Here is a 111,901-nt window from a genome sequence, read left to right as displayed (position 1 = left end):
ATGGCCGGCTGCGCGACCTCGGGCTGACGATGACCGGGCCGGACAATGTGCTGGCCGCCTACCAGACGGCCTGCGACGGCATCCTGAGCGCCTGAGGCGCCGCGTCCTGGGCTAGGATACGCAGCCCCACCGCCTGAGCGATTCCGTGGTCCGCGCCCCAGAGCATGGCATGGATCATGCTTCATTTTGGCGCACGCTGAGCGGGGGTGGCCCGCAGCGAACCCACCACGTTATTCCTTAGGAGAAGCCCATGTCGGGTAATGATGTCCTGAAGATGATCAAGGAAAAGGAAGTCAAGTACGTCGACTTCCGTTTCTGCGACACGCGCGGCAAAGAGCAGCACGTGACCGTCCCTTCGCACACCATCGACGAGGACGTTTTCACGTCCGGCAAGATGTTCGATGGCTCTTCGATCGCGGGCTGGAAGGGCATCAACGAGTCCGACATGATCCTGCTGCCGGAAGCCGGCACCGCGTTCATCGATCCGTTCTTCGAAGAGAGCACGCTGGTCATCAGCTGCGACGTCATCGAGCCGTCGACCGGTGAGGGCTACACGCGCGATCCGCGCTCGCTGGCCAAGCGCGCCGAGGCCTATCTGAAGTCCACCGGCATCGCCGACACCGCCTACTTCGGCCCCGAGAACGAATTCTTCATCTTCGACTCGGTGCGCTGGGGCGCCGACATGTCGGGTTGCTACGTCAACATCGATTCGAGCGAAGCCGCGTGGAACTCCGGCCGCGACTACGCCGAAGGCAACACGGGCCACCGTCCGGGCGTCAAGGGCGGCTACTTCCCGGTGCCGCCGGTCGACTCGCTGCAGGACGTGCGCTCGGCGATGTGCACCACGCTCGAAGCGGTCGGCATGCCGACCGAAGTGCATCACCACGAAGTCGCCACTGCCGGCCAGTGCGAGATCGGCGTCAAGTTCGGCGAGCTGACCAAGAAGGCCGACGAGGTCCTCAAGCTCAAGTACGTGGTGCAGAACGTCGCGCACCAGTACGGCAAGACCGCCACCTTCATGCCCAAGCCGATCGTCGGCGACAACGGCAACGGCATGCACGTGCATCAGTCGCTGGCGCTCGGCGGCAAGAACCTGTTCTCCGGCGACAAGTACGGCGGCCTGTCGGAGACCGCGCTGTTCTACATCGGCGGCATCCTCAAGCACGCCAAGGCGATCAATGCCTTCACCAACCCGGGCACCAACAGCTACAAGCGCCTGGTGCCGGGCTTCGAGGCGCCGGTCATGCTGGCGTACTCGGCGCGCAACCGTTCGGCGTCGATCCGTATCCCGTACGTGTCGAACCCGAAGGGCCGCCGCATCGAGGTGCGCTTCCCGGACTCGCTGGCCAACCCGTACTTCGCCTTCGCCGCAATGATGATGGCGGGCCTCGACGGCATCCAGAACAAGATCCATCCGGGCGACCCGTCGGACAAGGATCTCTACCACCTGCCGCCGGAAGAGGACAAGAAGATTCCGCGCGTCTGCCACAGCCTCGACATGGCGCTGGAAGCCCTCGACAAGGATCGCGAGTTCCTCAAGGCCGGCGGCGTGTTCAGCGACGACCTGATCGATGCCTACATCGAGCTGAAGATGCAGGAAGTCACGCGTTTCCGCATGACCACGCATCCGATCGAGTTCGATCTGTACTATTCGATGTAATCGCTGGTGCTTTCGAGTTGCATGGAAACCCCGCTTCGGCGGGGTTTCTCTTTTGCCGTCCTTGGCGCAACGCCGCGCCAGTGAGCGAGCCCCTGGGCGGCGTTTGCTCACCTCCTCGTGACATTGAGTCACGACTCGCCACGGCAAACGCTCCACGGCCACCCGTTCGCCGGCGCGAAGCGGCGCTTCGCGAAAGCCCCGGCTCACCCGCTTCGGCGGGGTTTCTTTTTTCAGGTGCGTGGAGATCCTATGCTGCACGCATGAGAGTCCTGATCGCGCTCGTCCTGCTGTGGTCCGGCGTCGCCGCGGCCGACGACGTCTATCGCCACGTCGGACCGGACGGGGTGGTGCGTTACACCGACAAGCCGCCGGACAAGCATGCGCGGCCGATCCAGCTCGAACCGCTGTCGGGGCCCTTGCCGGCGACCAGGGCGCGGCGCCGCTTCTATTCGGCCGCCGCACTGCGCGCCGCGGCGCGCTTCGCGGTGAGCATCGAGTCGCCGACCCCCGGGCAGGTGCTGCGCACCGGCTCGCGCATGGTGGCAGCCGCCAGCGTGATGCCCGGGCTGGTCGACGGTTTCGCCTTGCGCTACCTGCTCGACGGCCGCGCGATCGTCGCGGCGCCGACCGACGAGCTGAGCATCCTGCTGCCGGATCTCGCGCCCGGCGACTACCGGCTGTCCGTCGCCGTGCTCGACGGCCAGGGGCGTGAACTGGCGCGTTCCGAGGAGATGACGTTCCGAGTGGCCGCCCCATAAAGGTGCAGTTGCGCCAGCTTGATGCGCACCGAGTTGGTGCATCAAAGCGGCGAATGGTCTAGCCTGCCCGGGCGGGCGCGTGGCCTGCATCTTGCGTCGGCGGGAACATGAAACTGGTGCCCAGAAGCCGGGTGACGGCCGAGGAGGTTCTCGACGGCCTGACCATGGCCATCGTCACCGTGGACGACGGCCTGCGGGTCACGACACTCAACTCGGCCTGCGAGAGCCTGTTCGGCATCTCCCGGCGCATGGCACTGGGCGCGTCGCTGATCGATGCGATTCCCCACCTCAAGCCCTACGAGGACCGCCTGCGCAGCGCGCAGGCCTCGGCGACCGGCTTCATCGAGCGCGAGACCGAGCTGCGCCGCAACGGCGACCCGGCGGTCACGGTGGACTGGACGGTCACGCCGTTCGCCGGCGGTCGCAAGCCGGGCCTGCTGATCGAGCTGCAGTCGCTCGACCGTCATCTGCGTATCGCCCGCGACGAGCAGCTGCTGGCGCACTTCGATGCCAGCCGCGAGCTGATCCGCGGTCTCGCCCACGAGATCAAGAACCCGCTGGGCGGCATCCGCGGTGCGGCGCAGCTGATGGAGCGCGAGTACCCCGACGACGGGCATCGCGAGTACACGCGCGTGATCATCCGCGAGGCGGACCGTCTGCAGAACCTGGTCAACCGCATGCTCGGCCCGAACCGGCTGCCGCAGAAGGCGGCGCTGAACGTGCACGAGGTGCTCGAGCACGTCCGCAGCCTGGTGCAGGCCGAGGCGCAGGCGGACGTCGCGGTGCTGCGCGACTACGACCCCAGCATCCCCGAACTCACCGCGGATCGCGAGCAGCTGATCCAGGCGGTGCTGAACATCGTGCGCAACGCGTTGCAGGCGGTCGAGGCCGACGGTCACATCGTGCTGCGCACCCGCACCCGCCGCCAGTTCACGATCGGCGCCGTGCGCCACAAGCTGGTGGTGCAGATCGACATCGAGGACGACGGGCCCGGCATCCCGCCGTCGATGGCCGAGAAGATCTTCTACCCGATGGTCACGACCCGGGCCGAAGGCACCGGGCTTGGCCTGCCGATTGCACAGTATCTGGTGCACAGCCACGGAGGGCTGATCGAATGCCGGAGTCGGCCGGGCAGCACCATTTTCACTCTTTTCATGCCCCTGGAATCCTCATGAGCGCGCTTGCTGTCTGGATCGTGGACGACGACGAGTCGATCCGCTGGGTGCTGGAGAAGTCGCTCAAGCGCGAGGACATGCAGGTCACGAGCTTTCCGGGCGCGGCCGAGCTGCTCGACGCGCTCGACGACGAGCCGGCCCCGGACGTGCTGATCACCGACATCCGCATGCCCGGCGTCGACGGCCTGACGCTGATGGCGCGCGTGCGCGCGGCCCATCCGGAGCTGCCCGTCATCATCATGACGGCCCATTCGGACCTCGACGCCGCGGTGGCCGCCTACAAGGGCGGCGCCTTCGAGTACCTGCCCAAGCCCTTCGACGTCGACAGCGTGGCCGACCTGGTCCGCCGCGCGGCGAAGAAGCGCGAAGCCTTCGACGAGCCGCCGCCCGAGCAGAGCGCGACGATGATCGGCGAAGCCCCTGCGATGCAGGATGTCTTCCGCGCCATCGGCCGGCTGTCGCAGTCGCACATCACCGTGCTGATCACCGGCGAGTCGGGCACCGGCAAGGAGCTGGTGGCGCGCGCGCTGCACGCCAACAGCCCGCGCGCCAACAAGCCGTTCCTCGCCATCAACACCGCCGCGATTCCCAAGGACCTGCTCGAAAGCGAGTTCTTCGGTCACGAGCGCGGCGCGTTCACCGGCGCAGCGATGCAGCGCAAGGGCCGCTTCGAGCAGGCCGACGGCGGCACGCTGTTCCTCGACGAGATCGGCGACATGCCGGCCGACCTGCAGACGCGCCTGCTGCGCGTGCTGCAGAACGGTGAGTTCTACCGCGTCGGCGGCGTTGCGCCGATCAAGGTCGACGTGCGCGTGATTGCCGCCACGCACCAGGACCTTGAGGAGCTCGTCCGCGAGGGGCGCTTCCGCGAGGACCTCTATCACCGCCTCAACGTCATCCGCATCCGCATTCCGGCGCTGCGCGAGCGCCCGGAGGACGTGCCGCAGCTCACGCGCCACTTCCTCGCGCGCGCCGCCGAGGAACTGCATGCCGAGCCCAAGCGGCTGTTGCCGGACGTGCTCAAGCGACTGCAGCACTTCGACTGGCCCGGCAACGTGCGCCAGCTCGAGAACATCTGCCGCTGGCTGACCGTCATGGCGCCGGGGCAGGACGTGCACCTTCAGGATCTGCCGCCGGAAGTGCAGACCCCGAGCACGACGGCGCCGGTGTCCGGCCCGGCCGAGGCCGCGCCTGTCGCGACGACGGCGGCCACGGTGGCGGCGGCGCCGCAGGACGGTGCCCGCTGGCACGAGCGGCTCGGCGAATGGGCCGCCGCGGAACTGGCCGCCGGTCGCAGCGACATTCTCGATGTGGCCGTGCCGCTGTTCGAGCGCACGATGATCGAAACCGCGCTCACCGCCACGCATGGCCAGCGTCAGGAAGCGGCGAAGCGACTGGGCTGGGGGCGCAATACGCTCACGCGCAAGATCAAGGAACTCGGCATGGGCGAGGGCGACTAGCCTGCGCATCCGCGTGCCGCAGGGCTGGGGTGAGCGTATTCGGTCGTGTGAACCGCCTCGCACGCGAGGCGGCGGGCTCACGCGCAAGTTCAAGGAACTCGGCATGGGCGAGGGCGACTAGCCTGCGCATCCGCGTACCGCAGGGCCGGGGTGAGCGTATTCGGTCGTGTGGACCGCCTCGCACGCGCGGCGGCGGGCTCACGCGCCATTTCAAGGAGCTCGGGATGGGCGAAGCGGATTAGGCGTACGTCCAGCGGACGTTCGCCCCGCTGAGCGTTCGGCTACGGATGGCCGGGCAGGGGGGAGTCAGGCGCGCGAGGTTGCGCCATGGACGGCCCGCACGTGCTTCTTGGACTACAGCGTGCGCAGGACATTCACCCCCATCCAGAACAGGCAGACGATGCCCGCCGCGTAAGCGATCGTCCGCCACGGCTGCCATTGCGCCAGATAGCAGACGGTGTGCACGGTGCGGGCGATCGTGAACGTGAGGAACAGCGGCATCGCCGCGGCGGGGCTGGCGCCGGTCATCACGTAGACGATGCCCAGTGCGAAGAACGGCGTGATGTTCTCCAGGTCGTTGCGCCAAGCGCGTGCGGCGCGCGACACCGCTTCGAGCTCTTCCGCGGCCGGCGCGGCGCCGACGAAGCCGGCATCCTCGGGATTGACGAAACGGCGCCGGCCGATGCGGTGCCAACCCTGCACCAGCGAGATCGCGAACATCTTCGCGAACAGCAGCACGCTGCACAGGGCCAACCAGTCGAGTGGGGTTTCCACATCCGGTCTCCGGGGTTCAGGTGCCGGCGAGCGCCCGGAGCAAGGCGGCGCTGCCGTCATCGGCGGGGAAGAAGCTTTCCACGCGCAGGTCGTCCGCAGTGACGTCCTGCGGCGTGCCGAAGGTAGTCATCATCGTGAACAGGCGCAGGTCGATGCCGTTGATGCGGTAGTGCATCGGCAGCACCGGCAGGCGGCTGGCTTCCAGATCGATGTGGCGTAGCTTCGACGGCAGGCCGGGGTAGCGCAGCACCTCGTCGAGCACGTCCTGCACTTCCGGATGTTCCAGGGCCTCGCGCGCGGTACGCGCGAGAAACGGCGGCGCGATCTCCTCGAGGTTGGCGATCAGCGGACACAGGCCCTCCGGGTGGAAGGTCATCTTCAGCACATTGCGTGGCCCGTCGCCGCAGACGGCACGCCAGCGCGCCTCCGGATCGCCGGGGATCGCGAGCACGCGGCCCATCGCTGGGTTGGCGCTGACCAGATTCCAGGCGCGGTCGACGACGATCGCCGGGTAGGGTTCGTGATGGCTGAGCAGCAGGTCCAGCGCGGTCTGCACCGGCTGCATGTCCGCCGCCTCGAGCCGGCGCTGCGGGTAGAGGCCGGCGTAGCCGGCGCTCTGCAGCAGGCGGTTGCGCTCGCGCAGTGGCAGGTCGAGCGCGACCGCGAGTTGCACGACCATCTCGCGGCTCGGACGCGCGCGGCCGGACTCGAGAAAACTCAGGTGGCGCTGCGAGACCTCGGCGTTGAGCGCGAGATCGAGCTGCGACAGACGCCGTGCGCGGCGGCAGTCGCGCAGCATGCGGCCGAAGGGCGCTTCGTCGGAGTGGGTGGGACTCGCGGTCTGCATGCCGGCCATTGTTGCAGACGCGCGCGGCGAATCGATTACCTCCCGCGTAATTGTCCGCATGCGCCGCGCCGGGCACCTTGGCGCCGCCTCGATTGCAGGCTTGACCACGGAGTCCGTCATGAATCGCACTGTTGCCCTTGTCGTCCTCGGCCTGATCACGCTCGACTTCGCCGCGCTGACCGTCTACTCGATGATGGAGTACGGCTACGTCGGCCTGTTCGAGTACCAGTTCGCCTCCAGCGCCGGCTGGCAGGTGCTCGCCGATCTGGTCATCGTCTGCACGCTGGCGATGGCCTGGATGATCGCGGATGCGCGTCGCAGCGGCCGCACCGTCTGGCCGTACCTGCTGCTGACGGTGTTCGGCGGCTCCTTCGGCCCGCTGCTCTACCTGCTGGTCGGCCTGATGAGCAGCCGTCCGGCCGCGCGGCCGGTGCTTGCCTGATGGAAATCCTTGCGCGTGCCGTGCTGGTCGTCGCCGGGCTGGCGCATCTGCTGCCCGCCGTCGGCCTGCGCGGCGCGCCGCAACTCGAGAAGCTCTACGGCATCGCCATCGCGCAGCCCGAGCTGTTGTTGCTGATGCGGCACCGCGCGCTGCTGTTCGGCCTGCTCGGCGCCGGGCTGATCGCCGCGGCATTCTGGCCGCCCCTGCGTACGGCGATGCTGCTCGCCGGTCTGGTCAGCACCGCGGGGTACTGTGTCCTGGCCTTTGCCGAACCGGCGCTGGCCGCGCCGTTGCGGCGCGTCGCCTGGATCGACGTGCCGATTGCCGCGGCCCTGCTGCTGCTCCTGCTGGCACGGCTGCGCACCCCCATCGCATACTGAAAGCTCCCGAGGACCGACGATGGCCTTCGACCCTTCGCCCCTGCGAATCACCTGCGACGACGGTATCGAGCTGGCGGCCAGCCGCTTCTGCGGCGGCGCCCGGGCGGCGATGCTGATCGCGCCGGCGCTCGGCGTTCCGCGACGTTTCTACGACCGCTATGCGCAGTTCTTCGCCGGCCACGGCTACGACGTGCTCAGCATCGACTACCGCGGCGTCGGCGAGTCGGCAGGGGCGGAGCGCGGCGCGGGCCTGCGGCTCGCGGACTCCGGGCGGCTGGACCTGGACGCGGCCCTGCGCTGGCTGTGGGAACACTCGCCGGCGCAGCAGCGCGTCTTCGTCGGGCACAGTCTCGGCGGTCAGCTGCCGGGACTCACGCCGCAGAGCGAAAGTCTGGCGGCGATGATCGCGATCGGCGCGTCATGCCCCGATCCGCGCCTGTATCCGATCGTGCCGCGGCTGCGCATGCGCCTGCTGTGGCGCGTGCTGGTGCCCCTGCTCAGCCGCGGCCGCGAACAGTTTCCGGCGCGGCGCATCGGCTTCTCGTCGATCGACGTGCCCAGCGGTCCGATGCGCGACTGGGCGCGCTGGGGCCTGTCGCCCGGATATCTCTTCGATCCGCGGCACGGCCTGGACACGCAGCGCTACGCGACGCTCGCCATGCCCCTGCTGGCCTATTCCTTCGCCGACGACGACTACGCGGTGCGGCCTGCCGTCGAGGCGCTGCTGGCGCGCTACCCCGCGGCCCGCACCGATCATCGCCACATCGGCCGCCCGCGCGAAGGGCGCATCGGACACTTCGGCTACTTCCACCCGCGCATGCGCGACAGCCTCTGGACGGACACCCTGCGCTGGCTCGACACCGCGCTGTAGCCAAACCGTCACCGGGCGACAACATTCGGGGCGCATGTTCATCCGCTTCGATGGCGGATCATGGCGACGACATGCGGCAGGGACTGCGAAGGGTGGGGTTGGCGGTGCTGGCGGGAACGCTCGCCGGCTGCGCGGTCGACGGTGGCTGGATGGGCGCCGGCGACGAAGCGGAGTACGAGCAGGCCCATGCAGCCGGCCAGCTTGCCGCGCCGCGCGACAACCGCTTCTACGTCGAAGTCCACGGCGACGACCGCATCCAGGTCTTCGCCGACGCCGCGGAATACGAGCGCTTCCGCTGGACCGGCCGCATCGAGCGGGCCGTGACCGCGGTCGGCGCCGGCACGCCGGGGCAGACGGTGCAGTACGCGCTGAACCCGGTCGAGGCGCGCGAGCAGGAGCGGCGCGTGGGTTACCAGGGGGCGGCGCAGCAGATGTACGACGGCCGGCTCGGCGGGCATGCCGACCGCTTCTACGGCGAGATCCACAGCGACGGCCGCATCTACGTGTTCTCCGACTGGGCCACGCTGCAGGCATTCCGCCACGACGGCCGCGTCACTGCCACCGAGACCTTCGCCGCGCTGGGGCCCGAGCAGCAGACGGTGATCGTCGCCGGACCGCCCGAGGCGACGCTCGCGCGCTTTCGCGCGGTCCATCGCCTGCGCTGAGAGACCGGTCAGAGGACGTCGTAGAGGCGCAGGCGGTACTCGCGGGTGCGCTCGTCGCCGGAACCGAGCCAGTCGAAGAGGTCGATCAGCCGCTTGCGTGCGGCATCCTCGTTGAACTTGCGGTCGGCGCGCACGGCATCGATCAGGCTGTCCATCGCCGCTTCGATCTGCCCCTCCGACAGCCGGCGCGCCGCCTCGACGTAGGGCGCCTTCGCCGGCGAGGCCTCGAGGTCGTCCGCCGAGAGCTGCATGAACGCCAGCACGCGCTGCATCGCCTGCGCGTCGTCGTGCTCGCGCGTGCCGGGCGGAATCTGCGCGATCAGCCCCAGCGCGGACTGCGGGTCCTCGAGCAGCAGCAGCCGCGCGAGCCGCAGCGGCACGCCCGGCGGCGACTGCGGGTCCTGCAGCGCCTGCATCAGCAGGGCGCGCGCATCTTCGACGTGTCCCTGCGCAAGCAGCGCATCGGCCTCGGCGACGACGTCCACCGGCGGTGGCGGCAGCATCTGTTCCAGCCACTGCTCGATCGTCGATTGCGGCTGGACACCGGTGAATTCGTCGACGACACGTCCGCCGATGATCAGCTTGACGTTGGGGATGCTGCGCACGCCGGCGCGCTGCGCCCACTGCTGGTGTCGCTCGGTGTCGACCTTGGCGAGCACCACGCGGCCGGCGAAGCGCCGCACCGCGGCCTCGATCATCGGCGTGAGCTGCTTGCACGGTCCGCACCAGTCGGCCCAGAAGTCGACCAGCACGGGAATCTGCTGCGAACGCTCGATGACTTCGCGTGCGAAGTCGGTGACGTCGATGATCTCCGCGCTCGCGGAACCGGCACCGGGTGCGGCGCCGAAAAGGGTTTCGGCCATGGTCGGGGAGCAGGTTGGCAGACCGGTATTGCAGCATGAAACCGCCCGCGATCCCAAGGTCGGCGCCGCGCGCGATAATCGGCAGCCCCGTCATCCGGAGCCCCGACGACCATGAGCACCCCGATCCAGCTCGACATCCCGTTCTTCGCCGCGCCGTCCGCGCAGGTCCTGACCGGCGGCAAGACCAGTGCCGAGGCGCTCAGGCGCGCGCAAGAGCAGGGACTCGCCAAGGTCGTCAACCTGTGTCCGCACAGCGAGGACCTCGGCTTCGACGAACCCGCGCTGGCCGCCGAGCTGGGCCTGGCCTACGAGAACATCCCCATCGCCGGCGGCGGCGATCTGACGCGCGAGAACGCACAGCGGCTCGCGCAGGCCGTAGCGGACGCCGGCGGTCCGGTGCTGGTGCACTGCATGAGCAGCAACCGCGTCGGCGCACTGTTCGCGCTCAAGGCCCACTGGCTCGACGGCAAGAGCATCGACGACGCGCTGGCCGAGGGCCGCGCGCACGGCCTCAAGGCCATGGAAGCCGGCGTGCGGCAGTTGCTCGAGCGCTGAGCACTGCGCCCCATCGTCTGCGAACGCCGGGCCGCGGCAGGCCGGGCGTTCGCTACGTCGCGGGTCCGGCGACGGCCAGCGCCCGCTCGGGATAGTCCGAGAACACGCCGTCCACGCCCATCTGCCGCAGCGCCCACAGCTCGGCCTCGTCGTTGACCGTGTAGACGTAGAGCCGCAGCCCGCGTTCGTGGGCGTCGGCGATCAGGCGTGCATCGACGAACTCGCCGGAGATGTTCAGCGTCTGCGCCCCGAGTTCGGCAGCCAGGCCGGCCCAGTCCAGCGGCACCCCGCAGTACAGCGCACCCAGCGGCACCTCCGGCAGCAGCTGCTTGAACTCCCACAGTTCGGGCAGGTGGAACGACGAGACCAGGAAGCGATCCGCCGGCCAGCCGTCGGCGATGTAGTCGCGCAGGCAGGCGGCGACGGCGGCGGCGCAGCCGTTCCAGGACTTCAGTTCCACATTGACGCCGACGCGCTGCTCGATGAGGTCGAGCGCCTCCGGCAGCGTCGGAATGATCTCGCCGCCGCCGGCATCGAGCCGGCGCAGGCTGTCGGCGCTATGGGCGTGCAGCGGCCCGCGGCCGTTGGTGGTGCGGTCGAGCGTGAGGTCGTGCATCAGCCAGAGTTCGCCGTCGTGATGCTGCACGTCGAACTCGACCCAGTCCGCGCCGAGGCGGATCGCCGTATCGATCGACAGCAGGGTGTTTTCCGGCGCGTGGCCGCGCGCGCCGCGGTGGCCGATGACGGTGAAGCGGGGAAGCGGCTCGGTGGTCATGGCGTCTCCCGGGGGAAACCGTGTCCGCCCAGCTTACGCCGATTGGTCCGCCGCGCCGTCGGGTTCGATCTGGATGATCTTCATCGTGTTGGTGCCGCCGGTTCCGGCACCGTCGCCCTTGGTCAGCAGCACGCGGTCGCCGGCGGCCAGCGCGCCGCGGTAGCGCAGCGAGTCGATGGCCTCGCGGATCTGCGTCGGGCCGCCGAACTCGCTGGGCGTGAACGCCACCGGGTAGACGCCGCGGCACAGGGCCATGCGCCGGCGCGTCTTCTCGTGCCGGGTCAGCGCGTAGATCGGGATGGCGGTGCCGGTGCGCGACGCCATCTGCGCGGTGGCGCCGGACTCGGTCAGCGCGACGATCGCGCGCGCCTGCATCTGCAGCGCCGCCCAGGCCGTGGCCATCGCGATCGCCTCGTCGGTGCGCTGGAAGTGCAGGGTGCTGCGGCGGGTGTCGCGCTGCGGCAGGTTCTGCATGCTCGACTCGGCGCCCAGGCAGACGCGCGCCATCGCCTGCACGGTCTTGACCGGATACTTGCCGGCCGCGGTCTCGGCCGACAGCATCACCGCGTCAGTGCCGTCCATGACCGCGTTGGCCACGTCGAGCACCTCGGCGCGCGTCGGGATCGGGTTGGTGATCATCGACTCCATCATCTGCGTCGCCGTGATCGCCAGCTTGTTCTGCTCGCGGGTCTCGGCAATGATCCGCTTCTGCCAGCCCGGCAGCTCGGCATCGCCGATCTCCACGCCGAGATCGCCGCGCGCCACCATCACCACGTCGCTGGCCGCGACCAGTTCGCGCAGTGCGCCCAGCGCCTCGGCGCGCTCGATCTTGGCGACCAGCGCGGCGTCGCTGCCGGCATCGCGCACCAGTTGGCGCGCCAGTTCCATGTCCGCCGCCGAGCGCGGGAACGACACGGCGACGAAATCGACGTCGATCGCCGCGGCGGTGCGGATGTCGGCGCGGTCCTTGTCCGTCAGCGCCGAGGCCGACAGGCCGCCGCCCTGCTTGTTGATGCCCTTGCGGTTCGACAGCACGCCGCCGACCAGCACCGTGCACTCGATGCGCGTGTCGTCGATGCGCTCGACGCGCAGCGCGATCGCGCCGTCGTTGAGCAGCAGGGTGTCGCCGGCGCTGACGTCCTGCGGCAGTTCCTTGTAGGCGCAGCCGACCACGGAGGCGTCGCCGGCATTGGCGCCCAGGGCGGTGTCGAGCGTGAATCGAGCGTTCTCGCGCAGCTCGACCGGCCCGTCGGCGAAGGACTCGATGCGGATCTTCGGCCCCTGCAGGTCGGCGAGAATGCCCACGTCCACGCCCAGCTCCAGGGCCGCCTTGCGCACGCGCTCGGCGCGGCGCTGGTGATCCTCGGCGCTGCCGTGCGAGAAATTGAGCCGGACGACGTCGACTCCGGCGGCAATCATGCGCTTGAGCGTGTCGGGATCGTCGGTCGCGGGGCCGAGGGTGGCCAGAATCTTCGTGCGGCGTTGCATGGGCGTTCCTTGAGTCCGATCATTCTATGCCGCGCCACGTTGCACCGGATGGCGTGGAATCCCTCATTCAGGGGTCCGTAGCGGACCTCTCGTCCGGAATCTGAAGCGATGACCCCGATCGGCACCCCGCTGTCCGCCAACGCCACGCGCCTGCTGCTGCTCGGCAGCGGCGAACTGGGCAAGGAAGTCGTGATCGAGGCGCAGCGTCTCGGCATCGAGTGCATCGCCGTCGACCGCTACGCGGATGCGCCGGCGATGCAGGTCGCGCACCGCAGCCACGTGATCGCCATGCTCGACGGCGCCGAGTTGCGCCGCGTCGTCGAGCTGGAAAAGCCGCACTTCATCGTCCCCGAGATCGAGGCGATCCACACGCCGACGCTGCTGGCGCTCGAAGCCGAGGGCTACACCGTGATTCCGACGGCGCGCGCGGCGCGCCTGACGATGGACCGCGAGGGCATCCGCCGTCTCGCTGCCGAGGAACTGCGGCTGCCGACCTCGCGCTACCGCTTCGCCGGCACGCTCGACGAGTACCGCGCGGCCATCGCCGAGATCGGCCTGCCGTGCGTGGTCAAGCCGGTGATGTCGTCGTCCGGCAAGGGCCAGTCGACGGTGAAGACCGAGGCGGACGTGCAGAAGGCCTGGGACTACGCCCAGTCCGGCGGCAGGGCGGGCGCGGGGCGCGTGATCGTCGAGGGTTTCGTCGACTTCGACTACGAGATCACATTGCTGACCGTGCGCCACGCCGGCAGCAAAGGTGCCGTGACCACGAGCTTCTGCGAGCCCATCGGCCATCTGCAGATCGACGGCGACTACCGCGAGTCCTGGCAGCCGCACCCGATGAGCGGCACCGCGCTGGCGGCCTCGCAGCGCATCGCGCGCGAGATCACCGGGGCGCTCGGCGGGCGTGGCCTGTTCGGCGTCGAGCTGTTCATCAGGGGCGACGAGGCGATCTTCTCCGAGGTCTCGCCGCGCCCTCACGATACCGGCCTGGTCACGCTGATCTCGCAGGACCTGTCCGAGTTCGCGCTGCACGTACGCGCGATCCTGGGTCTGCCGGTCCCGGCGATCCAGCAGCACGGGCCCGCGGCGTCCTGCGCCATCCTGCTCGAAGGCGATCGCAAGGCACCGCAGTTCGACGGTGTCGCCGCCGCGCTGACCGAGCCCGACACCGCGCTGCGCCTGTTCGGCAAGCCGGAGATCGTCGGCCGCCGCCGCATGGGCGTGGCGCTGGCGCTGGGCGCGTCGGTCGATGCCGCCCGCGCGCGGGCGCGCACGGCCGCCGCTGCCGTCGGCGCGCGCTGAGCGCCATCCGCGCGTCATCCCGCTCCGGCACGCTGCACGGCATGGCCCGCCCTCCGACAGACCCGCAGCGTCGCCGCGTGCTGCTCGCGTCGGCCGGCCTGCTCGGCCTGCCGGCCGCCGGCTGCATGAAGACGCAGACCGTGCGCGTGGACATCGACCCGTTCTCGCTCGGCGTCGCCGCCGGCGATCCGGTGGCCGACGGCTTCGTCATCTGGACACGGCTGGCGCCGAATCCGCTCGATGGCGGCGGCATGGATCCGGTGCCGGTCGAGGTGGTCTGGGAAGTGGCCGAGGACGAGGCCTTTCGCAAGATCGCCAGCGCCGGCACCGCCGTCGCCGAACCGGCGTGGGCGCACAGCCTGCATGTCGAGGTGGAAGGGCTGAAGCCCGACCGCTGGTACTGGTACCGCTTCCGCTACGGCGCCGCGATCAGCCCGGTCGGCCGTGCGCGCACCGCGCCGGTGCTCTGGTCGGCGATCGAGCGGCTGCGCTTCGCCTACGCCTCCTGCCAGCACTACGAGCACGGCCACTACGCCGCGTGGCGGCATCTGGCGGCGGAATCGCCCGACCTGATCCTGCATCTGGGCGACTACATCTACGAGACCTCGTCACCGCGCGCCGTGCGCCGGCACGAGACGGCCCGCGAGCCGCAGACGCTGGACGCCTACCGCAACCGCTACGCCCGCTACCGCCTCGACCCCGATCTCCAGGCCGCCCATGCCGCCTGTGCCTGGCTCGTGACCTGGGACGATCACGAGGTCGACAACGACTACGCCGGCCCGTACAGCCAGGATCGCGACCCGGTCGACGCATTCCTGCTGCGCCGCGCGGCGGCATACCAGGCCTACTGGGAGCACCTGCCGCTGCGCAATGCGATGCGACCGCAGGGCGCGCGGCTGCCGCTGTTCCAGCGGCGCGGCTTCGGCGATCTGGTGATGTTCCACGTCCTCGATACGCGCCAGTACCGCGATGACCAGGCCTGCGCGACGCCCGAGCGCGGCGGCGCCCGGGTGGTCGCGCCCTGCGCGCAGATGCTCGATCCCTCGCGCTGCCTGCTCGGCACGCGCCAGGAAAACTGGCTGCTGCATGGCCTGTCCGGCAGTCCGGCGCGCTGGAACCTGGTCGCGCAGGCGATGCTGATGGCGCCGCTGGACCAGACGCCCGGGCCCGAGGTCGGCGTCTGGACCGACGGCTGGGACGGCTACCCGGCTGCCCGCGAGCGCATCCTGCGCCACCTGGCGCAGCGCCGGACCGCGAATCCGGTCGTGATCGGCGGCGACATCCACTCGTTCTGGGCCACCGAGCTGAGTGCCGGTGGCGAGCGCGACCCCGTCGCCACCGAGTTCGTCGGCTCGTCGATCAGCTCGCATCCGCCGCCGCACGACCGTTTCGCCGCGATGCTCGCGGAGAATCCGCACGTCCGGTTCTTCGATGCCCGTCCGCGCGGCTATGTGCGCTGCGAGCTGACGCCGGAGCGCCTCGACGTGTCGATGCGCGCGATCTCCGATGCCGGCGATCCGCAGGCGTCGGTGAGCACCCTGGCGGCCTTCGTCGTCGAATCCGGGAGGGCGCGGGTCCAGTCTGCGTAGCCGCCGGAAGGCGCCCTGTCCGCCGGACGGTCATGCAGGCGAAGGGCGGCTGCCTTAGAATCCCGCGCCTTTTTGTACATCCTGTACAAGGCGTGGCCGTCCATGGCCACGACTGTTCAACGGGGCGGCGCTGCCGCCCCGTCCTTCTATTTGGTACCCCCATGAGCGTCCAGAATCTTCGCAACATCGCCATCATCGCGCACGTCGACCACGGCAAGACCACGCTGGTCGACAAGCTGCTGCGCCAGTCGCAGACCCTCGACCAGCGCGAGCAGCTCGGCGAGCGCATCATGGATTCCAACGATCTGGAGCGCGAGCGCGGCATCACCATCCTCGCCAAGAACACCGCGATCCGCTGGACCGACGCGCGCAACGGCACCGAGTACCGCATCAACATCGTCGACACGCCGGGACACGCCGACTTCGGCGGCGAGGTCGAGCGCGTGCTGTCGATGGTCGACTGCGTGCTGCTGCTGGTCGACTCCGTCGACGGCCCGATGCCGCAGACCCGCTTCGTCACGCAGAAGGCGTTCGCGATGGGTCTGCGCCCGATCGTCGTGCTCAACAAGATCGATCGCCCGGGCGCGCGTCCGGACTGGGTTGTCGACCAGGTCTTCGAGCTGTTCGACAAGCTCGGCGCCACCGACGAGCAGCTCGACTTTCCGTTCATCTACGCCTCGGGTCTCAACGGCTACGCCGGCGATTCGCCGGACATCCGCGAAGGCGACATGACGCCGCTGTTCCAGACCATCGTCGACAAGGTGTCGCCGCCGGACGTCGATCCGGAAGGCGCGTTCCAGATGCAGATCACCTCGCTGGCCTATTCGAGCTACGTCGGCGTCATCGGCACCGGTCGCGTCAAGCGCGGCCGCGTGCGCGCCAACATGCCCGTGGCGGTCGTCGCCCGTGACGGCAGCGTACGCCAGGGTCGCGTGCTGCAGGTGCTCGCGTTCATGGGCCTGGACAAGCACGAGGCCGCCGAGGCCGAGGCCGGCGACATCATCGCCGTGACCGGCATCGAGGATCTGGGCATCTCCGAGACCGTCTGCGACGCCAAGACGCCGGAAGCACTGCCGATGCTGCAGGTTGACGAGCCGACGATGAGCATGATCTTCGAGGTCAACAAGTCGCCGTTCGCCGGCAAGGAAGGCAAGTTCGTTACCAGCCGCCAGATCGGCGACCGCCTGCAGCGCGAGCTGCGCACCAACGTCGCGCTGCGCGTCGAGCCGGGCGAGTCGCCCGACCAGTTCCGTGTTTCCGGCCGCGGCCTGCTGCACCTGGGCGTGCTGCTCGAGAACATGCGCCGCGAAGGCTACGAGGTGGCCGTTGCGCGTCCGCAGGTCATTCTCAAGGAAGTCGACGGCGAGATCTGCGAGCCGTACGAGACGCTGGTGGCCGACGTCGAGGAGGCCGACCAGGGCGGTGTCATCCAGGGCCTCGCCGAGCGCGGCGGCAAGATGCAGAACATGGTCCCCGACGGCAAGGGCCGCGTGCGGCTCGAGTACATCATCCCGTCGCGCGGGCTGATCGGCTTCCAGACCCAGTTCCTGACGATGACCTCGGGCACCGGCCTGCTGTTCCACAACTTCGACCACTTCGGGCCGAAGACGGAGGCCACCGACATCGGCCAGCGCCACAACGGCGTGATGATCGCCAACGAACAGGGCAAGGTGCTCGCCTACGCGCTGTTCAACCTGCAGGAGCGCGGCCGCATGATGGTCTCGCCCGGCGACGAGGTCTACGAAGGCCAGGTCGTCGGCATCCACTCGCGCGACAACGATCTGGTCGTCAACGTGCTCAAGGGCAAGAAGCTCACCAACGTGCGCGCCGCCGGCTCGGACGAGAACGTGATCCTGACGCCGGCGGTCAAGCACTCGCTCGAACAGGCGCTGGAATTCATCAATGACGACGAACTCGTCGAACTGACGCCGGAATCCGTGCGCGTGCGCAAGAAGTTCCTGAAGGAGCACGAGCGCAAGCGCGCCGACCGGGCCGATTGACGGCCATCGTGCGATCGCGAAGAGGCGGGCCAGGTGCCCGCCTTTTTCTTTTCTCCGCTTCGCGCAGAATGAAGGCGGTTTCGGTGGCCAGGGGAGAGCCGTCATGAGCCTGATTCGCAGCGCCGTCATGGCCATCGTCGCCGTGGTTGCCGCTTCCGGCGGCGTGGCCCGGGCGAGCGGACCATGCAGCACGCCCGAACACCGCCAGTTCGATTTCTGGATCGGCGAATGGCGGGTGCTCACGCCCGACGGCGTCGTCGCCGGCATCAATCGCATCGAGTCCCTGCACGGCGGCTGCGTCATCCGCGAGCGCTATGCGACCGGTCGCGGCTACAGCGGCGAGAGCCTGAACACCTACGACGCCACCCGGAAGGTATGGCATCAGACCTGGACCGACAGCGCCGGCCTGCTGTTGCTGCTCGAGGGCGGTTTCGACGGCGACAGCATGGTGCTGGAGGGCAACAGAACCGCGGCCGACGGCCGCATCGAACGCCAGCGCATCACCTGGACGCCGAACGAGGACGGTACGGTGCGTCAGCACTGGCAGGTCGCGCCCCCCGATGGCGAGTGGACCACCGCGTTCGACGGGCTGTACACGCGTCAGGCCGCGACCCCGGCGCCCTGAGCGAAAACCGCCGAAACGGGTTCGCGGACAGGATGGTGGGCCCAGCAGGACTCGAACCTGCAACCAAAAGATTATGAGTCTTCTGCTCTAACCGATTGAGCTATAGGCCCTTTGCATCCGGCGTCGCCGGCCGGGCGCATGGCCGGCGACGGATTGTAGCCTCGGCGCGCCGGGCGTGAGCCGTCGTGCGACGAATCGCAGCCTTGCGCCGGCGGGCTGGGGCTAGAATGCGAGCGTAGCCCGGCCGCGCGTAGGCTTCGTCCGGCCGGGCGTAGGACGCCGGGTATGACGGTTCGGACCAAGTTCATCGCAGTGATCGTGCTGGTGAATCTCGCCATAGTCGTGGCGGGCATGCTGATCCTGCCGTCCCTGGGGTCCGACCGCAGCGTGGAGCCGGAGCTGCGCGGCCGCGCGAACCGTATCGCGATGACCGTGGTCATGGACAACGCTCTGGTCGAGGTCCATGCGCAGGCCGAGCGCGCGCGGCGCTTGGCGATCGAAGGCGGCGATCCATCGGCGACGCTGCTGCGCCTGGAGCAGGAACTCGACGGTGTGCGCGGCCAGCTGCGCTTCTTCACCGATGCCGACGGCGAGGCGATCGCGAACCTGCGGCGCGACCTGGACGATGCGGCCCTGAACGTCCGGGCGCTGCTGCTGCAGGGCCCGTTGACGCCGGAATCCGCCGAGCAACTGGTCGGCCTGACCTTTGCCTTGCAGTACCGCGCCTCGCGCACGCTCGCGGCGCTCGTCGACGAGAACAACAACGGCGCGCTGGCGGCGGCGCTCGACGGCTTTGCGCGCCTGCGTGGGCAGATCGGCATCGCGCTCGCGAGCGTCGGCGGTGCCCTGCTGCTGACGCTGGGCCTGAGCGTCTGGGCATACCGGCGTCTGATCCGCCCGCTCGGCGCGGTCACCGGCAGTCTCAATGCGGTGCTGACCGGGCATCAGCCGAGCCGCATGCTGCAGGAAACCGGCGACGAGTTCGGCGACATCGTGCGCGCGATCCACAAGCTGCAGGCGCAGGCGGAACACATCCGCCGCATCGCCTATGAAGACCCCGGCACCGGCATCGCCAACCGCAACAGCCTAGATGCCGAACTGCGCGAGGTGCGCCGTCTGCGGCCCATCGACGGCACGCACGGCCTGATCCTGATCGGCATCGAAACCTACGACACGCTGCGCAGCGGCTTCGGCTTCCGCATTGCCGAGGCGGTGATGCGCGCCGCGGCGCAGCGTCTGTACGCGCTCGATCCGATGCCGGTTTCCGTCTTCAGGATCGAACCCCAGGTGCTCGGTGTGCTCGTGGACCGCGGCATTGCCGAGGCCGTGACCCGGGCCGACCTCAAGCGCATCACCGCGGAGGCTTTCTCGCGGCTCGGTACGCCGCTGGAGGTCGAGGGCCAGCGCTTCATCCTGAGCCTCGCGGCGGGTGCGGCGATCTATCCGGACGATGCCCGCGACGCCGAGGAGTACGTCAACGTCAGTCTCGAGGCGATGCGCCACGCGCAGACGCAGGAACCCGGCAGTCTGCACTTCGGCGAGCGCGGGCATACGCACCGGCTGCGCAAGCATCTGGCGCTGGCCGAGCAGATCCGCCTGGGCCTGCGCGAGGGCCAGTTCGTGCCGTTCTTCCAGCCGGTGATCGACGCCGCGCGCGGCAAGGTCGTCGGCGCCGAGATGCTGGTGCGCTGGCGCCAGCCCGACGGACGCGTCGTCCTGCCGGGCGAGTTCATGCTGATCGCCGAGAGTTCCGAGGTCATTCGCGAGATGACCCGCAACGTGCTCGTCCAGGCCTGCCGCGCGGTGCGCGGCTGGTCGGAGCGCGGCTTCAACCTGACGGTGTCGTTCAACCTTTCGGCGAAGCTGCTGTCGCCGCACATCCTGCACATCTGCCGCGAGGCCCTTACCGAGGCCGGCCTCGACCCTTCGCACCTGATCGCGGAGATCACCGAGACCGCGTTGATCGGCAATCTCGACCAGTGCGCGGAGATTCTCGATGCCCTGCGCGACAGCGGCGTGCGCCTGTGCCTCGACGACTTCGGTACCGGCTACTCGTCGCTGTCGCACCTGTACCGGTTCCGCATCGACCGCATCAAGATCGATCCGATCGTCGTGCGCGCCGCGGCACAGAACACGCGCGCGGCGGAGATCATCCGCTCGATGAGCGAACTGGCCGCGCGCCTGGGCATCTCGCTGGTCGTCGAGGGCGTGGAGACCGAGGAGGACGCACGCCGTCTGCGCGACCTCGGCTGCTCGGTCCAGCAGGGCTTCCTCTACACGCGCGCGATTCCCGAGGACCAGTTCGTGGAGTGGGCGCGTACCTTCGAGGCGCGCGCCGCGGCGGCCTGAAGCCCCGGCACCGGCGTTTCGGGCATGAAACCCGGACGCTGCGTGGCGGTGCCGATGCGAAGCGCTGGCTAGGATGCGGACTCCCGTCACTCCCTGGATTGCTTCATGTTCGCAGCCGCGCTGCGCCTGCAGACCGTTCTCGACCGCAGCCGTGCGGCGGATTTCGTCGCGCCGCTCCTGCTGCGCCTGTATCTGGCGCCGGTGTTCTGGATGGCCGGCTGGAACAAGCTGACCGGCTTCGACGGCACCGTGCAATGGTTCGGCAACCCCGACTGGGGGCTGGGACTGCCGTTCCCGACGGTTCTCGCAGCGCTGGCCACTGCGGCGGAACTCGGCGGCGCCGTGCTGCTGCTGCTCGGGCTGGCGGTGCGCTGGGTCGCGATCCCGCTGATGGTGACGATGCTGGTGGCGGTCTTCGCCGTGCACTGGGACAACGGCTGGCTCGCGATCGCAGAGGGATCGGGCCTGTTCGCCACCGATCGCACCATGATGGCGACCGAACGGCTGGTGCAGGCCAAGGCGCTGCTGCGTCAGCACGGCGACTACGGTTACCTCACCGAGCACGGCAGCCTGGTGATGCTCAACAACGGCATCGAGTTCGCCGCGACCTACCTTGTCATGCTGTTGTCGTTGTTCTTTACCGGCGCCGGGCGCTATGTTTCGGTGGACCACTGGATCCGAAAGCGCCTCATGCCCGTACCGCAGTAACCGCAGTCGCGTCGGCGCCCGCGCGGCTGCCGGATCATCCCGGTGACTACCGGACGGCATTTCGCCATCCGGGCGCAACCCCTCAAGGAGATTCAAGATGAACAGCAACCGTAAACCGCTCGTCGCCGCGCTCGGTGCCGCCTTTGCCCTGACCGGCATGGCCGCGCAGGCCTCGGTGTTCCAGGCCTCGGACCTCGGCGCCGGCTACATGGTCGCCTCGGCTGGCGATCACAAGTCGGGCGAAGCCAAGTGCGGCGAAGGCAAGTGCGGCGAGAAGAAGGCCGAAGGCAGCTGCGGCGAAGGCAAGTGTGGCGAGGGCAAGTGCGGCGAGAAGAAGGCCGAAGGCAGCTGCGGCGAAGGCAAGTGCGGCGAAGGCAAGTGCGGCGAGAAGGGCGAGTAATCGCCCGCCGCATCGTGCAACGCGTGTCCGCATGACGGCCGTTGCCGGCGTGCGCGGCGCGGGCCTCGGCCTGCGTCGCGCACTGCTTGCGCCGCTCGGCGAACGTCGAGGCGCCTGCGCCGATTTTCTCGAGGTGGCCCCCGAGAACTGGATGCGCATCGGCGGACGGCTGGGCCGGCAATTCCGTGCGCTGACCGAACGCTACGCGTTCGCCACGCACGGCCTATCGCTGTCGATCGGCGCCCCCGCGCCGCTCGACGAGGCGTTCGTTCGCGAGATCAAGGCGTTTCTCGATCTCCACGGCATCGCCGACTACACCGAACACCTGACCTGGTGCTCCGACGACGGGCACCTGTACGACCTGATGCCGATCCCATTCACCGAGGCGGCGGTCGACTACGTGGCGGCGCGCGTGCGGCGCGTGCAGGACATTCTCGAACGGCGCATCGCGCTCGAGAACGCCAGCTACTACGCGCCGCTGGCCACCGAGCTCAGCGAGATCGAGTTCATCAAGGCCGTGGTCGAGCGCGCCGACTGCGACCTGTTGCTCGACGTGAACAACGTCTACGTCAACAGCATCAATCACCGCTACGACCCGCTGCGCTTCCTCGACGCCCTGCCGCGTGAGCGCGTGCGCTACATGCACATCGCCGGGCACTACGTCGAGGCCGAGGATCTGCGCGTCGACACCCACGGCGCCAGCGTGATCGACCCGGTCTGGACCCTGCTGCAAGAGGCCTATGGGCGCTTCGGCGTGCAGCCGACGCTGCTCGAACGCGACTTCAACATTCCGCCGCTGGACACCCTGCTGGGCGAGATCGATCACATCCGCAGCCTGCAGGCGCAGGCCGGACAGGCGGGTCGGGCCGTCAATGCCTGAGGCGGGCATCGATTTTCGCGCCCGCCAGCAGGCTTTCGCGGCGCATCTGCGCGATCCGTCGCGCTGCGAGGTCGCCGACATCGAGGACCGGCGGCTGAAGATCTACCGCGAGCTGTTCTACAACAACGTCGAAAACTGCCTCGCCGCGGCTTTCCCGGTGCTGCGCAAGCTGTCCGACGACGCCGTCTGGCATGCGCGCGTGCGCGATTTCTACGCCCGTCACCGCAGCATCGCCCCGCAATTCCACCGCGTGCCGGAGGAGTTCCTGCGCTTTCTCGAGGACGAGCGCGGCGAGCACGCCGACGATCCGCCGTTCCTGCGCGAGCTGGCGCACTACGAATGGGTGGAGCTCGAGCTGTCGGTGTCGCCGCTGGAGATCGCACCGGCCCGACGGCCCGACGCGCCCGATCCGAATGGCGATCCCCTGGCCGCCCCGCCGGTGCTTTCGCCGCTGGCATGGACCCTGGGGTACACGTTTCCGGTGCACCGCATCGGGCCGGACTTCCAGCCGCAGGTGCCCGGTGACGCGCCGACCTGGCTGATCGTCAACCGCGACCGCGCCGACAACGTGCGCTTCATGGAAATCAATGCCGTCACCGCCCGGCTGACGGCGCTGATCGAAGCGCAGCCGCAGGCCAGTGGGCGCGAACTGTTGCTGCAGATCGCCGGCGAGCTTGCGCATCCGCAGCCGGAGGTGGTCGTGACGGAGGGCGCACGCATCTTCGAGCAGTTGCGCACGCGCGACATCCTGCTGGGCACCCGACGCTCCGTCGCCGGCTGAACCGCGCCGCGCTTCGGCGGTCACACCCTGACACCTTCACGTTTTCCCGGCCGTCGGCAGGATGCCGCGCGCCTGTCCAGATCAAGGAACGATGCACGCTCGTGGTGCTGGCGCCCTGGTGGCGCTGTGGCTCGCAGGATGCGCGCAGGCGCCGCCGGCCCTGCGGCTCGAGCAGCCACTGGACATCGGGTCGATCCCCGGAACGCAGCTGGCGCTGAGCCTCGATGCCGCCATGCCGCTGATGACGGTTGCCGACCAGCCGGTCTTTGCCGGCGAGGTCTCGCTTCAGGCGATCGATGCCCTGCTCAGTCTCAAGTCGGGTTACATCCTGCACACGGGCGATCTGCTGACGCCGGACGAGGCCGATCGCTGGCGGGCCAATCTGCTGCCGACGACGCTGGGCCGGCAGCGCATCGGCCAGGAAGCGCGTCTGCAGCTGCCCGTGGCCGGCCCCGCGCCGCTGACCCTGGTGATGCGTGACGAGCGCGAGAGCCTGTGGCTGGACGAGACTGACATCGAGACCCGCCGGCATGGATTCGATCTGCGCTGGGCGCCGGCCTTCGCCGACGTGCGGCTGCAGTGGGACCTCGCGGCCTTGCCCTGGGATGCGCGCAGTGCGCTCGACTGCCCGGTGCATGCACGCCTCGCGGTGCCGCTGTCGTCCGCGGCTTGGCGCGCGGAACTCGGCGGACGGGCCTGCAGCGTCAGCGGCATGCCCGGCGACGTCCTCGGCCCGGACGCCCAGACCTGGTCCGCCGGCGCACACTGGCAGGCGGCCGGACGCCGGCTGGGCTTGCGCGTCCTGGCGGTCGAGGCCGGCTCGACCGACGTCGCCACGGCGGCGCAGGCGCTGGAGGTCGGGCTCGATCACGAGCGGCGCATCGGCGCCTGGACCGCGCACAGCGGGCTGGCATGGCGGGAGACCGCCGGGGCGGACCGTACGGACGACTGGGCAATGGAAGCCCGTCTTCGGCGCGAGATCGGCACGGTGGCGCTCAGCGCGCAGTGGCAGTCCGGCGACCGCTACTGGTTCCTGCCCGACCACACGGTGCCGACCGAGGATCTCGCGCTGAGCCTGGACCTGTCGGACTGGCTCGCCCGGCAGTGGCCGGTCGAACTGCCGACGCTGCAGCTCAGTTACCACTGGCGCAGTGGTGTGGACGACTGGCGCGACGAGTCGCTGCAGTGGCGCCTGTGGATGCCGTGGTGAGCGGCGGCGCTCAGCGCCGCGGGTGCGTGCGGAAGAACTCCCAGATGTAGCCGTTGGCGTCGAGATCGTCGCTGCCGGTGCCGCCGCAGGCGTCGCCGGCCGCCGGCGAGAAGCCGTTGCCGGGCCAGATGTGACCGGCGCCCTCGATCGTGCACAACTCGACGTTGGCGCCGGCCTGGCACAGGCTGTACTGCTCGCAGCGTGCGGCGCCGTTGCTGTAGCTGGCCAGCAGCGGCGCCAGCGTGCAGCGGTTGTTGGACACCCAGAAGTCGATCGTCTCGGCCGCCGACTTGCGCGTGCCGCCGGCGACGCCGACGCTGACGCCGCCCTCGAAGGGCGTGCACCGGTCCGCCAGGCCGTGGATGTGCAGCACCGGCACCGGGCGCGTGGGCTGTCAGGCGTAGACCTCCGTGGGCGGTGTCGTGTCCAGATCGGTGTCCATCATCACGGCGGCGTTGGGCGCGATCGCCGCGATGCGCTCCGAAAGTTCGCAGGCCAGCCGGTACGCGAGCATGCCGCCGTTGGAATGGCCCGTCGCGAAGACGCGGTCGCCGTCGACGGCGATCACGGTGGCGACATCGTCGAGCATCGCGTCGATCGCACCGACATGGTCGATGCGGAAGGCCGACGACGGCGCGCAGCAGGTGCCCGCGTTCCAGGTCTGGCCGTAGCCGTCGGGCGTCATCAGCGCGAAGCCCTGGGCCGCGGCGGTGAGGCGCAGTCGCGTGAAGACGTCATGGTTCGCGGCGTCGGTGCCGCCGCCGTGCAGCGAGATCACCAGCGGCACGTCGGCGGCCGACACCAGCCGCGCCGGCACGTACAGCCGGTAACGGTGTTCGAGCTGGCCGAGCGTGACGCTGCGCACCGTGCTCAGGTCGCTGCCGACGACGGGCGTGGCCGTCGGCGTCGGGACGGCGGTCGGAAGGGGCGTCGGGGCCGTCGTCGGCACGGGTGTGGCGCTGGCCGTCGGTGTGGCGGTCGGCTGCGGGCCGTCGTCTCCGCCGCCGCCGCCGCCGCAGGCCGCGAGGCACAGGCCCAGCAGCAGCGGCGCGACCGTCTTTGTCGTTTTCGCGGCCATGTCCATGTTCCGCGGTGGGGGGCGTCCAGTGTAGGCGCGTCTTGACCGACGCGTCTCCGGTAGAATGCGCGGCCTTCCGGAGCAGGTTCTGGTCATGAGTGCAGTCGCCGAACAGGCGGCGCGTCGCCGCACGTTCGCCATCATTTCCCATCCCGACGCGGGCAAGACCACGCTGACGGAAAAGCTGTTGCTGTTCGGCGGCGCGATCCAGATGGCGGGCACGGTCAAGGGCCGCAAGGCGAGCCGTCACGCCACCTCGGACTGGATGGCGCTGGAACAGCAGCGCGGCATCTCGGTGACGACCTCGGTGATGCAGTTCCCGTACAACGGCTGCATCGTCAACCTGCTCGACACGCCGGGTCACGAGGACTTTTCCGAGGATACCTACCGTACGCTGACCGCGGTCGACTCGGCGCTGATGGTGATCGACGCGGCCAAGGGTGTCGAGGCGCGCACGATCAAGCTGATGGAAGTCTGCCGGCTGCGCGATACGCCGATCGTCACCTTCGTCAACAAGCTCGACCGCGAGGGCCGGCCGCCGCTGGAACTGCTCGACGAGGTCGAGAAGGTGCTGGGCCTGCAATGCACGCCGATCACCTGGCCGGTCGGCATGGGGCGCGACTTCAAGGGGGTCTATCACCTGCTCGAAGACCGCTTCTACCTGTATTCCGGCGACAAGCACCGCATCTCCGAGATCGAGACCGTCGACGGCCTGATGAACCCGGCGGTGGCCGAGCGCTTCGGCAGCGTCTACCAGACGCTGCGCGACGAGATCGAGCTGCTGCAGATGGCCGGCACCGAGTTCGATCTCGAACAGTACCGCGCGGCGAAGCAGACGCCGGTGTTCTTCGGCTCGGCGATCAGCAATTTCGGCGTGCGCGAACTGCTCAACGGCTTCACCCAGTGGGCGCCGCCGCCGCTGCCACGTACCGCGCTGGTCGCCGGCGGCGAGCAGACCGTTCCGCCCGGCGGCGAGCGTTTCAGCGGTTTCGTGTTCAAGATCCAGGCGAACATGGACCCCAAGCACCGCGATCGCGTCGCCTTCCTGCGCGTGTGTTCGGGGATCTACCGCCGCGGCATGCTGCTGCACTCCGTGCGCCTGAACGCGCCGGTGCGCATTGCCAACGCACTGACCTTCATGGCCTCCGAGCGCGAGACGGTGGATGCCGCCTACCCGGGCGACATCATCGGTCTGCACAATCACGGCACGATCGCCATCGGCGACTCGTTCTCCGAGGGCGAGACCCTGCGCTTCACCGGCATTCCCAACTTCGCGCCGGAGCTGTTCCGCCGCGTGATCCTCAAGGACCCGCTCAAGGCCAAGCAGCTGAACAAGGGCCTCGACCAGCTGTCCGAGGAGGGCGCAACGCAGGTCTACCGTCCGGTCTCCAACAACGACATCATTCTCGGCGCCGTCGGCGTGCTGCAGTTCGACGTCGTGCAGTATCGGCTCAAGGACGAGTACGGCGTGGATTGCGTGTTCGAGCCGGTGCAGGTGCACTGCGCGCGCTGGATCGAGGCCGATACCGCGACGCAGCTCGAGGCCTTCGTCGACAAGAACGAGACCCGGGTCGCCAAGGACCACTACGGCGATCTCGTTTATCTGGCGTCCAGCGCCGTCAATCTGAGCATGACGCAGGAACGCTTTCCCGACGTCCGCTTTCTCGATACCAAGGAACACGGCACGCTGTAGCCGTCCAGCCAGAGCCCCGCATGCAGACTCCGCTCGCCTCCCGCAGCATCGACCCCTCCAGCTGGCCGATGCTGGTGCTGTTCGTCGCCATCCACCTGGCCTGCCTGGGCGCCATCTGGACCGGTGTGTCCTGGGGCGACGTCGGCCTGTGCCTCGCGCTGTACGCCGTGCGCATGTTCGGCGTCACCGGCGGCTATCACCGCTATTTCGCGCACCGTGCGTACAAGACCGGTCGCGTGATGCAGTTCCTGCTCGCGGCGCTGGCGCAGTCCTCGCTGCAATCCGGTGCGCTGTGGTGGGCGGCCAAGCACCGCGATCATCACAAGCACTCGGATACCCCGCTCGACAGCCATTCGCCGCGCCACTACGGCTTCTGGTTCGCGCACCTGGGCTGGATCTTCAACGCGCAGGCGCAGCAGGCCGACTACGAGCGCGTGCCGGAGTTCCTGCAGTACCCGGAACTGCGCTGGCTCGACCGGCATCACTGGCTGCCGGGCACCGTGATGGGCCTGACGGTGTGGCTGATCGGCGGCTGGTCGGCGCTGGTCGTCGGCTTCTTCTGGTCGACGGTGCTGCTGTGGCATGCGACGTTCTGCATCAACTCGCTGGTGCACGTCTTCGGCAAGCAGCGCTATCTCACCGGTGACGACTCGCGCAACAACTGGCTGTTCGCGCTGCTGTCGCTCGGCGAGGGCTGGCACAACAACCACCACTACTACATGGCCTCGGCGCGCCAGGGCTTCAAATGGTGGGAGGTCGACGTGACCTACTACGTGCTGCGCGGCCTCGAGAAGATCGGGCTGGTCTCGGAGCTGCGCGATCCCCCGGCACATGTGCTCGCGGGCGACCGCCCGCTGACCGAAGGGCTCAAGGAACGCGTCGCCGCGCATCTGGCGCACTCGTTCTGCGCCGATCGCATCGTCCGTCGCATGCAGCAGCGCTGGGCCGAGCTCAATCCGGGGGCGAGCTTCGACGAGTGGCGCCGCCGCTGGGCCGAGCAGCTGGTGCATGGGCGCGAGCACGTCGCGCACCTGATCCACGCCGAGCTGCCGAGTGTCGACCAGCTGTACCGGCGCGCGCGTCGCAACTTCGCCCGCACGCCGGCGATGGAGGAGATCGTCGTGCGCGCCCGCGAACTGCTGGCGCAGGCGGTGATCGCGCGTCTGGAGCCGGGTCCTGTCCGAGCCTGATCCGCAGCCGTTCACGCGCCGCGATCCCTACGCGGCGCTGCGGTACCCGGAATTCGTCGCACTGATCTGCGGCAGCTTCTTGCTGACCGGCGCGCTGATGATCCAGCAGATCGCGCTGGCCTATGAGCTCTACCTGGTCACGCGCGACCCGCTGTCGCTGGGCCTGATCGGCCTGGCCGAAGCGGTGCCCTTCATCGCGCTGGCGCTGTTCGGCGGCCACGTCGCCGACCGTTTCGACAAGCGCCGCATCATGCAGCTTGCGCTGCTCGTCATGCTCATCGCCTCCGCGGTGCTTGCGCTGATCGCGTGGACGCCGCTGCGCGAGCGCCTGTCGCAGACCGCGTGGCTGTGGCTGGTCTACGCGATGATCGGCGTGCTCGGCTTTGCCCGCGGCTTCTACTCGCCGGCGATGGCGTCGCTGCGGCCGTTCCTGGTGCCGCGTGCGATCTACGGCAACAGCGCCACCTGGAGCGGCACGTTCTGGCAGGCGGCCGCGATCCTGGGACCGGTCGCCGGCGGCATCGCCTATGCGGCGCTCGGCCTGACCGGCAGCCTGATCGTGGTCATGGCGCTGATCGTCTCGGTGCAGGTGCTGCTGCTGCGTATCCGGCCGCGGCCGGTGTCGCCCGACCCCGCCGGCCTGCAGACGGTCTGGGCCAGCCTGCGCGAGGGGCTCGGCTACGTCCGGCGCACACCGATCATCCTTTACGCGATCACGCTGGACATGCTCACCGTGCTGTTCGGCGGCGTGGTCGCCATCCTGCCGATCTTCGCCGAGGACATCCTCGAGGTCGGGCCCGAAGGGCTGGGCGTGCTACGTGCTGCGCCGGCCGTGGGCGCGCTGCTGACGATCATCGCCTGCACCTGGTGGCCGCCGCTGGAGAAGGCCTGGCGCAACATGCTGCTGGCGGTGCTCGGCTTCGGCGTCGCCACGCTGGTGTTCGCGGTCTCCGAGCTGTGGTGGCTGTCGATCGCGGCCCTGTTCATGACCGGCGCCTTCGACAGCGTCAGCGTGGTGATCCGAAACACCATCATGCAGACCACGCCGCCGGACCATCTGCGCGGCCGGGTCCAGGCGGTCAACAGCATCTTCATCTCGGCGTCGAACGAGATCGGCGCCTTCGAGTCCGGGCTTGCCGCGCGCCTCATGGGCACGGTGCCGTCGGTGGTCTTCGGCGGCGTCGTGACCATCGGCATCGTCGGCGACGTCTGGCGCCGCTCGAAAGCCTTGCTCGCGGTGAATCTGGCCGACGGCCGCTGACAGTCGTCAGGCTGCCTGAGCGCGGAACGTTCGCACGCGGGCCGCGATGCGAGCCTTGTTCTCGCGTAGCGCCACGCGCATATCGAATTCGGTCTGCAGGTTCATCCAGTAGCGCGGGTCCATGTCGAAGAAAAGCCCGAGCCTCAACGCGGTGTCGGCCGTCACCGGGCGCATCCCATTGACCAGCTCACTGATGCGGCTCGGTGAAACGTCGATATCCGCCGCCAGCTGGCGTGCCGTGATGCCCATCGGTTTCATGAACTCTTCGAGCAGAATCTCGCCCGGGTGAATCTCATCCAGCATCTTGGCCATGTCGAAGTCCTCGTTATTCAGCCCGTCTCTCAGCCCGTCTCTCAGTGATAGTCGACGATCTCGACGTCATGAGCACCCTGATCGCGCCAGATGAAGCACACCCGCCACTGATCGTTAATGCGGATACTGTACTGGCCGCTCCGATCGCCTTTGAGCACTTCGAGCCGGTTGCCGGGCGGAATGCGCAGAGCGGACAGAGCGGTGCTCGCATGAATCTGCAGCAGCTTTCGTCTGGCTGCCCGTTCGATGTTCCGGAAGCGCGCAACGGCTCGGCTGTTGAACAGCGCTTCGGTGTCCCGGCACGCGAAGGAGCGGATCATGGCCCAGTATATTCCGTGATACGGAATCCGTAAAACAGGTACCGTAACGTCCTAGACCGTGATCCGCACCCAGTCCCGGCGCTGCCAGGCGACGATGAAGATGCCGGCCTGCAGCAGTCGATAGCTGCCCATCGCCAGCCAGATCGCGGTCAGCCCGTAACCGAGCACCGGGCCCAGCAGGTAGGCGACGGGCAGGAACAGGCCCCACTGCATGCCGGTGGCGACCAGCATCACCAGCCGGCTTGCGCCGACGCCGAGCAGGGCCTGCATCATGATCAGGCCGAGCCCGTCGAGCAGGATCGTGGCACCGACCAGGCGCAGCGGCAGTACGCCGATGTCGACCAGGACCGGATCGCGCACGAATACCGCGAGCAGCGGTCCGGGCAGCAGCAGCATCGCCGCGGCAAGTGCCACGAAGATCCAGATGCCGGTGCGATAGACATCCCAGGCCCAGCGATGCGCCAGCTCGGGTTCGCGCCGGCCGAGCGCCTGCGCCGAGAGCGTGGCCGCGGCGATCCCCAGGGCGATGCCGGGGAGCACGGCGGTCAGCGTGACCGTCGTCAACACGTTGGCAACGGCCAGCTCCGCGGTGCCGACCTGGCCGACGATCCAGAACAGCGCCGCAAAGCCGCTGGCGAACAGCAGTTGCTGCACCGACGAGGGCAGGCCGATGGCCAGCAGGCTGCGGAACTGCTCGGCCGTCGGCAGGCGCTGCAGGAAGCCCTGCGCGCGTGCGTGCAGCAGGCCCAGGCGCAGGTAGAGCGCAGTGCCGACGAAGATCGCCAGCGTCGTGCCGAGTCCGGCGCCGGCGGTGCCGAGTGCCGGCAGGCCGAACAGTCCATGGATCAGCGCATAGCTGAACAGCACGTTGAGCACGTGCATCGTCACCAGCGTGCGCAGGTACAGGCCGGTGAGCTTGGCCGCGCTCCAGTAGCCGCGGAACGAGAAGTTCATGCCCACGGCGGCGATGGCGACCAGGCGCCACTGCAGATAGGGCACGCCTTCGCGCACCACGTCCGCGTCATCGACCAGGGCGGCGAAGATTGCCGGCGACGCGAGCACGAGCATTGCGGCGAGCGGTACGCCCAGTCCCAGCGACAACAGCAGGCCGCCATTGAGCGGCGCGGCCGCCTCGTCGTGGCGGTTCTCGCCGATGCGGCGTGCGGCAATCGCCTGCACCGCCGGCGAGAATCCGGTGATGAAGGCCACGGCCATGAAATTGAGGAAGCTCGCCAGGCCGGTCGCCGCCAGTGCGGCGGGGCCGAGGTCGCCGACCATCCACGCGTCGACGAGGTTCAGCAGGTTCTGCGACAGCATGCCGCCGAGGATCGGCAGCGACAGCGTCAGCACCTCGCGCCTGCGCGCGCTCGTATCCACGCGCTACTTTTGTTGCGCGGTATTGACGATCGCTGCGGCGAGCGAGAACGGGCGCTCGCCCATCTGTTGGCGCAGCCGTTCGGGAAGATGACGCTTGTCGATCTGCAGCACCGACACCTGTGCGAACCCGTCTGGCGCCTCGCCGGCCCAGGACTCGGCCACCGGCTGGTCCGCCGCGCGTTTCGGGCGGATGCCGAGCGCCGCGAGCTTGTCCTGTTGCGGCAGCAACTGATGGCTGCCGTCCGCGAGTGATGCGGTCGACGCCTGGACCTCGACCCAGCTGTTCAGATCGAGCTGCAGCAGCGGTTCGGCAAGCGTGCGCAGCGCCGGCACGTCCAGCGCCCGGGCGGCGACGCGTTGCACCACGCCACCGGCGCGTTGCGCCAGGCTCAGCGCCGTGCGCCCGTCGCTGCCGATCGCGGGGCGGGTAGCGTGCCCGGCATCCTGCTGCAGCGCAGGACGCAGCGCGCTGGCGAAGTTGGTCTGCAGGTGCGCGCGCAACCGCAGGCGCTCGCCGTCGGCATGCGGCTCGCTGACCATCTGCACCTGCACGCGCCACAGCGGCAGGTCCTGGCCCACCGGCAGTTCCGCGGCGAACGCAAGCTGACGCGCACCATCGACGGTCGGCGGCGCCGGCATGGAGACAAGCCGGCCGATGCGCCGGCGGATTCGCCTTAACATGGATGTGCTCGGGTGGGGCCCGGTTCGTCGGAGATCAAAGCGGATGCCGGCATCATATCGCTTCACGGTGCGCGGACGGGTGCAGGGCGTGTACTTCCGCCAGTCGACCGCCGACGAGGCAACGCGGCTCGGTGTGGAGGGCTGGGTGCGCAACTGCGCCGACGGCAGCGTCGAGGGCGTCGCCGCAGGCCCCGCGGAGGCACTCGAACGACTGCGCGAGTGGCTGTGCCACGGGCCGCCCGCGGCCCGGGTCGACGATCTGGCGTGGGCGGCAGCGGAATCGCCGCCGCTCGGCCCCGGTTTCCGGGTGCTGCGCTAGGCGCCTGGGCGGTTCCTGCCGCCCAGCCTCCTGGCCGGCGCTCAGCCGCCGCGGCCGGCGGCCATCTCGAAGGCGCGCTGGTAGATGAAGTCGAACGAGAAGCTGCGCGTGTGCGCCTTGGACTCGATGTACTCGGCCATGCGCTGCAGGCGCTTGGGCAGTTGCATCACCTTGTCCTGCGCGGCGCGCCCGACGGCGGAAAGGCCGTCGAGCTTGTCGATGGCCCAGTGCTTGAGCAGGTCCTCGATCAGCCGGAGGTATTCGCGTGGGCCGTAGATGCCGGCGCGGCGCTCGACCTCCGACATCTGGGCGTAGCCGGCGATGTTGTGGCCTGGCATCGCCAGCGCCGGCGCGATCGAGGCCAGCGCCGCCAGTGCGCGGTTGGTGTCGGCCTTGAGCACGGCGGTGAAGCTGTCGCGGTAGAACGCGTAGTGCCGCGCCTCGTCGGCGCAGATGTGCGCGAGGATCTTCTGCAGCTTGGGTTCGTACTGGCCGGCGAGGCGGCCGGCATTGGCGTGCGAGGTCTGCGTCGCCTTCTCCTGCAGGCTGGTGTACGCGAGCAGGCGGTAGGGGTCGTCCTTCCACTCCGGGTTGAAGCCGGACTCGATGTACTCGTACTGCATCTGTTCGAGCGCGCGCATGTCGAACAGGCGGGCATCGCGCACGTAGTCGCGCAGGATGCAGCCGTGGCGATCCTCTTCGGCGGTCCACAGGTTGTTCCACTCGGCCCAGACGCCGTCGTGGCCCATGTACTGCGCGACCAGTCGGTGGAAGTGCGGCAGACCTTCCTCGGTCAGCAGGTTCAGCGCCAGCGCGACGCGCACACTGTCCGGCAGGCCGCGGGCGCGCTCGCGCAGCGCCGCGATCTCGGCGTCGTGCTCGGCGTCGCTCTGCTCGTGTGCCGGCAGCAGGTCGCTGGGCATCCACAGCTTGCGGCTGTCGCGATGACGCTGCATGAACTCGGCAACCTGCGGCGCGACGGCGTCCAGCACATCGCGCTGGGCGCCGAGGTCGGGATTCTTGTCAGATGACAGCATGGCGGTTCCTCGACATCAGGATTCGATACGCAATCGTCGTACCAGACGAGCTCAAATTCTAGCCAGATTCAACGGCCTGAGCATGCCCGGCCGTCGGCGCGCTCAGCGTCCGGAACTGCGGATCAGCTCCAGGAATTCCTGGCGCGTGCGCGGATCGTCGCGGAAGCGGCCGAGCATCACCGAGGTGATCATGCTCGAATTCTGCTTCTCGACACCGCGCATCATCGCGCACAGATGCTTCGCCTCGATGACGACCGCGACGCCCACCGCACCGGTCACCTCCTCGATGGACTGGCCGATCTGCTGCGTCAGGTTCTCCTGGATCTGCAGCCGGCGCGCGTACATGTCGACGATGCGCGGAATCTTCGACAGGCCGATGACCTTGCCGCTGGGCAGGTAGGCGACATGCGCGCGGCCGAAGAACGGCAGCAGGTGGTGCTCGCACAGCGAATACAGCTCGATGTCCTTGACGATGACCATCTCGTCGTTGCCGGACTCGAACACCGCGCCGTTGACGATCTCGCCCAGGTCCTGCTCGTAGCCCTGGGTCAGGAACTCCATCGCGCGCGCGGCGCGGTGCGGCGTGCGCAGCAGGCCCTCGCGGTCGGGGTTCTCGCCGACCGACTCGATGATCGCGCGGTAGTGCTCTTCCATGGCGGCAGATGTTCTTGAAGGAGCCGGCATTATTCCACGTTGCCGTTGCGTGACTCCGCCGTCGGGCGGATGAGTGCCGGCGGGGCCCGTACAATGTGCGCATGACGTCCAACAAGGCCGCCGGTCAGGTCCGCGAGGTGCCGATCGATCTGATCCGGCCCGGCAGCCAGCAGGCGCGCCGCTACTTCAATCCCGAAGCCCTCACCGAACTGGCCGAGAGCATCCGCGAGTCCGGCGTGGTGCAGCCCGTGGTGCTGCGCACGCGCGTGTGGGGCTTCGAGCTGCTGGCCGGGGAGCGCCGCTGGCGCGCGGCCCAGCAGGCCGGCCTGCACGAGATTCCGGCGATCGTGCGCGACGATCTGTCGGACACCGAAGCCTTCGTCATCGGCCTGATCGAGAACCTGCAGCGCGAATCGCTCACGCCGATGGAAACCGCGTCCGGCCTCAAGCGGCTGGGCGAGCTGTTCGAGCTGACGCACGAGGAGATCGGCGAGCGCGTCGGCAAGTCGCGCGAGTACGTGAGCAACTATCTGCGCCTGCTCAACCTCGCGCCACCGGTGCAGGCCCTGGTCAACGAGGGACACCTGAACCCCGGGCACGCCAAGATTCTTGCCGCGCTGGCCTTCGACGAGCAGCTGCGCTGGGCCGACGAGGTCATCCGCCACCGCCTGTCGGTGCGCCAGCTCGAGCGCAAGCTCGCCGCCGCCCGCGCGCGCAAGATCGTCTTCAAGCCGGGCAAGCCCGGCGACTGGCAGGTGCTGGAGCGCGAGCTGTCCGATCTGCTTGCCTGCCCGGTGACGGTGCAGGCGGACAAGGCCGGCAAAGGTGAACTGCGCGTCAGGTTTCATTCGCTCGACGAACTCGACGGCGTGCTCGCGCGCATCGGCTATGCCGCGCGCTGACCGACGAAACCCAACGCGCGCTGAACATTTATCGACAGCGACCGGGGATAAGCTTGTGGATAAGGCCGATGTGCGGCGCAGCAAACGCCGCAAGATCGGGGCTTGGCTCCGGGCATGAACAAAAAATTACCGACCGGCGACGGCAGATGACAGGCCGCGATTGTCAAGCAGCGGACAGCCAGCTCGATCTGTTCCGCGCCGACTACGCGCTGCGCGAGCGCATCAGCGCGCGTGCCCGCAATCTGCGCATCGAAGTCCGCCCCGATCGCGAGGTCGTGCTCGTCTATCCGCGCTGGGTGCCGCGGGCCGAGGCCCTGGCCTTCCTGCATTCCCGCGAGGCCTGGGTGCGCGACAAGCTGGCCGAGCTGGAGGTGCGTGCGCCGGTGCCGGCGCGCGCGCGCTGGGACGGCACCGACGAGATCCTGTTCGGCGGGCAACTGGTGCCGGTGTGCATCGAGCCGGCGACGCTGCGCCAGATACAGGTCCGCCTGGAACCCGAGGTCGTCACCGTGTTCGCCCCGCCCGCGACCTGCCGCGAGCCGGCGCGGCTGGAGCGCGCGCTGCGGCACGCGCTGATGCGCCGCGCTCAGACGCTGGCGCGCCAGTTGCTCGACGCCGAGGCGGCGCGCCTGGGGGTGCGCTGGCACGCGCTGCTGGTGCGCGACCCGCGCACGCAATGGGGAAGCTGCGGCCCGGACGGGACTATCTCGCTGTCATGGCGCCTGGTCATGGCGCCGGCGGCGGCGTTCCGCTACGTGGTCGTCCACGAGCTGTGTCACCGCGTGCACATGGACCACTCGCCGCGCTTCTGGGCGCTGGTGGAGCGACAGATGCCGGACTTCGAAGTCCACAAGCGCTGGCTCAACGAGCATGGGCCGCGACTGCTGCATTATCTGCCGCCGCGGCGCCGCGCCTGAGACGCCCATCGGCGAAAGGCGCGGCACAAAAAGGTGAGCCCTCCCGCTTGGGGAACGGGAGGGCTCGGGGGTTGCCCCGCGGGGGGCTGCGGGGCAGGGGGGGGCTCGGTCAGGGTGCTCGATCTGCGTGCTGCGGCTGCGCGGGGCAGCGGCTCGTCCGGGGCAACACGCTAGGTCTGCATCGACACTCCCTTGTCTCGGCGCACACGTCCTGTGTGCATGAGCTTGAGATTAGACCGCGGCGCTGAATCCATCATGAACGCGGCCGCGCCCGCTGCGAGTGCTATCCCGCGCGCAACGCACCACGCTTCTTCAGGTGGATCATCAGCAGCGAAACCGCCGCCGGCGTCACCCCGGAAATGCGCGCGGCCTGGCCGATGGTCTGCGGCCGGTGGTCCTTCAGCTTCTGGCGCACCTCGTTGGACAGGCCGCTGACGCCGCCGTAGTCGAAGTCCGCTGGCAGCGCCGCGTGCTCATAGCGCTGGCCGCGCTCGATCTCGGCCTGCTGGCGGCGGACGTAGCCGGCGTACTTGGTGTCGATGTCCACCTGCTCGGCGATCGCCGCATCGATTCCGGCGTCGAGCAGGCCCAGCCGCTGCAGCACGGCGCAGGAACCCTGCGGCCGGCGCAGCAGGTCGAGGCCCGAGAGCCCGCCATCGTCCGGTGCGTCGCCGAAGACGGCGACGAGTGCAGGCTCGCGCAGTTGTGCGGGCTTGAGCCACAGCCGATCGAGGTCGTCGTGCAGGCGGGTGATGGCATCCTGCTTGGCGTTGAACGCTGCCCAGCGGGTGTCGTCCACCAGGCCCAGCTCGCGACCGCGCGGCGTCAGGCGGCGGTCGGCATTGTCCTCGCGCAGCAGCAGCCGGTGCTCGGCGCGCGAGGTGAACATGCGGTAGGGCTCGGAGGTGCCGCGCGTGATCAGGTCGTCCACGAGCACGCCCAGGTAGGCCTCGTACCGCTGCGGCTCCCAGGCCGGCAGTTCGCGCGCCTTGCGCGCGGCGTTGAGGCCGGCGAGCAGGCCTTGCGCCGCGGCCTCCTCGTAGCCGGTCGTGCCGTTGATCTGGCCGGCGAAGAACAGGCCGCCGATGACCTTGGTTTCCAGCGAGCGCTGCAGGTCGCGCGGGTCGAAGTAGTCGTACTCGATCGCGTAGCCGGGCCGGGTGATGCGCACCTGCTCCAGGCCGAGGATGGTCCGCACGAAGCGCTCCTGGATGTCGTAGGGCAGCGAGGTCGAGATGCCGTTGGGATACACCTCGCGCGTGTTGAGCCCCTCCGGCTCCAGGAAGATCTGGTGGCGGTCGCGGTCGGCGAAGCGGTGCACCTTGTCTTCCACGCTCGGGCAGTAGCGCGGGCCGGTCCCTTCGATCACGCCGGTGAACATCGGCGAGCGCTCGAAGCCCTCGCGGATGATTTCGTGCGTCGCCGCATTCGTGTGCGTGATGTGGCAGCTGATCTGGCGCGGGTGCTCGGCGACGCTGCCGAGGAACGAGAACACCGGTTCCGGCGTGTCACCCGGCTGCGCGTCGAGCTGCGCCCAGTCGATCGTGCGGCCGTCGAGCCGCGGCGGCGTCCCGGTCTTGAGCCGGCCGACGCGCGGATGCAGCTCACGCAGGCGCGCGGCTAGCGGCAGGCTCGGCGCATCGCCGGCGCGGCCGCCGGCATGCTGCGTGAGCCCCACGTGGATGCGCCCGCCCAGAAAGGTGCCGGTGGTCAGCACCACGCAGGGCGCGTGGAACCGCAGGCCCAGGCGGGTGACCACGCCGCGCACCTGCGTGCCGTCGACGATCAGGTCCTCCACCTCCTGCTGGAACAGCGACAGGCCGGGTTGGTTCTCCAGCGCCTCGCGCACCACCCACTTGTAGAGCATGCGGTCGGCCTGCGCGCGCGTCGCGCGCACCGCCGGCCCCTTCGAGGCATTGAGGATGCGGAAGTGGATGCCGGCGCGGTCGGCTGCGCGCGCCATCAGGCCGCCCAGCGCGTCGATCTCCTTGACCAGATGGCCCTTGCCGATGCCGCCGATGGCCGGGTTGCAGGACATCTGTCCCAGCGTCTCGATGTTCTGCGTGACCAGCAGCGTGCGCGCGCCGGCGCGGGCCGAGGCCAGCGCAGCCTCGGTGCCGGCATGCCCGCCACCGACCACGATCACATCGAAACGGTTGTCACTCATGCCCTGCTCCGCGAGGGCGCGCATTCTACGCCGGGCTGACTAAAAAGTGATCAGGGCAGCGGTGCGCGGTTGGGCTCGACGAAGGCGCGGCGCGCCTCGGCGGAATCCAGCAGGTCCGGCGCGTAGTGCTGCTCCACGAGCTTGCGGGCGTCGCGGAACAGCTCCGGGTAGGCGCGGACGAAGTCGTCCCAGTCGCCCGGCGTCTCGCGGCGGCGCACGTCGATCAGGTGCATCAGTGCCAGCGTCAGCGTGTGGTGGTACTTGTCCTCGGCGCCCACCCGTTTGACGAAGTCGCGCAGCAGCCCGGAGAAGCGATGCGCGGCCTGCGGCAGCGGGTCCTCGCGCAGGCATTGCCACGCGGCCCGCACGTGATCGCGATGGCCGAACTGCCCCGCTTCCAGACTGCCGTCCGCCAGCCCGCTGAGCAGACCGCGGCCGTCGAGGTCCGCCATGTTCAGAACTTGATGCGGCCGGTGAGCATCTGCCACCACATCTTCCAGTCGCCCTTGAACGACATCCACGGGTATTTGAACGTGGCGGGCTTGTTGTGCTCGAAGAAGAAGTGCCCGACCCAGGCCCAGGCATAGCCCTGGATCAGGCCGAGCAGCAGCAGCCAGGGATTGAGCGTGACCACGGCCGCGACCAGCAGCGCGATGCCGATGCTGCTGCCGATGAAGTGCAGCCGCCGGCAGGTGCGGTTGGAGTGCTCTTCGAGGTAGTACGGATAGAAGTCGTCGAAGCTCTTGAAATCGGTTGCCGTCATCGCCGAGTCTCCTTCACATGAACGGCCGATTATAGGGGCCGCCACTCCAAAGACCGACGTGATTATTAACGAACCTCAGCCAACGTTAGCGCTGGCGCGGGATTGACGCGAATCTCAGACGCCAGTGGAGCGTGGTCAACGTAGCCTTACAGAACAATGCCTTATGTCCTCCCGGCTATCACTCAGCTGAGGTTCGTTAGTAGTCAGGAAGACCGATGAAAATCGCGATCCTGTCGCGCAACCGCCGCCTGTACTCGACCCGGCGCCTCAAGCAGGCCGCCGAGGCGCGCGGCCACCAGGTGCGCATCATCGACGTGCTGCGCTGCTACATGAAGCTGCAGCCCGGCAAGCCGGAGATCTGGTACGGCCAGCGTCGCCTTGCCGGCTTCGACGCGGTGATCCCGCGCATCGGCGCCTCGGTGACCTTCTACGGCACCGCCGTGTTGCGCCAGTTCGAGATGATGGGCGTCTACACGCTCAACGAATCGGTCGCGATCACGCGGGCCCGCGACAAGCTGCGCGCGCTGCAACTGCTCGCCCGTCGCGGCGTCGGCATGCCGGCCACGGCCTTCGCGCATTCGCCGGACGACACCGACGGCGTCATCGGCCTGGTCGGCGGCGCCCCGCTGGTGCTCAAGCTCGTCGAGGGCACGCAGGGGCAGGGCGTGGTGCTTGCCGAGAACCCGCAGGCGGCCCGCTCAGTCATCGACGCCTTCCGTGGCCTCGATGCCTACTTCCTCGTCCAGCAGTTCGTCGCCGAGGCCGGCAACGCCGACATCCGCGCCCTCGTGGTCGGCGGCAAGGTCGTTGCCGCCATGCGGCGCACGGCGAAAGCCGGCGACTTTCGCGCCAACCTGCACCGCGGCGGCAGCGCCGAACCGGTCAAGCTGACGACGGACGAGCGTCGTGCCGCCGTGCGCGCGGCGCGCATCGTCGGCCTCAACGTCGCCGGCGTCGATTTGCTGCGCACGCCGCAGGGGTCGATGGTGATCGAGGTCAATGCCTCGCCGGGGCTGGAGGGGATCGAAGCGACCTCGGGCGTCGACGTCGCCGGCCGCATCATCGAGTTCGTCGAGCAGAACGCTCGGCCGCATCGAACGCGGACGCGGGGCGCGGGTTAGTAGGAGTTCCCGCGACGTCAGCTGCTCGCTGCCCAGTTCTGTAGCTTCAATCCGGGCACGCGCTTGAACTCGCGCTCATTGTTCGTGACCAGAATCAAGCCTTCTGCCTTGGCATGGGCTGCGATCCAGAGATCGTTGCCGCCGATTTTCTCGCCCTTGCGTTCGAGGTTCGCGCGAATTTCGCCGTACTCGGCTGCCGCAGCCGAGGGCATCTCCAGAACCGGCAACAGCGATACGAGGTCTGCCAGCCGTGCCAGCGCGATCTCGCGCTGCTTGCTCTTGTGCGCGCCATACAAAAGCTCGCCGTAGGTCACGACGGATAGAACCGCATCGCCTGCTTTGAGCTTCTCGAAACGCGCCAGAACTTCCGGAGGACGCTTCTGCCGGATGTAGATGCAGATGTTGGTGTCGAGCAGGAAGCGGGCCACCTCAAAGCCCCTTTCTCTTCTGCGGCGGCGGATCGTCGCGGCCGTCCTGGAAGAAATCGTCCGGCATGCCGGCGAGAAGATGAAACGCGCTGGCCATGCCCTTCCGCCTGGCCTTCAGCACAATCTCGTCCCCGCGACGGAAGATCTCGACCTCCGGTGCGTCGAGACGAAACTGCTTGGGCAGCCTCACCGCCTGGCTGTTTCCGGACTTGAAGACTCTAGCAATGGTCATGACAGGCTCCGCGTATATACACATCAGTATACACCCGGCCTGTTCGCCGGCCGACTTCCCCGGAGCTGCGGCTCGAATCTCGACTACCGCATCAGACTTGCCAACAGGAACAGCCCGAGCAGCACCGCTGTCCACAGCACCATGGTCCCGGTGGTCCAGGCGTCGGCGATGCGACCGTTCGGACGCAGCGCGGTACTGGCGCGGGTCGCCGAGCGCAGCGCGAACGATGACAGCGGCATCAGCACGCGGTCGCGGCCGGTGGCGAGCAGGCGCAGGGCGCTATCCCAGACGGCCGGGGCGAAGCGGCGGTAGGTCCAGTCGACGTCGAGGTTCAGCGACGGAATCTCGGGCGGGTACCAGCCGCGGCGGTAGAGCACGGCGAAGCCGGCGGCGGCGAACAGCAGCAGTTGCAGCTGCGTGATGACGTGCGTGGTCGTGTAGGCGTTGTAGTCGATGTCAAACGGCAGCAGCGCGTACAGCGGCGCGGGGTACAGGCCGATGGCTATGCACAGCACCGCGGTGAAGCCCATGGCGAGCAGCATGTTCAGCGGCGCCTCGTCGCAGCGCTTGCCGGAGTCGTGGGCGAAGAAGCTGAAGAACGGAATCTTGATGCCGGAGTGGTCGAGCACGCCGGCGGACGCGAACAGCAGCATCAGCCAGACGACCCACAGGTGCTCCTCGGCAACCGCGGTCAGGATCATCGACTTAGTGACGAAGCCGGACAGCAGCGGGAATGCGGAGATGGACATCGAGCCGACGATGCAGAACGCCGCAGTCCACGGCATCGACTTGTACAGGCCGCCAAGTTCCGAGGCCTTGATCGTGCCGACGCGGTACAGCACCGCACCCATGGCCATGAACAGCAGCGACTTGTAGAGGATGTGCGCGAAGGCGTGCGCGGCGGCGCCGTTGATGGCCAGCTCGGTGCCGACGCCGATGCCGCAGACCATGAAGCCGAGCTGGTTGTTGAGGCTGTAGGCCAGCACGCGGCGCAGGTCGTTCTCGATGACGGCAAAGAAGATCGGGAACAGGGTCATCGCCGCGCCGATCCAGATCAGCTCTTCCGTGCCGGGGAAGCCGCGCGCGAGCGCGTACACCGCGAGCTTGGTCGTGAACGCCGACAGCACGACGGTGCCGGTGACGGTGGCCTCGGGGTAGGCGTCCTGCAGCCAGTTGTGCATCAGCGGGAAGGCGCACTTGATGCCGAAGGCCAGGAAGATCAGCAGTGCCCCCGGCTCGGCCAGCTCCATGCGCTCGAAGTCGACGCTGCCGGTGGCCACGTAGCGCACGGCGATGCCGGCGATCAGCAGCACGCCGGAACCGACCTGGATGATCAGGTAGCGCATGCCCACGCGATAGGCGCGCTCGGTGCGCCGCGCCCAGATCAGGAACACCGACGACAGCGCCGTCAGCTCCCAGTAAAGCATCAGCGTGACGAGATCGCCGGCGAGCACGGCCCCGATCGCGGCGCCGGCATAGACCGTCGCGGCCACGTGCTGCAGCGTGTCCTTAAGGTGCAGCGCGTAGATCACCGCGAGCCAGGCGGCGATGTGGAAGATCACGGCAAAGATGAACGACAGCCGGTCGACCCGGATCGTCTCCATCGTCATGCCGAAGAATTGGATCGCGCCGCCATCGCCGTCGGGCAGGGCGATCAGCACGGCGAGGCTGGCTGCCGGCAGCAGCAGCATGAACAGCTTGCGCGGCCAGTCGCGCAGCAGCGGCAGCAGCAGGCCGCCGCCGATCATCAGCAACGCAGGATTGAGCAGCGCTTCAGTCATCGCTGTCTCCCTTGCCGCGCCGCTCGTAATAGTCTTCCGGGCGCTTGATCAGCCGCCGCAGCCCCTTGGCGCTCAGTACGATGAACACGTAGGCGCCGAAGCCGAAGAATGCGAAGAAGCCGAACCAGTGCTCGAACGCGAAGTGCCCGTGCTTCTCGTAGATCAGGTCGGCGAGCAGCAGCGCCGCGCACAGCGCGTACAGGCCGTAGACCAGGCGCGTGACGTTGCGCGGGCGGTCGAGCCAGCGGTCGTTGTCGTCGTTCATTCGAGGCGCCATCCGTAGCCGAGGCGGTGGGCGAGCGGTTCGACGAGCTGGTCTTCGAAGAAGAACAGGAAGAAGCAGGCCAGGGCGGTCAGGCACAGGGGCACGACGCAGGCCCACGGGGCCTCCCGGATTTTGCGGGTGCGCGCGGCGCGCGCCTCGCCGGACGGGTCGTCGGCGGCTGCCGGCGCGCCACGCTCGGGCATGAAGAACGCCCGGATGGGAATCGGCATCAGGTAGGCGATGCCGAGCAGCGAGCTGACCAGCAGTACGCCCATCATCACCGGCGTGCCGGCTTCGACCGCGCCTTCCATCAGCAGCAGCTTGTCCCAGCTGCCGGCCAGCGGCGGCAGGCCGATGATCGACATACCGGCGAGCGTGAACGCGGCGAAGGTGAACGGCATCTGCGGGCCGAGGCCGTCGAGCTCGCTCACCTTGGTCTTGTGCGCGGCGACGTAGATCGCACCCGCGCAGAAGAACAGGGTGATCTTGCCGGCGGCGTGGGTGACGATGTGCAGCGCACCCTCGATCAGCGCGTCCTGCGAGGCCAGTGCGGCGCCGAGCACGATGTAGCTGAGCTGGCTCACCGTGGAGTACGCCAGTCGCGCCTTCAGGTTGTCCTGGCGGATCGCGATGATGGCGGCGACGACGATGGTGAAGGCCGCGACCCAGGCCATGGGCTGGCCCACCGCCGAAAAGCGCATCGCGTCCATGCCGAAGAAGTAGATGGTGACCTTCATCACCGTGAACACGCCGGCCTTCACCACCGCTACTGCATGCAGCAGCGCGGAAACCGGCGTCGGCGCGACCATCGCCGACGGCAGCCAGCGATGGAAGGGCATCAGCGCCGCCTTGCCGATGCCGAACAGGAACAGCGCGTAAAGAATGCCGAGCACCTGTGGCGACGCATGTCCGGCGAGGATTCCGCCGTCGCGGAACTCCAGCGTGCCGGTGAGCGCATAGGTCCACACCAGCGCCGGCAGCAGCAGGCCGATGGACGTGACCAGCAGGGTGATCAGGTAGATGCGGGCGCCCTTGCGCGCTTCCGGCGTGCCCTTGTGCGCGACCAGCGGCCAGGTGGCGAGGGTCAGGACCTCGTAGCCGACGAACAGGGTCAGGCCGTTGCCGGCGAAGGCGATCACCATCGCCGCGAAGATCGCGATGGCGAAGCAGAAATAGAAGCGCGTCTGGTTCTTCTCCTCCGCCGCACGCATGTAGCCGATCGCGTATACCGAGGTGACCGGCCACAGGCAGCCGGCGACGCTGGCGAACAGCAGGCCCAGCGGCTCCATCTCGAAGGCGAAGGACAGGCCCGGCATCCAGGTCCAGAGTTCCAGCCGCGGACGCTCGTCGACGTAGGGCCACAGGCTGACGACCAGCGCGGCCAGCGCCACGCCGGCCACCAGCGTCGCCGCTTCGCGCAGGTTCGGCTGCTTGCGCAGCAGCAGCAGGCCGGCGGCGCCGCAGAGCGGCAGCGCCATCGCCAGCAGCATCAGCTCCGCCTTCATGGCGCGCCTCCGAGCAGGGTCTGCGCGGCGTGGCTGGCGACGCCGGCAATGGCGGAACTGTCGACCGCGATCCACAGCGTCAGCAGCGCGAGCATCCAGACGGTCGCGCTCATGCCGGGTGCGGCCGGCGCGGCCTTGCCACCGGGGGGTTCACGGAACCATGCGGTCTCGATGATCCTGCCGACGTAGACTAGGGCGAGCAGCGAGCTGGCCAGCATCGCCGCCAGCACCCACCACTGTTGGGCGCCGATCAGCGCCTGTGCCAGCGCCCACTTGCTGACGAAGCCCGCGGTCAGCGGCACGCCGATCAGGCCGAGCCCGCCGAGCAGCAGCGTCGCGAAGGTCCCGGGCATGCGCCGCGCGAGGCCGGCGAAGTGATCGAGCGACGTGCCGCCCGTTCGCAGCAGCACGATGCCGACGACGGCGAACAGCCCGCCCTTGATCAGGCCGTGGTTGAACAGGTGCAGGAACGCGGCGCGCAGGCCGGCCGGATCGGCGAGGCCGATGCCGACGACGATGTAGCCGATCTGGCCGATGCTCGACCAGGCCAGCAGGCGGCGCACGTCGGTCTGGAAGCAGGCGACGGCCGAGCCCAGCACCATGCCGACAACGCCCAGCAGCAGCAGCACCCGCCCCAGCGGCAGCACCTCGGCCACGAGCTCGCCGCCGAAGATGCCGTAGGCGTAACGCATGAAGGCGTAGAGCGCGATCTTGGCGCCGGCGCCGGCGAGGATGATGCTGGCCGCGCTCGAAGATTCGGCATAGGCGTCCGGCTGCCAGGCGTGCAGCGGAAAGACCGCGGCCTTGATCGCCAGGCCCACGGCAATGAAGCCCAGCGCCGCATGCAGCGCACGGTTGTCGTACAGCGGCGGCACGCGCTCGGCAAGGTCGGCCATGTTCAGCGAACCGGTCAGCGCGTACAGCAGGCCGATGCCGATCAGCACGAAGGTGCCGCCGACCGTGCCCATCACCAGATAACGGAACGCCGCGAGCAGCGCACGGCGATGGCGGCCCATCGCAATGAGCGCGTAGCCGGAGAGCGAGGAGATCTCCAGGAACACGAAGACATTGAAGGCATCGCCGGTGATGCCGATGCCCAGCAGGCCCGCCAGGTAGAGGCACAGGCAGGCGTAGTAGAGGTAGATGCGCGGGCGCTCGATCTCCGAGGCGACGGCGCGCGGCGCATAGATCGCCACGGCGACCGCCAGCACGCTGACCAGCAGCAGTGGCAGCACGTTCACCGCATCGACCACGTACTCGATGCCGAAGGGCGCGGGCCAGCCGCCCAGTGCGTAGCGCAGGGTGCCACCGTCGAAGGTGCGCGCGAACAGCAGCAGCGAGATCGCCAACGACGCCAGCGCGGTGGCGGCATAGACGCCCCAGGCCGCGCCCGGCCTGCGCAGCAGCACGCACAGTGGCGCGGCGAGCAGGGGGATCACCACCTGCAGCGCGGGCAGGTGTTCGGTCATCGCTGCGGTGTCTCCGCCGCGTCGCGCCGCAGCGCGTCGTCCTCGTCGGTGGTGCCGTAGGCTTCGTGAACCCGCACCGCGAGCGCCAGGCCCAGCGCCGTCGTGGCCACGCCGACGACGATCGCGGTGAGGATCAGCACGTGCGGCAGCGGATGCGAATACACGGTGAACTGCGGGTCCAGGATCGGTGCGGTGCCGCCACGCACCTTGCCCAGGCTGATGAACAGCATGAACACGGCGACCTGGAACACGTTCAGGCCGATCATCTTCTTGACCAGGTTGGCGTGGCTCATGACGACGTAGAGGCCGATCATCATCAGCGCCATCGCGATCCAGTAGTTGTAGTGGCTCAGCAGGCTCACGAGCGGCGCACCCCGCGGCCGGCGAAGCTGTAGAACAGCATGATCATGGCCGCCGTCACGGTGATGCCCACGCCCAGTTCCACCAGCAGGATGCCCAGATGCTGGCCGGCGGCCGGATCGTCCGGCGCGAGCCGGTTGTAGTCGAGAAAGCTGCCGCCCAGCATCAGCGTGGCGACGCCCACGCCGCCGTACACGACGACGCCGGTCGCGGCGAGCGGGCGCAGCACGCGCATGGGCACGCCGCTGCGCGCTGCGTCGAGGCCGAACACCAGTGCGTAGAGGATCACGCCGGCGGCGAAGATCACGCCGGCCTGGAAGCCGCCGCCGGGGCCGTAGTCCCCGTGGAACTGCACGTAGAGGCCGAACAGCAGGATGTACGGGATCAGCAGCTTGGCGACGACGCGCAGCACGCGTTGGCGGTCGCGCATCGGCGGCGGCACTTCCTCGACGCCGCGCGTCGCGCCGTGACCGAGCAGCATCAGCACCGCGATCGCCGCGGTGAAGATCACGACGACCTCGCCGAAGGTGTCGTAGCCGCGGTAGCTGGCGAGGACCGAGGTGACGACGTTGGGCACGCCGATCTCCTCGGCGGAGGTCACGAGGTAGCGCTCGGTCACCGGGTGGGTCTGCACCGGCGAGTCCGCAATGCCGAAGGCCGGCAGATCCTGGCTGGCGTAGACCAGCGCCGCACCGGTCGCAGCCGCCACCAGCAGCGCCGGCAGGCTGCGCGTACGCGGCGTCTCCTTTTCGCGGGTGCGGGTGAGTGCGAGCGCGCCGAGGAACAGCACGGTGGTCATGCCGGCGCCGACCGCAGCTTCGGTGAACGCGACGTCCACGGCGTCCTGCATCACGAAGATGCAGGCGCTGGTCAGGCTGAAGATGCCCGACAGCATCGCCACCGCGAACAGCTGACGGATCTGCGCGATGGCGATGCCGGTTGCCACCAGGATCGCGAACAGCGCGATGTCGATCAGCATCCAGCCGGTCATGAGGTCTTGCGCCCGCGGATGCCCTGGGGCCGGAAGCCGTCGCCCAGCGCGGCCTGCGCCAGCGCATGCGAGGCCGTGGGGCTGGTGAACATCAGGAAGAAGGCGATCAGCACCAGCCGCAGCGCCGTCGGGAACTCCTCGGTGCGCAGCAGCAGGCCGAGCACGATCAGGCCGGCGCCGGCGCTGTCGGTGATGCTGGCGGCGTGCGTGCGCATGAAGAACTCCGGCAGCCGGTGCAGGCCGGCGGCGCCGGTCAGCACGAACAGCACGCCGGCCGCGAGCACGAGATCGGAGAGGATCTGCAGCGCCACGTGCAGGGTGCTCACAGGTCGTCCCCGTGCGCACCGGTGGCCGAGGCGCCGAACTCGCCGTAGTGGCTGAGCTTGAGCACGGCGACGGTGCCGATGAAGTTGATCAGCGCGTAGACCAGGGCGATGTCGAGAAAGTCCGGCCGGCCGGCGAGAAAGCCGGCGACCGCGATGAACAGCACCGTCTTGGTGCCAAAGCTGTTCACGGCGAGGATGCGATCGTAGAGCGTCGGTCCGAGCACGGCACGCGCCAGCGCGAGCAGCATCGCGGTGAGCAGGCCGAGCGTCGCCGCGAGCAGCATCAGTGCAGTCCGGCGCGACGCAGGCGCCGCTCCATGTCGCCTGCCTCGATGGCCTGTAGCGTGTCGGCATCCAGCGCGTGGATCTCGATGCTCTGCTCGTCGACGGTGATCGACAGCGTTCCGGGCGTCAGCGTGATCGAGTTGGCGTAGGCGGCGCGCTCCACGTCGCTCATCCCACTCACGCCGGCCTTGCCGAGACCGGGAACGATGCGGGCGCCGGGCGTCCAGATCAGCCGCGCCACGGTCCATGCGGACTGCATCACCTGCAGCGACAGCCACAGCCAGTAGCCCGGAACGCGCAACAGCCACTTCAGCGTGCGCGCCTCGTCGTCGGCGATGTCGATCCGTCGGGCCAGCCACGCGACCAGCAGCACCGAGAACGCGCCAAAGCCGAGGAACAGCGGCGCGTAGTGTCCGGAGAGCAGCAGCCAGAACGCGGCGAGCATCACGGTCAGATTCACAAGCTGCGTCATCCGCGAACTCTGTAGGAGCGTTTTTAGCGATCTAGATGCCGGATGGTTGCCGAATGCGCGCGCAGCGTCAACGCATGCACCATGGCTGGGCGGATGCACATTTGACGTGCATGGCCGCATGAGGTTCAGATAGGCGGGCGGAACACGGAAAACTTCGATCGGCGCGCCGAGGCGCGCCATCGTGTGTTCGGCGGTTCGTCGCAGCGAGGAGCAAGCCATGGAACCTGGCCAGCTGGCGCTGTACGCGGCACTCGTCTTCGGACTGTGTGCGGTGATGCTGGGACTCTCCTGGGTCCTGGGGCAGAGGACCGCTGCGTCCCGTTTCGGCCGCGAACCCTACGAATCCGGCATCGTCTCCACCGGCGGTGCGCGCCTGCGGCTGTCGGCGAAGTTCTATCTCGTCGCGATGCTGTTCGTGATCTTCGATCTCGAGGTCGTCTACGTGCTGGCCTGGGGCGTCGCCGCACGCGAAGCCGGCTGGGCCGGTTACGTCGAGATCATGGTCTTCCTCGGCATCCTGCTGGCGGCGCTGGTCTACCTGTGGCGCTGCGGGGCGCTCGACTGGGCGCCGAAGGCGCAGAAGCCTGCGGACCGGCGCTACTAGGGTCATGGACTACAGCCTCAAGCGCATGGACGATCCGGGCGCGGCGCCGTCGCTCGACGAGCAGGTCCGCAAGAGCGTGTTCCTCGGCAAGCTCGAGGATCTCGCCCACCACGCGGTCAACTGGGGGCGCAAGAACTCGCTGTGGCCGTTCAACTTCGGCCTGTCGTGCTGCTACGTGGAGATGGCGACCGCGTTCACCAGCACGCACGATCTCGCGCGCTTCGGCTCCGAGGTGATCCGCGCGACGCCGCGGCAGTCCGACGTGATCGTCATCTCCGGCACGCCGTTCCTGAAGATGGCCCCGGTCATCAAGCTGCTCTACGAGCAGATGCTGGAACCCAAGTGGGTGATCTCGATGGGGTCCTGCGCCAACTCGGGCGGCATGTACGACATCTACTCCGTGGTGCAGGGCGTCGACAAGATCCTGCCGGTGGATGTCTACATCTCCGGCTGTCCGCCGCGTCCGGAGGCCTTCCTGCAGGCGCTGATCCTGCTGCAGAACTCGATCCAGTCCGAGCGCCGCCCGCTGTCGTGGATGGTCGGTCCGCAGGGGGTGACCAAGATGCCGGCGCTGTCGATGCGCGACGCCAGGCACGCAGAGCGCATGGCAGCGACCGACTTGAGGACGCCGGATGATGTCTAGCGCCGTCCTCCAGGAAGCGCAGCCGACCGGCATCGTCGGCGAGCTGTACGCGCGCTTCCCCGGCGAGGGGCTGGTCGAACAGGCGACGGCCGACGGCATGCCGACGCTGTGGGTGCCGGCGGCAAAGCTGCTTGCGGTGATGAAGACGCTGAAGCGTGAGCTGCGGCAGCCCTACCGCATGCTCTACGACCTGACCGCAGTCGACGAGCGCCAGCGCCAGCATCGCAACGGGCTGCCGGTGGCGGACTTCACCGTGGTCTATCAACTGCTGTCGATCGAGCGCAACGCCGACGTGCGCATCAAGGTCGCGCTGAGCGGCGATGCGCCCTGCTGTCCCTCGGTCACCGGCCTGTGGCTCAACGCCAACTGGTACGAGCGCGAGGTCTGGGACCTGTTCGGCATCCGCTTCGAGGGTCACCCGCACCTGGTGCGCATCATGATGCCGCGCACCTGGGATGGCCATCCGCTGCGCAAGGATCACTTCGCGCGGGCGACCGAGGCCGAGCGCCTGGTGATGGACCAGGCGCGCGTCGAGCGCGAGCAGGAGGCACTGAAGATCGATCCGGCCGAGTGGGGCATGCGCGAGGTCGCCGAGGACCACGACACGATGGTGCTCAACCTCGGGCCCAACCATCCGAGCGTGCACGGCGTGTTCCGCATCATGCTGCAGCTCGATGGCGAGCAGATCGTGCAGGCGGTGCCGGACATCGGCTATCACCATCGCGGCGCCGAGAAGATGGGCGAGCGCCAGTCCTGGCACACCTACATCCCGTACACCGATCGCATCGACTATCTCGGCGGGGTGATGAACAACCTGCCATACCTGATGGCGATCGAGCGCATGGCCGGCATCACGGTGCCGTCGCGCGCGCAGACCATCCGCGTGATGCTGTGCGAGTTCTTCCGCATCACCTCGCACCTGCTGTTCTACGGCACCTACGCGCAGGACGTCGGCAGCATGTCGCCGGTGTTCTTCATGTTCGTCGACCGGCAGAAGGCCTACGACGTCATCGAGGCGATCACCGGCTTTCGCATGCACCCGGCGTGGTTCCGCATCGGCGGCGTCGCCGCCGACCTGCCGAACGGCTGGGAGCGGCTGGTGCGCGAATTTCTCGACTGGATGCCGAAGCGGCTGAAGGACTACGAGAAGATGGCGCTGAAGAACACCATCCTCAAGCGCCGCAGCGTCGGCATCGGCACCTACAGCACGCAGGATGCGATCGACTGGGGCGTGACCGGCCCGGGACTGCGCGCGACCGGGCTGGCCTTCGACTGGCGCAAGGCGCGGCCGTACTCGGGCTACGAGCACTTCGACTTCGAGGTGCCGACCGGCAACAACGGCGATGTCTACGACCGCTGCGTCGTGCGCGTCGAGGAGATCCGGCAGTCGCTGCGCATCATCGAGCAGTGTCTCGACCACATGCCGTCCGGCGACTACAAGGCGCGCCATCCGCTGACCACGCCGCCGATCAAGGATCGGACGATGCAGGACATCGAGACCCTGATCCACCACTTCCTCAACGTGTCCTGGGGCCCCGTGATCCCGGCCGGCGAATGCACGATGACGGTCGAGGCAACCAAGGGGCTCAACAGCTACTACCTGACCTCCGACGGCGGCACGGCGAGCTACCGCACGCGCATCCGCACGCCGAGCTTCCCGCACCTGCAGATGATCCCGTATATCTCGCGCGGGCTGATGGTGCCGGACCTGATCGCGATCATCGCGAGCATCGATTTCGTCATGGCGGACGTGGATCGATAGCCATGCTCAGTGCAGAGGAGCTCCGCGAGATCGACACCGAACTCGGCCACTACGAGCAGGCATCGGCCGCGACGATCGAGGCCCTGAAGATCGTGCAGCGCCATCGCGGCTGGGTCAGCGACGAGGCGGTGGCCGACATCGCCGCGAAGCTCGGCAGTTCGCCCGCGGACGTCGACGCAGTGGCGACGTTCTACAACCTGATCTACCGGCGGCCGGTCGGCCGCCATGTGATCCACGTCTGCGATTCGGTGTCGTGCTGGATCATGGGCCAGCCGCGCCTGACCGAACTGCTGAAGCAGCGGCTGGGCGTCGATGTCGGACAGACCACGGGCGACGGCCGCTTCACGCTGCTGCCGATCTGCTGTCTCGGGACCTGCGACCGGGCGCCGGCGCTGATGATCGGCAGCGACACGCATCGCGATCTCGAATCGGTGGATGCGGCACGACTCGATGCGATCCTGGAGCGCTACTCGTGACCGCGCGCACCTCGCCGCCGGGCAAGCCACTGACCGACCGCATCCGGCCGGAGCATCCGCCGTACGGGCTCGCGGACTACGAACGCCACGGCGGTTTCCAGGGCTTGCGCGCGGCGCTGAAGATGGCGCCGCAGGACGTCACCGGCCTGATCAAGGCCGCGGGCCTGCGCGGTCGCGGCGGCGCGGGCTTCCCCACCGGCGTGAAATGGGGTCTGGTGCCGATGGGCGCCGAGGCGCCCAAGCAAAAGTACATCGTCGCCAACGGCGACGAGATGGAGCCGGGCACCTTCAAGGACCGGTTGCTGCTCGAAGGCGATCCGCTGCAGTTCATCGAAGGCATGCTCATCGGCGGCTACGCGATCGGTGCGAGCGTCGGCTACATCTTCCTGCGTGCCGAGTACGTGCTCGCCGCCGAACGCCTGCGCGCGGCCATGCGCGAATGCCGCGCGCGCCACCTGCTCGGGCGCAACGTCCTCGGCAGCGGCTTCGACTTCGAGCTGCACCTGCACACCAGCGCCGGTCGCTACATCTGCGGCGAGGAGACCGCGCTGATCTCCTCGCTCGAAGGCAAGCGCGCGATCCCGCGGGCCAAGCCGCCGTTCCCGGCGACGGCCGGGCTGTTCGGCAAGCCGACGGTCGTCAACAACATCGAGACCCTGTGCAATGTGCCGCACATCGTCCACTACGGCGCCGACTGGTTCCGCGGCCTGTCGAAATGCGGCGACGGCGGCACCAAGCTCTACGGTGCTTCCGGCAAGCTGCGCCATCCCGGCGCCTGGGAACTGCCGATGGGCACGACGGTGCGCGAGATCCTCGACGAGCATGCCGGCGGCATGCGCGCGGGGCTCAAGCTGCGCGGCTTCCTGCCCGGCGGCGCGAGCACCGACTTTCTCACTGCCGAGCATCTCGACCTGCCGATGGATTTCGACTCGATCGCCAAGGCCGGCTCGCGCATGGGCACCGGCACGATGATCGTGCTCGACGACCAGACCGATGTCATCGGCATGGTGCGCAACCTGCAGATGTTCTTCGCGCGCGAATCCTGCGGCTGGTGCACGCCGTGCCGCGACGGCCTGCCCTGGGGCGAAAAGATTCTCGCCGGCCTGCACACCGGCCGCGGACAGCCGGAGGATCTCGACGTGCTGCGCCAGCTCACGCGCTGGCTCGGGCCGGGCCGCACCTTCTGCGCACACGCGCCCGGTGCGATGGAGCCGCTGCAGAGTGCGCTCAAGCACTTCCGCGTGGACTTCGAGCGCGCGGCGAACCGCGGCGTGCCGATCACCGCGGCGAAAACGGGGGCGCAGACATGACCGTCTCGCGCAAGCCGCCGCAGGCCGGTATCCAGATCGACGGCAAGGCGCATGCCGTCGATCCCTCGCGCAACCTGCTCGAGGTCGCCCTCGAACTCGGCTACGACCTGCCGTACTTCTGCTGGCATCCGGCGCTGGGCAGCGTCGGCGCCTGCCGCCAGTGCGCCGTCACCCAGTTCAAGGACGAGAACGACACCCAGGGCCGCGTCGTCATGGCGTGCATGACGCCCTGCGCGGACAAGACGCGCTTCAGCCTTGCGCACGCCGACGCGGTGTCGATGCGCGAGGCGGTCATCGAGTTGCTGATGACCAATCATCCGCACGACTGCCCGGTCTGCGAGGAAGGCGGTGCCTGCCACCTGCAGGACATGACGGTGATGACCGGTCACAGCTACCGGCGCTTCCGCCATGCCAAGCGCACGCATGTGAATCAGGATCTCGGCCCCTTCGTCGGCCACGAGATGAACCGCTGCATCGCCTGCTACCGCTGCGTGCGCTTCTATCGCGAGTACGCCGGCGGCGGCGACCTGAACGTCTTCGGCGCCCACCATCATGTCTACTTTGGGCGCGCGTCCGACGGCATGCTCGAAAGCCCGTTTTCCGGCAACCTCGTCGAGGTCTGTCCCACCGGCGTGTTCACCGACAGGACCTACGGCGAGTCGTACACGCGCAAGTGGGACCTGCAGCAGGCACCGGGCGTCTGCCACCACTGCGCGCTCGGCTGCAACATCATGCCGGGCGAGCGCTACGGCCGGATCAAGCGCGTCGAGAACCGCTATCACGGTGCGCTCAACGGCTACTTTCTCTGCGACCGGGGCCGCTACGGCTATCAGTACACGAACGCGGACGATCGTCCGCGTCGCGCGCGGCTGAACGATGCGCCGGTCGCCGCCGAGGCGGCCGCCGCGCAGCTCGGCGAGTGGGTGGCGCAGGGACGTGCGACCGGCCGCGTGCTCGGCATCGGTTCGCCGCGCGCTTCGCTCGAAGCGAACCATGCGCTGCGTGCGCTCGTCGGCGACGCGAACTTCCATCGCGGCATCGCCGCAGGCGAGGTGGCCTGCGACGATCTGCTCGTGCAGATCCTGCGACAGACGCCGGCACGCCTCGCGTCGATCCGTGAAGCCGAATCCGCCGATGCCGTGCTGGTGCTCGGCGAGGACCTGCTCGCGACCGGCGCGCGGCTGGCGCTGGCGCTGCGCCAGTCGGTGCGCAACGTCGGGTTCGCGATGGCCGATGCCGCCAACGTGCCACGCTGGCAGGACCACTCGGTGCGCCTGCTCGCGCAGGAGACGAAGAGTCCGCTGTACATCCTCGGCCCGCGCGCGACCGGGCTCGACGACATCGCCCGCCGGTTCCATCGCGGCCGGCCGGCCGACCTGGCGCGACTGGCGCAGGAGATCGTGCACCTGCTCGACTACACGCAGCCGCGTGCGCCGGGACTCGACGACGACGCGATCCATCTCGCGCATGACATCGCCACGGCGCTGAAGACCGCGCAGCGCCCGCTGATCGTCGCGGGAACGTCGCTGGAGTCGACCGCGCTGCTGCAGGAGGCCGCGAATCTCTGCATCGCGCTGGACAAGGCCGGTGTCGCGCCGTCGATCGCACTGCTGCCGCGTGCCGCCAACAGCATGGGCACCGCCCTGCTCGGCGGCGGCGACACCGATGCGGCGCTGGCCCGCGTCGAAGCCAGCGAGGTCGACACCCTCGTCGTGCTGGAAAGCGATCTGTACCGGCTGGCGCCGGGTGCGCGCGTCGACGCCGCGCTGGCGCGGCTGCGGCAGCTCGTCGTCATCGATGCCGTGTCGACAGCGACGACGGCGAAGGCGACGCTGCTGCTGCCGGCCGGCAGCTTCGCCGAGACCGACGGCACGCTGGTGAACCACGAGGGCCGCGCGCAGCGTCACTTCCAGGTCTTCGTGCCCGGAGATACCGACATCCGCGAATCCTGGCGCTGGCTGCAGCAATCGGCGCCGGCGGCGGGCGTGGATTTCGGCGACACGCTCGATGCGCTGATCGCACAGTGCGCAGGCGCGAACCCGGCGCTCGCCGGCATCGTCGACGCCGCGCCGTCGGCGCGGTTCCGCCTCGCCGGCAGCCGCATCCCGCGGCAGTCCCACCGCTCCAGCGGCCGCACCGCGATGCACGCGCATCGCGACATCCACGAACCGCGGCCGCCGCAGGATGCCGACACGCCGCTGGCGTTCTCGATGGAGGGCGCGCGCAGCGGCGCGCCGCCCGCCGAGATCCCGATCTTCTGGGCGCCGCGCTGGAACTCGGTGCAATCGGTCAACAAGTTCCAGCACGAGATCAACGGCCCGCTGCGCGGCGGCGATCCGGGCGTGCTGTTGCTGGGGCGAGAGGCAACGGCCCCTTACTACGCGCGTCCGGCCTGGCAAGCGGCCGGGACGCTCGAAGTCGTCTGGCTGTACGAGCTGTTCGGGTCGGAGGAGCTGTCGGCGCGCGGTGCGGCAATTGCAACGCGTGTGCCGGCGCCGTATGTCGTCGTGCATCCGGACGGCGCCCATGGCCTTGCGCAGGGGCGCCGCGTCGAATGCAGCAGCGACGGACTGCGCTGGATGGCCGAACTGCGCCTCGACGAGACGATGGCGCCCGGCGCGGCCGGCGTGCCGCGGGGCCTGCCCGGCGTGCCGGCGGTGCGCGCCGGCGCCGCGCTGCGCGTGGAGGCGGCATGAGCGCGCGACACGGTGCTTTGCGCGCAGCGCGAACGGGTGCGGGAGCGTGCTCGGACTCGCGGCAGGGCCGTGACCACGGGTTCCGAGCCGGGGTGCAGCCGTGAGCGCGGACGGCGTCAATCCACTGATGGTCGGTGCGATCCTGACCACCGTCGTCGGCACCGCCGCGCTGCTGATCTGGGTCGAGCGGCGCATGCTCGGCCTGTGGCAGGACCGCTGGGGCCCGAACCGCGTCTGGTTCCTCGGCATCGGCCAGGTCGTCGCCGACATGATCAAGATCTTCACGAAGGACGACTGGGTGCCGCCGTTCGCGGACCGCACGGTCTTCGTCATCGCGCCGGCGATCGCGATGGCCACGGTGCTGCTGGCCTTCGCCGTCGTGCCGGTCGCGCCGGGCATCCATGTCGCCGCCGACTGGAACGTCGGCATCCTGTTCGTGCTCGGCATGACCTCGCTGGCGGTCTATGCGGTGCTGCTCGGCGGCTGGAGCTCGAACAGCAAGTACGCGCTGATCGGCGCGGTGCGTGCCGCGGCGCAGTCGATCAGCTACGAGGTGTTCATGGGGCTGGCGCTGGTCGGCGTCGTGATCCAGGCCGGCAGCTTCGGCCTGGCCGACATCGTCGAGGCGCAGCGCGGCGGCTGGAACATCGTTTCGTACCAGCACGGCATCCCGCAGGTGCTTGGCTTCCTGCTGTTCATGATTGCCGGTCTGGCCGAGACGCACCGCCTGCCGCTGGACCTGCCGGAGGCCGAGCACGAGCTGACGGCGGGCTTCCACACCGAGTATTCCGGCATGAAGTTCGGCATGTTCTTCGTCGGCGAGTACGTCGCGGTGATCCTGGTTTCCGCGCTGCTGACGACGCTGTACTTCGGCGGCTGGCTCGGACCGACGTGCGGCCTGACCCTGTTCGGCTGGGCGTTCATGCCGCTGCTGTGGTTCTGCCTGAAGACCGGTGCCTTCATCCTGTTCTTCGTGCTGCTGCGTGCGGCGATTCCGCGGCCGCGTTATGACCAGCTGATGCGCTTCGGCTGGCTGGTGCTGCTGCCGCTGGCGCTGCTGAACACGGCCGTCACCGGTGCCGTCGTCCTGTGGAGGGCCGGCTGATGCCGACGCCATCCCCGTCCGGTCTGCGCCTGCTGGTCGAAGGCTTCTACACGCAATGCCTGTCGCTGTGGCGCGTGTTCCTGCACCTGTTCCACCGCAAGTCGACCATCGAGTATCCGGAGCAGATGCCCTACCTGCCGCCGCGCTACCGCGGCCGCATCGTGCTGACGCGCGATCCGGACGGCGAGGAGCGCTGCGTCGCCTGCAACCTGTGCGCGGTCGCCTGCCCGGTCGGCTGCATCGCCCTGCAGAAGACCGAGCGGCCCGAGGACGGGCGCTGGTATCCCGAGTGGTTCCGCATCAACTTCTCGCGCTGCATCTACTGTGGCCTGTGCGAGGAAGCCTGCCCGACCTACGCGATCCAGCTGACGCCGGATTTCGAGATGGCCGAGTACGACCGCAGCAACATGGTCTACGAGAAGGAGCACCTGCTGATCAGCGGCCAGGGCAAGCAGCCGGGCTACAGCTTCTACAAGGTCGCCGGCCTGTCGGTGTCCGGTAAACCCAAGGGCGCGGCGCAGAACGAGGAGCCGCCCGTCGATCCGAGGAGCCTGCTGCCGTGACGCTGCTGTTCTACGGCGCGTCTGCGGTCGCGCTCGCGGCGACCTTGCTCGCGATCACGCGCGCGCATCCGGTGCACGCGCTGCTGTACCTGATCGTCTCGCTGCTCGGCGCGGCCAGCGTGATGCTCGCGCTCGGCGCACCGTTTGCGGCGATGCTGGAAATCGTCGTCTACGCCGGCGCGATCATGGTGCTGTTCGTGTTCGTCGTGATGCTGCTCAACCTCGGGCCGGGCGCCGCGCGCGACGAGGCGCCGTGGCTGCGACCGCGCTACTGGATCGGGCCGGGTCTGCTCGCCGCGGCGCTGCTGATGCAGCTGCTGGCCTCGCTGTGGACGCTCGACGCACCCACCGCCGGCGTCGAAATCGGACCCAAGGCTGTCGGCATGCTGCTGTTCGGGCCGTACCTGCTCGCGGTCGAACTTGGATCGATGCTGCTGCTCGCGGGTCTGGTGTCGGCCTTCCATCTCGGTCGGGTACAGCCGGCGCGGGGGAGCAGCGAATGAGCGCGGTGCCGCTTGCACATGCGCTCGGCGTCTGCGCGGCGCTGTTCGCGCTCGGGCTGGCCGGGCTGCTCGTGCGCCGCGGCCTGCTGTTCTCGCTGATGTGCCTGGAAATCATGCTCAATGCCGCGGGGCTGGCCTTCGTGGTTGGCGGCAGCCGCTGGGCACAGGCCGACGGGCAGGTGATGTTCGTGCTCGTGCTGACGCTCGCGGCGGCGGAAGTCGCGGTGGGTCTGGCGCTGCTGCTGCAGATTCACCGGCGCTTCCGTTCGCTCGATCCGGATGCGGTGGCGGGGATGAAGGCGTGAACGCCGGTGCCCTGCTGCCTTGGGTCGCCTGGCTGCCGCTGGCGAGCGCCGCGGTGCTGCTGCTGTGGACGCGTATTCCGCGTGCCGGCGTGACTCTGCTCGGTGTCGGGTCGATCGCCGGCGCCGCGCTGCTGACGGCAGCGATCGGCCTGCAATGGCTGGACGCGCGCGAGCCGTTCACCGCCGTCTTGTGGCAATGGCTGCAGCTCGAAAGCTTCGCGCCGCGCATCGCGCTGCATTTCGACGGGCTGGCGCTGACGATGACCGGTGTGATCACCGGCGTCGGCGCGCTGATTCACAGCTATGCCTCGGGCTACATGCGCGACGATCCGCACTATCGCCAGTTCTTCGCGTACATGAACCTGTTCGTCGCGATGATGCTGGTGCTGGTGCTGGCCGACAACCTGCTGCTGCTGTACCTCGGCTGGGAAGGCGTGGGCCTGTGCTCCTACCTGCTGATCGGCTTCTGGAATCACGACCCGGCCAACGGTGCCGCGGCGCGCAAGGCCTTCATCACGACGCGCGTCGGCGACACGGCAATGGCGATCGGGCTGTTCCTGCTCTATCGCGAGTTGCACACGCTCGAGATCACGACCGTGCTCACGGCCGCGCCGCTGGTCTGGGCGAATGACACGTGGACGCCGACCTTGATTGCCCTGCTGATTCTCGGCGGCGCCGTCGGCAAGTCGGCGCAGCTACCGCTGCAGGCGTGGCTGCCGGACGCGATGGCCGGCCCGACGCCAGTGTCGGCGCTGATCCACGCGGCGACGATGGTGACCGCTGGCGTCTACCTGATCGCACGGCTCAATGGCCTGTACCTGCTGGCGCCGGACGCGCTGGCCTGGGTCGGCTGGATCGGTGCGGTCTCGCTGCTGCTGGCGGGCACCGCCGCGCTGGTGCAGACCGACATCAAGCGCGTGCTGGCGTACTCGACGATGTCCCAGATCGGCTACATGTTCCTCGCGCTCGGCGCCGGCGCCTGGCAGGCAGCGATCTTCCACCTGATGACGCACGCCTTCTTCAAGGCGCTGCTGTTCCTCGCGTCGGGCAGCGTGATCCTCGCCTGCCATCACGAGCAGGACATCTTCCGCATGGGCGGCCTGCGCCGGACGCTGCCGCTCGCGTTCTGGAGCTTCGTCGTCGGCGGTGCGGCGCTCGCGGCCTTGCCCCTTGTCACCGCCGGCTTCTGGAGCAAGGAGGCGATCCTTGCAGGGGCCTGGTCGAACGGACATCAGCTCTGGTGGGCGATGGGGACGGTCTGCGCCTTCCTGACCGGCCTGTACACGTTCCGTCTCGTGTTCATTGTCTTTCTCGGCCGTGAGCACACACATGCGCATGACGCGGACAACGTCCGTATGCGCGCGCCGCGGCTCGTGCTGATGCTGCTGTCGGTCGTCGGCGGCGCGATCGCGCTGCCGCTGTCCGGCGTGCTGCCGGACGATCCGGCGAAGCCGGCCAGCCACCTGCCGGAAATCCTCGCCGTCGCGGCCGGGCTCGCCGGTATCGCGCTGGCGTGGCTTTGGTATGGCCGCGGTGCCGAGGGAGCGCCCGCCGCAACGCCGCTGCGCCGCCTGATCCAGTCGGGCTGGGGCTTCGATGTGCTCTACGACACCCTGTTCGTGCGGCCGCTGTACGCGCTGGCCCGGATCAACCGCCGTGATGTCGTCGACCAGGTCTATGACGGTGTCGCGATCGCACTGATGTGGCTGCACCGGCTCGCGCTGAAGCCGCAGAACGGCCAGCTGCGCTGGTATGCCGCGGCGATGGCGGCGGGCATCGTCGTGCTGGTCGGAGCGGCGCAATGGACGTGAGTCCGGCCCTGAATCCGTGGCTGTTGCCGGCGCTGATACTGGTGCCGTTCTTCGGCGGTCTGCTGGCCTGGTACGCGGAGCGCTGGTCGCTGACCTGGCCGCGCTGGATCGGCCTGCTGTCGATGGCCGCGACCTGCGTGCTCGCGATCTGGATCTGGGCGCATGCCGGCGTGGCGCCGGTCGTGCCGCCCCACGGTTCGCCCGAGTGGATCATCGAGTTCCGCGCCGGCTGGATTCCGCGCTGGGGGGTGAGCTTCCATCTGGGCATCGACGGTCTCGGCCTGCTGATGGTGCTGCTGACCGGCGTGCTCGGCGTGCTGTCGGTCGCCTGTTCGTGGCGCGAGATCCAGCAGTACGTCGGCTTCTTCCATCTGAACCTGCTGTGGAACCTCGCCGGGGTCATGGGCGTGTTCATGGCGCTGGACCTGTTCCTGTTCTTCGTGTTCTGGGAAGCGATGCTGGTGCCGATGTACTTCCTGATCGCGCTCTGGGGCCATTCCAGTCAGGGGGGCAGTCGCGGCGGGCGTTCGCGGGTCTACGCGGCCACCAAGTTCTTCATCTTCACCCAGGCCTCCGGCCTGCTGATGCTGGTCGGCATCCTCGCGCTGGTGTGGCTGCATCAGCAGAACACCGGCGAATGGAGCTTCAGCTATGCCGAGCTGCTGTACACGCCGCTGAGTTCGCTGCAGGAAATGCTGCTGATGCTGGCCTTCTTCCTAGGCTTCGCGGTGAAGCTGCCGGTGTTTCCGCTGCACCCGTGGCTGCCGGACGCGCATTCGCAGGCGCCGACGGCCGGTTCGGTCGATCTGGCCGGCGTGCTGCTGAAGACCGGCGCCTACGGGCTGCTGCGCTTCGTGTTGCCCTTGTTCCCGAATGCATCCATGGATTTCGCGCCGGTGGCGATGGCGCTGGCGATCCTCGGCATCCTCTACGGCGCGAAGATGGCGCTGGTGCAGACCGACATCAAGCGCCTGGTCGCGTACACCAGCGTGTCGCACATGGGCTTCGTGCTGCTGGGCATCTATGCCGGCACGACGCTGGCGCTGCAGGGCGCGCTGCTGCTGATGCTCGCGCACGGTCTGGCCACCGGCGCGCTGTTCATCCTCTGCGGTGAACTCTACGAGCGCCTGCACTCCCGCGAACTCGGGCGCATGGGCGGGCTGACGCGGCGCGCGCCGCACTACGCGACCGCGCTGATGTTCTTCGCACTGGCCTCGCTCGGGCTGCCGGGCCTCGGCAACTTCGTCGGTGAGTTCCTGGTGCTGTTCGGCAGCTTCGCCGTCGCGCCGTGGATCACCGCGATCGCGGCCACCGGCCTGATTCTCGCTGCCGTGTACTCGCTGTACATCGTGCAGCGGGCACTGCACGGACCGCCGGCCGACGACACGCCGATCGAGGACCTGACAGGCCGCGAGAAGCTGATGATGGCCTTCGTCATGCTCGCGCTGCTTGCGCTCGGCCTGTATCCGCAACCGGTGATCGACCTCGCGTTCGCGCCGCTGGCGCAGATCGCGAACTGGTATGCGCTCGGAGTGCCCGGCGCATGAGCGCGGCGCTGCAGGTCCAGCTTCTGGCCGGCGCGCCGCTGCTGCTGATGGCGGCCGGCATCGTGCTGGTGATGCTCTTGATCGCCGCACAGCGCGATCACCGCGCGATCGCGCAGCTGACGACGCTGGGTTTCATCCTTGCTGTCGGAGCCTGTCTGATCCCGCAGCCGACCGTCGAGATCACGCCGCTGCTCGTCATCGACGACTATGCGCGCCTTGCCATGGCGCTGTTCGCCGCTGCGGGTGCGATCACCGTGCTGCTGGTCTACGGGTACCTCGCGCGTCACGACGGCTGGCGCGAGGAGATGTACCTGCTGCTCCTGCTGGCGGTGCTCGGCGCCATGGTGCTGACCGCGGCACGCCATGCGGCGACGCTGCTGCTGGGGCTGGAAACGCTGGGTGTCGCGCTGCTGGGCATGGTGGCGTATCCCCTGCTGCGCAAGCGTCCGCTCGAGGCCGGCATCAAGTACCTGGTGCTGTCCGCGGCCTCGACGGCGACGCTGCTGTTCGGTTTCGCGCTGGTCTACGCCGCTACCGGCAGCCTGCAGTTCGACGCGCTCGGCGCGCTGCTGGCGGCGGGCGAGGGCAGCGATCGCGCGATCGCGCAGGCCGGGCTGGGCCTGGTCTGGGTCGGCTTCGCCTTCAAGCTGTCGCTGGTGCCGTTCCATCTGTGGACCGCCGACGTCTACGAGGGCGCCCCGGCGCCGGTGGCCGGGTTCCTGGCGACGGTCTCGAAAGGCGCGGTCGCCGTCGTGCTGCTGCGCTGGCTCGACGCGGCGTCGCTGGCGCAGACGCCGATGCTGACGCAGGCGCTCGCGGCGCTGGCCATCGCCAGCATCGCCGTCGGCAACCTCGCCGCCCTGCAGCAGAACAACGTCAAGCGTCTGCTGGCGTACTCGTCGATCGCGCACTTCGGCTACCTGCTGGTGCCGTTTCTGGTGGGTGGCGACACGGCGCGCGAGGCGGTGCTGTTCTATGTGGCGGCGTATGCGGTAATGACCCTGGGCAGCTTCGGCGCCATCGCCGCGCTGTCGCCGGGCGCCAACGCCGAGGACGCCGACCACCTGTACGACTACCGTGGCCTGTTCTGGCGGCGCCCGCTGGTGACCTCGGTGTTCACGCCGATGCTGCTCGCGCAGGCCGGCATCCCGCTGACGGTCGGCTTTCTCGCCAAGTTCTACATCCTCGCCGCCGCGGTCGAGCGGCACGCCTGGGTGCTGGCCGTCGCCGTCGTGCTCGGCAGCGCGGTGGGCCTGTTCTACTACCTGCGGCTGGTGGTGGTGCAGTTCCTGCCGCGGCCGGGCGGCATGCGGCCGGAGACCGTCTGGTCGGAGATCACGGTCACCCGCGGCGTCGCGCTGGCGCTGCTGCTCGTGGCCCTGATCGTCGGCGGCGTGTGGCCGCAGCCGCTGGCCGGCGCCGTCGCCCGGGCTCTCGCCGCGCTCGGCTGAGCGTCTCCGCCCTGCGCGAACCGGCAATTCGGCTTTCCCGGCCGGCACTTGCGCCCGCGCCCGGTGGCGGCACCGGGATCGATTGACTAAAATCCGCGCGCTTTGCAACCCAGACTACAGGTGGCCCGCTCGTGGATGTCACGCGCATCAAGATCAGAAAGGGCCTCGACCTGCCGCTCCAGGGTGTCCCGGAACAGAGCATCGACGACGCACCCGCGGTGACCACCGTCGGCGTCGTCGGTGCGGATTACATCGACCTCAAGCCGACGATGTACGTCGAGGTCGGCGACCGGGTCAAACTGGGCCAGCCGCTGTTCGAGGACAAGCGCCGGCCGGGCGTCCTGCACACCGCACCGGGCGCCGGCGAGGTCGTCGCGATCAATCGTGGTGCACGCCGCGTGCTCCAATCGGTCGTGATCCGCCTCGACGGCAATGACGAGATCACCTTCAAGTCCTGGTCCGCGGACCAGCTCGGCGCGATCGACGCCGACGAGGTGCGCGAGCAGCTGCGGACTTCCGGCCTGTGGACGGCCCTGCGTACGCGTCCTTATTCGCGTGTGCCGAAGGTCGACGCGACGCCGGCGGCGATCTTCGTGCCCTGCATCGACACCCGGCCGCTCGCCGCCGATCCGGCCGTGGTCCTGCGCGGGCAGGAGGACGATTTCCGCAACGGCCTGACTGTGCTCGCGCGACTGGCCGACGAACTCTACGTCTGCAAGGCGCCCGGCGCCGCCGTTCCGGTGCCCGAGCTGCCGCAGATCCGCGTCGCCGAGTTCGAGGGGCCGCATCCGGCTGGGCTCGTCGGCACGCACATGCATTTCCTCAAGCCGGTGGGCGCCGCGCGCGGCAACTGGTATCTCGGGCCGCAGGACGTGGTCGCGATCGGCCGGCTGTTCACCACGGGGCGGATCGATCCGACGCGCGTCGTCGCGCTCGGCGGGCCGCAGGTGGTCAAGCCGCGGTTGCTGCGCACCCGTCTGGGCGCCTGTCTGTCCGAGCTGATCACGCCGGAGATCAAGTCCGGCGAGGCACGGCCGCTGTCGGGTTCTGTGTTCGGCGGCCGCGAGGCGCGGGGCTGGGGCAACTACCTGGGCCGCTACAACTCGCAGATTACGGTGCTCGCCGAGGGTCGCGAGCGCCGGCTGCTGGGCTGGATCAACCCGGCCGGCGACCGCCACTCGGTGCTGAACGTGTTCTTTTCCGCGTTCAGCCGCGGCCGGCGGCGCATGGCGATGAACACCTCGACCAATGGTTCGCCGCGTGCGATGGTGCCGATCGGCAACTACGAGAAGGTGATGCCGCTCGACATGCTGGCGACGCCGCTGCTGCGCGCGCTGCTGGTCCGCGACACCGACGCCGCGCAGGCGCTGGGCGCGCTGGAGCTGGACGAAGAGGATCTGGCGCTGTGCTCGTACGTCTGCGTCGGCAAGCACGACTACGGCCCGATCCTGCGCGCCAACCTCGAGCAGATCGAGCAGGAGGGGTGAGCCGGCGCGGGCCAGAAAAGTGCCGGTGGCACTTTTCTGCGCCGGGGAACGCCCCGGAGCTGTGCTCCGGGGCCGGATGAACGCCCAGGCATGGATGCCCGGGCAGGGCTTGGCGACAATGGACGAGGTCGCGCCACGGACGGCCCACACGGCGCCGCCCGAACGGAACTGAAAGACGCCTTCCGGCAACGCCGCCGGATGCGTCAACCGAGGCAGGTTAACTATGTCAGCACTGCGAAACTTTCTCGACCGCGTCGAGCCGCTGTTCAAGAAGGGCGGCCGTTTCGAGAAGTTCTACCCCCTGTACGAGGCGGTGGACACCATCGCCTACTCGCCGGGTGACGTGACCCGTGCCGCGCCGCACGTGCGCGACGGCATCGACCTCAAGCGGGTGATGATCTACGTCTGGCTGGCGACCTTCCCGGCGATCGCGATGGGTTGCTGGAACGTGGGCTACCAGGCCAACACCGCGCTGGCCGAGCTCGGCCGCAGCCAGGCCGACGGCTGGCTGGTGGCGATGCTGCACCTGGTCGGCGCCGGATTCGACCCCGGCAGCATCTGGGACTGCTTCTGGTACGGCTTCTGGTTGTGGCTGCCGGTCTACATCGTGACCTTCGTCGTCGGCGGCTTCTGGGAGGTCGTGTTCGCGACCGTGCGCCGCCACGAGATCAACGAGGGCTTCTTCGTCACCTCGATCCTGTTCTCGCTGATCCTGCCGCCGACGGTGCCGCTGTGGCAGGTCGCGCTCGGCATCAGCTTCGGCGTGGTGATCGGCAAGGAGATCTTCGGCGGCACCGGCAAGAACTTCCTGAATCCGGCGCTCACCGGCCGCGCCTTCCTGTACTTCGCCTACCCGGCGCAGCACTCGGGCGACGCGGTGTGGACCGCCGTCGACGGCTTCACGTCGGCGACGACGCTGGGCATCGCCAAGCTCGGCGGTCTCGAGGCGGTCAAGGACACCGGCCTGACCTGGATGCAGACCTTCATCGGTATCGAGCAGGGCAGCGTCGGCGAGGTGTCGGCGCTGGCGATCTTCATCGGTGGCGCCTTCCTGCTCTATACCGGCATCGCCAGCTACCGCATCGTGTTCGGCATGCTGTTCGGCATGATCGCTGCGACGCTGCTGTTCAACCTGGTCGGCTCGAGCGACAACCCGATGAGCGCGTTCCCGTGGCACTGGCATCTGACCGTCGGCGGCTTCGCCTTCGGCCTGATGTTCATGGCCACCGACCCGGTCTCCGCGGCGCACACCGACGTCGGACGCTGGATCTTCGGCGCGTTCTGCGGCGTCATGGTCGTGCTGGTGCGCGTGATCAACCCGGCGTTCCCGGAATCGGTGATGCTCGCGATCCTGCTGGGCAACATCTTTGCGCCGCTGTTCGACTACGGCGTCGTGCGCGCCAACGTCGCGCGCCGCCAGCGCCGTCTGGCCACGAACTAAAGGACCGCTCATGGCAATCAAGGACACCAAGGCCAACGCCCTGATCGTCGCCGGCGTGCTGTGCTTCGTGTGCTCGCTGCTGGTGACCGTGGCGGCGATCGCGCTGCGCCCGGTCCAGCAGGCCTCGAAGCTCGACGACAAGCGCAAGAACATCCTGCGCGTCGTGAACATGTACGAGCCGGGCATGAACATCGACGAGGCCTTCAAGCAGATCACGCCGAAGGTGGTCGAGCTCGACACGGGGGCAATCGTCGAGGACGTGGACCCCGCCACCTACGATCAGTACTCGGCCGCCAAGGACCCGGCACAGGGCGGGCAGATGATTCTCGGCAGCGCCGACATCGCCAAGATCAAGTACCGGCCGAAGTACGCCACCGTGTACATGCTCTACAACGACGACGGCACGCCGCGCACGGTGATCCTGCCGGTCAACGGTTACGGCCTGTGGTCGACGCTCTACGGCTTTCTTGCGGTCGAGTCCGACGGCAACACCGTCGTCGGCATCAACTTCTACCAGCATTCGGAGACCCCGGGCCTCGGCGGCGAGGTCGACAATCCGAACTGGAAGCAGCTGTGGTCGGGCAAGAAGGTCTACGACGAGCAGGGCGAAGTGGCGCTGCGCCTGGTCAAGGGCGGCGTCGACCCGCAGGCCCCCGATGCCGAACACAAGGTCGACGCGCTGGCCGGCGCGACGCTGACGTCCGACGGCGTCAGCAACCTCGTCCGCTACTGGATGTCCGAAGACGGCTTCAAACCCTTCCTCGAGCGCCTCGCGACGCAGCACGCGGGCGCCGCCGCCGCGCCCTCAGCCTGAGGTCCCAGCCATGTCCGATGTGAAAGCCAAGAAGATCGTTCTCTCGCCGATCGCCGACAACAATCCGATCATCCTACAGGTGCTCGGCATCTGTTCGGCGCTGGCCGTCACCAGCAAGCTCGAGACCGCGCTGATCATGTGCGTGGGCCTGACGATGGTGACCGCGCTGTCGAACCTGTTCTACAGCACGATCCGCAACTACGTGCCGTCGAGCGTGCGCATCATCGCGCAGATGACCATCGTGGCCACGCTGGTGATCCTCGTCGACCAGACGCTCAAGGCCGTGGCCTACGAGCAGTCCAAGCCGCTGTCGGTGTTCGTCGGCCTGATCATCACCAACTGCATCGTCATGGGCCGCCTCGAAGCCTTCGCGATCTCCAACCCGCCGTGGCCATCGTTCCTCGACGGACTGGGCAACGGGCTCGGCTACTCGGCGATCCTGATCGTGCTCGCGGTGATCCGCGAGCTGTTCGGTTCCGGCAAGCTGCTGGGGGTCGAGATCCTGCCGCTGGCCACCGAGGGCGGCTGGTACGTGCCCAACGGCCTGCTGCTGCTGCCGCCGTCGGCGTTCTTCCTGATCGGCCTGGTGATCTGGGCCGTGCGGACATGGAAGCCCGAGCAGGTCGAGAAGCCGGATTTCCGCATCCAGGCCGGCCAGGCGCACGGCGCCGAAGCGCATTAAGGAGAGATCGCCATGGAGCATTACATCAACCTCGCGATCCGCTCGCTGTTCGTCGAGAACCTCGCGCTCGCGTTCTTCCTCGGCATGTGCACCTTCCTCGCGATCTCGAAGAAGATCGAGACCGCGATCGGCCTGGGCGTGGCGGTGATCGCGGTGCAGTCGCTGACGATGCCGCTGAACAACCTGCTGTTCCAGTACGTGCTCAAGCCGGGTGCGCTGTCGTGGGCGGGCCTGCCGAACACCGATCTGAGCTTCCTCGGTCTGATCCTGTACATCGGCGTGATCGCCGCCTCGGTGCAGATTCTCGAGATGACGCTCGACAAGTACGTGCCGGCGCTGTACGCGGCGCTCGGCGTGTTCCTGCCGCTGATCACCGTGAACTGCGCGATCCTCGGTGGCTCGCTGTTCATGGTCGAGCGCGACTACACCTTCCCCGAGGCCTGCGTCTATGGCGTGTCGTCCGGCGCCTCGTGGGCGCTGGCGATCGTGCTGCTGGCCGGCGTGCGCGAGAAGCTCAAGTACTCGGACGTGCCGCCGGCGCTGCAGGGCCTGGGCATCACCTTCATCTCCTCGGGCCTGCTCGCATTCGGCTTCATGGCCTTCTCGGGCATCCAGCTTTAAGGGGCTAGCGACATGTTTCTCGAAATCGGTCTGGGCGTTGCGGTCTTCACCGGCGTGATCCTCGCGCTGGTCGTGGTCATCCAGTTCGCCAAGGACCGGCTGGTGCCGGCCGGCAACGTCAAGCTGCTGATCAACCACGAGCGCGAGGTCGAGGTGCCCGTCGGCGGCAAGCTGCTGCAGTCGCTGGCCGGCTGCGGCCTCTATGTGCCGTCGGCCTGCGGCGGCGGCGGCTCCTGCGCGCAGTGCCGCGTCAAGATCTTCGAAGGCGGTGGCAACATCCTGCCGACCGAGCTCAACCACATCACCAAGCGCGAGGCGCGCGAGGGTGATCGCCTGTCCTGCCAGGTCGCGGTCAAGCAGAACATGAAGATCGAGATCCCGGAGGAGGTTTTCGGGGTCAAGAAGTGGGAGTGCACGGTGCGCTCGAACCACAACGTCGCGACCTTCATCAAGGAGCTGGTGCTGGAACTGCCGCCGGGCGAACGCGTGAATTTCCGCGCCGGCGGCTACATCCAGATCGAATGCCCGGCGCACGAGGTGCACTACAAGGATTTCGACGTCGAACCGCAGTTCCGCGAGGATTGGGACAAGTTCAACCTCTGGCAGTACACGTCCAAGGTCACCGAGCCGCTGGAACGCGCGTACTCGATGGCGAACTATCCCGAGGAGCTGGGCATCATCATGCTCAATGTGCGTATCGCCAGCCCGCCGCCGAAGCTGCCGAACGTCCCGCCGGGCAAGATGTCGAGCTACATCTTCAACCTCAAGCCGGGTGACAAGGTCACGATCTCCGGCCCGTTCGGCGAGTTCTTCGCGCGCGACACCGACAAGGAGATGGTGTTCGTCGGTGGCGGCGCCGGCATGGCGCCGATGCGCTCGCACCTGCTCGACCAATTCCTGCGCCTGAAGACCAAGCGCAAGGTCTCGTTCTGGTACGGCGCGCGTTCCAAGCGCGAGATGTTCTATGTCGAGGACTTCGACAGGATCGCCGCGGAGAATCCGAACTTCGAATGGCACGTCGCGCTGTCCGAGCCGCTGCCCGAGGACAACTGGACCGGCCACACCGGCTTCATCCACAACGTGCTGTTCGACAACTACCTCAAGCACCACAAGGCGCCCGAGGATTGCGAGTACTACATGTGCGGCCCGCCGGTGATGAATGCCGCCGTCATCAAGATGCTGCTCGACCTCGGCGTCGAGCGCAAAGACATCATGCTGGATGACTTCGGGGGGTGATCAAACCGCAAGCGTGCGAATGTCCGGTGGACATTCGCAGCGGTTTGATCACGGGCGGCCAAGGATGGCCGCCCAGGGGCTTGTTCAACGGCGCAAAGTTGCGCCATGGATGGCCGGCACAACGCTTCGCAGAAGCACGCTTGCACCCACCCACCACTAGCGCGACACTCCCCCCATGATCACGACCTTCCTCGCCGTCTTCACGCTCTTCGGCCTGGCGCTCGCCGGCTTGGGCATCGGCTGGCTGGTGCGCGGTCGCGAACTCAAGGGCACGTGTGCGAGCCAGGCGGCGTTCACCGGCGGCGTCTGCGAGGTCTGCGGCAAAACCGAGGCCTGCGGACCGGAAGAACCGCAGCAGCGCTGACATTCGGGCGAGGGGAAACGCAATGCTGCATTCGATCACGGTGCGGGACTTCATGGCCGAGAGCCTGCTGACCTTCAGGCCCGACATGGACGTGATGACGGCGATCCACCAGCTGGCCGACCGGGGCTATTCCGGCGCGCCGGTTCTCGACAATCTGGGCAACGTCATCGGCATCCTGTCCGAGCACGACTGCCTCAAGGTGGCGATCCACGCCAGCTATCACGGCGTGATGGGCGGCAAGGTCGCCGACTTCATGTCGAAGAACCCGGTGACCGTCGACACCGACCTGTCGATTCTCGACTTGGCGAAGATGTTTCTCGACAAGCCCTACCGGCGCTACCCGGTGGTCGAGGACAACCGCCTGGTCGGCCTGATCTCGCGCACCGACGTGCTGCGTGCGATCGATTCGATCAACGACAGCTCCAACGCCTAGCCCCTTGGCTGGTCCCCTGGCGGCTCACTGCGCCGGCAGCGTGCCGACGATGCAGCCGTTCGGGTCGATGATATAGCGCTGCATCGCGCCGTAGTCGGCCGCCAGCGGCGGCGTCTCGACGTAGCCGCTCTGCTGCTTCTTCACGCCGGGATAGTCGGCGATCTCCGCATAGGTGAAGGTCCAGCCGGGGAACAGCTCGGAGACGTGGCGGTCGCAGCGCGCCCGCTCCCATTGCATCCTCTCGGCCTTGCTCATCGCAGGATCCGGCGTCGGCGCTGCTGTCGGCGTGGCGGCCGCCCGCTCGCGCCGCTCCTCTTCCAGCTGGCGTTTGCGCTGCTGTTCCGCCGCCGCCTTGCGCTGCGCCGCCTCGCGCTCGGCCTGCTCGCGCGCCTGCGCCTCGGCGTTCGCTTCGAGTGCGGTGGCCGCATCGCCTTCGTCGACCACGTCGACCGGGGCGTCCGTCGGCGCAGGCGCGGCCGCCGGCATCACGGTGGGCGGCGGTTCGGCAGGGCTGTCGGTCCCGCCGCTCTCCGGCGCCACGGCGGCGATGACGTCGCCGGTCATCGCCGGCACCGGTCCGTCGTCGCTGGCGTCACCGGGCAGCAGTTGCCAGACCGCAGCGACGACCAGCAGCAGCCCGACGGCCGCCGCGAGCAGGGGCAGCCAGCGCATCGCCGACGGCGCCGTCGCGACACGTGCTGACGGCCCGGACGCCGGCGGCGGTGCGGCACCGCGATCGCGAGGCGGCGGCGCAGTCCGGGCCGGCGCGGGCTCGGAGGGTGGCGGGGGCGCCGGGGGCGGCGGCGCGGCAGCGGGCGCAGGCTGCGGCATGGCGTCGGAACCGCGACGCTGCGCTTCACGCTTCTGACGCTGTTCTTCCTCGGCGAGCTGCTCGGCGTACCGGCGCTCGGCAGTCACGACGCGCTCGTTGGCCGGGGCAGCGGGCGCCGTCTTGAGGGCGGGCAGCCGCAGCGAGCGCTCGGCCGGCAGGAACGGCTGCACCATCGCCTGCACGTCCTCCGCCGACGCCGGCCGCTCGTCCGGCTCCTTGGCCATCAGTGTGTCGACCAGCGGCTGATAGCGCTCGAGTTGCGGCGGCAGCCGCGGCACCGGCTCCGTCACGTGCTTGAAGATCAGCGCCAGCGAATCCTCGGCGTCGAACGGCGTGCGGCCGGCGAGCATCTCGAACAGGATCACGCCGAGGCTGTACAGGTCCGCCCTCGCGTCCACCGGCTTGCCGCGCGCCTGTTCCGGGCTGATGTAGCGTGGCGTGCCGATGGAGACGCCCGTCGCCGTCATCTTGGCGCTCGACGAGATCGCCTTGGCGATGCCGAAGTCGGTGAGCACGGCGCGGCCCTGTTCGTCGAACAGGATGTTCTCCGGTTTGACGTCGCGGTGCACGAAGCCGGCGGCGTGCGCGTGCGCGAAGGCGCCGGCGAGCTGGTGCAGCACGCCCAGTGCCTGTTCCGGCGTCAGGCCGTGCTCGATGCGTTCACGCAGATCGCCGCCGGCGAGCAGGCGCATGGCGTAGTAGTGCAGGCCCTGTTCCTGGGCGACGTCATAGACGGTGACGATGCCGGCATGGTTGAGGACGGCGGCTGCCCGCACCTCCTTCTGGAAGCGCGTGACGGCCTTGTCGTCGCGTCCGAACTCCGGTGGCAGCACCTTGAGTGCGACGCGGCGGCCGAGCATGGCGTCCTCGGCCTCGTAGACGTCCGCCATGCCGCCGCGTCCAAGCAGGCGAACGATCCTGTACTTCCCCAGCTGCGTCCCTGCGGCCAGCATCGGCTGCACCTCCGGTTCGATGGACGGGGGGCACATGCGGCCCGGCCCGACGAGGTCCAGCAAATTCTGCACCGCGCCCCTGCATCCTGCCACGCATCGGTAGACTCGGCGGCCTCCAGGCCCGACTTCGACCCGCCCGTGCCCCGCCACCGCAGGCTCCCGCAAGTGCCGCAGACCGAACCGCCCGTTGCACCGGACTGGCGCGTGCTGGCGTCGCTGTGGCCCTATCTGCGCGAATTTCCGCTGCGCATCACCATCGCGATGGCGTGCCTGGTGGCCGCCAAGCTCGCGGGCACCGCGCTGCCGATGGTGCTCAAGTACCTGGTCGACGCGCTCGACCGGCCGGACGACGCGATCGTCGTCGTGCCGCTGGCCTTGCTGCTCGGTTACGGCGCCCTGCGCCTGGCCAACGTCCTGTTTGCCGAGCTGCGCGACGTGGTCTTCGGCCGCGTCGGCGAGCGCGCCATGCGCCGCGCGGCGCTGGCGGTGTTCCGCCACCTGCACCGCCTCGACGTGGAGTTCCATCTGTCGCGCCGGACCGGCGGGCTGTCGCGCGACATCGAACGCGGCGTCGCCGGCATCAACTTCCTGCTGCGCTTCATGCTGTTCAACATCCTGCCGACCCTGCTCGAAATCGCGCTGGTCGCGGCGATCCTGCTGTTCAATTTCGGTGCCGGCTTCGCCGTGGTCACGACACTGGCGGTCGTCGTCTACATGGGCTTCTCGGTGGTGACCACCGAATGGCGCACGCGCTTCGTGCGCGAGGCCAACCGGCTCGACTCCGAGGCCAACACGCGGGCGATCGACAGCCTGCTCAACTACGAGACGGTCAAGCTGTTCGGCAACGAGGCCTTCGAGGCCGCAGCCTATGACCGCCAGCTCGCGCACTGGGAGCGCGCGCAGCAGCAGAACCGCCTGTCGCTTGCGGCGCTCAATGCCGGCCAGGCCCTGATCGTCAGCGCCAGCCTGACGTGGATGATGGTGATGGCCGCGCGCGGCGTGGCCGGCGGCACGATGACGCTGGGCGACTTCGTCGCGATCAACGCCTACCTGATCCAGCTGTTCGTCCCGCTGAACTTCCTCGGCTTCGTCTACCGCGAGATCCGCCGCGCGCTCACCGACATGCAGCGCATGTTCGGCCTTCTGGGCGTGCAGCCGCGGATCGGCGACGGCGACCACGCGCTCGAGCTGCAGGGCCGCGTGCCGGAGATCGTGTTCGAGGGGGTCAGCTTCGGCTACGGTCCCGACCGGCGCATCCTCGACGGTCTCGACCTGCGCATCGGCGCCGGCCGCAAGGTTGCCGTCGTCGGTGCCAGCGGTGCCGGCAAGTCCACGGTCGCGCGCCTGCTGTATCGCTTCTACGATCCGGATGCGGGCCGTGTGCTGATCGACGGACACAACCTGCGTGGCCTGCGCCAGGAAAGCCTGCGCGCCCACATCGGCGTGGTGCCGCAGGACACGGTGCTGTTCGACGAAAGCATCGAATACAACATCGCCTACGGCCGTCCCGGGGCCGACCGCCCCCAGATCGAGCGTGCGGCGCGGCTGGCCCATCTCGACGGCTTCATTGCGCGCCTGCCCGAGGGGTACGCCACCCGGGTCGGCGAGCGCGGCCTCAAGCTCTCCGGCGGCGAGAAGCAGCGCGTGGCCATTGCCCGGGCGCTGCTCAGGGACCCGCCGGTCATGGTGTTCGACGAAGCCACGTCGTCGCTGGACTCGGCCTCCGAGAAGGCGATTCTCGACGCCCTGCGCGAGGTCGCGCAGCAGCGCACGACACTGGTGATCGCGCACCGCCTGTCGACCGTCGTCGATGCCGACGAGATCGTTGTGCTGGATCACGGCCGGATCGTCGAGCGCGGACGCCACGCCGAACTGCTGGCGGCCGACGGGGCCTACGCCCGGCTGTGGCGCATGCAGCTGCGCGAGCACGGCGAAGCCGCCGTGGCCTGAGTCTTGCGGGAGGGTACGGAGCGCGCCGGGGGATACGGCGGGCTGCTAGCATGTGCGTCTGAGGAGCGGCCCCATGGCCGGCAAGAAACACGAATGATCTCGGTCGACACCCTGAAGAACGTGGCCCGCATCGGGCCGCGCGAGGCGCTCTACCGGCGGCTGGTCACGCCGGAGCTCGACGAGCTGTTCGCGCGCATCCCCAAGCCGGTGGGCAGCTTCGGCTTCGATCCGTGGGGGTACAACGAGGACAGCGCCAAGCTCGCCCTGGGCGTCATCAAGTGGCTGTACGACCACTACTTCCGCGTGACCACGCACGGCCTCGAGAACATTCCGGCGCAGGGGCGGTTGCTCGTGATCGCCAATCATTCGGGCCAGCTGCCGCTGGACGGCGTGCTGATCGGCGCGGCGCTGGCGACCAATCCGGATGGCCCGCGTGCCGCGCGCGCCATGGTCGAGCGCTTCTTCCCGACCGTGCCGTGGCTCGGCAACTGGCTCAACAGCGTCGGCGCGGTGATCGGCGATCCGCTCAACTGCGCGAAGATGCTCGAGCGCGAGGAAGTCATCATCGTCTTCCCCGAAGGCGTCCGCGGCTCCGGCAAGCCCTACAACAAGCGCTACCAGCTGCAACGCTTCGGCAACGGCTTCGTCCACCTGGCGATGCAGCATCGCACGCCGATCGTGCCGGTCGGCGTGGTCGGCTGCGAGGAGACGATGCCGTCGATGGGCAGCGTCACCCCGCTGGCGAAGCTGCTCGGCATCCCGTACGTGCCCATCGCGCCGCCGCTGCCGCTGCCGGCGCGCGTCTACCTGAATTTCGGCGAGCCGATGACCTTCGAGGGCTGCCCCGACAGCGAGGACGAGGTGACCGGCTACGTCGAGCAGGTCAAGGCGCGCATCCAGGAACTGATCGAGCGCGGCCTGAACGAGCGCACCAGCGTCTATTGATCGAGACATGCCGAAGACTGCCGCAGCACCGAAGAAGACCGTCCTCGTCACCGGCGCCGCGGGTTCGCTCGCGCGGCGCGTGATCGCGCGCCTGCACGGCAAGTACAACGTCGTCGCCGTCGATTTCCGGCGCAAGGTCGAGACCGACGCCGGCGTGCCCTCGTACCGGGTCGAGACCTACAAGCGCGGTTTCGAGGACATCTTCCGTGCGCACCGGATCGACGCGGTGGTCCACATCGGCCGCATGTTCGCGCACGAGTCGGACCGCGACCGGCGATACAACGCCAACGTGCTGGGCACGAAGAAGCTGCTCGAGCTGTGCCGCAAGTACGGCGTGCAGCAGGTGATCATCCACTCCACCTACTTCGTCTACGGAGCCTCCGCGTACAACCCGGCGCTGCTCGACGAGGATGCGCCGCTCAAGGCCAGCGAGGTCACGCAGGACCTGGTCGATTCGGTCGAGCTGGAAAGCCTGGCGCAGATCTACCTGTGGAAGTATCCGGAACTGCACATCACGATCCTGCGGCCCTGCAACGTCCTCGGTCCCGGCGTGCAGAACACGATGTCGCTGCTGCTGTCGCGTCCGCTGGTGCCGGTGCTGGTGGGGTTCTCGCCGCTGATGCAGTTCCTGCACGTCGACGACATGGCCGATGCCCTGGTGCTGGCCTTCGAGAAGAACCAGCCCGGCATCTACAACGTCGCCCCCGACGACTGGGTCGCCTATCAGGTCGCCGTCGAGCAGTGCGGCTGCCGGAAACTGCCGGTGCTCGGCATTCCGCCGGCCCTGCCGAAGATGGTCAGCAGCCTGCTGAACTGGAATGCCTTCTTCCCGCCGTACCTGATCAACTACTTCAAGTACCCGGTGATCCTCGACGGGGCGCTGTTCGCCCGCACCTTCGGCTTCCGGCCCCGACGAAATTTCAACGACATCTTCAGCTACTACCGCAAGTCCAAGCTGATGAACGCCTGAGTCAATCGCGGTCATTGCGAAGTTCAATCGCGAAAACCCGTCAAAGTCATCTGCGATCAAGCTCGCAGCGCGTAAGATGCTCGGCGTCATCCACCACAGCGCCAAGGAGAACGAGATGGCCAAGGCAAAGCAGAAAACCGCCGCCAGGGCGACCCGGGCGACCAAGATCGACATCGGCATCACCAAGGATGCGCGCGGCGAGATCGCCGACGGCCTGAGCCGGCTGCTGGCCGACGAGTACACGCTGTATCTCAAGACGCACAATTTCCACTGGAACGTCACCGGCCCGATGTTCAACACGCTGCACCTGATGTTCGAGGAGCACTACACCGAGGCTGCGGCCGCGGTGGACCAGGTGGCCGAGCGCATCCGCGCGCTGGGCTTCCCGGCGCCGGGCACCTACAAGGCCTACGCCAGCCTGTCCTCGATCAAGGAGACCGAGGGCGTGCCCGAGTGGCGCGAGATGGTCGCGCAGCTCGTCGAGGGTCACGAAGCCTGCGTGCGTACGGCGCGCAAGGTCTTCCCGGCGGTCGACGAATCGAACGACGAGCCGACGGCCGATCTGCTGACGCAGCGCATGCAGGTTCACGAGAAGACGGCCTGGATGCTGCGCAGCCTGCTCGAGTAGGCAGGTCCGCCGGGTCCGGCGCTTGAACGCCAGGGCCGAGCCTCTGCTCGCGGTTCGCCAGCTCGCCGTACGCCACCGCGTGCGGCGCTGGCTGCCGTTTGCGTCACCGCGCTGGCTGCGGGCGGTGGATGGCGTGAACCTGAACCTGCGGGCCGGCGAGACGGTCGCGCTCGTCGGCGAATCGGGCTCCGGCAAGACGACGCTCGCGCGCGCCCTGCTCGGCCTGCAGCCGGTCAGCGCCGGCTCCATCCGTTTCGACGGTCGCGAACTCGCCGGCCTGGACCGGAAGGCCTGGCAGCCGCTGCGAAGCGCGCTGCAGATGGTCTTCCAGGACCCGCAGGGCAGTCTCAATCCGCGCATGCGCGTGCGCGACATCGTCGCCGAACCGCTGCAGGCGCTGCGGCCGCAGTTGGGCGCCGAGGAACGGCGGCAACAGGCCGAACGCATGCTCGAGCGCGTCGGCCTCACGGCCGAGCTGTACGACCTGCGGGCGAAGAAGCTCTCGGGGGGGCAGTGCCAGCGGGTTGCGATCGCACGTGCCCTGGTCTGCGAGCCGCGACTGCTCATCTGCGACGAGGCGATCTCGGCCCTCGACCTCAACGCGCAGCTCGAGGTGCTCGAACTGCTGCGCGACGTGCAGCGCCAGACCGGCCTCGCCATCCTGTTCATCACGCACGACCTCGGGGTCGTGCGACGCTTCAGCGACCGCGTCGTCGTCATGTATTTCGGGCGCGTGATGGAACAGGCCCTCACGCCCGTGCTCTTCGATACGCCCCGCCACCCCTACACCAAGGCACTGCTGGCCTCGATGCCCGGAACCGATCCGGGACTGCGCGCTTCGCTGTTGCGCGAGGGGCCGGCGCCGGACGTCAGCGTGCCGTTGAGCGGGTGCCTGTTCACGTCCCGCTGCCCGATGGCCGACGCCGAATGCCTGCGACGCGTTCCGAACACGCGCAGCCTGCGCGACGGCGCCGCCGTGGCCTGCCTCTACATCGCCGACGACTGGGTGCCGCCGACGCGCATGGCCTGATTCGCGGCGGGCTTCACCGGCACCCCGCCGGCGGGCGCGGCCCCTGCGTCGATCTGCGTCTCGCCGTGTACAGTCGTGGCGAAGGTCCGCGCGCAGCGGACAGCGGGCCTGGAACGAATCCTTCGATGTGGGAGGTGCCCCGTGCAACTGCAAGGTCTGGGTGTACTGGCGATGCTGCTGACCGCCGTTCTCGTCCCGCTGGCACTGCTGCTCGCAACCTGGGTGGCGCTGCAGATGGCGCGGCTGATCGGGCTGCCGGGCCTGATCGGACAGATCGCGGCCGACATCGTCAACGCCTACCGCCAGCGGCGGAAGGACTAGGAGTCTGGGCGGTAGAAACCGCGCAGGCGAGGCAAAGCCATTTCGAGACAGGTTTCGCGTTGATTCGAGGCCAATAGCAGGGACTATTGGTCGAGAAGCAGCGCGGAAGATGGCCGAAACGGCGAAGTCGCAGCCGCGCGCGTTTCTGCCGCCCAGGCTCCTAGAGGCGCCGCGCCCAGCGCCGGCCTGCGCTCAGCTCGAGCAATTCGGCCGCTTGCCGGCCGCGCGCGCCTGCTGATACAGCGGCTGCACCTGCGTCAGGTTGCTGTTCAGGTCGCGGATGCGCGTGTCCGGCGACGGGTGCGTCGACAGCATTTCCGGCGGTGCGCCACTGCGATCGCGCCCCATGTTGATCCACAGCTGCGCCGCCTGGGCCGGATCGAAGCCTGCGCGCGCCATGATCTGCTGGCCGATGATGTCCGACTCGCTTTCGTCGCCGCGCGAGTTCGGCAGCACCAGCAGCAGGTTGGCACCCATGCCGATCATGTCCGGGGACATGCCGGTGGAGCCGGCCAGCACGGCAACCCCGAGCTGCGCCGCCATCTGGTTGGAAACACGCGCCGCGGAGTGGCCGGCGAGCACGTGCGCCACTTCGTGCCCGATGACGGCCGCGAGCTGGTGCTGGTTCTCGGCGACCTCCAGCAGGCCGGTGTAGACGCCGATCTTGCCGCCCGGCAGTGCGAAGGCGTTGACCTCCTTGGAATCGAAGACCTGCACCTCCCACTCGCCGCCGACCTCGCGGGTGATGGCCTGGGCCACACACTGCACGTACCGGGTCGCCGGCGTATTCCTCGCCGGCGGCGTCTTCTGCTTGAGCTCCTGGAACGCGGCTGCGCCCATCTGCGCCATCTCGGTGTCGGACACGAGTCGCAGCTGGCGGCGTCCGGTCGGGGAGGTCGCGCAGGCGGCGATCATCGCGGCGATGACGGGCACCACCAGCGCCATGCGCAGCATCGGGGTTGTGACCACGGTCGGGATCTCCAGGAGACGGCGCACCCATGATAGTGGATGGACGTCTGAACGCAGGCTTGCCGCAGTCGGGCCGAGCGTCGATCATGCGGCGCCGGTTCCGGCTTGCGAAACGACGGACGAGGGGGCGGACATGGAGCAGCGGATTCTCGTCGGCAGCGGCACCGGAGCCCAGCATCTGCTGGCGCGCTATGCCAACCGCCACGGCCTCGTCGCCGGTGCGACCGGCACCGGCAAGACGGTCACGCTGCAGATCCTCGCCGAGGAGTTCGCGGCGATCGGCGTCCCGGTCTTCGCTGCCGACATCAAGGGCGACCTGTCCGGGATCGCGCTGGCGGCGGAAGACAAGCCGAAGCTGGCCGAGCGTGCCCGCCGGATCGGCATCGAGGGCTACGCGCCGGCAGCGTCGCCCACGATCTTCTGGGACGTCTTCGGCGAGCTGGGGCATCCGGTGCGGGCCACCGTGTCCGACATGGGGCCGCTGCTGCTGGCGCGCCTGCTGGACCTGTCGGACGTCCAGTCCGGCGTGCTCCATCTGGTGTTCAAGTACGCCGACGACCACGGCCTGCTGTTGCTCGATCTCAAGGACCTGCGCGCGACCTTGCAGTTCGTCGCCGACAACGCGCGCGACCTCGGTGCCGACTACGGGCTCGTCAGCAAGGCGTCGGTCGGCGCGATCCAGCGGGCGTTGCTGCAGCTCGAGTCGGACGGTGCCGAAGCCTTTTTCGGCGAACCGGCGCTGGATCTGAACGACCTGCTGCGTACCGACCTGACCGGCCGCGGCATCGTCAACGTGCTCGCTGCGGAAAAGCTGTTCCACAAGCCCAGGCTGTACGCGACCTTCCTGCTGTGGCTGCTGTCGGAGCTGTTCGAGAACCTTCCCGAACGTGGCGATGCCGAGCTGCCGCGTCTGGTGTTCTTCTTCGACGAGGCGCACCTGCTGTTCAAGGATGCGCCCAAGGCACTGGTCGACAAGGTCGAGCAGGTGGTGCGCCTGATCCGCTCCAAGGGCGTGGGCATCTATTTCGTCACGCAGAATCCGCTGGACCTGCCGGACGCGGTGCTCGGCCAGCTCGGCAATCGCATCCAGCACGCACTGCGCGCTTTCACGCCGCGCGATCAGAAGGCGGTGCGCGCCGCCGCCGAGACCTTCCGCGCGAATCCGGACCTGGACGTCGCCACCGCGATCACCGAGCTGAGCGTCGGGGAGGCGCTGGTGTCGCTGCTGCAGGACAAGGGCGTACCTGGCATCGTCGACCGCACCCTGATCCGGCCGCCGCGCTCGCGGATCGGGCCGGCCACGGTCGAGGAGCGGCGCGCGATCATGCAGCGCAGCCCCGTCGGCGGGCGCTACGAACAGGCGGTCGATCGCGAGTCGGCCTACGAAAAGCTTGCCCGGCGCGCGCAGGCCGAGGCCGCACCCACGCCGCCGGCTTCCGGCGATACCGGCTGGTGGGACCGCGGCGACGAAGCGCCCACGGCACGGCGCGGTCGCGGTGGGCGTCCGGCGGCCCGTCGACGCAGCGATACGGCGATGGAGGCCGCCATCAAGAGCGCGACCCGCAGCGCCGCCTCGTCGATCGGGCGCGAGCTGGGGCGTCAACTGCTGCGCGGGGTGCTCGGCTCGCTAAGGCGACGCTGAGGCGGCCGCGGGGGCGGGCATGCGTATACTGCGCGCCCTTTTTCGGACCTGCCCCGGACCGGTCTTGCGCATGTCTTCACCTGCCACGACACCCCGCGCCGCGCGATGAGTGCCGCACACCCGCTGTCGGCCCCGCTCGACGACGGCCTGCGCGCCCTCGGCCTGGAGCTTTCCCCCGACGCGCGGGTGCTGATGCTGCGCTATGTCGACGAACTGGTCCGCTGGAACGGCGCCTACAACCTCACGGCGATACGCGATCCGCGCGAGATGCTCGTGCGTCACCTGCTCGACTCGCTGGCGGTCTTGCCGGCCCTGCGGGCGCGGACGCTGCAGGCGGGTACGCGGTTGCTCGATGTCGGCAGTGGAGCCGGCCTGCCGGGCCTGCTGTTCGCGATCGCCGAGCCGGCGCTGGTCGTCACCGTGCTCGACAGCAACGGCAAGAAGGCGCGGTTCCTGCGGCATGCGCAGCGCAGCCTGGGCCTGGCGAACGTCGAGGTGGCCGAGGCCCGCGTCGAGCGCTGGCCGCATCCTGCGGCCTACGACCGGATCGTCAGCCGGGCGTTCTCCGCGCTGGCCGATTTCTTCGCGCTGACCCGGCATCTGCTCGCGCCCGGTGGTCAATGGATCGCCATGAAGGGCAAACTAGACGATGCCGAGCTGGCGGCAGTGCCGGGCTCGGTGCAGATCAGGGAGACGCTTCGCCTGCAGGTGCCGGGCCTCGACGAGGCGCGGCACGTCGTCATTGCAGAGTCCACGACATGAGCTACGTCATCGCGGTTGCAAACCAGAAGGGCGGCGTCGGAAAGACCACGACGGCGATCAACCTTGCCGCCTCGCTGGCGGCGACCAGACGCCGCGTGCTGCTGGTCGATCTCGATGCGCAGGGCAATGCGACGATGGGGGTCGGCGTCGACAAGGGCGCGGTTGCCCGTACCGTGCGCGACGTGCTGCTCGAGGAGTCGCCGATCCGCGAAGTGATCGTCGACCTGCCGAGCCTCGGCCTGTCCCTGCTGCCGGCCAATGGCGACATGACCGAGGCCGAGATCAAGCTGCGCGACATGGCGGTCGGCGACTTCGCGCTGAAGACGGCGCTGGCCGACGTCGCCAGCGACTTCGACTACGTGGTGCTCGACTGCCCGCCGGCGCTATCCAAGCTCACGGTGAACGCGCTGGTCGCCGCCGACGGCGTGTTGATCCCGATGCAGTGCGAGTACTACGCGCTCGAGGGCCTGTCCGCGCTGATGGACACGATCCAGAAAATCCGCCGCGTGATCAATCCGCGGCTCGAGGTCGAGGGGCTGCTGCGCACGATGTACGACCCACGCAACAATCTTGCGATCGACGTCTCCAACCAGCTGATCCAGCACTTCGGCGACAAGGTCTACCGTACCCTGGTCCCGCGCAACGTGCGCCTGGCCGAGGCGCCCAGCCACGGCCTGCCCGCCATGGTCTACGACCCGGCATCGGCGGGGGCCAAGGCGTATCTCGCGCTGGCCGGCGAGGTGCTGCGCCGGCACGACGGCGGACAGATGAGGTTGAGTGCATGAGAAGCAGTGTCCAGTTGGCAGTTTCCGCCCCCCGGCAACGGACGTCGCGACGCCCATGAGTGCAAAGAAAAGAGGGCTGGGCCGCGGCCTCGATGCGCTGCTGAGCAGCGGCTCCGCGCCGACGGAGACATCGGCCGATGAGCAGCGCGAGCTGTCGGTGGACACGCTGCAGCCGGGCAAGCACCAGCCGCGCCGCCATTTCGACGACGAGGCGCTCGCCGCGCTGGCCGATTCGATCCGCGCCCAGGGGGTGGTCCAGCCGATCGTCGTGCGTCCCGCAGGCGGCGGCCGCTACGAGATCGTTGCGGGCGAGCGGCGCTGGCGTGCGGCGAAGCTGGCCGGGCTCAAGGCGGTGCCGGTGGTCGTGCGCGCACTCGACGAGCGCGGCGCCATGGCCGTGGCACTGGTCGAGAACATCCAGCGCGCCGACCTCAACCCACTCGAAGAGGCGGAGGCCCTGCACAAGCTGATCGAGGAGTGCGGCCTGACGCACGAGAAGGTGGCCGAAGCCGTGGGGCGTTCCAGGGCGCACGTCACCAACCTGTTGCGGCTGATGGATCTGGACGCGGACGTCCAGGCGCTGGTGCGCGACGGTCGGCTGAGCCTCGGTCACGCCAAGGTGCTGCTGGGCGCCCCCGGCGCGCGCCAGCCGGCACTCGCGCGGCTGGTCGTCGAGCGGCAGCTGTCGGTGCGTCAGACCGAGGTGCTGCTGCATGCCGAGGGCGGCACGCCGAAGGCCAAACCTGGGAAGCCGCGGGTGCCGGCGGTGGAGAAGCAGATCAGCGCCAAGATCGGCCTGCCGGTGCGCCTCCACCAGGGCGATTCGGGCCGCGGCAAGCTCACCGTGAGCTTCCGCAGCCACGAAGAACTGGAGCGTCTGCTGGCCCTGTTGAATTGATCCCACCCATCGGTGCGGGTTGATCTAGGGGTTTTTCACCCGTTATACTTTTTGGGATTGATGCGGCGCACCCTCGCCTTGATCCCATGAAGACGGCGACGCGAATTGCGCTACTGCAGGGCCTGATCGGAATCGTTTCAGGCGTGGCTTGGGCCATGCTGTCGACTCCGAAAGCCGGGTTGGCGGCCCTGATCGGCGGGGGGATCGGAGCGGTACTGACGATCTACGCCGCCGCGAAGACGTTTGCGGTGCCGGCGTCCGACGCGCGGCACGCAGTGATGACTTTTTTCAGAGCCGAGGTGAGGAAGCTGCTCCTCGCCGCGGTGTTGTTCGCGGTCGCGGTTCGGTTTTTCGCAGATGTGTTTGCGCCACTGGTTTCGACTTTCGCGTTGAGCCTGCTGGTGTACTGGTTCGCGCTTCTTTGGGATACGACGGATGGCTAGCAGTCCTGCCGAATACGTAACGCACCATCTTGAGCACTGGGCCTCCGGGAAGGACGAGGCGTTCATCAGCACGACGGCGTGGCATATCGACACGCTGGTGGTGAGCCTGGTCCTGGGCATCTTCTTCCTGACGCTATTCCGCATGGCGGCCGTGCGTGCTACCAGCGGTGTGCCCGGCAAGCTGCAGAATTTCGTCGAGATTCTGGTCGACTTCGTCGACGGTGCGGTGAAGGACGCCTTCCACGGTCCGCGCGGCTTTCTGGCGCCGCTGGCCCTGACGATCTTCGTCTGGACCTTCCTGTGGAACTGCATGGACCTGATTCCCGTCGACCTGCTGCCGCTGACGGCCAAGCACCTGTTCGGGCTGGAGTACTTCCGCGTCGTACCCTCGGCCGACATGAGCGCGACCTTCGCGCTGTCGCTGACGGTGTTCGCGCTGATCATCGTCTACAGCTTCAAGGGCAAGGGCGCCATCGGCTTCGCCAAGGAATACCTGACGCATCCGTTCGGCAAATGGATGATGCCCGCCAATGTCATCCTCAATACCGTCGAGCTGCTGGCCAAGCCGATGTCGCTGGCGCTGCGACTGTTCGGCAACCTCTACGCCGGCGAGCTGATCTTCATCCTGATCGCGCTGCTGCCCTGGTGGGCGCAGTTCATCCCCGGCATGGGCTGGGCCATCTTCCACATCCTGGTCGTGACGCTGCAGGCGTTCATCTTCATGACGCTGACCATCGTCTACATCAGCATGGCTTACGAGCATCACTGATCGGGCAACCGATCCCCAGATTTTTCCACCACCGCAACACACGGAGTACGTCATGGAGCTCATCGCTCAGATCCAGGCCAACACGGCGCTGACCATCGGCCTCATCTTCGGCCTCGCCGCGCTCGGCACCGCCATCGGCTTCGGCCTGCTCGGCGGCAAGTTCCTCGAGGGCGCTGCGCGTCAGCCCGAGATGGCGAACATGCTGCAGACCAAGATGTTCATCATCGCCGGCCTGCTGGACGCCGTGTCGATCATCGGCGTTGCCATGGGCCTGCTGATGATGTTCGCGAACCCGCTGCTGTCGGCCGTCGCCGGCGGCTGATCGTCGCAAGCATTCCGGGTTTCTCGATTCACTCTCACTCAGGAGCTTAGCCCATGCAGGCAAGCATCCCGTCCATCGTCGGGCAGATGATCGTCTTCGGGGCGTTCATCTGGTTCACGATGAAGTTCGTGTGGCCGCCGATCACCAAGGCCATGGAAGAGCGCCGGCAGAAGATCGCCGACGGTCTGGCCGCTGCCGAGAAGGGTGCGCGTGCCCTGCAGGACGCGTCCGCCAAGAGCGAAGAAGAGCTCAAGGTCGCGCGTACGCAGGCGCAGGACATCCTCGCCAACGCCAACAAGCAGGCGGCGCAGATCGTCGAGCAGGCCAAGGTCACGGCGCAGGAAGAAGGCGCGCGTATCGTCGCCAAGGCGCACGAGGACGTCGAGCGTGAAGTCGCCCATGCCCGCGAGGAGCTGCGCAAGCGTGTCGGCGAACTCGCCGTCGTCGGCGCCGCAAAGATCCTCAAGCGCGAGATCGACACGAAGGCGCATGCCGACGTGCTGAACGATCTCGCCGCCCGGGTCTAAAGAGCGCAGATCATGGCGGACTTCAGCACGCTGGCCCGGCCCTACGCGAAGGCGGTATTCGAACTCGCGCGCGACGCCAAGGCGTTCGCTCCCTGGAGCGAGGCGCTCGATGCGCTGGCCGCGCTGGTCAGCGATCCGGGCGTTGCCCGGCTGATCGGGCATCCGGCGCTCACGCGCAGCGAGCTTGCACAGACGCTGGCCCAGGCCCTGTCGGGCAAGCTCCCGGCGGACGCGGTGAGCCTCGTGCGGCTGCTGGTCGAGAACGGCCGGCTGGCGGCGCTGCCGGCCATCGCCGAGCAGTTCGAGCAGCTGCGTGCGGAAGCCGAGGCACGCGTCGACGTCGAGATCACCTCCGCGGTGGAGGTACCGACGGCCCAGCAGCAGCAGCTCGCGGACGCCGTGAAGAAGCGGCTGCAGCGTGAGGTTGCGATCCGCTGGAGCACCGACCCGGAGCTGATCGCCGGTGCGCTGATCCGCGCGGGTGACCTGGTCATCGACGGTTCTGTGCGCGGCGAGCTCGACCGCCTGCAGACGGTACTCACAAAGTAAGACATCGCCCGACGGCGAGACCCCACGGGGACTATCAGGAAACGGTTCGTATGCAACTCAATCCTTCGGAAATCAGCGACCTGATCAAGGCGCGAATCCAGAACTTCGACGCCGCCACCGAGGCGCGCACGACGGGCACCATCGTGTCGCTGCAGGACGGCATCGTCCGCATCCACGGTCTGTCCGACGCGCTGCAGGGCGAAATGCTCGAGTTCCCGGGTAATGTCTACGGCCTGGCGCTGAACCTGGAGCGCGACTCCGTCGGTGCGGTGGTCCTTGGCGACTACAAGCACCTCAAGGAAGGCGACACCGTCAAGACGACGGGCCGCATTCTCGAAGTGCCGGTCGGTCCGGAACTGCTGGGTCGCGTGGTGGACGCGCTCGGCAACCCGATCGACGGCAAGGGGCCGATCAACGCCAAGCTCAGCTCGCCGATCGAAAAGGTCGCGCCGGGCGTCATCGCACGCCAGTCGGTGAGCCAGCCGGTGCAGACCGGCTACAAGTCGGTCGACGCGATGGTGCCGATCGGCCGCGGCCAGCGCGAGCTGATCATCGGCGACCGCCAGACCGGCAAGACCGCGATGGCGATCGACGCGATCATCAACCAGAAGGGCACGGGCATTAAGTGCGTGTATGTCGCGATCGGCCAGAAGGCCTCGTCGATCGCCAACGTCGTGCGCAAGCTCGAAGAGCATGGCGCGATGGGGCACACGATCGTCGTTGCCGCCTCGGCCTCCGAGTCCGCCGCGCTGCAGTTCATCGCGCCGTACTCCGGCTGCTCGATGGGCGAGTACTTCCGCGACAACGGCGAAGACGCGCTGATCATCTATGACGATCTGTCCAAGCAGGCCGTCGCCTACCGTCAGGTCTCGCTGCTGCTGCGCCGCCCGCCGGGCCGCGAAGCCTTCCCCGGCGACGTGTTCTATCTGCACAGCCGCCTGCTCGAGCGCGCTGCCCGCGTGAACGCCGACTACGTCGAGAAGTTCACCGAAGGCAAGGTCAAGGGCAAGACCGGCTCGCTGACGGCGTTGCCGATCATCGAGACCCAGGCCGGCGACGTTTCGGCGTTCGTTCCGACCAACGTGATCTCGATCACCGACGGCCAGATCTTCCTCGAGACCGACATGTTCAACGCCGGCATCCGCCCGGCCATGAACGCCGGCATCTCGGTGTCGCGCGTCGGCGGTTCGGCGCAGACCAAGGTCATCAAGAAGCTCTCGGGCGGCATCCGCACGAACCTCGCGCAGTACCGCGAACTCGCGGCCTTCGCCCAGTTCGCCTCGGACCTCGACGAGGCCACCCGCAAGCAGCTCGAGCGCGGCCAACGCGTCACCGAGCTGATGAAGCAGAAGCAGTACGCGCCGCTCTCGGTCGGCCAGATGGCGGCCTCGCTCTACGCGGTGGAGAAGGGCTTCATCGACAAGGTCGACGTCAGCAAGGTCCTGGCCTGGGAAGAAGCCCTGCACCAGTACCTGGCGAGCAACGCCAAGGCCACGCTCGACAAGCTCGACACCGGCGACTGGAACGACGGCGTCGAAGCCGAGCTCAAGTCGGCGATGGAAGCCTTCGTCAAGCAGTCCGCGATCTAAGCACCTCGGAGTTCGACAGTGCCCGGCGCCAAGGAAATACGCACCAAGATCAAAAGCGTGAAGAACACGCAGAAGATCACGCGCGCGATGGAAAAGGTCGCCATGTCGAAAATGCGCAAGGCGCAGGACCGCATGGCGGCGGCCCGTCCGTACGCGGAGAAGATCCGCCGTACGCTCGGCCATCTCGCCCAGGCCAATCTCGAGTACAAGCATCCGTTCACGGTCGAGCGCGAGGTCAGGCGCATCGCCTACGTCATCGTGTCGTCCGATCGCGGACTGTGCGGCGGCCTGAACATGAACGTGTTCCGCACCACGGTGCGCGAGGTCAAGGAGTGGCGCGCCAAGGGTGTCGAGGTCGATTTCGTCCTCATCGGCAACAAGGCGGTGTCCTTCTTCCGTCGCATGGGCGGCAACGTCCTGGCCACCGCCACGCAGCTCGGCGACAAGCCGACGCTGGAGCAGCTGCTGGGCCTGATCAAGGTCGTGACCGATGCCTACCGTGAAGGCAAGGTCGACCGCGTCGTGATGGTGTCGAACGAGTTCGTCAACACGATGACGCAGCGGGCGTCGCCGATGCAGCTGCTGCCGATCGAGGCCGTCGGCGGCGAGGAGCTGCTCGATCACTGGGATTACCTGTACGAGCCGGCCGCGCCGGAACTGCTCGACTACGTGCTGCAGCGCTACGTCGAGTCGCAGGTCTACCAGGGCATGATCGAGAACATGGCGAGCGAGCAGTCGGCGCGCATGGTCGCGATGAAGTCGGCGAGCGACAACGCCGGCAAGATCATCAGCTCGCTGCAGCTGCAGTACAACAAGGCGCGTCAGGCCAACATCACCAAAGAGCTGTCGGAAATCGTCGGCGGCGCGGCAGCGGTCTAAATTTTTTATACGGGGTCGCAGGACCCCGCTTGAGAGTAACGAACTATGGCTACTGGCAAGATTGTTCAGGTCATCGGCGCGGTTGTCGACGTGGAGTTTCCGCGCGACGCGATCCCGAATATCTACGATGCGCTGAAGGTTGAAGGCACCGAGCTGACGCTCGAAGTGCAGCAGCAGCTGGGCGACGGCGTCGTCCGCACGATCGCGCTCGGTTCTTCGGAAGGCCTCAAGCGCGGCCTGGTCACCCAGAACACCGGCGCGCCGATCTCGGTGCCGGTCGGTCCGGCGACGCTCGGCCGCATCATGAACGTGCTCGGCGAGCCGATCGACGAAGTCGGCCCGGTCAAGTCGGAAGAGAAGTGGGCGATCCACCGCGACGCGCCGAGCTACGAGGACCAGGCCGGTTCGACCGAACTGCTCGAAACCGGCATCAAGGTCATCGACCTGCTGTGCCCGTTCGCCAAGGGCGGCAAGGTCGGCCTGTTCGGCGGCGCCGGCGTCGGCAAGACCGTCAACATGATGGAGCTGATCAACAACATCGCCAAGGCGCACTCGGGTCTGTCCGTGTTCGCCGGCGTCGGTGAGCGTACCCGCGAGGGCAACGACTTCTATCACGAGATGATGGAGTCGGGCGTCGTCGACGCGAAGAACCTCGGCAACTCCAAGGTGGCGATGGTCTACGGCCAGATGAACGAGCCGCCGGGCAACCGTCTGCGCGTCGCGCTCACCGGCCTGACGATGGCCGAGTACTTCCGCGACGAGGGCCGCGACATCCTGTTCTTCGTCGACAATATCTATCGCTACACGCTGGCCGGCACCGAAGTGTCGGCACTGCTCGGCCGCATGCCGTCGGCGGTGGGCTACCAGCCGACGCTCGCCGAGGAAATGGGCGTGCTGCAGGAGCGCATCACCTCGACGAAGAAGGGCTCGATCACCTCGATCCAGGCCGTCTACGTTCCGGCGGACGATCTCACCGATCCGTCGCCGGCGACGACCTTCGCGCATCTCGACTCGACCGTCGTGCTGTCGCGCGACATCGCCTCGCTGGGCATCTACCCCGCGGTCGATCCGCTCGACTCGACCTCGCGCCAGCTCGACCCGAACGTCATCGGCAACGAGCACTACCAGACGGCCCGCGACGTGCAGGGCGTGCTGCAGCGCTACAAGGAGCTCAAGGACATCATCGCGATCCTGGGCATGGACGAGCTGTCGGAAGACGACAAGCGCGTCGTCGCCCGCGCGCGCAAGATCCAGCGCTTCCTGTCGCAGCCGTTCCACGTCGCCGAAATCTTCACCGGTTCGCCCGGCAAGTACGTCTCGCTCAAGGAGACGATCCGCGGCTTCCGCGGCATCGTCGACGGCGAGTACGATCACCTGCCGGAGCAGGCGTTCTACATGGTCGGCACCATCGACGAGGCCGTCGAGAAGGCGAAGAAGCTCTAAGCGGTCCCGACCCGGACGTTTTCGAGGAATCCGATGGCAAACATCCACGTAGACATCGTCGCCGCCGAAGGGCACATCCATTCGGGCGAAGCCCAGATGGTGTTCGCGCCGGCGGAGATGGGTGATGTCGGCATCGCGCCGCGTCACGCGCCGCTGCTGACCCGGCTGCGGCCGGGGACGGTGCGCGTGCAGCAGCCGGACGGTGCCGAGCTCGAGTTCTTCGTCGGCGGGGGCATCCTCGAGATCCAGCCGCATCTGGTCACGGTGCTCGCCGATACCGCGCTGCGCGCCAAGGATGCGGACGAGGCGGCGGCACTCGCGGCCAAGCAGGCAGCCGAAGAGAAGCTCGCCGGCGCCAAGGACGAGATGGATACGGCCCGGGCTCAGCAGGAGCTGATCGAAGCGGCCGCGCGTTTGCAGTTCGTGCAGAAGCTGAAGAGTCCGCGCGGGCACTGATCCGCGGTGCAAAGATGACCGTCCCGCTCATGTTCAGGCAGCATGAGCGGGATTTTTCGTTTGCAGGGTTCCGCTTTCATGGCTAAGACCGTCGCCCCGCTGCACTGCATCGTGCTCGCCGCCGGGCAAGGCACGCGGATGAACAGCGAGCTGCCCAAGGTGCTGCACGCGGTCGGCGGGCGGCCGATGCTGGCGCACGTGCTCGATGCCGCGCAGGCGCTGGACGCGGCGGCGATCCACATCGTCCACGGCCACGGCGGCGATCAGGTACGGGCCTGGTGCGAACGTGACGCAGCGGGCGCCGCCCGGGTGCGCTGGGCCCATCAGGCCGAGCAGAAGGGCACGGCACATGCCGTGCAGCAGGCGATGCCGGAGGTGCCCGACGCTGCCGTGGTGCTGGTGATGTACGGCGACGTGCCGCTGATCGCACCGGCGACGCTGCAGGCACTGCTGGACGCCGGTCGCCGCACCCTCGCCGTGCTGACCGTCGAGCTCGCCGATCCGACCGGCTACGGACGCATCCTGCGCAACCGCCAGGGCGCCGTGACCGGCATCGTCGAGGAGAAGGACGCGACGGTGCGGCAGAAGCGCATCGGCGAGGTCAACACCGGATTCATCGCCGCACCGGCGAAGCGCCTGCGCGCCTGGTTGTCGAAGATCCGCAACGACAATGCGAAGGGCGAGTTCTACCTGACCGACGTCGTCGCGCTCGCCGTCAAGGACCGGCTGAAGGTCGCCACGGTGACGGCAGCGAGCGCCGACGAGGTCGAGGGGGCGAACGATCGCCTGCAGCTCGCGCGCATGGAGCGCCGTTACCAGGCGGCACAGGCGCAGGCGCTGCTGCGCGCCGGGCTGACACTCGCCGATCCGTCGCGCTTCGACCTGCGCGGCACGCTGGTGCACGGACGCGACGTCGTCGTCGATGTCGGCTGCGTGTTCGAGGGCCGCGTCGAACTGGGCGACGGCGTGCACATCGGCCCCTACTGCGTGCTGCGCGACGTGCGCATCGGCGCCGGCAGCATCGTCGACGCCCACAGCGTGCTGGAAAACGCCGTCGCCGGACGCGACTGTCGCATCGGCCCGTTCGCGCGCCTGCGCCCGCAGGCGCAGCTCGCCGACGAGGTGCATGTCGGCAACTTCGTCGAGGTCAAGAACGTGCGCGTCGGCCGTGCCAGCAAGGCCAACCACCTCGCGTATCTCGGCGACGGCGAGGTCGGCAGCGGCGTCAACATCGGCGCCGGCACCATCTTCTGCAACTACGACGGCGCCAACAAGCACCGGACGGTGATCGAGGACGATGCCTTCATCGGCTCCGACAGCCAGCTGGTTGCGCCGGTGCGCGTGGGCAAGGGCGCGACGGTGGGAGCGGGCTCGACGATCGTGCGCGACGTGCCGGCCGGTGGCCTGACGGTCTGTCGCACGCGCGAGCAGAAGACCTATCCGTCCTGGCAGCGGCCGCGCAAGAAGCCGAAGGCCTGAGCGCTCTCAGCCCGATCCGGCCGCCGCCCTGGCCGACAGCCAGCGCCGCAGCAGCGCGATCACCGCGGCCAGCGCCACGATGATCGCGATGACGACACCCACGTCCGCGGCGTCGAAGCCGTCGCTCAGCATGCTGCGCACACGATCGCCGACGATGCCGACCGCGAACGTACTCGGCAGCAGGCCGAGGACGGTGCCGATCGCGAACCAGTGCAGGCGCACCTCGAATGCACCCATGGCGATGTTGACGATGCCGTAGGGCGCAACCGGCAGCATGCGCAGGACCGTGACACCGAGCAGGCCGCTGCTCCGCAGCGTCCGCGACAGCGGCTTGACGCCCGGCAGGTCCAGCCGCTCGAGGCGCTTCGCCCCGACGCCACGGCCGATCCAGAACCCCACCAGCCCGGCCGCGAGACTGCCGAGCAACGCATAGAACACGCCCGTGACGCCGCCGAGTGCAAGGATCGTCGCCGTGGTCAGCGCCATGTTCGAGATCAGCACCAGGTTGGCGGCGATGAACAGGCCGCAGATCAGCAGCGGCGCCCACGGGCTGCGACCGATCGCCTCGAGACGTTGCGCCAGCGCTCGCGGTTCGACGGCGTCACCCAGCGGCGTGAACCGCCAGGCAGCGGCCAGCGCGCAGACGATCACGAGCAACGCGGCGAGCGGCAGCCAGCGGGACCGCAGTACGCGGCGGGCGAGATGCAGGGAATCCATGTGCGCATGATGCACAACTCAGCGCGGATTCATCACCTGCGCGCTAGGCTGCAACATCCTCCCGACTCCGTGCTCCTCTCCAACAACAGCAAGGCCGGAACCGATGGATCATGCGCTCCGCATCCTCAGCCTCAACCTGCACAAGGGCTTCAGCAGCTTCAACCGGCGGTTCGTGCTCCACGAACTGCGCGAGGCGATCCGCACGGCGAACGCCGATCTGGTGTTCCTGCAGGAAGTCATCGGCGAACACGCAGGCCATGCACGGCGGCATGCGAACTGGCCGCCGGCGCCGCAGTACGAGTTCCTGGCCGACACGATCTGGACGTCGCACGCCTACGGTCGCAATGCGGTCTACCAGGACGGACATCACGGCAACGCACTGCTGTCGCACTTTCCCATCGAGGCCTACGACAACCACGACATCTCCGTGGGGCGCCACGAGCGCCGCGGTCTGCTGCACTGTCGCATCGCCGTGCCGTGGCTGACGCGGCCGCTGCATGCCATCTGCGTCCACCTGGGACTGCGCGAGGCGCACCGTCGCCAGCAGCTCGGCGCACTGGCCGCGCTGGCCAACCGCGTGGCCGCGGCGGGGGAACCGCTGGTCGTCGCCGGCGATTTCAACGACTGGCGCCAGCGGGCACATCGCCGGCTCGCCACCGATGCACGCATGACCGAAGCCTTCATCATGTGTGACGGGCGCGCCGCGCGCAGCTTTCCGGTGAGGTGGCCGTTGCTGTCGCTGGATCGTATCTACCTGCGCGGGCTGCGACCGCGCTCGACGCGCGTACTGACCCGCCGCCCATGGTCGCACCTGTCCGATCACGCGGCGCTGCTGTGCGAGGTCGAGACATGCTGACCAGTCCCTGGCTGTCCGGTCATCGTTTCACCCTGCTGGAGAACGGCGAGGCCTTCTTCCCCGCAGTCCTCGAAGCGATCGGCGGCGCGCGCGAGACGGTGCTGATCGAGACCTTCATCTGGAACGATGACGGGATCGGGCGCGCATTGCGTGACGCATTGATCGACGCGGCGCGGCGCGGTGTGCGCGTGGAGGTCTGCGCCGACGCCTACGGATCGCCGCAGCTCACCGACGCCTTTCTCGAGGCGCCGCGCAGTGCCGGGGTGCGGGTCCGCGTGTTCGACCCGCAGCCCACGGTCATGGGGATGCGAACCAACCTGTTCCGCCGGTTGCACCGCAAGATCGCGGTAATCGACGACGAGGTCGCCTTCGTCGGCGGCATCAACTTCGAGGACTGGCAGAAGGTCGAGTTCTCCGAACGCTCGAAGCGGGACTATGCGGTGCGCGTCACCGGGCCGGTCGTCGCCGAGATCCGCGCGTTCTGCGATGCCTTCGTCTGCGGCGAATCGCCTCGCGCGCCGCGGACTTCGTGGTGGCGCCGCTGGCGTCGCGCGCACGGCGCGGGGCTGCAGCCGCCGGGTGCGGACGGCGTCGCGCGCTTCGTGTACCGCGACAACGAGCGCCACCGCGCCGACATCGAGCAGATGTACCGGGCGTGGATCCGCGCTGCGCGCGACGAGATCATCCTCGCCAACGCGTACTTCTTCCCGGGCTACCGGCTGCTGCGGCAGTTGCGACTGGCGGCACGACGCGGCGTGAGGGTGCGGCTGATCCTGCAGGGCATGCCCGACCTGAAGTACGCGCAGCTTGCTGCGCGCACCTTGTACGAATATCTGATCGCCTCCGGCGTCGAGATTCACGAGTTCACCGAGCGGCCGCTGCACGCGAAGGTCGCGGTGATCGACGGGCACCGCGTGACCATCGGGTCCAGCAATCTCGACCCGCTCAGCCTCTGGCTCAACCTCGAGGCCAACCTGTTCGTCTCGGACCGCGAGCTGGCCGACGATCTGCGCGGGCGCCTGATCGACACCATCGAGCACCAGTGCCGGCGCGTCGACTACGAGCAGGTGCGCATGCCGCGCTGGTGGCGACAGGTCTACCGCTCGGTGCTGTTTCACCTGGTGCGCCGGTTTCCCGGCTGGGCGGGACTGCTCGCCACGCTCGGCCCCCGACGGCAGAAGCTGCAGCTGCGCTAGGGCCTAGCCACCGACCAGCGTGCGGTACTGCTCCGGCGTGTCGATGTCGAGGGCGGCTTCCGGCAGGTTCACGCGCTGCAGCCGATCCGCCTGCGCCTCGATGAGGGCGCGGGCGCCGACGCTGCCGTCGAGCCTCGCCAGGCTCGCGAAATCCCGGCGGGCGAAGATGCAGGGCGGACCGGTGATGCCGTCGAAAGAGGACGCGGTGATGCCGTCAGGCATCCGCTGATGCGCCGCGAGCAGGCGGCGCAGGGCGTCGGCGCCAATCCGCGGCTGGTCGCAGAGTGCGATCAGTGCGGCCTCGACGTGCGTACGGGGCAACAGGTTCTCGAAAGCCGCGCCGATCGACCGCCCCATGCCCTGCGCCCAGTCGCCGTTGTGGCAGTGCTCGAAGGGGAGACCCTGCAGTGCCTCCAGCACCGCCTCGGCATGCGCGCCGGTGACCACCAGCAGCGGCAGGCCGGCGTCGAGCACGGCCTGGGCGCTGCGCCGTACGAGGGTGACGCCGTCGACGACGGCGAGCTGCTTGGGGCGCCCGAAGCGGCGCGCGGCACCGGCCGCCAGCAGAACGCCGGCGATCCGTGGCTCAGTGGATCGGCCCATCGCCCCGGCTCAGTGCTCCGCCGGCATGACCGCGCAGGACGGCCTGGATCTCGGCCGCGATCGCCAGCGCGATTTCCTCCGGCGTTTCCGATCCGATGTCCAGGCCGGCCGGCGCGTACAGAGGGGGCGCGTCGTCGCCGAGCGCGGCGCGCATGCGACCTGCGCGTATGCGCGAACCCAGGGCGCCGAGATACCCGGGCGTCGCCGACCGCAATCCGCGCAGGTAGTCGAGATCACGCTCGAGGTTGTGCGTCATGACGACGACCGCGCTGCGCGCATCGAGCCGCACCATCCCCGCGAGGCGGTCGGGCGGCGCCTGCAACCAGACGATGTCGTTGCGCGGCTGAGGATTCGCGCTGGCGGCGACGTGCGTGACGATCGTGACCTGCCAACCCAGGCGGCGGCCGAGGTCCGCGAGCGCATGCGCCCCGGCGTTGTCGCCGACGACGTAGAGCGCCAGCGGCGGCAGCACGCGTTCGTACAGGACCTCGACGCGCCGGGTCCCGCTGTCCAGCGACTGTGCCCGGGTCGATCCGTCCCTGGCGTCCGCACACCACTCGGCGATGGCCGTCGCGATCCGGTCATCGGCGATTTCGTCGAACAGCGTGCCCTCGGCCCAGAGCAGGCGCCGTGGCCGGGGCAGGCCCCGGCCGTCGCTTGCGAACCAGGTCGCGAGCCAGCCGCTGCGCCGCTGCCGCATCAACGCTTCGACGGCGTCGAGGTAGCGCAGATCGTCTGCGCTGGAAAACGTCTCGACCAGGATTTCCATCTCGCCGCCGCAGCCCAGTTCGAGCAGGGCGTCGTAGCCGTTCTCGCGATCGTACCGGACCACGCTGCTGCCGCCGCGGTCGAACAGGGCGCGGGCGCGCGCGACGAGGTCGGCCTCGGGACAGCCGGCGGACAGGCCACGGACGATGCTGCCGTCGCGGCCGATCAGCATGCGGGTGCCGGCACGGCGGAAGACCGGACCGCGCGTGCGCAGCAGGGTCGCGACCGCGCCGCCGCCGGTTGCGGCCAGGCGGTGCGCTCCGGTATGGAGGGCGGCGAATTCCTCGGGCGTGTTCATGCGACGGGGCGTACGGGTATCGCCTCAGCGTACACGGCGTGACGCGCGCCGGGGATGACGCCCGGCGCCGCGACGCTGGCCTGCGGCGGTAGCGCCGGCCTCAGGCCTTGAGCTGGTCGCCCAGCGGCAGCCGGCGGATGCGCTTTGCCGTGGCCGCGAAGATCGCGTTGGCGACGGCCGGTGCCAGCGGCGGCGTACCCGGCTCGCCGACGCCCGTCGGCGGCTCGGCGGACGCGACGATGTGCACTTCCACCTGCGGCATCTCGCCGATACGCAGCATCGGGTAGTTGTGGAAGTTGGATTGCTCGACCACGCCGTCCTTGAGCGTCACCTGGCTGTGCAGCATCGCGGCGAGCCCGAAGCCGATGCCGCCCTCCATCTGTGCGCGGATCACGTCCGGGTTGATCGCCAGGCCGCAGTCCACCGCACAGACGACCCGGTCCACCTTCAGGCTGCCGTCGGCCTTGACCGTCACTTCGGCGACCTCGGCAACGTAGCTGTTGAAGGATTTGACCACGGCCACGCCGCGGCCGCGCTTCTCGCCGGCCGCCGCTTTCAGCGGCGTGTCCCAGCCCGCTTTCGCGGCCGCGAGTTCCAGTACTGCCAGATGACGCGGATGATCCTTGAGCAGCTTGCGGCGATAGGCGACCGGATCCTGTCCCGCCGCGTAGGCGAGCTCGTCGACGACGACCTCGGTGACGTAGCCGGTGTGCGTATGCCCCACCGACCGCCACCACTGCACCGGCACGCCGGTGTCGGGGGAGTGCAGGTCCAGGTACAGGTTCGGGATCTCGTAGGGCTCGATGACGCCTTCCAGCGACGAGCTGTCGATGCCGTCGCGGATGCCGAACTCGGCGAACGGCGTTCCGGCCATGATCGACTCGGTGACGACGCGGTGGTGCCAGGCCGCCGGCCGGCCGTCCTTGCCGATCGCGGCACGCACGCGGTGCAGCGCCATCGGACGGTAGTAGCCGGCGCGGGTGTCTTCCTCGCGGGTCCACACCAGCTTGACCGGGCCCTTGTGGCCCTGCTTGCGTGCGGCCTTGGCGATCGACACCGCTTCGAGCACGAAATCGGCATGCGGATTGGCACGCCGGCCGAAGCTGCCGCCGGCGTACAGCTGGTGAATCACCACCTGCTCGGGCTGCAGGCCGAGCAGCGCCGCGGCGCCGGCCTGGTCGATGGTCTGGAACTGTTCGCCGTTCCAGATCTCGCAGGAACGCTCGCCCAGCGAGACCACGCAGTTCATCGGCTCCATCGAGGCGTGCGCGAGATAGGGGAACTCGTAGTCCGCCTCGATGCGCTTGTCGGCTTTCGCGAGCGCCGCGTCGGCATCGCCGCTCTGGCGCGCGACCGTGCCGGCGGAATCGGCCAGCGTGCGGAAGCGCGCCATGAGGGCGTCGCTGCCGTCCTTCATGGCCTTCGACTCGTCCCATTCCACCGTCAGTGCGTCGCGGCCCTGCTTGGCGATCCAGGTGTTGCGCGACAGTACGGCCACTCCGCCGAAGCGGCCATGTCCCCCTTCGTACTCGAGGACATCGACGACGCCGTCGATCGCCTTGGCCTTGGCGGCGTCGAAGGACTTCGGCGTCGCACCGAAGCGCGGCGGATGCGCCACGACGGCGACGAGCATGTCGGGCAGCTGCACGTCCTGCGTGAACTGCGCGCTGCCGTCGGTCTTGCCGGCGCTGTCGACGCGGCGCGGCGTGGTCTTGCCGATGAGCCTGAATGCGTCCGGCGTCTTGAGCGTCAACGTCCTGGGAACCGGCTGCTTCGCCGCGTCCTCGGCCAGCTCGCCGAAACCCACGTTGTGCTTCGAGGGCGCGTGCAGCACGCGGCCGTTGTCGACCGTGATCTGCCCGGCCGGCACGCCCCAGCGTTGCGCTGCCGCGGCGACCAGCATCGCGCGCGCAGCCGCGCCGGCTTCCCGCATCTGCCGGTGCGCATTGGCCATCGCGGTGCTGCCGCCGGTGCCCTGGACGCCCAGCAGCGTGTTGGCGTAGCGCTTCGCGTCGGCGGGGGCGCCTTCGACGCGCACCTGGCTCCAGTCGGCGTCGAGTTCCTCGGCGACCAGCGTTGCCAGGCCGGTATAGCTGCCCTGGCCCATTTCGAGGTGTTTGGCGTAGACGGTCACGCGGCCGTCGGTGCCGATGTGCACGAAGGCCTGGGGTTCGATGGTTGTCTCGGGCGCAACGCCGCTGCCGGCATCGCCCGGGATCGCCGGGTCGTCGGCAGCCGCGAGCGGCATGAACGAGACGCCCAGGACCAGACCGCCGGCGCCCTGAAGAAAGCCGCGACGGCTGAGCGGAACCGGTGCCGGCAGCAGGCCGGCCGGAAGCAGAGGCTGGGCGGCGAAACGACGGGTGAGATACATGGGCGTTCCTCCGTCAGGCCTTCAGCGCCCTGGCGGCGCTGTGGATCGCACTGCGGATGCGGACATAGGTCGCGCAGCGGCAGACGTTGCCGTTCATTGCGGTGTCGATATCGGCGTCGCTCGGTGTCGCGTTCGATTGCAACAGGGCGATGGCGGACATGATCTGCCCCGACTGGCAGTAGCCGCACTGCACCACGTCGTGCTCGCGCCAGGCGGTCTGCACAGCCTTGCCGACCTTGTCGGTTCCCACGCCTTCGATCGTGGTGATGGCCTTGCCGGCCACGGCGGCGACCGGCATCGTGCAGGAGCGGACGGCCTGACCGTCCATGTGCACCGTACAGGCCCCGCACAGCGACATGCCGCAGCCGTACTTGGTGCCGGTGAGCTGCGCTTCGTCGCGCAGGAACCACAGCAGGGGCATCGAGGGATCGCCTTCGTGCGTGCGCTCGACGCCGTTGACGGTCATCTTGACCATGGGGCTCGCTCCGGGCTGGCTTGGCCACGATCATAGCGCGTGAATGTGACCGGTCACCCACCCGCGGCGCGCCGGGCGTCCGGGCGCCTTAAAATGGCGTCACTTCCTCAGCCCGGTACCCCGGCCCATGTGCGGAATCGTCGGTGCGATCGCGCCGCAGGATGTCAGTCCGGTCCTCGTCGAGGGCCTGCGTCGCCTCGAATACCGCGGGTACGACTCCACCGGCGTGGCCGTCGCGCCGCAGGCCGGGACCCTGTGTCTGCGTCGCGCCGTCGGCAAGGTGGCGATGCTGCAGCAGCGTCTGGACGCGGCACCCTGCGTCGGGCCGATCGGCATCGCCCATTCGCGCTGGGCGACGCACGGTGGCGTCACCGAGGCCAACGCCCACCCGCACGTTTCCGGCGACCGCATCGCGCTGATCCACAACGGCATCATCGAGAACTACGTCGAGCTCAGGTCGGAGCTCGTCGCCAAGGGTTATGCCTTCGCATCGGAAACCGATACCGAGGTCATCGCGCATCTGGTGCACGACCACGTCAAGCTGGGACTCGACCTGACCGCGGCCGTGCAGCAGGCGGTGCGGCGGCTCACCGGCGCCTACGCCATCGTCGTGTTCGATGCGCAGCAGCCGGATCGCATCGTCGTCGCGCGCATTGCCAGCCCGCTGGTCGTCGGCCTCGCCGAGGGCGCGAACTACGTCGCCTCCGACGTCCAGGCCCTGCTGCCGGTCACGAAGCGCTTCCAGTTCCTCGAGGAAGGGGACGTTGCCGACATCCGCCGTGACTCGGTCACGATCTTCGACGCCGACGGGCATCCGGTGCAGCGGCCCGTCCATGAGTCCAGCCTGTCCGCCGACGCCGTCGAACGCGGCGAGTACGCGCACTACATGCTCAAGGAAATCCACGAGCAACCGCGCGCGATTGCTGACACGCTGTCCGAGCGCATCGTTTCCGACCACGTACTCGAAGCGGCCTTCGGACCGCGTGCCGCCCAGGTGCTGCCGCTGGTGCAGCAGGTGCACATCGTCGCCTGCGGCACCAGTTATCACGCCGGTCTCGTGGCCCGGTACTACCTGGAGCAGGGCGCACGCATTCCCTGCACCGTGGAGGTCGCCAGCGAATACCGCTACCGCAACCCGGTGGTGATGCCCGGCACGCTGTTTCTCGCGATCTCGCAGTCCGGCGAGACCGCCGACACGCTCGCGGCGCTGCGCGAGGCGCGGAAGCTCGGCTACGTGGCCACCGCGGCGATCTGCAACGTGCCGGAGTCGTCGCTGGTGCGCGAGTCCGACCTCGTGCTGATGACGCGCGCAGGCCCGGAAGTCGGCGTCGCCAGCACCAAGGCGTTCACCACCCAGCTGGCGGCACTGGGCCTGCTCGGCCTCGCCATCGCACAGCGGCGCGGCATCGACCGGCGCATCGTCGCGCTGTATACGCGCCAGATGCGGCAGGTTCCGGAGATGGTCGAGCACACGCTCAAGCTGGACGCCGCCATCCGCGGCTGGGCCCAGGCGTTCTCCGACAAGCACCACGCCCTGTTCCTCGGCCGCGGCCCGACCTGGCCGATCGCCATGGAAGGCGCGCTCAAGCTCAAGGAAATCTCGTACATCCACGCCGAGGCCTATGCCGCCGGCGAGCTCAAGCACGGTCCGCTGGCGCTGGTCGATCACGACATGCCGGTGATCGCCGTCGCGCCGAACAACACCCTGCTCGAGAAGCTCAAGTCCAACCTGCAGGAAGTGCGCGCCCGCGGCGGTCGCCTGTTCGTCTTCGCCGACCCGAACACCGGCATCGAGCCGAGTGAAGGCGTCGACGTCATCACCATGCCGGACCACATCGAGCCGCTGCAGGCACCACTGGTCTACACGATTCCGCTGCAGTTACTCAGCTACCACGTGGCCGTCCTGCGCGGCACCGACGTCGACCAGCCGCGCAACCTCGCCAAGAGCGTCACGGTGGAGTAGCGCACCCGCCGCCGGACGCGTGCTTCGTGGCGTCTGATGACCGCACCGCTCACGCGGTATCGGCATCGTCGAAGATGACGCTGCGCATCTCTTCCTCGATCTGGCGGGCGGCGCAGGCAATGTCGGCCTCGTGGCCGTCGGCCTCGTAACAGATCATCGGCACGTTGGCCTGCACGTAGGCCACCGCGGCGGCCTGCAGCTCGCCGGCCTCCGCCATTCTCAGGACTTCGCGCAGCATCGTGACGAGGTCCTGGTTGATCCTGGGTTCGATGCTGCGATTGCGGACGAGTTCGATCACCATGCTTGAGTCTCCAACCGGACGTTGTCGAGCCGGGAACGGCCCGGCAAGGAGGCCTCCCCGCCGCCGGCCCTCAGGTCGCGGACCTGGGGCGTGGCGTCAGGGCGGCTATTGCTTGGACCGCGTTCCAGCGGCTCGGTGCCCGGATCGACGAGGGCCGGTCCGCTCTTCTGCCAGCCTTCGATGGCAGTTTGATGCACGTACGTTTGCTGCGGTGTCGCCCGTTGTTCCCATCCTTCTGCAGTTGTCGCCCGCAACAAACTGGTCGGAGACGTTTTTCCCGGAGCCTGACGCCGCGGCCCCGGCTGGCTCCTGAGCCGGGGCGAACGTCTTCGCCGGCGCGCGCGGTTCAAGGACGGTCGGTTGCAATCGTTCCGACTGTCCGTCGGCGCGATTCTTGTTGGACAATCGCGCGGTCCCCGCCAGCGATCCTCCATCGAGCCCATGCGCCACCTCGTGACCCGACACCGACGCTGCCTGAGTGTCGCGACGCTGGCAGCGCTTCTCGTGTCTCGGATGGCGGCCGCGCAGGTGCCGCAAGACCCTCTCGATCCATTGCTGCCCACCGTGCCGGTGGTGCCGATCGAAGCGTCGGCAGGCGGCGAGCCGGTGGCCAAGCCGGCTGCCCCGCGCGCGCTCGAGGAGATCGTCGTCACTGCGCAGAAGACGGCGCAGAGCCTGCAGGACGTGCCGGTGTCGGTGAGTGCGATCGACGGCGACAGCCTGCAGCAGTCCGGGCGCTTCGATGCCGCCGGGCTGGAGGAGCTGGTGGCCAACATCGAGATCGACCTCGATCCGCAGGCGCCGGTCATCGGCATCCGCGGCTTCTCGACCGAGACCGACAACGTCGGCTTCGAGCCGGCGGTCGGCCTGGTGATGGACGACGTCGCACTGGGGCGCCCGGAGTTCATCCCGGACGGGATGTTCGACATCGAGCGCATCGAGGTGTTGCGCGGTTCGCAGGGCACGCTGTTCGGCAAGAACACCATCGCCGGCGTGATCACCTTCGCCTCGTATGAGCCGGAGGATTTCTGGAGCGGCCGGCTGCTGGCGACCGTCGGTGATCCGCGCGAGTCCCGCGCCGAGGCGGGGTTGAGCATCCCGCTGTCCGACAGCTTCGCCGCCCGTGTCTCCGGCGTGTACTGGGACCGGGCCGGCGATGTCGACAACACCCGGCTGCGTCGTGACGAAGGCGCGCTGCGCCAGCGGGCAGGGCGCATCAAGCTGCAGGTAGCGCCCGCAAGTCCCTGGACGGTCTCGCTGTCGTCGCAGATCTCGGACACTCACGTCGACTACGCGCCGTGGCAGCTCTACGACGCCGATGACAACGCGCTGGACTTTGCACGCAACTACGACCCGGAGGTCGAGGACGATCCGCTCGACGCGCAGGCCAGCTTCGATCGGCCCGGCTACGTCGATCGGCGTTCGGACCTGTCGCGGCTGCGCGCCGACTACGAGGCCGGGACCCTGCTCGGTCTCGACGGCGTCGTGGTGACGGGCGTCGTCGGCCACGCCGCCTTCGATCTGGCGACGCTGATCGACATCGACGCCTCGCCGGCCGACGTGATCGTCACCGACTTCGGCGTCGATTACGCGCAGGACTCGCTGGAGCTGCGGGCGGCGGCGCAGGCCGGCAGCCTGTTCGGCTTCGGCGGCGACGTCGGCCTGGTCGTCGGCGTCTTCGGATTGCGCTCCGATCTGAGCAGCCATCTCGATACCCACGCCGGCGCCGACCTGGTGCCGTTCGCGCTCACGCCGGCCGGGCTCGATGCCCTGGGCGCCTCGCTGCCCGGCGGCATCGACGATCTGCTCAACCTGCTGCCGCCGCTGCCGGGCACGCCGATCGAGGATGCGCTGCTGCGCGGTTTCGAGCAGGACACCGAGAGCGTCGGCCTCTTCGGGCAGCTCGACTGGAACGTCTTCGGCCACTGGAGCGTGATCGCCGGCCTGCGCTGGGGTGAGGATCGCAAGACCGCGCGGTTCGACGTGCAGACCACCGGCCTCGGGCTGGTCGGGCTCGTCGTGGGTGCCGACACCTTCATGGCGCAGCGCGAGCGCCGCGAGGACGACCTGTCGCCCAAGCTCGGCCTGCAGTACGCGTGGACGCCGTCGATCAACAGCTACGTCACCTGGACGCGCGGCTACAAGGGCGGCGGCTTCAACGCGACCGCCGAGACGCAGGACAACCTGGAGTTCGAGGCCGAGCGCGCGCAGAGCTGGGAGGCGGGCCTCAAGAGCCGTCTGCTCGACGGCTCGCTGATGCTCAACCTCGCGCTGTACCGCAGCGACATCGACGAGTTGCAGGTCGTCGATTTCACCGGCTTCTCGTTCCAGGTGCGCAACGCTGCCGAAGCGCGGCTGCAGGGTGCCGAGCTGGACCTGCGCTGGCTGTCGCCGTGGGCGTGGCTCGCCGTGGACGCGACGCTGGCGCTCAGCGAGGCCAAGTATCTGCGCTACACCAACGCGCCGCCGACGGAGGATCAGCAGGAACAGGACATGGACGTGCAGGACCTGTCCGGGCGCTCGCTGGCCAATGCGCCCGAGGTGACGGCCTCGGTCTCGCCGCTGGTGAGCCTGCCGTTTCCGTTCGGTCGCGACCTGGGCATCCAGATCGGCGTCGACCTGAGCTACCGCGGCGAACAGTACTCCGCGACCGATCTCGATCCGCGCAGTTTCCAATCGGTCTATCTGCTGCTCGGCAGCCGCGTCGTGCTCGGACGTAACGACGGCACCTGGTCGCTGGTGCTGGCCGGTCGCAATCTCACCGACGAGCGCGCGCTCGACCTCGTGATGGACCACAGCGTCTACAGCCGGACCTACATCGCCCAGCAGATTCCGCTGCGCAGCGTGTCGCTGTCGCTGCAGGCGCAGTGGTACTAGTAACGGTGTGGCGATGAGCTACGCCACGACCATCGGATCGCGCCGCTACGGGTTTGCGGACCTGCGAACCCTGATGGCGAAGGCTTCGCCGCTGCGCTCGGGCGACCAGCTCGCCGGACTCGCCGCCGCGACGCGCGAGGAGCGCGTGGCGGCGAAGCTCGCGCTGGCGGACGTGCCGCTCGCGCGCTTTCTCGACGAGGCCCTGATTCCCTACGAGGACGACGAGGTCACGCGGCTGATCGTCGACACGCACGATGCCGCACGCTTTGCTCCGGTGGCGGCGCTGACCGTCGGTGCGTTCCGCGACTGGCTGCTGTCCGACCAGGCGACGCCCGAGGTTCTGCGCGACTTGGCGCCCGGGCTGACGCCGGAGATGGTCGCCGCGGTGTCCAAGCTCATGCGCAACCAGGACCTGATTCTCGTCGCGCGCAAGTGCCACGTCGTGACCCGCTTTCGCAGCACGATCGGCCTGCCCGGGCATCTGGCCGTGCGCCTGCAGCCGAACCACCCGACCGACGATCCGCGCGGCATCATGGCCAGCACGCTGGATGGACTGATGTACGGCGCGGGCGATGCAGTCATCGGCATCAATCCGGCAGGCGATGATCCCGCGCGCCTCGCTGCGCTCTGGTCGATGCTCGACACGCTGATCGCGCGCTTCGAAATTCCCACGCAGTCCTGCGTGCTCACGCACGTCACGCGGCAGATCGACGCGATCGAGGCCGGTGTGCCGGTCGACCTCGTGTTCCAGTCCATCGGCGGCACCGAGGCCGTCAACAAGAGCTTCGGCATCGACCTTGCGCTGCTGCGGCAGGCGCGCGACGCCGCGCTGGGGCTCGGGCGCGGCACGCTCGGCAACAACGTCATGTACTTCGAGACGGGGCAGGGCAGCGCGCTGTCGGCCGATGCGCATCACGGCGTCGACCAGCAGACCTGCGAGGTGCGGGCGTATGCCGTCGCACGAGCGTTCGAGCCGCTGCTGGTCAACACGGTCGTCGGCTTTATCGGGCCGGAATATCTGTACGACGGCAAGCAGATCCTGCGCGCCGCGCTCGAAGACCACTGTTGCGGCAAGCTGCTCGGCCTGCCGATGGGCGTGGACATCTGCTACACCAATCATGCCGAGGCCGACCAGGATGACATGGATGCGCTGCTGGTAATGCTCGGTGCCGCCGGCGTGAACTTCATCATGGGCGTTCCCGGTGCCGACGACATCATGCTCAACTACCAGTCCACCTCGTTCCACGATGCGCTGTTCCTGCGCCGTGCCCTCGGCCTTCGGCACACCCCCGAGTTCGCCGCCTGGCTGGACAAGGTCGGCGTCGCCGATGCCTCCGGTCGCTTGCGCGATGCGGCGGATACCGACGTTTTGCCGGCACTGACCGCATTGGTCGAGTCAGCAGGATGAGTGCGCCGGTCGCGCGGCTTGAAGACCGCTGGGCGACGCTGCGCGAGCTCACGGCGGCGCGCATCGCCCTCGGGCGGTGCGGCGCGAGCCTGCCGACCGGCGAGACGCTGGCGTTCGAGCTCGCGCATGCACAGGCGCGCGACGCGGTGCTGATCCCGCTCGACGTCGAGGCGCTGAAGACCGATCTCGAAGGCAGCGGCTGGCACACCTTGCGGGTGTGCAGTCGCGCAAGCAGCCAGCAGGCTTACCTCGCGCGCCCGGACTGGGGCCGGCGGCTTCGGACGGAGGACGCTGCGGAACTGTTGGCGAGCAAAGGGCGGTACGACGTCGTCTTCGTCATCAGCGACGGCCTGTCGGCGCGCGCCGTCCAGGAACATGCCGCTGCATTGCTGGCCGCTGTCGCGCCGCTGCTGCGAGACCTCGCGATCGCGCCGGTCGTCATCGCCACGCGCGCCCGCGTCGCGCTCGCGGACGAAGTTGGCGAAGCCCTCGGCGCGCGCATCGCCGTGAGCCTCATCGGCGAGCGCCCCGGCCTGTCATCGCCCGACAGCCTCGGCATCTACCTCACCTACGATCCCAAGCTCGGGCGCAACGACGGCGAGCGCAACTGCATCTCCAACGTGCGACCCGCTGGTCTCCCGGTTGCCGAGGCCGCCGCGCAGCTTGCCGCAATGATCCGCGCCGCCCTGCACGCGAAACTGAGCGGGATCGGTCTGCACGCTGAATGCCAGCAAGCCCTTGCCGAATCGGCCAGCCCGTAGCGACGAAGGCCCGACGACCTAATAGGGGTCTATCGCCGAAGGCAATGTACGGTGGAGGCTGATCTTGATGGTGGCCGGGGACGGAATCGAACCGCCGACACGGGGATTTTCAAAATGGCACCGATTCGTCGTTGCCACCTAACTCATTGATTATGCTGATCGAGATTCGGCACTAGACCACTGCAAGTAACTGCCGACAACGAATAACGTCCCAATATCGTCCCAAGCGGTAACTTACCTCATGCCGCGCGATGGGTGCTATCGAGAACGCGGTCTGAGCTAGGGGCGCCGACGTGCCAGAAGAGGACCGCCACGAGCGTCCGCTTTCACCTGCCGATGGATGAACGCTATAGCGTGGCCGAAGGCTTCGCCGATGCCGGACGACGCTCCCGTGACGAGAGCCCATTCTCCATAGGCGGACTTGAATTGCCTCATCTCGTCGATCGATAGATGGACCGATGCAATGTTCACAGGTCGTCACGTCGCGCTCATTTGCGGGTCTTGCCGAAGCGGCCTCGAACCGCATCAGCGATTCGCGAAAACACGCGCCTAGGGTGGCCGTTGGCAAAGTCGAGCACGGAATCGGCTACCGCCCATGGCAACTTGCCGTTGCTCACCATTACCATCTTCTCAAGCGTCAGATAGCCCGTCGCACCCGCGAAGAGGCGAGCCTCTTCCTTGGTGCGTGCTTCCTTCCTGGCCTGCATCGCGACCAGCCGCCGAACGAGCCTGCCGGTGCGGGTGCGGGACAGCACAAGCAGCGTCGACTGCCGAGTGTAGAGTTCTGCTTCGCTCATGATCAGGCCTTGTAGACGATGCGGACGGAGCTGCTGTCGCGCCGCGCGCGATCGAACGCATCCGGAAGCTGATCGAGCGTGACTGTCTCGCCGACAAAGCGCGTCAGGTTGATCTTGCCCTTGACGACGAGGTCGAGAGATTCGTACCAGTCCGCAAGTTGCGGGCCGCCACCGAATTGGATGTTGATGCCCTTCAGATGGGCCGCAACTGTCGGGATGCTATCTACGTTCGGGCCTCCGGCACTGAATACACGCGCGCCGAAAGCGCAGTTGTTGAGTACATCGCCGAGCACGCCTTCTTTACCGGCACATTCGTAGACGACCTGCTTGGTCATCGAGGACATGAGCACGTAGTCGTGCACTTCGTCGGGTGAACCCCAGGCGACGCGGCGCCATGCCGCATAGGGGGATTCCACCGCGGGATCGACGACAACATCGGCGCCAAACTCCAGAGCCAGCTTGCGGCGGCTTTCGGAAAAGTCGGCCGCGACGATCGGACCTGCGCCGCGCTGCTTGAGTCCAATGACAATCGACATACCGATCGCACCAAGACCGATCACCAGAGGAACGGAGGGTTTGCCCGCGAATGCCTCGGTACCGACGCGCGAGAAGTACCAGCCGACGGCCATTGCGTCGTTCACGGCGATGATCTCGACGGGAATGTCGTTCGGAACGGGCCTCGCAAAAAACTCGTTCATCAGAAAGTATTCACCGTAGCCACCTGGGGCATCCGGGGCGTAACCAATGATGCGGGTCTGCCCGGTGGGCATCATCAGTACCGGGATGCCGGTAACCCGCGTGCCGACGGGCCAGGCCTTGTCGGTGTCCGGGCCGTACTCCACCACTTCGGCGCAGTACTCATGGCCCATGACGACATCGTGTTCCGGTGAGTCGACGCGCAATCCGGTCCTGTCGTTGCGAGCCAACTCAGGATGATCGAAATGGTGGTGATCGGACGCGCAGATGGCGCACGCGAGCGTCCGCACCAGAATCTGCCCACTCCCGGGCACTGGCTTGGCGACGTCGCGGATCGCTAGCTTGCCGTCTCTGATGGATAACGCACGCATCTTCGAAAACCCCAATACCTTGAATAATTAAGACTGTCGCAATGACAGAAAAACATTTAAGGCGGGCTTCCGGTCGAGTGTCAACCCGAGGCCGCTGGGGTACCGATTTTTCCAGTCACCTCTGCCAAGCGACGTCCACAAGCCTGGATTCTGCGCGCTGGAATCCGGCTTATCGGATGAATGGCAATACCCAGCCGGGCATGGCCGCCGATACCGAGAACAGGTGCGGTGATGGACGTCACCGGCCGATTGGCGCCGGATTCCTCGAATGACGGTGCGGTGTACTCCAGCAGAATCTGATCCATTGCGGCCAGCAAGGTCGGATGCAATTCATCCATCGACCCGACCAGCGTCGTTAGCTGAGCAACTGCAGGTGTCGTCCAGTCGACGTCGTAGCCCCGCTCCCGCGAGAGTTCCAGCGCGCGTTCGAGTGCCTTGCCAACAGCCTTGCTCGGTGTCGCACGGCGCGCGAGCCAGGCCTTGCGCTCTTCTGCCGTCGCTACTGCTGCGAACGCGGTTCCGTACGGCGGCGCGTAAGGCACTTTCAGGCCAGGCGGCGGCGCGGGCACTGACTTCTCGGTGCGATAGAAATCCAGAACCAGCAACTCGTTCCCGACCAGTTCGATGACCGAGGTGGCGAAGCCCAACTCTTCCGCGAGATCTCGGGCAACGAGGCGTGCCGCACTCACGAGCGGCCGGGCCTTGTCGGCCTTCTTTGCGAGTGCAGCAAGCGCAGGGCCGAGCGCAAACGTCTTGTCGACGGGATCGCGGGCGACCCAGCCGCGATCGGACAGGGTCTTGAGGATCGAATGGGCCGTGCCTTGATTGAGACCCAGCGCCTGAACAATGTCGACGTAACGCAGACGGGCCGTCGGCTCCCTACCGAGCAATTCCATTACATCGAGGGCTCGGCCCGTAGGGCCAGATGGTGCGCCGCGCATTGACCATCTCCAAATTCTTCATGTACCGTTTACTTATACAATATTGTATCTCTAATAATTAAGAGAATAAATGCCGCAGCATTCATTTGCAGAGCGATATGGACCCTGGGCGCTGGTCGCAGGGGCCTCCGAAGGGGTGGGTCGAGCGTTCGCCGAAACCCTCGCCAGTCGCGGCCTGAACGTCGTCCTGCTGGCTCGGCGCAGGAGTGCGCTCGATGAGGTCTCAAGCGCAATCGAAAGCCGGCACGGAGTTCGGACTCGCATCGTCGCGCTGGACTTGGCAACTGCGGACGCCGCCACACGGATAGCGGCCGAGGTCAGCGACCTTGAGATTGGTTTTTTTGTTTATTGCGCAGGCGCTGATTCGAACTTCAAGCCCTTCCTGTCGTCACCCCTAGAGGTGGCTGAAGCGATGGTGCATAGAAACTGCACGGTGCTGATGCAGCTCAGTCATCACCTCTGCGGACCGATGGTTCAGCGCGGTCGTGGCGCCACCGTGATCTTCGGATCTGGGGCAGGGTTCGCCGGAACCGGGAAAATGGTCGCGTACTGCGCGACCAAAGCCTTCGATATGGTTTTCGCCGAAGCGCTGTGGTGCGAGCTCAAACCCAAGGGTGTCGACGTCCTTGGATTGATCCTTGGGGAGACCGACACGCCGGCGCTCCGACGCCTGCGATATGAACGCGGGCTCGCTCGCAGTCTGGATGAACCGGTCAAAGGCGCAGAGACGCCACAGGATGTGGTTAATGACGCAATCGCCCATCTTGAGAAGGGTCCGATTCGCCTCGCAAACAAAACGATGCGGTGGGGTCTGCGGTTTCTCTACCCGTTTTCCCGGAATTTCGTGGTTGGCCTCATGTCCAAGGCCAGCGAAAAGATCATGGGCAAGGACTGAAGCATGAGCCAGGTCGAAGACATCACAAATGTGCTGGTCCGTTATGCAACCGGCATCGACTCACGCGACTGGAATCTGTTTCGCACCTGCTTCACCGACGACTGCCAACTGGATTACGGAGCCTTGGGTCAATGGAGCAGCCGGGACGCAGTGACGCGCTTCATGCAGATGTCACACTCGGGACCATCCCAGCACCGGCTCACTAACTTCGCCATCACGGTTGAAGGGGATCAGGCGCGGTCACGCACTTATGTCGATGCCGTTGTACTCGGGCCCGGCGGATGGGGAGGAGTGAATACCATCGGCTACTACGACGATGAACTCGTTCACACAGCCGAAGGCTGGCAGATCGCGCGGCGGCGTCATACCGGCGTTCGGATGAAGTTTCTGGGCTTGCTAGGTCTCGTCCCCGCGGGTCTCGCGATGCGCCTAGCCGTGGTCGGTGCACGACGACTGAATGCTGCTGCCACCGCTGCATAGCAAGATCTTCCTCTCAGCACTTGCCGACGATCACGAGGTGTCCATGTCCGGCCATACAGTAGACCGTAGTGATGTCTGACCTTTCGGAACGGCCAGTACTGGTCTTGGGCGCCAGCGGATTCGTGGGTAGCCATACCGCAAGGCTCTTGGTCGCCAAGGGCCGAAAGATTCGCGTCTTGTATCGCAGGAGCAGCAATCAGGAAGCGCTCTCAGGACTTCCCGTCGAGCGATATTTAGGTGACGTGCACGACCCGGCGTCTTTGCGTGCTGCGATGCAGGGCTGCTCAACGATATTCCACTGCGTCGTTGATCCACGATTCTGGCTGACCGATACAGCGCCGCTCTTCCGAAACAACGTTGACGGACTGAGGAACTCCATGGACGCCGCATTGGCATGCGGCGTCGATCGGTTCGTATTCACGAGCACTATGGGAACCTTGGGCTTGAATCCAGATGGGCCGGTTACCGAGGACATCGAGTTCAATTGGATGGATCGAGCTCCGCCCTATATCCGCTCTCGCGTTGAAGCAGAACGACTGTTCCAGCTCTACTGTCGAGAGAAAGGTCTTCCCGGGGTTGCGCTATGCGCGGCCAACACCTATGGCCCCGAGGACTATCAGCCGACACCTCAAGGAAAGATGATCTGGGACCTAGCCTGTGGCACGTTCCCGGTGATGTGGGAGGCAGGAGCCCCGACCGTGGACATTCGGGATGTCGCGGAGGCGATGATTCTTGCTGAAACGCGCGGGTGCATTGGCGAGCGTTACATCCTCGCCAACGAGTACGTCAGCAATCGAGACCTCTGCGCCATTGCTGCAGGACAGACCGGCGTAAAGCCGCCATTGATCATTCCCCGCGCTGTCGCTCACACAATGGCTTGGGTCGGAGAGCAAATCTTCAAGTTGCTGCGACAGAAGGACTATCTGGTCAGATCCGATGCCATATTCTTGTCGAACGTATTTCGAGAGCTGGACCATTCCAAGGCATCTCGGGAGCTCGGGTGGCATCCCCGCCCATTTTCGGAAACCGTACGTGATGCCGTGGCATGGTGCTCGAGCTACCCAGGCCGGCACAATTGGGCGAAGGGCGTTAAACCAGCCGTGCGTCCAATGCGTGGATAGACAGCCACTAGAAAACCGGTCGATACGTTCGCCGGCCGTATCACTCGGAGCAACATCGCACTGGGATGTCACTTCGCTGCACAGCGCGATTTCAAAACTTGCCGATCAATCACCGGCGGCCCGTGAGCCTCTGCTTGTGTTGGCAACATACCCTTCGAGGAGGCCGCTTTCGGGCAGCTATTTTTGATTCCCCAAGTTCCGCTAGGGGCTGAAAGCGACCGAAAGGTCATCGCCGACGGCTCTGGAGCCAGTGCGCTGCTCAACGTCGCCCTCTTTGCCTGACTGCGTGGTACCTGTCTCAGGCGGCACCCGCCGCCAACAAATGGAGATAGACATGGACGATGAGGAGTTGTCAGAAGCTTGCGCGCGCGCGGTCGTCGTGGCCTCGGCTCACGTGCGCGGTGGTGCTCTTTGGCCTGAAGTGCTCAGAGATGTAAGTCAAAGATGGGATGGAGTTGACCCGCTCTCACGGACAGGTGGTCGCTTGATTCTCAAGCGATGGATTCAGTCTCCGCTGTGCGGAGCTTGGCGGCTGTCGATGGTGG

General features: G+C 68.1%; 115 protein-coding genes and 1 tRNA gene (1 of these 116 cut by a window edge). 77 read left to right on the top strand and 39 right to left on the bottom strand.

The window, feature by feature from the left end:
* The 5 genes from can to ntrC form a co-directional block, all read left to right on the top strand.
* Positions 1–95 carry the 3' end of a carbonate dehydratase gene (gene can / locus C8D93_RS13240; RefSeq protein WP_110265675.1) on the top strand. 556 nt of this gene lie to the left of the window's left edge, so 95 of the gene's 651 nt are visible here — the last part of the coding sequence; its start codon lies beyond the left edge, outside the window; it ends in the stop codon at positions 93–95.
* Positions 96–250: 155 nt separating this feature from the next.
* The gene (gene glnA / locus C8D93_RS13235) at positions 251–1,660 is read left to right on the top strand and encodes a glutamate--ammonia ligase (RefSeq protein WP_110265674.1); all 1,410 of its coding nucleotides are present in this window, start codon (positions 251–253) and stop codon (positions 1,658–1,660) included.
* 260 nt (positions 1,661–1,920) lie between these two features.
* Positions 1,921–2,418 carry a DUF4124 domain-containing protein gene (locus C8D93_RS13230; protein WP_110265673.1) on the top strand — a complete coding sequence of 166 codons (498 nt, stop codon included), beginning with the start codon at positions 1,921–1,923 and terminating at the stop codon, positions 2,416–2,418.
* Between the two features lie 107 nt (positions 2,419–2,525).
* Entirely contained in the window at positions 2,526–3,593 is a 1,068-nt protein-coding gene (glnL, locus tag C8D93_RS13225; protein WP_110265672.1) for a nitrogen regulation protein NR(II), read from the top strand.
* Complete coding sequence (gene ntrC / locus C8D93_RS13220; RefSeq protein ID WP_110265671.1) at positions 3,590–5,053, top strand: nitrogen regulation protein NR(I); 1,464 nt, start codon at positions 3,590–3,592, stop codon at positions 5,051–5,053. The genes glnL and ntrC overlap by 4 nt, the downstream gene beginning before the upstream one ends.
* Before the next feature lie 354 nt (positions 5,054–5,407).
* Here ntrC and C8D93_RS13215 read toward each other — a convergent pair whose 3' ends face one another.
* On the bottom strand, positions 5,408–5,827 hold the full coding sequence (locus C8D93_RS13215) for an MAPEG family protein (RefSeq protein WP_211307340.1): 420 nt from the start codon (positions 5,825–5,827) through the stop codon (positions 5,408–5,410).
* 16 nt (positions 5,828–5,843) lie between these two features.
* Complete coding sequence (locus tag C8D93_RS13210) at positions 5,844–6,674, bottom strand: helix-turn-helix domain-containing protein (RefSeq protein WP_211307339.1); 831 nt, start codon at positions 6,672–6,674, stop codon at positions 5,844–5,846.
* A gap of 118 nt (positions 6,675–6,792) precedes the next feature.
* On the opposite strand from C8D93_RS13210, the gene C8D93_RS13205 reads away from it, so the two are divergent.
* The 4 genes from C8D93_RS13205 to C8D93_RS13190 all read left to right on the top strand — a co-directional run bounded on the left by C8D93_RS13205 (position 6,793) and on the right by C8D93_RS13190 (position 9,032).
* Positions 6,793–7,116 (top strand): DUF2834 domain-containing protein, encoded by a 324-nt coding sequence (locus tag C8D93_RS13205; protein WP_110265799.1) that lies wholly within the window; start codon positions 6,793–6,795, stop codon positions 7,114–7,116.
* Positions 7,116–7,496, top strand: a complete 381-nt coding sequence (locus C8D93_RS13200; RefSeq protein ID WP_110265668.1) for a phosphopantetheine adenylyltransferase — start codon at positions 7,116–7,118, stop codon at positions 7,494–7,496. Before C8D93_RS13205 ends, C8D93_RS13200 begins: the two co-directional genes overlap by 1 nt.
* Positions 7,497–7,515: 19 nt before the next feature.
* Entirely contained in the window at positions 7,516–8,367 is an 852-nt protein-coding gene (locus C8D93_RS13195) for an alpha/beta hydrolase family protein (RefSeq protein ID WP_110265667.1), read from the top strand.
* Between the two features lie 71 nt (positions 8,368–8,438).
* Entirely contained in the window at positions 8,439–9,032 is a 594-nt protein-coding gene (locus C8D93_RS13190) for a hypothetical protein (protein WP_146216599.1), read from the top strand.
* 8 nt (positions 9,033–9,040) lie between these two features.
* On the opposite strand, the gene C8D93_RS13185 is transcribed toward C8D93_RS13190, so the two are convergent.
* Entirely contained in the window at positions 9,041–9,895 is an 855-nt protein-coding gene (locus C8D93_RS13185) for a tetratricopeptide repeat protein (RefSeq protein ID WP_110265665.1), read from the bottom strand.
* Positions 9,896–10,006: 111 nt separating this feature from the next.
* Between C8D93_RS13185 and C8D93_RS13180 the strand changes: the two genes are divergently transcribed.
* Positions 10,007–10,450: a protein tyrosine phosphatase family protein gene (locus tag C8D93_RS13180; RefSeq protein WP_110265664.1), complete on the top strand. Its 444-nt coding sequence runs from the start codon at positions 10,007–10,009 to the stop codon at positions 10,448–10,450.
* A gap of 52 nt (positions 10,451–10,502) precedes the next feature.
* On the opposite strand, the gene C8D93_RS13175 is transcribed toward C8D93_RS13180, so the two are convergent.
* A complete protein-coding gene (locus C8D93_RS13175; RefSeq protein WP_110265663.1) occupies positions 10,503–11,225 on the bottom strand; it encodes a glycerophosphodiester phosphodiesterase in 723 nt (240 codons plus the stop codon).
* Positions 11,226–11,258: 33 nt separating this feature from the next.
* Positions 11,259–12,713: a pyruvate kinase gene (gene pyk / locus C8D93_RS13170; protein WP_110265662.1), complete on the bottom strand. Its 1,455-nt coding sequence runs from the start codon at positions 12,711–12,713 to the stop codon at positions 11,259–11,261.
* 108 nt (positions 12,714–12,821) lie between these two features.
* On the opposite strand from pyk, the gene purT reads away from it, so the two are divergent.
* The 4 genes from purT to C8D93_RS13150 all read left to right on the top strand — a co-directional run bounded on the left by purT (position 12,822) and on the right by C8D93_RS13150 (position 18,229).
* Complete coding sequence (gene purT, locus C8D93_RS13165) at positions 12,822–14,015, top strand: formate-dependent phosphoribosylglycinamide formyltransferase (RefSeq protein WP_110265661.1); 1,194 nt, start codon at positions 12,822–12,824, stop codon at positions 14,013–14,015.
* 41 nt (positions 14,016–14,056) lie between these two features.
* On the top strand, positions 14,057–15,604 hold the full coding sequence (locus C8D93_RS13160; RefSeq protein ID WP_110265660.1) for an alkaline phosphatase D family protein: 1,548 nt from the start codon (positions 14,057–14,059) through the stop codon (positions 15,602–15,604).
* A 161-nt stretch (positions 15,605–15,765) separates the two neighbouring features.
* Positions 15,766–17,604 (top strand): translational GTPase TypA, encoded by a 1,839-nt coding sequence (gene typA / locus C8D93_RS13155; protein ID WP_110265659.1) that lies wholly within the window; start codon positions 15,766–15,768, stop codon positions 17,602–17,604.
* Between the two features lie 103 nt (positions 17,605–17,707).
* On the top strand, positions 17,708–18,229 hold the full coding sequence (locus tag C8D93_RS13150; protein ID WP_211307338.1) for a DUF1579 family protein: 522 nt from the start codon (positions 17,708–17,710) through the stop codon (positions 18,227–18,229).
* Between the two features lie 33 nt (positions 18,230–18,262).
* Here C8D93_RS13150 and C8D93_RS13145 read toward each other — a convergent pair.
* Positions 18,263–18,339: transfer RNA gene (locus tag C8D93_RS13145), tRNA-Ile, on the bottom strand.
* Between the two features lie 175 nt (positions 18,340–18,514).
* Between C8D93_RS13145 and C8D93_RS13140 the strand changes: the two genes are divergently transcribed.
* The 6 genes from C8D93_RS13140 to C8D93_RS13115 all read left to right on the top strand — a co-directional run bounded on the left by C8D93_RS13140 (position 18,515) and on the right by C8D93_RS13115 (position 24,557).
* Positions 18,515–20,578 carry a putative bifunctional diguanylate cyclase/phosphodiesterase gene (locus tag C8D93_RS13140; protein ID WP_110265658.1) on the top strand — a complete coding sequence of 688 codons (2,064 nt, stop codon included), beginning with the start codon at positions 18,515–18,517 and terminating at the stop codon, positions 20,576–20,578.
* A 105-nt stretch (positions 20,579–20,683) separates the two neighbouring features.
* Positions 20,684–21,286 (top strand): HvfX family Cu-binding RiPP maturation protein, encoded by a 603-nt coding sequence (locus tag C8D93_RS13135; RefSeq protein WP_110265657.1) that lies wholly within the window; start codon positions 20,684–20,686, stop codon positions 21,284–21,286.
* 97 nt (positions 21,287–21,383) lie between these two features.
* Complete coding sequence (locus C8D93_RS13130; RefSeq protein WP_110265656.1) at positions 21,384–21,686, top strand: HvfA family oxazolone/thioamide-modified RiPP metallophore; 303 nt, start codon at positions 21,384–21,386, stop codon at positions 21,684–21,686.
* A gap of 31 nt (positions 21,687–21,717) precedes the next feature.
* A complete protein-coding gene (locus tag C8D93_RS13125; protein ID WP_110265655.1) occupies positions 21,718–22,566 on the top strand; it encodes an HvfB family MNIO-type RiPP peptide maturase in 849 nt (282 codons plus the stop codon).
* Positions 22,559–23,347 (top strand): HvfC family RiPP maturation protein, encoded by a 789-nt coding sequence (locus C8D93_RS13120; protein WP_110265654.1) that lies wholly within the window; start codon positions 22,559–22,561, stop codon positions 23,345–23,347. Before C8D93_RS13125 ends, C8D93_RS13120 begins: the two co-directional genes overlap by 8 nt.
* A 91-nt stretch (positions 23,348–23,438) precedes the next feature.
* Positions 23,439–24,557: a hypothetical protein gene (locus tag C8D93_RS13115; protein WP_146216598.1), complete on the top strand. Its 1,119-nt coding sequence runs from the start codon at positions 23,439–23,441 to the stop codon at positions 24,555–24,557.
* A gap of 10 nt (positions 24,558–24,567) precedes the next feature.
* On the opposite strand, the gene C8D93_RS13110 is transcribed toward C8D93_RS13115, so the two are convergent.
* Positions 24,568–24,936 carry an alpha/beta hydrolase family protein gene (locus C8D93_RS13110; protein WP_110265652.1) on the bottom strand — a complete coding sequence of 123 codons (369 nt, stop codon included), beginning with the start codon at positions 24,934–24,936 and terminating at the stop codon, positions 24,568–24,570.
* A 15-nt stretch (positions 24,937–24,951) separates the two neighbouring features.
* On the bottom strand, positions 24,952–25,635 hold the full coding sequence (locus C8D93_RS13105) for a CE1 family esterase (protein WP_146216597.1): 684 nt from the start codon (positions 25,633–25,635) through the stop codon (positions 24,952–24,954).
* Between the two features lie 94 nt (positions 25,636–25,729).
* Between C8D93_RS13105 and C8D93_RS13100 the strand changes: the two genes are divergently transcribed.
* Genes C8D93_RS13100 through C8D93_RS13090 form a run of 3 tightly spaced genes read left to right on the top strand, consistent with a single transcriptional unit; the run spans position 25,730 to position 29,779 of the window.
* The gene (locus C8D93_RS13100) at positions 25,730–27,328 is read left to right on the top strand and encodes a peptide chain release factor 3 (RefSeq protein WP_110265797.1); all 1,599 of its coding nucleotides are present in this window, start codon (positions 25,730–25,732) and stop codon (positions 27,326–27,328) included.
* A gap of 20 nt (positions 27,329–27,348) precedes the next feature.
* Positions 27,349–28,518, top strand: a complete 1,170-nt coding sequence (locus tag C8D93_RS13095; protein ID WP_245903907.1) for an acyl-CoA desaturase — start codon at positions 27,349–27,351, stop codon at positions 28,516–28,518.
* Positions 28,505–29,779 (top strand): MFS transporter, encoded by a 1,275-nt coding sequence (locus C8D93_RS13090; protein WP_110265650.1) that lies wholly within the window; start codon positions 28,505–28,507, stop codon positions 29,777–29,779. Before C8D93_RS13095 ends, C8D93_RS13090 begins: the two co-directional genes overlap by 14 nt.
* 6 nt (positions 29,780–29,785) lie before the next feature.
* Here the strand turns inward: C8D93_RS13090 and C8D93_RS13085 are convergent, their stop codons facing one another.
* The 4 genes from C8D93_RS13085 to C8D93_RS13070 are packed head-to-tail and all read right to left on the bottom strand — an operon-like array spanning position 29,786 to position 32,427.
* Positions 29,786–30,091 (bottom strand): HigA family addiction module antitoxin, encoded by a 306-nt coding sequence (locus C8D93_RS13085; protein WP_110265649.1) that lies wholly within the window; start codon positions 30,089–30,091, stop codon positions 29,786–29,788.
* A gap of 41 nt (positions 30,092–30,132) precedes the next feature.
* Complete coding sequence (locus tag C8D93_RS13080) at positions 30,133–30,411, bottom strand: type II toxin-antitoxin system RelE/ParE family toxin (protein ID WP_110265648.1); 279 nt, start codon at positions 30,409–30,411, stop codon at positions 30,133–30,135.
* Positions 30,412–30,462: 51 nt separating this feature from the next.
* Positions 30,463–31,788, bottom strand: a complete 1,326-nt coding sequence (locus C8D93_RS13075; protein WP_211307337.1) for an MATE family efflux transporter — start codon at positions 31,786–31,788, stop codon at positions 30,463–30,465.
* A gap of 3 nt (positions 31,789–31,791) precedes the next feature.
* Entirely contained in the window at positions 31,792–32,427 is a 636-nt protein-coding gene (locus C8D93_RS13070; RefSeq protein WP_110265647.1) for a hypothetical protein, read from the bottom strand.
* 85 nt (positions 32,428–32,512) lie between these two features.
* Between C8D93_RS13070 and C8D93_RS13065 the strand changes: the two genes are divergently transcribed.
* Positions 32,513–32,788, top strand: a complete 276-nt coding sequence (locus tag C8D93_RS13065; RefSeq protein ID WP_110265646.1) for an acylphosphatase — start codon at positions 32,513–32,515, stop codon at positions 32,786–32,788.
* Between the two features lie 41 nt (positions 32,789–32,829).
* Here C8D93_RS13065 and C8D93_RS13060 read toward each other — a convergent pair whose 3' ends face one another.
* The gene (locus tag C8D93_RS13060; protein ID WP_110265645.1) at positions 32,830–33,825 is read right to left on the bottom strand and encodes an acyl-ACP desaturase; all 996 of its coding nucleotides are present in this window, start codon (positions 33,823–33,825) and stop codon (positions 32,830–32,832) included.
* 102 nt (positions 33,826–33,927) lie between these two features.
* The gene (gene folE, locus C8D93_RS13055; protein WP_211307336.1) at positions 33,928–34,479 is read right to left on the bottom strand and encodes a GTP cyclohydrolase I FolE; all 552 of its coding nucleotides are present in this window, start codon (positions 34,477–34,479) and stop codon (positions 33,928–33,930) included.
* Positions 34,480–34,580: 101 nt separating this feature from the next.
* On the opposite strand from folE, the gene C8D93_RS13050 reads away from it, so the two are divergent.
* Positions 34,581–35,381 (top strand): ParB/RepB/Spo0J family partition protein, encoded by an 801-nt coding sequence (locus C8D93_RS13050; RefSeq protein WP_110265643.1) that lies wholly within the window; start codon positions 34,581–34,583, stop codon positions 35,379–35,381.
* A gap of 146 nt (positions 35,382–35,527) precedes the next feature.
* Positions 35,528–36,298, top strand: a complete 771-nt coding sequence (locus tag C8D93_RS13045) for a M48 family metallopeptidase (protein WP_170124023.1) — start codon at positions 35,528–35,530, stop codon at positions 36,296–36,298.
* Positions 36,299–36,581: 283 nt separating this feature from the next.
* On the opposite strand, the gene mnmG is transcribed toward C8D93_RS13045, so the two are convergent.
* From mnmG to C8D93_RS13030, 3 genes are read right to left on the bottom strand one after another with little or no spacing between them, the layout of a single operon-like run.
* Entirely contained in the window at positions 36,582–38,465 is a 1,884-nt protein-coding gene (gene mnmG, locus C8D93_RS13040; RefSeq protein WP_110265794.1) for a tRNA uridine-5-carboxymethylaminomethyl(34) synthesis enzyme MnmG, read from the bottom strand.
* 50 nt (positions 38,466–38,515) lie between these two features.
* Positions 38,516–38,917, bottom strand: coding sequence for a hypothetical protein (locus tag C8D93_RS13035; protein ID WP_110265641.1), 402 nt, complete (start codon positions 38,915–38,917; stop codon positions 38,516–38,518).
* Positions 38,918–38,919: 2 nt separating this feature from the next.
* Positions 38,920–39,228, bottom strand: a complete 309-nt coding sequence (locus C8D93_RS13030; protein ID WP_110265640.1) for an Mpo1-like protein — start codon at positions 39,226–39,228, stop codon at positions 38,920–38,922.
* Between the two features lie 215 nt (positions 39,229–39,443).
* On the opposite strand from C8D93_RS13030, the gene rimK reads away from it, so the two are divergent.
* Positions 39,444–40,349 carry a 30S ribosomal protein S6--L-glutamate ligase gene (gene rimK, locus C8D93_RS13025; RefSeq protein ID WP_110265639.1) on the top strand — a complete coding sequence of 302 codons (906 nt, stop codon included), beginning with the start codon at positions 39,444–39,446 and terminating at the stop codon, positions 40,347–40,349.
* A 17-nt stretch (positions 40,350–40,366) separates the two neighbouring features.
* Here the strand turns inward: rimK and vapC are convergent, their stop codons facing one another.
* The 11 genes from vapC to C8D93_RS12975 form a co-directional block, all read right to left on the bottom strand.
* Complete coding sequence (gene vapC, locus C8D93_RS13020; protein WP_110265638.1) at positions 40,367–40,777, bottom strand: type II toxin-antitoxin system tRNA(fMet)-specific endonuclease VapC; 411 nt, start codon at positions 40,775–40,777, stop codon at positions 40,367–40,369.
* A gap of 1 nt (position 40,778) precedes the next feature.
* Positions 40,779–41,009, bottom strand: coding sequence for an antitoxin (locus C8D93_RS13015; RefSeq protein WP_110265793.1), 231 nt, complete (start codon positions 41,007–41,009; stop codon positions 40,779–40,781).
* 83 nt (positions 41,010–41,092) lie between these two features.
* A complete protein-coding gene (locus C8D93_RS13010; RefSeq protein WP_110265637.1) occupies positions 41,093–42,790 on the bottom strand; it encodes a Na(+)/H(+) antiporter subunit D in 1,698 nt (565 codons plus the stop codon).
* The gene (locus C8D93_RS13005; RefSeq protein ID WP_211307334.1) at positions 42,783–43,055 is read right to left on the bottom strand and encodes a hypothetical protein; all 273 of its coding nucleotides are present in this window, start codon (positions 43,053–43,055) and stop codon (positions 42,783–42,785) included. The genes C8D93_RS13010 and C8D93_RS13005 overlap by 8 nt, the downstream gene beginning before the upstream one ends.
* A complete protein-coding gene (locus C8D93_RS13000) occupies positions 43,052–44,560 on the bottom strand; it encodes a proton-conducting transporter transmembrane domain-containing protein (protein ID WP_110265635.1) in 1,509 nt (502 codons plus the stop codon). Before C8D93_RS13000 ends, C8D93_RS13005 begins: the two co-directional genes overlap by 4 nt.
* Positions 44,557–46,029: a monovalent cation/H+ antiporter subunit D family protein gene (locus C8D93_RS12995; protein WP_110265634.1), complete on the bottom strand. Its 1,473-nt coding sequence runs from the start codon at positions 46,027–46,029 to the stop codon at positions 44,557–44,559. The genes C8D93_RS13000 and C8D93_RS12995 overlap by 4 nt, the downstream gene beginning before the upstream one ends.
* Positions 46,026–46,391 carry a cation:proton antiporter subunit C gene (locus C8D93_RS20965; protein WP_211307333.1) on the bottom strand — a complete coding sequence of 122 codons (366 nt, stop codon included), beginning with the start codon at positions 46,389–46,391 and terminating at the stop codon, positions 46,026–46,028. The genes C8D93_RS12995 and C8D93_RS20965 overlap by 4 nt, the downstream gene beginning before the upstream one ends.
* Positions 46,388–47,380 (bottom strand): DUF4040 domain-containing protein, encoded by a 993-nt coding sequence (locus tag C8D93_RS12990; RefSeq protein WP_211307332.1) that lies wholly within the window; start codon positions 47,378–47,380, stop codon positions 46,388–46,390. The genes C8D93_RS20965 and C8D93_RS12990 overlap by 4 nt, the downstream gene beginning before the upstream one ends.
* Positions 47,377–47,706 (bottom strand): monovalent cation/H(+) antiporter subunit G, encoded by a 330-nt coding sequence (gene mnhG / locus C8D93_RS12985; protein ID WP_110265633.1) that lies wholly within the window; start codon positions 47,704–47,706, stop codon positions 47,377–47,379. Before mnhG ends, C8D93_RS12990 begins: the two co-directional genes overlap by 4 nt.
* Complete coding sequence (locus C8D93_RS12980; RefSeq protein WP_110265632.1) at positions 47,703–47,990, bottom strand: MrpF/PhaF family protein; 288 nt, start codon at positions 47,988–47,990, stop codon at positions 47,703–47,705. Before C8D93_RS12980 ends, mnhG begins: the two co-directional genes overlap by 4 nt.
* Positions 47,990–48,463 (bottom strand): Na+/H+ antiporter subunit E, encoded by a 474-nt coding sequence (locus tag C8D93_RS12975; protein ID WP_170124022.1) that lies wholly within the window; start codon positions 48,461–48,463, stop codon positions 47,990–47,992. Before C8D93_RS12975 ends, C8D93_RS12980 begins: the two co-directional genes overlap by 1 nt.
* Before the next feature lie 217 nt (positions 48,464–48,680).
* Between C8D93_RS12975 and ndhC the strand changes: the two genes are divergently transcribed.
* From ndhC to C8D93_RS12870, 21 genes are all read left to right on the top strand, one after another.
* Positions 48,681–49,067 carry an NADH-quinone oxidoreductase subunit A gene (gene ndhC / locus C8D93_RS12970; RefSeq protein ID WP_110265630.1) on the top strand — a complete coding sequence of 129 codons (387 nt, stop codon included), beginning with the start codon at positions 48,681–48,683 and terminating at the stop codon, positions 49,065–49,067.
* A 4-nt stretch (positions 49,068–49,071) separates the two neighbouring features.
* On the top strand, positions 49,072–49,710 hold the full coding sequence (locus C8D93_RS12965; protein ID WP_110265629.1) for a NuoB/complex I 20 kDa subunit family protein: 639 nt from the start codon (positions 49,072–49,074) through the stop codon (positions 49,708–49,710).
* Entirely contained in the window at positions 49,703–51,472 is a 1,770-nt protein-coding gene (gene nuoC / locus C8D93_RS12960; RefSeq protein ID WP_110265791.1) for an NADH-quinone oxidoreductase subunit C/D, read from the top strand. Before C8D93_RS12965 ends, nuoC begins: the two co-directional genes overlap by 8 nt.
* A gap of 2 nt (positions 51,473–51,474) precedes the next feature.
* Complete coding sequence (gene nuoE, locus C8D93_RS12955; protein WP_110265628.1) at positions 51,475–51,948, top strand: NADH-quinone oxidoreductase subunit NuoE; 474 nt, start codon at positions 51,475–51,477, stop codon at positions 51,946–51,948.
* Entirely contained in the window at positions 51,945–53,258 is a 1,314-nt protein-coding gene (gene nuoF / locus C8D93_RS12950; RefSeq protein WP_211307330.1) for an NADH-quinone oxidoreductase subunit NuoF, read from the top strand. Before nuoE ends, nuoF begins: the two co-directional genes overlap by 4 nt.
* The gene (nuoG, locus tag C8D93_RS12945) at positions 53,255–55,954 is read left to right on the top strand and encodes an NADH-quinone oxidoreductase subunit NuoG (protein ID WP_110265627.1); all 2,700 of its coding nucleotides are present in this window, start codon (positions 53,255–53,257) and stop codon (positions 55,952–55,954) included. Before nuoF ends, nuoG begins: the two co-directional genes overlap by 4 nt.
* Before the next feature lie 127 nt (positions 55,955–56,081).
* Positions 56,082–57,059: an NADH-quinone oxidoreductase subunit NuoH gene (gene nuoH / locus C8D93_RS12940; protein ID WP_110265789.1), complete on the top strand. Its 978-nt coding sequence runs from the start codon at positions 56,082–56,084 to the stop codon at positions 57,057–57,059.
* Positions 57,059–57,622, top strand: coding sequence for an NADH-quinone oxidoreductase subunit NuoI (gene nuoI / locus C8D93_RS12935; protein WP_110265788.1), 564 nt, complete (start codon positions 57,059–57,061; stop codon positions 57,620–57,622). Before nuoH ends, nuoI begins: the two co-directional genes overlap by 1 nt.
* A complete protein-coding gene (gene nuoJ, locus C8D93_RS12930; RefSeq protein WP_110265626.1) occupies positions 57,619–58,125 on the top strand; it encodes an NADH-quinone oxidoreductase subunit J in 507 nt (168 codons plus the stop codon). The genes nuoI and nuoJ overlap by 4 nt, the downstream gene beginning before the upstream one ends.
* Entirely contained in the window at positions 58,122–58,430 is a 309-nt protein-coding gene (gene nuoK, locus C8D93_RS12925; RefSeq protein ID WP_110265625.1) for an NADH-quinone oxidoreductase subunit NuoK, read from the top strand. Before nuoJ ends, nuoK begins: the two co-directional genes overlap by 4 nt.
* Positions 58,427–60,241, top strand: coding sequence for an NADH-quinone oxidoreductase subunit L (gene nuoL / locus C8D93_RS12920; RefSeq protein WP_211307329.1), 1,815 nt, complete (start codon positions 58,427–58,429; stop codon positions 60,239–60,241). The genes nuoK and nuoL overlap by 4 nt, the downstream gene beginning before the upstream one ends.
* A complete protein-coding gene (nuoM, locus tag C8D93_RS12915) occupies positions 60,232–61,788 on the top strand; it encodes an NADH-quinone oxidoreductase subunit M (RefSeq protein WP_110265624.1) in 1,557 nt (518 codons plus the stop codon). Before nuoL ends, nuoM begins: the two co-directional genes overlap by 10 nt.
* Complete coding sequence (locus tag C8D93_RS12910; protein ID WP_110265623.1) at positions 61,785–63,239, top strand: NADH-quinone oxidoreductase subunit N; 1,455 nt, start codon at positions 61,785–61,787, stop codon at positions 63,237–63,239. The genes nuoM and C8D93_RS12910 overlap by 4 nt, the downstream gene beginning before the upstream one ends.
* Before the next feature lie 131 nt (positions 63,240–63,370).
* Positions 63,371–64,726 carry a Na(+)-translocating NADH-quinone reductase subunit A gene (locus tag C8D93_RS12905; RefSeq protein ID WP_245903906.1) on the top strand — a complete coding sequence of 452 codons (1,356 nt, stop codon included), beginning with the start codon at positions 63,371–63,373 and terminating at the stop codon, positions 64,724–64,726.
* Between the two features lie 223 nt (positions 64,727–64,949).
* On the top strand, positions 64,950–66,167 hold the full coding sequence (locus C8D93_RS12900; RefSeq protein WP_110265622.1) for an NADH:ubiquinone reductase (Na(+)-transporting) subunit B: 1,218 nt from the start codon (positions 64,950–64,952) through the stop codon (positions 66,165–66,167).
* A gap of 10 nt (positions 66,168–66,177) precedes the next feature.
* Complete coding sequence (locus C8D93_RS12895; protein ID WP_110265621.1) at positions 66,178–66,981, top strand: Na(+)-translocating NADH-quinone reductase subunit C; 804 nt, start codon at positions 66,178–66,180, stop codon at positions 66,979–66,981.
* 10 nt (positions 66,982–66,991) lie between these two features.
* On the top strand, positions 66,992–67,663 hold the full coding sequence (locus tag C8D93_RS12890) for an NADH:ubiquinone reductase (Na(+)-transporting) subunit D (protein ID WP_110265620.1): 672 nt from the start codon (positions 66,992–66,994) through the stop codon (positions 67,661–67,663).
* A 12-nt stretch (positions 67,664–67,675) separates the two neighbouring features.
* Positions 67,676–68,284 carry an NADH:ubiquinone reductase (Na(+)-transporting) subunit E gene (gene nqrE / locus C8D93_RS12885; protein ID WP_110265619.1) on the top strand — a complete coding sequence of 203 codons (609 nt, stop codon included), beginning with the start codon at positions 67,676–67,678 and terminating at the stop codon, positions 68,282–68,284.
* Positions 68,285–68,296: 12 nt separating this feature from the next.
* Positions 68,297–69,520, top strand: a complete 1,224-nt coding sequence (gene nqrF, locus C8D93_RS12880; protein ID WP_110265618.1) for an NADH:ubiquinone reductase (Na(+)-transporting) subunit F — start codon at positions 68,297–68,299, stop codon at positions 69,518–69,520.
* Positions 69,521–69,695: 175 nt separating this feature from the next.
* The gene (locus tag C8D93_RS12875) at positions 69,696–69,884 is read left to right on the top strand and encodes a hypothetical protein (protein WP_110265617.1); all 189 of its coding nucleotides are present in this window, start codon (positions 69,696–69,698) and stop codon (positions 69,882–69,884) included.
* A 22-nt stretch (positions 69,885–69,906) separates the two neighbouring features.
* Entirely contained in the window at positions 69,907–70,317 is a 411-nt protein-coding gene (locus C8D93_RS12870) for a CBS domain-containing protein (protein ID WP_110265616.1), read from the top strand.
* Between the two features lie 24 nt (positions 70,318–70,341).
* Here the strand turns inward: C8D93_RS12870 and C8D93_RS12865 are convergent, their stop codons facing one another.
* Positions 70,342–72,174, bottom strand: a complete 1,833-nt coding sequence (locus C8D93_RS12865) for a serine/threonine-protein kinase (RefSeq protein ID WP_110265615.1) — start codon at positions 72,172–72,174, stop codon at positions 70,342–70,344.
* A 93-nt stretch (positions 72,175–72,267) separates the two neighbouring features.
* Between C8D93_RS12865 and C8D93_RS12860 the strand changes: the two genes are divergently transcribed.
* The 6 genes from C8D93_RS12860 to C8D93_RS20425 all read left to right on the top strand — a co-directional run bounded on the left by C8D93_RS12860 (position 72,268) and on the right by C8D93_RS20425 (position 77,946).
* Positions 72,268–74,052 (top strand): ABCB family ABC transporter ATP-binding protein/permease, encoded by a 1,785-nt coding sequence (locus C8D93_RS12860; protein WP_245903905.1) that lies wholly within the window; start codon positions 72,268–72,270, stop codon positions 74,050–74,052.
* A 93-nt stretch (positions 74,053–74,145) separates the two neighbouring features.
* Positions 74,146–74,997, top strand: coding sequence for a lysophospholipid acyltransferase family protein (locus C8D93_RS12855; protein WP_110265614.1), 852 nt, complete (start codon positions 74,146–74,148; stop codon positions 74,995–74,997).
* Positions 74,998–75,004: 7 nt separating this feature from the next.
* On the top strand, positions 75,005–75,967 hold the full coding sequence (locus C8D93_RS12850; protein WP_110265613.1) for an SDR family oxidoreductase: 963 nt from the start codon (positions 75,005–75,007) through the stop codon (positions 75,965–75,967).
* Positions 75,968–76,082: 115 nt separating this feature from the next.
* Positions 76,083–76,595: a Dps family protein gene (locus tag C8D93_RS12845; protein ID WP_110265784.1), complete on the top strand. Its 513-nt coding sequence runs from the start codon at positions 76,083–76,085 to the stop codon at positions 76,593–76,595.
* 22 nt (positions 76,596–76,617) lie between these two features.
* Positions 76,618–77,625, top strand: coding sequence for an ABC transporter ATP-binding protein (locus tag C8D93_RS12840; RefSeq protein ID WP_110265612.1), 1,008 nt, complete (start codon positions 76,618–76,620; stop codon positions 77,623–77,625).
* Positions 77,626–77,766: 141 nt separating this feature from the next.
* Positions 77,767–77,946 carry a hypothetical protein gene (locus tag C8D93_RS20425; RefSeq protein ID WP_146216596.1) on the top strand — a complete coding sequence of 60 codons (180 nt, stop codon included), beginning with the start codon at positions 77,767–77,769 and terminating at the stop codon, positions 77,944–77,946.
* Between the two features lie 192 nt (positions 77,947–78,138).
* Here the strand turns inward: C8D93_RS20425 and C8D93_RS12835 are convergent, their stop codons facing one another.
* Positions 78,139–78,915, bottom strand: coding sequence for a M48 family metallopeptidase (locus C8D93_RS12835; protein ID WP_245903904.1), 777 nt, complete (start codon positions 78,913–78,915; stop codon positions 78,139–78,141).
* 133 nt (positions 78,916–79,048) lie between these two features.
* Between C8D93_RS12835 and C8D93_RS12830 the strand changes: the two genes are divergently transcribed.
* From C8D93_RS12830 to glmU, 14 genes are all read left to right on the top strand, one after another.
* Positions 79,049–80,557, top strand: coding sequence for a helicase HerA-like domain-containing protein (locus C8D93_RS12830; RefSeq protein WP_110265610.1), 1,509 nt, complete (start codon positions 79,049–79,051; stop codon positions 80,555–80,557).
* 105 nt (positions 80,558–80,662) lie between these two features.
* Complete coding sequence (gene rsmG / locus C8D93_RS12825; protein WP_110265609.1) at positions 80,663–81,319, top strand: 16S rRNA (guanine(527)-N(7))-methyltransferase RsmG; 657 nt, start codon at positions 80,663–80,665, stop codon at positions 81,317–81,319.
* Positions 81,316–82,104 (top strand): ParA family protein, encoded by a 789-nt coding sequence (locus C8D93_RS12820; RefSeq protein WP_110265608.1) that lies wholly within the window; start codon positions 81,316–81,318, stop codon positions 82,102–82,104. Before rsmG ends, C8D93_RS12820 begins: the two co-directional genes overlap by 4 nt.
* A 55-nt stretch (positions 82,105–82,159) precedes the next feature.
* Entirely contained in the window at positions 82,160–83,002 is an 843-nt protein-coding gene (locus C8D93_RS12815) for a ParB/RepB/Spo0J family partition protein (protein ID WP_110265607.1), read from the top strand.
* Between the two features lie 86 nt (positions 83,003–83,088).
* Positions 83,089–83,445, top strand: coding sequence for an ATP synthase subunit I (locus C8D93_RS12810; protein WP_110265606.1), 357 nt, complete (start codon positions 83,089–83,091; stop codon positions 83,443–83,445).
* Complete coding sequence (gene atpB, locus C8D93_RS12805) at positions 83,438–84,214, top strand: F0F1 ATP synthase subunit A (RefSeq protein ID WP_110265605.1); 777 nt, start codon at positions 83,438–83,440, stop codon at positions 84,212–84,214. Before C8D93_RS12810 ends, atpB begins: the two co-directional genes overlap by 8 nt.
* 52 nt (positions 84,215–84,266) lie before the next feature.
* Entirely contained in the window at positions 84,267–84,536 is a 270-nt protein-coding gene (atpE, locus tag C8D93_RS12800; protein ID WP_110265604.1) for a F0F1 ATP synthase subunit C, read from the top strand.
* A gap of 53 nt (positions 84,537–84,589) precedes the next feature.
* Positions 84,590–85,063: a F0F1 ATP synthase subunit B gene (locus C8D93_RS12795; RefSeq protein ID WP_110265603.1), complete on the top strand. Its 474-nt coding sequence runs from the start codon at positions 84,590–84,592 to the stop codon at positions 85,061–85,063.
* A gap of 12 nt (positions 85,064–85,075) precedes the next feature.
* The gene (locus C8D93_RS12790; protein WP_110265602.1) at positions 85,076–85,612 is read left to right on the top strand and encodes a F0F1 ATP synthase subunit delta; all 537 of its coding nucleotides are present in this window, start codon (positions 85,076–85,078) and stop codon (positions 85,610–85,612) included.
* A 50-nt stretch (positions 85,613–85,662) separates the two neighbouring features.
* The gene (atpA, locus tag C8D93_RS12785; protein ID WP_110265601.1) at positions 85,663–87,201 is read left to right on the top strand and encodes a F0F1 ATP synthase subunit alpha; all 1,539 of its coding nucleotides are present in this window, start codon (positions 85,663–85,665) and stop codon (positions 87,199–87,201) included.
* Positions 87,202–87,219: 18 nt separating this feature from the next.
* Entirely contained in the window at positions 87,220–88,080 is an 861-nt protein-coding gene (gene atpG, locus C8D93_RS12780; protein WP_110265600.1) for a F0F1 ATP synthase subunit gamma, read from the top strand.
* Between the two features lie 45 nt (positions 88,081–88,125).
* Positions 88,126–89,523 carry a F0F1 ATP synthase subunit beta gene (gene atpD, locus C8D93_RS12775; RefSeq protein WP_110265599.1) on the top strand — a complete coding sequence of 466 codons (1,398 nt, stop codon included), beginning with the start codon at positions 88,126–88,128 and terminating at the stop codon, positions 89,521–89,523.
* 33 nt (positions 89,524–89,556) lie between these two features.
* Positions 89,557–89,979, top strand: coding sequence for a F0F1 ATP synthase subunit epsilon (locus C8D93_RS12770; RefSeq protein ID WP_110265598.1), 423 nt, complete (start codon positions 89,557–89,559; stop codon positions 89,977–89,979).
* A gap of 78 nt (positions 89,980–90,057) precedes the next feature.
* Positions 90,058–91,458 carry a bifunctional UDP-N-acetylglucosamine diphosphorylase/glucosamine-1-phosphate N-acetyltransferase GlmU gene (gene glmU / locus C8D93_RS12765; RefSeq protein ID WP_211307327.1) on the top strand — a complete coding sequence of 467 codons (1,401 nt, stop codon included), beginning with the start codon at positions 90,058–90,060 and terminating at the stop codon, positions 91,456–91,458.
* A gap of 6 nt (positions 91,459–91,464) precedes the next feature.
* On the opposite strand, the gene C8D93_RS12760 is transcribed toward glmU, so the two are convergent.
* Positions 91,465–92,175 carry a TVP38/TMEM64 family protein gene (locus C8D93_RS12760; protein WP_110265597.1) on the bottom strand — a complete coding sequence of 237 codons (711 nt, stop codon included), beginning with the start codon at positions 92,173–92,175 and terminating at the stop codon, positions 91,465–91,467.
* A 103-nt stretch (positions 92,176–92,278) separates the two neighbouring features.
* Here C8D93_RS12760 and C8D93_RS12755 point away from each other — a divergent pair, with 103 nt between their 5' ends.
* Both C8D93_RS12755 and clsB read left to right on the top strand, forming a co-directional pair.
* Complete coding sequence (locus C8D93_RS12755; RefSeq protein WP_110265596.1) at positions 92,279–93,031, top strand: endonuclease/exonuclease/phosphatase family protein; 753 nt, start codon at positions 92,279–92,281, stop codon at positions 93,029–93,031.
* On the top strand, positions 93,025–94,227 hold the full coding sequence (gene clsB / locus C8D93_RS12750; RefSeq protein ID WP_110265595.1) for a cardiolipin synthase ClsB: 1,203 nt from the start codon (positions 93,025–93,027) through the stop codon (positions 94,225–94,227). The genes C8D93_RS12755 and clsB overlap by 7 nt, the downstream gene beginning before the upstream one ends.
* A 3-nt stretch (positions 94,228–94,230) precedes the next feature.
* Here clsB and C8D93_RS12745 read toward each other — a convergent pair whose 3' ends face one another.
* The 4 genes from C8D93_RS12745 to C8D93_RS12730 form a co-directional block, all read right to left on the bottom strand.
* The gene (locus C8D93_RS12745; RefSeq protein ID WP_110265594.1) at positions 94,231–94,830 is read right to left on the bottom strand and encodes a nucleotidyltransferase family protein; all 600 of its coding nucleotides are present in this window, start codon (positions 94,828–94,830) and stop codon (positions 94,231–94,233) included.
* Positions 94,814–95,896: an XdhC family protein gene (locus C8D93_RS12740; RefSeq protein WP_110265593.1), complete on the bottom strand. Its 1,083-nt coding sequence runs from the start codon at positions 95,894–95,896 to the stop codon at positions 94,814–94,816. The genes C8D93_RS12745 and C8D93_RS12740 overlap by 17 nt, the downstream gene beginning before the upstream one ends.
* 100 nt (positions 95,897–95,996) lie before the next feature.
* Complete coding sequence (locus C8D93_RS12735; RefSeq protein ID WP_110265592.1) at positions 95,997–98,270, bottom strand: xanthine dehydrogenase family protein molybdopterin-binding subunit; 2,274 nt, start codon at positions 98,268–98,270, stop codon at positions 95,997–95,999.
* A 13-nt stretch (positions 98,271–98,283) separates the two neighbouring features.
* Positions 98,284–98,745, bottom strand: a complete 462-nt coding sequence (locus C8D93_RS12730; protein WP_110265591.1) for a (2Fe-2S)-binding protein — start codon at positions 98,743–98,745, stop codon at positions 98,284–98,286.
* A 127-nt stretch (positions 98,746–98,872) separates the two neighbouring features.
* On the opposite strand from C8D93_RS12730, the gene glmS reads away from it, so the two are divergent.
* On the top strand, positions 98,873–100,708 hold the full coding sequence (gene glmS, locus C8D93_RS12725) for a glutamine--fructose-6-phosphate transaminase (isomerizing) (protein WP_110265590.1): 1,836 nt from the start codon (positions 98,873–98,875) through the stop codon (positions 100,706–100,708).
* Between the two features lie 49 nt (positions 100,709–100,757).
* On the opposite strand, the gene C8D93_RS12720 is transcribed toward glmS, so the two are convergent.
* Entirely contained in the window at positions 100,758–101,009 is a 252-nt protein-coding gene (locus tag C8D93_RS12720) for a hypothetical protein (protein WP_110265589.1), read from the bottom strand.
* A gap of 528 nt (positions 101,010–101,537) precedes the next feature.
* On the opposite strand from C8D93_RS12720, the gene C8D93_RS12715 reads away from it, so the two are divergent.
* The 3 genes from C8D93_RS12715 to eutC are packed head-to-tail and all read left to right on the top strand — an operon-like array spanning position 101,538 to position 106,055.
* Complete coding sequence (locus C8D93_RS12715; RefSeq protein WP_170124021.1) at positions 101,538–103,886, top strand: TonB-dependent receptor; 2,349 nt, start codon at positions 101,538–101,540, stop codon at positions 103,884–103,886.
* Between the two features lie 13 nt (positions 103,887–103,899).
* A complete protein-coding gene (locus C8D93_RS12710; RefSeq protein WP_110265587.1) occupies positions 103,900–105,294 on the top strand; it encodes an ethanolamine ammonia-lyase subunit EutB in 1,395 nt (464 codons plus the stop codon).
* Entirely contained in the window at positions 105,291–106,055 is a 765-nt protein-coding gene (gene eutC / locus C8D93_RS12705) for an ethanolamine ammonia-lyase subunit EutC (RefSeq protein ID WP_110265586.1), read from the top strand. The genes C8D93_RS12710 and eutC overlap by 4 nt, the downstream gene beginning before the upstream one ends.
* A 488-nt stretch (positions 106,056–106,543) precedes the next feature.
* Here eutC and C8D93_RS12700 read toward each other — a convergent pair whose 3' ends face one another.
* From C8D93_RS12700 to C8D93_RS12690, 3 genes are all read right to left on the bottom strand, one after another.
* Entirely contained in the window at positions 106,544–106,852 is a 309-nt protein-coding gene (locus tag C8D93_RS12700) for a hypothetical protein (protein ID WP_110265585.1), read from the bottom strand.
* A gap of 2 nt (positions 106,853–106,854) precedes the next feature.
* The gene (locus C8D93_RS12695) at positions 106,855–107,919 is read right to left on the bottom strand and encodes an alcohol dehydrogenase catalytic domain-containing protein (RefSeq protein ID WP_110265584.1); all 1,065 of its coding nucleotides are present in this window, start codon (positions 107,917–107,919) and stop codon (positions 106,855–106,857) included.
* Positions 107,920–107,999: 80 nt separating this feature from the next.
* Positions 108,000–108,860: a helix-turn-helix domain-containing protein gene (locus tag C8D93_RS12690; RefSeq protein ID WP_110265583.1), complete on the bottom strand. Its 861-nt coding sequence runs from the start codon at positions 108,858–108,860 to the stop codon at positions 108,000–108,002.
* 70 nt (positions 108,861–108,930) lie between these two features.
* Here C8D93_RS12690 and C8D93_RS12685 point away from each other — a divergent pair, with 70 nt between their 5' ends.
* The 3 genes from C8D93_RS12685 to C8D93_RS12675 all read left to right on the top strand — a co-directional run bounded on the left by C8D93_RS12685 (position 108,931) and on the right by C8D93_RS12675 (position 111,356).
* Positions 108,931–109,755: an SDR family NAD(P)-dependent oxidoreductase gene (locus C8D93_RS12685; protein ID WP_110265582.1), complete on the top strand. Its 825-nt coding sequence runs from the start codon at positions 108,931–108,933 to the stop codon at positions 109,753–109,755.
* A gap of 3 nt (positions 109,756–109,758) precedes the next feature.
* On the top strand, positions 109,759–110,235 hold the full coding sequence (locus C8D93_RS12680) for a nuclear transport factor 2 family protein (protein WP_110265581.1): 477 nt from the start codon (positions 109,759–109,761) through the stop codon (positions 110,233–110,235).
* Positions 110,236–110,306: 71 nt separating this feature from the next.
* Positions 110,307–111,356 carry an NAD-dependent epimerase/dehydratase family protein gene (locus C8D93_RS12675; protein ID WP_110265580.1) on the top strand — a complete coding sequence of 350 codons (1,050 nt, stop codon included), beginning with the start codon at positions 110,307–110,309 and terminating at the stop codon, positions 111,354–111,356.
* Positions 111,357–111,901: the final 545 nt, after the last annotated feature.

The sequence above is a fragment of the Sinimarinibacterium flocculans genome, assembly GCF_003201205.1.
Classification (GTDB): domain Bacteria; phylum Pseudomonadota; class Gammaproteobacteria; order Nevskiales; family Nevskiaceae; genus Solimonas; species Solimonas flocculans.
This window is presented reverse-complemented; position numbering and strand designations above follow the sequence as displayed.

Coding starts and splice junctions, on each gene's coding strand:
- glnA (WP_110265674.1), top strand. CDS start 251: ATGTCGGGTAATGATGTCCTGAAGATGATCAAGGAAAAGGAAGTCAAG.
- C8D93_RS13230 (WP_110265673.1), top strand. CDS start 1,921: ATGAGAGTCCTGATCGCGCTCGTCCTGCTGTGGTCCGGCGTCGCCGCG.
- glnL (WP_110265672.1), top strand. CDS start 2,526: ATGAAACTGGTGCCCAGAAGCCGGGTGACGGCCGAGGAGGTTCTCGAC.
- ntrC (WP_110265671.1), top strand. CDS start 3,590: ATGAGCGCGCTTGCTGTCTGGATCGTGGACGACGACGAGTCGATCCGC.
- C8D93_RS13210 (WP_211307339.1), bottom strand. CDS start 6,674: ATGCAGACCGCGAGTCCCACCCACTCCGACGAAGCGCCCTTCGGCCGC.
- C8D93_RS13205 (WP_110265799.1), top strand. CDS start 6,793: ATGAATCGCACTGTTGCCCTTGTCGTCCTCGGCCTGATCACGCTCGAC.
- C8D93_RS13200 (WP_110265668.1), top strand. CDS start 7,116: ATGGAAATCCTTGCGCGTGCCGTGCTGGTCGTCGCCGGGCTGGCGCAT.
- C8D93_RS13195 (WP_110265667.1), top strand. CDS start 7,516: ATGGCCTTCGACCCTTCGCCCCTGCGAATCACCTGCGACGACGGTATC.
- C8D93_RS13190 (WP_146216599.1), top strand. CDS start 8,439: ATGCGGCAGGGACTGCGAAGGGTGGGGTTGGCGGTGCTGGCGGGAACG.
- C8D93_RS13185 (WP_110265665.1), bottom strand. CDS start 9,895: ATGGCCGAAACCCTTTTCGGCGCCGCACCCGGTGCCGGTTCCGCGAGC.
- C8D93_RS13180 (WP_110265664.1), top strand. CDS start 10,007: ATGAGCACCCCGATCCAGCTCGACATCCCGTTCTTCGCCGCGCCGTCC.
- C8D93_RS13175 (WP_110265663.1), bottom strand. CDS start 11,225: ATGACCACCGAGCCGCTTCCCCGCTTCACCGTCATCGGCCACCGCGGC.
- pyk (WP_110265662.1), bottom strand. CDS start 12,713: ATGCAACGCCGCACGAAGATTCTGGCCACCCTCGGCCCCGCGACCGAC.
- purT (WP_110265661.1), top strand. CDS start 12,822: ATGACCCCGATCGGCACCCCGCTGTCCGCCAACGCCACGCGCCTGCTG.
- C8D93_RS13160 (WP_110265660.1), top strand. CDS start 14,057: ATGGCCCGCCCTCCGACAGACCCGCAGCGTCGCCGCGTGCTGCTCGCG.
- typA (WP_110265659.1), top strand. CDS start 15,766: ATGAGCGTCCAGAATCTTCGCAACATCGCCATCATCGCGCACGTCGAC.
- C8D93_RS13150 (WP_211307338.1), top strand. CDS start 17,708: ATGAGCCTGATTCGCAGCGCCGTCATGGCCATCGTCGCCGTGGTTGCC.
- C8D93_RS13140 (WP_110265658.1), top strand. CDS start 18,515: ATGACGGTTCGGACCAAGTTCATCGCAGTGATCGTGCTGGTGAATCTC.
- C8D93_RS13135 (WP_110265657.1), top strand. CDS start 20,684: ATGTTCGCAGCCGCGCTGCGCCTGCAGACCGTTCTCGACCGCAGCCGT.
- C8D93_RS13130 (WP_110265656.1), top strand. CDS start 21,384: ATGAACAGCAACCGTAAACCGCTCGTCGCCGCGCTCGGTGCCGCCTTT.
- C8D93_RS13125 (WP_110265655.1), top strand. CDS start 21,718: ATGACGGCCGTTGCCGGCGTGCGCGGCGCGGGCCTCGGCCTGCGTCGC.
- C8D93_RS13120 (WP_110265654.1), top strand. CDS start 22,559: ATGCCTGAGGCGGGCATCGATTTTCGCGCCCGCCAGCAGGCTTTCGCG.
- C8D93_RS13115 (WP_146216598.1), top strand. CDS start 23,439: ATGCACGCTCGTGGTGCTGGCGCCCTGGTGGCGCTGTGGCTCGCAGGA.
- C8D93_RS13105 (WP_146216597.1), bottom strand. CDS start 25,635: ATGGCCGCGAAAACGACAAAGACGGTCGCGCCGCTGCTGCTGGGCCTG.
- C8D93_RS13100 (WP_110265797.1), top strand. CDS start 25,730: ATGAGTGCAGTCGCCGAACAGGCGGCGCGTCGCCGCACGTTCGCCATC.
- C8D93_RS13095 (WP_245903907.1), top strand. CDS start 27,349: ATGCAGACTCCGCTCGCCTCCCGCAGCATCGACCCCTCCAGCTGGCCG.
- C8D93_RS13085 (WP_110265649.1), bottom strand. CDS start 30,091: ATGGCCAAGATGCTGGATGAGATTCACCCGGGCGAGATTCTGCTCGAA.
- C8D93_RS13080 (WP_110265648.1), bottom strand. CDS start 30,411: ATGATCCGCTCCTTCGCGTGCCGGGACACCGAAGCGCTGTTCAACAGC.
- C8D93_RS13070 (WP_110265647.1), bottom strand. CDS start 32,427: ATGCCGGCGCCGCCGACCGTCGATGGTGCGCGTCAGCTTGCGTTCGCC.
- C8D93_RS13065 (WP_110265646.1), top strand. CDS start 32,513: ATGCCGGCATCATATCGCTTCACGGTGCGCGGACGGGTGCAGGGCGTG.
- C8D93_RS13060 (WP_110265645.1), bottom strand. CDS start 33,825: ATGCTGTCATCTGACAAGAATCCCGACCTCGGCGCCCAGCGCGATGTG.
- folE (WP_211307336.1), bottom strand. CDS start 34,479: ATGGAAGAGCACTACCGCGCGATCATCGAGTCGGTCGGCGAGAACCCC.
- C8D93_RS13050 (WP_110265643.1), top strand. CDS start 34,581: ATGACGTCCAACAAGGCCGCCGGTCAGGTCCGCGAGGTGCCGATCGAT.
- C8D93_RS13045 (WP_170124023.1), top strand. CDS start 35,528: ATGACAGGCCGCGATTGTCAAGCAGCGGACAGCCAGCTCGATCTGTTC.
- mnmG (WP_110265794.1), bottom strand. CDS start 38,465: ATGAGTGACAACCGTTTCGATGTGATCGTGGTCGGTGGCGGGCATGCC.
- C8D93_RS13035 (WP_110265641.1), bottom strand. CDS start 38,917: ATGGCGGACCTCGACGGCCGCGGTCTGCTCAGCGGGCTGGCGGACGGC.
- C8D93_RS13030 (WP_110265640.1), bottom strand. CDS start 39,228: ATGACGGCAACCGATTTCAAGAGCTTCGACGACTTCTATCCGTACTAC.
- rimK (WP_110265639.1), top strand. CDS start 39,444: ATGAAAATCGCGATCCTGTCGCGCAACCGCCGCCTGTACTCGACCCGG.
- C8D93_RS13015 (WP_110265793.1), bottom strand. CDS start 41,009: ATGACCATTGCTAGAGTCTTCAAGTCCGGAAACAGCCAGGCGGTGAGG.
- C8D93_RS13010 (WP_110265637.1), bottom strand. CDS start 42,790: ATGACTGAAGCGCTGCTCAATCCTGCGTTGCTGATGATCGGCGGCGGC.
- C8D93_RS13005 (WP_211307334.1), bottom strand. CDS start 43,055: ATGAACGACGACAACGACCGCTGGCTCGACCGCCCGCGCAACGTCACG.
- C8D93_RS13000 (WP_110265635.1), bottom strand. CDS start 44,560: ATGAAGGCGGAGCTGATGCTGCTGGCGATGGCGCTGCCGCTCTGCGGC.
- C8D93_RS12995 (WP_110265634.1), bottom strand. CDS start 46,029: ATGACCGAACACCTGCCCGCGCTGCAGGTGGTGATCCCCCTGCTCGCC.
- C8D93_RS12990 (WP_211307332.1), bottom strand. CDS start 47,380: ATGACCGGCTGGATGCTGATCGACATCGCGCTGTTCGCGATCCTGGTG.
- C8D93_RS12980 (WP_110265632.1), bottom strand. CDS start 47,990: ATGCTGCTCGCGGCGACGCTCGGCCTGCTCACCGCGATGCTGCTCGCG.
- C8D93_RS12975 (WP_170124022.1), bottom strand. CDS start 48,463: ATGACGCAGCTTGTGAATCTGACCGTGATGCTCGCCGCGTTCTGGCTG.
- ndhC (WP_110265630.1), top strand. CDS start 48,681: ATGGAACCTGGCCAGCTGGCGCTGTACGCGGCACTCGTCTTCGGACTG.
- C8D93_RS12965 (WP_110265629.1), top strand. CDS start 49,072: ATGGACTACAGCCTCAAGCGCATGGACGATCCGGGCGCGGCGCCGTCG.
- nuoC (WP_110265791.1), top strand. CDS start 49,703: ATGTCTAGCGCCGTCCTCCAGGAAGCGCAGCCGACCGGCATCGTCGGC.
- nuoE (WP_110265628.1), top strand. CDS start 51,475: ATGCTCAGTGCAGAGGAGCTCCGCGAGATCGACACCGAACTCGGCCAC.
- nuoG (WP_110265627.1), top strand. CDS start 53,255: ATGACCGTCTCGCGCAAGCCGCCGCAGGCCGGTATCCAGATCGACGGC.
- nuoH (WP_110265789.1), top strand. CDS start 56,082: ATGGTCGGTGCGATCCTGACCACCGTCGTCGGCACCGCCGCGCTGCTG.
- nuoI (WP_110265788.1), top strand. CDS start 57,059: ATGCCGACGCCATCCCCGTCCGGTCTGCGCCTGCTGGTCGAAGGCTTC.
- nuoK (WP_110265625.1), top strand. CDS start 58,122: ATGAGCGCGGTGCCGCTTGCACATGCGCTCGGCGTCTGCGCGGCGCTG.
- nuoM (WP_110265624.1), top strand. CDS start 60,232: ATGGACGTGAGTCCGGCCCTGAATCCGTGGCTGTTGCCGGCGCTGATA.
- C8D93_RS12910 (WP_110265623.1), top strand. CDS start 61,785: ATGAGCGCGGCGCTGCAGGTCCAGCTTCTGGCCGGCGCGCCGCTGCTG.
- C8D93_RS12900 (WP_110265622.1), top strand. CDS start 64,950: ATGTCAGCACTGCGAAACTTTCTCGACCGCGTCGAGCCGCTGTTCAAG.
- C8D93_RS12895 (WP_110265621.1), top strand. CDS start 66,178: ATGGCAATCAAGGACACCAAGGCCAACGCCCTGATCGTCGCCGGCGTG.
- C8D93_RS12890 (WP_110265620.1), top strand. CDS start 66,992: ATGTCCGATGTGAAAGCCAAGAAGATCGTTCTCTCGCCGATCGCCGAC.
- nqrE (WP_110265619.1), top strand. CDS start 67,676: ATGGAGCATTACATCAACCTCGCGATCCGCTCGCTGTTCGTCGAGAAC.
- nqrF (WP_110265618.1), top strand. CDS start 68,297: ATGTTTCTCGAAATCGGTCTGGGCGTTGCGGTCTTCACCGGCGTGATC.
- C8D93_RS12875 (WP_110265617.1), top strand. CDS start 69,696: ATGATCACGACCTTCCTCGCCGTCTTCACGCTCTTCGGCCTGGCGCTC.
- C8D93_RS12870 (WP_110265616.1), top strand. CDS start 69,907: ATGCTGCATTCGATCACGGTGCGGGACTTCATGGCCGAGAGCCTGCTG.
- C8D93_RS12855 (WP_110265614.1), top strand. CDS start 74,146: ATGATCTCGGTCGACACCCTGAAGAACGTGGCCCGCATCGGGCCGCGC.
- C8D93_RS12850 (WP_110265613.1), top strand. CDS start 75,005: ATGCCGAAGACTGCCGCAGCACCGAAGAAGACCGTCCTCGTCACCGGC.
- C8D93_RS12845 (WP_110265784.1), top strand. CDS start 76,083: ATGGCCAAGGCAAAGCAGAAAACCGCCGCCAGGGCGACCCGGGCGACC.
- C8D93_RS12830 (WP_110265610.1), top strand. CDS start 79,049: ATGGAGCAGCGGATTCTCGTCGGCAGCGGCACCGGAGCCCAGCATCTG.
- rsmG (WP_110265609.1), top strand. CDS start 80,663: ATGAGTGCCGCACACCCGCTGTCGGCCCCGCTCGACGACGGCCTGCGC.
- C8D93_RS12820 (WP_110265608.1), top strand. CDS start 81,316: ATGAGCTACGTCATCGCGGTTGCAAACCAGAAGGGCGGCGTCGGAAAG.
- C8D93_RS12815 (WP_110265607.1), top strand. CDS start 82,160: ATGAGTGCAAAGAAAAGAGGGCTGGGCCGCGGCCTCGATGCGCTGCTG.
- C8D93_RS12810 (WP_110265606.1), top strand. CDS start 83,089: ATGAAGACGGCGACGCGAATTGCGCTACTGCAGGGCCTGATCGGAATC.
- atpB (WP_110265605.1), top strand. CDS start 83,438: ATGGCTAGCAGTCCTGCCGAATACGTAACGCACCATCTTGAGCACTGG.
- atpE (WP_110265604.1), top strand. CDS start 84,267: ATGGAGCTCATCGCTCAGATCCAGGCCAACACGGCGCTGACCATCGGC.
- C8D93_RS12795 (WP_110265603.1), top strand. CDS start 84,590: ATGCAGGCAAGCATCCCGTCCATCGTCGGGCAGATGATCGTCTTCGGG.
- C8D93_RS12790 (WP_110265602.1), top strand. CDS start 85,076: ATGGCGGACTTCAGCACGCTGGCCCGGCCCTACGCGAAGGCGGTATTC.
- atpA (WP_110265601.1), top strand. CDS start 85,663: ATGCAACTCAATCCTTCGGAAATCAGCGACCTGATCAAGGCGCGAATC.
- atpD (WP_110265599.1), top strand. CDS start 88,126: ATGGCTACTGGCAAGATTGTTCAGGTCATCGGCGCGGTTGTCGACGTG.
- C8D93_RS12770 (WP_110265598.1), top strand. CDS start 89,557: ATGGCAAACATCCACGTAGACATCGTCGCCGCCGAAGGGCACATCCAT.
- glmU (WP_211307327.1), top strand. CDS start 90,058: ATGGCTAAGACCGTCGCCCCGCTGCACTGCATCGTGCTCGCCGCCGGG.
- C8D93_RS12760 (WP_110265597.1), bottom strand. CDS start 92,175: ATGGATTCCCTGCATCTCGCCCGCCGCGTACTGCGGTCCCGCTGGCTG.
- C8D93_RS12755 (WP_110265596.1), top strand. CDS start 92,279: ATGGATCATGCGCTCCGCATCCTCAGCCTCAACCTGCACAAGGGCTTC.
- clsB (WP_110265595.1), top strand. CDS start 93,025: ATGCTGACCAGTCCCTGGCTGTCCGGTCATCGTTTCACCCTGCTGGAG.
- C8D93_RS12745 (WP_110265594.1), bottom strand. CDS start 94,830: ATGGGCCGATCCACTGAGCCACGGATCGCCGGCGTTCTGCTGGCGGCC.
- C8D93_RS12740 (WP_110265593.1), bottom strand. CDS start 95,896: ATGAACACGCCCGAGGAATTCGCCGCCCTCCATACCGGAGCGCACCGC.
- C8D93_RS12735 (WP_110265592.1), bottom strand. CDS start 98,270: ATGTATCTCACCCGTCGTTTCGCCGCCCAGCCTCTGCTTCCGGCCGGC.
- C8D93_RS12730 (WP_110265591.1), bottom strand. CDS start 98,745: ATGGTCAAGATGACCGTCAACGGCGTCGAGCGCACGCACGAAGGCGAT.
- glmS (WP_110265590.1), top strand. CDS start 98,873: ATGTGCGGAATCGTCGGTGCGATCGCGCCGCAGGATGTCAGTCCGGTC.
- C8D93_RS12720 (WP_110265589.1), bottom strand. CDS start 101,009: ATGGTGATCGAACTCGTCCGCAATCGCAGCATCGAACCCAGGATCAAC.
- C8D93_RS12710 (WP_110265587.1), top strand. CDS start 103,900: ATGAGCTACGCCACGACCATCGGATCGCGCCGCTACGGGTTTGCGGAC.
- eutC (WP_110265586.1), top strand. CDS start 105,291: ATGAGTGCGCCGGTCGCGCGGCTTGAAGACCGCTGGGCGACGCTGCGC.
- C8D93_RS12700 (WP_110265585.1), bottom strand. CDS start 106,852: ATGAGCGAAGCAGAACTCTACACTCGGCAGTCGACGCTGCTTGTGCTG.
- C8D93_RS12695 (WP_110265584.1), bottom strand. CDS start 107,919: ATGCGTGCGTTATCCATCAGAGACGGCAAGCTAGCGATCCGCGACGTC.
- C8D93_RS12690 (WP_110265583.1), bottom strand. CDS start 108,860: ATGCGCGGCGCACCATCTGGCCCTACGGGCCGAGCCCTCGATGTAATG.
- C8D93_RS12685 (WP_110265582.1), top strand. CDS start 108,931: ATGCCGCAGCATTCATTTGCAGAGCGATATGGACCCTGGGCGCTGGTC.
- C8D93_RS12680 (WP_110265581.1), top strand. CDS start 109,759: ATGAGCCAGGTCGAAGACATCACAAATGTGCTGGTCCGTTATGCAACC.
- C8D93_RS12675 (WP_110265580.1), top strand. CDS start 110,307: ATGTCTGACCTTTCGGAACGGCCAGTACTGGTCTTGGGCGCCAGCGGA.